The sequence below is a fragment of the Rugosimonospora africana genome (assembly GCF_016862975.1).
GTDB classification, from domain to species: Bacteria; Actinomycetota; Actinomycetes; order Mycobacteriales; family Micromonosporaceae; genus Rugosimonospora; species Rugosimonospora africana.
On the sequence record NZ_BONZ01000003.1, the window covers coordinates 57,672 to 159,915 of the forward strand.

The 102,244-nt window shown below is 70.6% G+C and carries 96 protein-coding genes, 1 tRNA gene and 3 pseudogenes (1 of these 100 running past the window's edge); 43 read left to right on the top strand and 57 right to left on the bottom strand.

The annotated features are described in order from the left end of the window. The 3 genes from Raf01_RS01090 to mca form a co-directional block, all read right to left on the bottom strand. On the bottom strand, window positions 1-2,175 hold the 5' portion of the coding sequence (locus tag Raf01_RS01090; RefSeq protein ID WP_203915771.1) for a putative bifunctional diguanylate cyclase/phosphodiesterase. 498 nt of this gene lie to the left of the window's left edge; only the first 2,175 of its 2,673 coding nucleotides appear in the window; its start codon is at window positions 2,173-2,175; the stop codon falls past the left edge of the window. Window positions 2,176-2,566: 391 nt separating this feature from the next. Next, window positions 2,567-2,971 (bottom strand): hypothetical protein, encoded by a 405-nt coding sequence (locus Raf01_RS01095; RefSeq protein ID WP_373319423.1) that lies wholly within the window; start codon window positions 2,969-2,971, stop codon window positions 2,567-2,569. A 48-nt stretch (window positions 2,972-3,019) separates the two neighbouring features. Further along, window positions 3,020-3,916, bottom strand: coding sequence for a mycothiol conjugate amidase Mca (gene mca, locus Raf01_RS01100; protein ID WP_203915772.1), 897 nt, complete (start codon window positions 3,914-3,916; stop codon window positions 3,020-3,022). 118 nt (window positions 3,917-4,034) lie between these two features. On the opposite strand from mca, the gene Raf01_RS01105 reads away from it, so the two are divergent. Further along, on the top strand, window positions 4,035-4,445 hold the full coding sequence (locus Raf01_RS01105; protein WP_203915773.1) for a DUF4307 domain-containing protein: 411 nt from the start codon (window positions 4,035-4,037) through the stop codon (window positions 4,443-4,445). A 90-nt stretch (window positions 4,446-4,535) separates the two neighbouring features. Further along, window positions 4,536-5,030, top strand: a complete 495-nt coding sequence (gene greA / locus Raf01_RS01110) for a transcription elongation factor GreA (protein ID WP_203915774.1) — start codon at window positions 4,536-4,538, stop codon at window positions 5,028-5,030. A gap of 37 nt (window positions 5,031-5,067) precedes the next feature. Here the strand turns inward: greA and ilvA are convergent, their stop codons facing one another. After that, window positions 5,068-6,285, bottom strand: coding sequence for a threonine ammonia-lyase (gene ilvA, locus Raf01_RS01115; protein WP_203915775.1), 1,218 nt, complete (start codon window positions 6,283-6,285; stop codon window positions 5,068-5,070). Window positions 6,286-6,488: 203 nt separating this feature from the next. On the opposite strand from ilvA, the gene Raf01_RS01120 reads away from it, so the two are divergent. After that, window positions 6,489-7,019, top strand: a complete 531-nt coding sequence (locus tag Raf01_RS01120) for a DUF2269 family protein (protein ID WP_203915776.1) — start codon at window positions 6,489-6,491, stop codon at window positions 7,017-7,019. Here Raf01_RS01120 and Raf01_RS01125 read toward each other — a convergent pair. Next, on the bottom strand, window positions 6,982-8,406 hold the full coding sequence (locus Raf01_RS01125) for an amidase (RefSeq protein ID WP_373319424.1): 1,425 nt from the start codon (window positions 8,404-8,406) through the stop codon (window positions 6,982-6,984). The genes Raf01_RS01120 and Raf01_RS01125 overlap by 38 nt on opposite strands. A gap of 60 nt (window positions 8,407-8,466) precedes the next feature. Next, the gene (locus Raf01_RS01130; RefSeq protein ID WP_203915777.1) at window positions 8,467-9,603 is read right to left on the bottom strand and encodes a cystathionine gamma-synthase; all 1,137 of its coding nucleotides are present in this window, start codon (window positions 9,601-9,603) and stop codon (window positions 8,467-8,469) included. 256 nt (window positions 9,604-9,859) lie between these two features. Here Raf01_RS01130 and Raf01_RS01135 point away from each other — a divergent pair, with 256 nt between their 5' ends. Together Raf01_RS01135 and msrA are read left to right on the top strand one after the other, a co-directional pair. Then, window positions 9,860-10,267, top strand: coding sequence for an HIT family protein (locus Raf01_RS01135; protein WP_203915868.1), 408 nt, complete (start codon window positions 9,860-9,862; stop codon window positions 10,265-10,267). A 79-nt stretch (window positions 10,268-10,346) separates the two neighbouring features. Next, the gene (msrA, locus tag Raf01_RS01140; protein WP_239133278.1) at window positions 10,347-11,015 is read left to right on the top strand and encodes a peptide-methionine (S)-S-oxide reductase MsrA; all 669 of its coding nucleotides are present in this window, start codon (window positions 10,347-10,349) and stop codon (window positions 11,013-11,015) included. Between the two features lie 73 nt (window positions 11,016-11,088). Here the strand turns inward: msrA and Raf01_RS01145 are convergent, their stop codons facing one another. Continuing rightward, window positions 11,089-11,322: a GntR family transcriptional regulator gene (locus Raf01_RS01145; protein WP_203915779.1), complete on the bottom strand. Its 234-nt coding sequence runs from the start codon at window positions 11,320-11,322 to the stop codon at window positions 11,089-11,091. A gap of 213 nt (window positions 11,323-11,535) precedes the next feature. Here Raf01_RS01145 and Raf01_RS01150 point away from each other — a divergent pair, with 213 nt between their 5' ends. Then, window positions 11,536-11,871, top strand: coding sequence for a hypothetical protein (locus tag Raf01_RS01150; RefSeq protein WP_203915780.1), 336 nt, complete (start codon window positions 11,536-11,538; stop codon window positions 11,869-11,871). A 33-nt stretch (window positions 11,872-11,904) separates the two neighbouring features. Here Raf01_RS01150 and Raf01_RS01155 read toward each other — a convergent pair whose 3' ends face one another. Then, entirely contained in the window at window positions 11,905-12,159 is a 255-nt protein-coding gene (locus tag Raf01_RS01155; RefSeq protein ID WP_203915781.1) for a Txe/YoeB family addiction module toxin, read from the bottom strand. Next, window positions 12,156-12,398 (bottom strand): type II toxin-antitoxin system Phd/YefM family antitoxin, encoded by a 243-nt coding sequence (locus tag Raf01_RS01160; protein ID WP_239133279.1) that lies wholly within the window; start codon window positions 12,396-12,398, stop codon window positions 12,156-12,158. Before Raf01_RS01160 ends, Raf01_RS01155 begins: the two co-directional genes overlap by 4 nt. A gap of 174 nt (window positions 12,399-12,572) precedes the next feature. On the opposite strand from Raf01_RS01160, the pseudogene Raf01_RS01165 reads away from it, so the two are divergent. The 4 genes and pseudogenes from Raf01_RS01165 to Raf01_RS01180 form a co-directional block, all read left to right on the top strand. Continuing rightward, window positions 12,573-12,725 (top strand): annotated as a pseudogene (locus tag Raf01_RS01165) (peptide-methionine (S)-S-oxide reductase MsrA); the annotation flags it as partial. A gap of 140 nt (window positions 12,726-12,865) precedes the next feature. Then, on the top strand, window positions 12,866-13,150 hold the full coding sequence (locus tag Raf01_RS01170) for a type II toxin-antitoxin system Phd/YefM family antitoxin (protein WP_203915783.1): 285 nt from the start codon (window positions 12,866-12,868) through the stop codon (window positions 13,148-13,150). After that, window positions 13,147-13,440: a type II toxin-antitoxin system RelE family toxin gene (locus Raf01_RS01175; RefSeq protein WP_239133280.1), complete on the top strand. Its 294-nt coding sequence runs from the start codon at window positions 13,147-13,149 to the stop codon at window positions 13,438-13,440. Before Raf01_RS01170 ends, Raf01_RS01175 begins: the two co-directional genes overlap by 4 nt. Window positions 13,441-13,642: 202 nt before the next feature. Next, a complete protein-coding gene (locus Raf01_RS01180; RefSeq protein WP_203915784.1) occupies window positions 13,643-13,906 on the top strand; it encodes a DUF4279 domain-containing protein in 264 nt (87 codons plus the stop codon). A 27-nt stretch (window positions 13,907-13,933) separates the two neighbouring features. Here the strand turns inward: Raf01_RS01180 and Raf01_RS01185 are convergent, their stop codons facing one another. From Raf01_RS01185 to Raf01_RS01195, 3 genes are read right to left on the bottom strand one after another with little or no spacing between them, the layout of a single operon-like run. Further along, window positions 13,934-14,401, bottom strand: a complete 468-nt coding sequence (locus Raf01_RS01185; protein ID WP_203915785.1) for an SAM-dependent methyltransferase — start codon at window positions 14,399-14,401, stop codon at window positions 13,934-13,936. 27 nt (window positions 14,402-14,428) lie between these two features. Continuing rightward, window positions 14,429-15,076, bottom strand: a complete 648-nt coding sequence (locus tag Raf01_RS01190) for a response regulator transcription factor (RefSeq protein ID WP_203915786.1) — start codon at window positions 15,074-15,076, stop codon at window positions 14,429-14,431. After that, window positions 15,073-16,179, bottom strand: coding sequence for a sensor histidine kinase (locus Raf01_RS01195; protein WP_203915787.1), 1,107 nt, complete (start codon window positions 16,177-16,179; stop codon window positions 15,073-15,075). Before Raf01_RS01195 ends, Raf01_RS01190 begins: the two co-directional genes overlap by 4 nt. 140 nt (window positions 16,180-16,319) lie before the next feature. Between Raf01_RS01195 and Raf01_RS01200 the strand changes: the two genes are divergently transcribed. From Raf01_RS01200 to Raf01_RS01230, 7 genes are all read left to right on the top strand, one after another. Further along, window positions 16,320-16,913, top strand: a complete 594-nt coding sequence (locus Raf01_RS01200; RefSeq protein ID WP_203915788.1) for a CDP-alcohol phosphatidyltransferase family protein — start codon at window positions 16,320-16,322, stop codon at window positions 16,911-16,913. Next, complete coding sequence (locus Raf01_RS01205) at window positions 16,910-17,380, top strand: VTT domain-containing protein (protein WP_203915789.1); 471 nt, start codon at window positions 16,910-16,912, stop codon at window positions 17,378-17,380. The genes Raf01_RS01200 and Raf01_RS01205 overlap by 4 nt, the downstream gene beginning before the upstream one ends. Before the next feature lie 79 nt (window positions 17,381-17,459). Further along, window positions 17,460-17,873: a hypothetical protein gene (locus Raf01_RS01210; protein WP_203915790.1), complete on the top strand. Its 414-nt coding sequence runs from the start codon at window positions 17,460-17,462 to the stop codon at window positions 17,871-17,873. A gap of 257 nt (window positions 17,874-18,130) precedes the next feature. Then, window positions 18,131-18,607, top strand: coding sequence for a MarR family winged helix-turn-helix transcriptional regulator (locus Raf01_RS01215; RefSeq protein ID WP_203915791.1), 477 nt, complete (start codon window positions 18,131-18,133; stop codon window positions 18,605-18,607). Continuing rightward, window positions 18,604-20,631 (top strand): MFS transporter, encoded by a 2,028-nt coding sequence (locus Raf01_RS01220; protein ID WP_203915792.1) that lies wholly within the window; start codon window positions 18,604-18,606, stop codon window positions 20,629-20,631. Before Raf01_RS01215 ends, Raf01_RS01220 begins: the two co-directional genes overlap by 4 nt. 85 nt (window positions 20,632-20,716) lie before the next feature. Further along, window positions 20,717-21,217 (top strand): hypothetical protein, encoded by a 501-nt coding sequence (locus tag Raf01_RS01225; protein WP_203915793.1) that lies wholly within the window; start codon window positions 20,717-20,719, stop codon window positions 21,215-21,217. Window positions 21,218-21,964: 747 nt separating this feature from the next. Continuing rightward, entirely contained in the window at window positions 21,965-23,368 is a 1,404-nt protein-coding gene (locus Raf01_RS01230) for a discoidin domain-containing protein (protein ID WP_203915794.1), read from the top strand. A 71-nt stretch (window positions 23,369-23,439) separates the two neighbouring features. On the opposite strand, the gene Raf01_RS01235 is transcribed toward Raf01_RS01230, so the two are convergent. Further along, complete coding sequence (locus Raf01_RS01235; protein ID WP_203915795.1) at window positions 23,440-25,521, bottom strand: MSCRAMM family protein; 2,082 nt, start codon at window positions 25,519-25,521, stop codon at window positions 23,440-23,442. A 207-nt stretch (window positions 25,522-25,728) separates the two neighbouring features. Between Raf01_RS01235 and Raf01_RS01240 the strand changes: the two genes are divergently transcribed. Both Raf01_RS01240 and Raf01_RS01245 read left to right on the top strand, forming a co-directional pair. Beyond that, entirely contained in the window at window positions 25,729-27,411 is a 1,683-nt protein-coding gene (locus Raf01_RS01240; RefSeq protein WP_203915796.1) for an aminotransferase class V-fold PLP-dependent enzyme, read from the top strand. Window positions 27,412-27,487: 76 nt separating this feature from the next. After that, window positions 27,488-28,411 (top strand): S1C family serine protease, encoded by a 924-nt coding sequence (locus tag Raf01_RS01245; RefSeq protein ID WP_203915797.1) that lies wholly within the window; start codon window positions 27,488-27,490, stop codon window positions 28,409-28,411. Between the two features lie 9 nt (window positions 28,412-28,420). On the opposite strand, the gene Raf01_RS01250 is transcribed toward Raf01_RS01245, so the two are convergent. Beyond that, entirely contained in the window at window positions 28,421-29,788 is a 1,368-nt protein-coding gene (locus Raf01_RS01250; RefSeq protein ID WP_203915798.1) for a cystathionine beta-synthase, read from the bottom strand. Between the two features lie 44 nt (window positions 29,789-29,832). Next, complete coding sequence (locus Raf01_RS01255; protein WP_203915799.1) at window positions 29,833-30,189, bottom strand: YkvA family protein; 357 nt, start codon at window positions 30,187-30,189, stop codon at window positions 29,833-29,835. A 255-nt stretch (window positions 30,190-30,444) separates the two neighbouring features. On the opposite strand from Raf01_RS01255, the gene Raf01_RS01260 reads away from it, so the two are divergent. Both Raf01_RS01260 and Raf01_RS01265 read left to right on the top strand, forming a co-directional pair. Then, window positions 30,445-31,509: an SGNH/GDSL hydrolase family protein gene (locus Raf01_RS01260; protein ID WP_203915800.1), complete on the top strand. Its 1,065-nt coding sequence runs from the start codon at window positions 30,445-30,447 to the stop codon at window positions 31,507-31,509. Between the two features lie 22 nt (window positions 31,510-31,531). Next, window positions 31,532-32,329: an SGNH/GDSL hydrolase family protein gene (locus tag Raf01_RS01265; protein WP_203915801.1), complete on the top strand. Its 798-nt coding sequence runs from the start codon at window positions 31,532-31,534 to the stop codon at window positions 32,327-32,329. A gap of 94 nt (window positions 32,330-32,423) precedes the next feature. On the opposite strand, the gene Raf01_RS01270 is transcribed toward Raf01_RS01265, so the two are convergent. Then, window positions 32,424-34,364 carry a S53 family peptidase gene (locus Raf01_RS01270; protein ID WP_203915802.1) on the bottom strand — a complete coding sequence of 647 codons (1,941 nt, stop codon included), beginning with the start codon at window positions 34,362-34,364 and terminating at the stop codon, window positions 32,424-32,426. A 189-nt stretch (window positions 34,365-34,553) separates the two neighbouring features. Between Raf01_RS01270 and Raf01_RS01275 the strand changes: the two genes are divergently transcribed. Further along, on the top strand, window positions 34,554-35,798 hold the full coding sequence (locus tag Raf01_RS01275) for an acetyl-CoA C-acetyltransferase (RefSeq protein WP_203915803.1): 1,245 nt from the start codon (window positions 34,554-34,556) through the stop codon (window positions 35,796-35,798). Between the two features lie 93 nt (window positions 35,799-35,891). Here the strand turns inward: Raf01_RS01275 and Raf01_RS01280 are convergent, their stop codons facing one another. From Raf01_RS01280 to Raf01_RS01295, 4 genes are all read right to left on the bottom strand, one after another. Further along, a complete protein-coding gene (locus tag Raf01_RS01280) occupies window positions 35,892-36,218 on the bottom strand; it encodes a hypothetical protein (RefSeq protein ID WP_203915804.1) in 327 nt (108 codons plus the stop codon). Beyond that, complete coding sequence (locus Raf01_RS01285) at window positions 36,215-37,048, bottom strand: Bax inhibitor-1/YccA family protein (RefSeq protein WP_203915805.1); 834 nt, start codon at window positions 37,046-37,048, stop codon at window positions 36,215-36,217. Before Raf01_RS01285 ends, Raf01_RS01280 begins: the two co-directional genes overlap by 4 nt. Before the next feature lie 118 nt (window positions 37,049-37,166). Beyond that, a tRNA-Leu gene (locus Raf01_RS01290) sits at window positions 37,167-37,247 on the bottom strand. Window positions 37,248-37,377: 130 nt separating this feature from the next. Then, window positions 37,378-38,361, bottom strand: a complete 984-nt coding sequence (locus Raf01_RS01295; protein ID WP_239133282.1) for an FAD-dependent oxidoreductase — start codon at window positions 38,359-38,361, stop codon at window positions 37,378-37,380. Window positions 38,362-38,649: 288 nt separating this feature from the next. Between Raf01_RS01295 and Raf01_RS01300 the strand changes: the two genes are divergently transcribed. Both Raf01_RS01300 and Raf01_RS01305 read left to right on the top strand, forming a co-directional pair. Further along, window positions 38,650-39,609, top strand: a complete 960-nt coding sequence (locus Raf01_RS01300; RefSeq protein WP_203915807.1) for an SCO2521 family protein — start codon at window positions 38,650-38,652, stop codon at window positions 39,607-39,609. Further along, window positions 39,606-40,619, top strand: a complete 1,014-nt coding sequence (locus tag Raf01_RS01305) for a DUF6879 family protein (protein ID WP_203915808.1) — start codon at window positions 39,606-39,608, stop codon at window positions 40,617-40,619. The genes Raf01_RS01300 and Raf01_RS01305 overlap by 4 nt, the downstream gene beginning before the upstream one ends. A 30-nt stretch (window positions 40,620-40,649) precedes the next feature. Here the strand turns inward: Raf01_RS01305 and Raf01_RS01310 are convergent, their stop codons facing one another. The 19 genes and pseudogenes from Raf01_RS01310 to eno all read right to left on the bottom strand — a co-directional run bounded on the left by Raf01_RS01310 (window position 40,650) and on the right by eno (window position 59,010). Further along, window positions 40,650-41,636: an SCO2522 family protein gene (locus Raf01_RS01310; RefSeq protein ID WP_203915809.1), complete on the bottom strand. Its 987-nt coding sequence runs from the start codon at window positions 41,634-41,636 to the stop codon at window positions 40,650-40,652. After that, window positions 41,636-42,553, bottom strand: coding sequence for an SCO2523 family variant P-loop protein (locus Raf01_RS01315; RefSeq protein WP_203915810.1), 918 nt, complete (start codon window positions 42,551-42,553; stop codon window positions 41,636-41,638). Before Raf01_RS01315 ends, Raf01_RS01310 begins: the two co-directional genes overlap by 1 nt. Before the next feature lies 1 nt (window position 42,554). Continuing rightward, window positions 42,555-44,402, bottom strand: coding sequence for an SCO2524 family protein (locus tag Raf01_RS01320; protein WP_203915811.1), 1,848 nt, complete (start codon window positions 44,400-44,402; stop codon window positions 42,555-42,557). A gap of 26 nt (window positions 44,403-44,428) precedes the next feature. Further along, a complete protein-coding gene (locus tag Raf01_RS01325; RefSeq protein ID WP_239133283.1) occupies window positions 44,429-45,172 on the bottom strand; it encodes an SCO2525 family SAM-dependent methyltransferase in 744 nt (247 codons plus the stop codon). Window positions 45,173-45,635: 463 nt separating this feature from the next. Next, window positions 45,636-46,961, bottom strand: a complete 1,326-nt coding sequence (locus tag Raf01_RS01330; protein ID WP_203915813.1) for an NAD(P)/FAD-dependent oxidoreductase — start codon at window positions 46,959-46,961, stop codon at window positions 45,636-45,638. A 68-nt stretch (window positions 46,962-47,029) separates the two neighbouring features. Further along, a complete protein-coding gene (locus tag Raf01_RS01335; RefSeq protein WP_203915814.1) occupies window positions 47,030-47,620 on the bottom strand; it encodes a hypothetical protein in 591 nt (196 codons plus the stop codon). After that, window positions 47,617-48,981 carry a DUF58 domain-containing protein gene (locus Raf01_RS01340; protein WP_203915870.1) on the bottom strand — a complete coding sequence of 455 codons (1,365 nt, stop codon included), beginning with the start codon at window positions 48,979-48,981 and terminating at the stop codon, window positions 47,617-47,619. The genes Raf01_RS01335 and Raf01_RS01340 overlap by 4 nt, the downstream gene beginning before the upstream one ends. A 140-nt stretch (window positions 48,982-49,121) precedes the next feature. After that, window positions 49,122-50,174, bottom strand: a pseudogene (locus Raf01_RS01345) (AAA family ATPase); the annotation flags it as partial. A gap of 31 nt (window positions 50,175-50,205) precedes the next feature. Further along, window positions 50,206-50,781, bottom strand: coding sequence for a hypothetical protein (locus tag Raf01_RS01350; protein ID WP_203915816.1), 576 nt, complete (start codon window positions 50,779-50,781; stop codon window positions 50,206-50,208). Beyond that, window positions 50,778-51,530: a DUF4129 domain-containing protein gene (locus Raf01_RS01355; RefSeq protein ID WP_203915817.1), complete on the bottom strand. Its 753-nt coding sequence runs from the start codon at window positions 51,528-51,530 to the stop codon at window positions 50,778-50,780. Before Raf01_RS01355 ends, Raf01_RS01350 begins: the two co-directional genes overlap by 4 nt. A 17-nt stretch (window positions 51,531-51,547) precedes the next feature. Continuing rightward, entirely contained in the window at window positions 51,548-52,342 is a 795-nt protein-coding gene (locus Raf01_RS01360) for a uracil-DNA glycosylase (RefSeq protein ID WP_203915818.1), read from the bottom strand. A gap of 151 nt (window positions 52,343-52,493) precedes the next feature. After that, window positions 52,494-53,177, bottom strand: a complete 684-nt coding sequence (locus Raf01_RS01365; protein WP_203915819.1) for a dienelactone hydrolase family protein — start codon at window positions 53,175-53,177, stop codon at window positions 52,494-52,496. Window positions 53,178-53,333: 156 nt separating this feature from the next. Continuing rightward, a complete protein-coding gene (locus Raf01_RS01370) occupies window positions 53,334-54,356 on the bottom strand; it encodes an HAAS signaling domain-containing protein (protein WP_203915820.1) in 1,023 nt (340 codons plus the stop codon). Beyond that, on the bottom strand, window positions 54,353-54,685 hold the full coding sequence (locus tag Raf01_RS01375) for a PadR family transcriptional regulator (protein ID WP_203915821.1): 333 nt from the start codon (window positions 54,683-54,685) through the stop codon (window positions 54,353-54,355). Before Raf01_RS01375 ends, Raf01_RS01370 begins: the two co-directional genes overlap by 4 nt. A 237-nt stretch (window positions 54,686-54,922) precedes the next feature. Further along, a complete protein-coding gene (locus Raf01_RS01380; RefSeq protein ID WP_203915822.1) occupies window positions 54,923-55,837 on the bottom strand; it encodes a Ppx/GppA phosphatase family protein in 915 nt (304 codons plus the stop codon). Window positions 55,838-55,899: 62 nt separating this feature from the next. Beyond that, a pseudogene (locus Raf01_RS01385) lies at window positions 55,900-56,421 on the bottom strand (amino-acid N-acetyltransferase); the annotation flags it as partial. Beyond that, the gene (locus Raf01_RS01390; protein WP_239133284.1) at window positions 56,418-56,912 is read right to left on the bottom strand and encodes a DUF501 domain-containing protein; all 495 of its coding nucleotides are present in this window, start codon (window positions 56,910-56,912) and stop codon (window positions 56,418-56,420) included. The gene Raf01_RS01390 and the pseudogene Raf01_RS01385, both read right to left, overlap by 4 nt. Beyond that, on the bottom strand, window positions 56,909-57,565 hold the full coding sequence (locus tag Raf01_RS01395; RefSeq protein WP_203915824.1) for an FtsB family cell division protein: 657 nt from the start codon (window positions 57,563-57,565) through the stop codon (window positions 56,909-56,911). Before Raf01_RS01395 ends, Raf01_RS01390 begins: the two co-directional genes overlap by 4 nt. A 161-nt stretch (window positions 57,566-57,726) precedes the next feature. Continuing rightward, complete coding sequence (gene eno / locus Raf01_RS01400) at window positions 57,727-59,010, bottom strand: phosphopyruvate hydratase (protein ID WP_203915825.1); 1,284 nt, start codon at window positions 59,008-59,010, stop codon at window positions 57,727-57,729. A gap of 215 nt (window positions 59,011-59,225) precedes the next feature. On the opposite strand from eno, the gene Raf01_RS01405 reads away from it, so the two are divergent. After that, window positions 59,226-59,948 carry a hypothetical protein gene (locus Raf01_RS01405; protein ID WP_203915826.1) on the top strand — a complete coding sequence of 241 codons (723 nt, stop codon included), beginning with the start codon at window positions 59,226-59,228 and terminating at the stop codon, window positions 59,946-59,948. Between the two features lie 69 nt (window positions 59,949-60,017). On the opposite strand, the gene Raf01_RS01410 is transcribed toward Raf01_RS01405, so the two are convergent. Further along, window positions 60,018-60,788: a hypothetical protein gene (locus Raf01_RS01410; protein WP_203915827.1), complete on the bottom strand. Its 771-nt coding sequence runs from the start codon at window positions 60,786-60,788 to the stop codon at window positions 60,018-60,020. Between the two features lie 117 nt (window positions 60,789-60,905). Here Raf01_RS01410 and Raf01_RS01415 point away from each other — a divergent pair, with 117 nt between their 5' ends. After that, window positions 60,906-61,358 (top strand): hypothetical protein, encoded by a 453-nt coding sequence (locus tag Raf01_RS01415; RefSeq protein ID WP_203915828.1) that lies wholly within the window; start codon window positions 60,906-60,908, stop codon window positions 61,356-61,358. A 15-nt stretch (window positions 61,359-61,373) separates the two neighbouring features. On the opposite strand, the gene Raf01_RS01420 is transcribed toward Raf01_RS01415, so the two are convergent. Both Raf01_RS01420 and pdxR read right to left on the bottom strand, forming a co-directional pair. Next, window positions 61,374-62,993, bottom strand: a complete 1,620-nt coding sequence (locus Raf01_RS01420) for a DUF885 domain-containing protein (protein WP_203915829.1) — start codon at window positions 62,991-62,993, stop codon at window positions 61,374-61,376. 9 nt (window positions 62,994-63,002) lie between these two features. Beyond that, the gene (pdxR, locus tag Raf01_RS01425; protein WP_203915830.1) at window positions 63,003-64,352 is read right to left on the bottom strand and encodes a MocR-like pyridoxine biosynthesis transcription factor PdxR; all 1,350 of its coding nucleotides are present in this window, start codon (window positions 64,350-64,352) and stop codon (window positions 63,003-63,005) included. 68 nt (window positions 64,353-64,420) lie between these two features. On the opposite strand from pdxR, the gene Raf01_RS01430 reads away from it, so the two are divergent. Further along, the gene (locus Raf01_RS01430) at window positions 64,421-65,455 is read left to right on the top strand and encodes a DMT family transporter (RefSeq protein WP_203915831.1); all 1,035 of its coding nucleotides are present in this window, start codon (window positions 64,421-64,423) and stop codon (window positions 65,453-65,455) included. On the opposite strand, the gene Raf01_RS01435 is transcribed toward Raf01_RS01430, so the two are convergent. Genes Raf01_RS01435 through mfd form a run of 3 tightly spaced genes read right to left on the bottom strand, consistent with a single transcriptional unit; the run spans window position 65,359 to window position 70,843 of the window. Continuing rightward, window positions 65,359-66,387 carry a nucleoside triphosphate pyrophosphohydrolase gene (locus tag Raf01_RS01435; protein ID WP_203915832.1) on the bottom strand — a complete coding sequence of 343 codons (1,029 nt, stop codon included), beginning with the start codon at window positions 66,385-66,387 and terminating at the stop codon, window positions 65,359-65,361. The genes Raf01_RS01430 and Raf01_RS01435 overlap by 97 nt on opposite strands. 6 nt (window positions 66,388-66,393) lie before the next feature. Beyond that, a complete protein-coding gene (locus tag Raf01_RS01440) occupies window positions 66,394-67,161 on the bottom strand; it encodes a hypothetical protein (RefSeq protein WP_203915833.1) in 768 nt (255 codons plus the stop codon). Between the two features lie 13 nt (window positions 67,162-67,174). Then, window positions 67,175-70,843 carry a transcription-repair coupling factor gene (mfd, locus tag Raf01_RS01445; RefSeq protein WP_203915834.1) on the bottom strand — a complete coding sequence of 1,223 codons (3,669 nt, stop codon included), beginning with the start codon at window positions 70,841-70,843 and terminating at the stop codon, window positions 67,175-67,177. Window positions 70,844-71,108: 265 nt separating this feature from the next. Here mfd and ppc point away from each other — a divergent pair, with 265 nt between their 5' ends. After that, the gene (gene ppc / locus Raf01_RS01450) at window positions 71,109-73,892 is read left to right on the top strand and encodes a phosphoenolpyruvate carboxylase (RefSeq protein ID WP_373319426.1); all 2,784 of its coding nucleotides are present in this window, start codon (window positions 71,109-71,111) and stop codon (window positions 73,890-73,892) included. An 85-nt stretch (window positions 73,893-73,977) separates the two neighbouring features. Here ppc and Raf01_RS01455 read toward each other — a convergent pair whose 3' ends face one another. Then, window positions 73,978-74,136, bottom strand: coding sequence for a hypothetical protein (locus Raf01_RS01455; protein ID WP_203915836.1), 159 nt, complete (start codon window positions 74,134-74,136; stop codon window positions 73,978-73,980). Between the two features lie 219 nt (window positions 74,137-74,355). On the opposite strand from Raf01_RS01455, the gene cysC reads away from it, so the two are divergent. Then, on the top strand, window positions 74,356-75,885 hold the full coding sequence (gene cysC, locus Raf01_RS01460) for an adenylyl-sulfate kinase (RefSeq protein WP_203915837.1): 1,530 nt from the start codon (window positions 74,356-74,358) through the stop codon (window positions 75,883-75,885). A 43-nt stretch (window positions 75,886-75,928) separates the two neighbouring features. Here cysC and Raf01_RS01465 read toward each other — a convergent pair whose 3' ends face one another. Together Raf01_RS01465 and Raf01_RS01470 are read right to left on the bottom strand one after the other, a co-directional pair. Further along, entirely contained in the window at window positions 75,929-76,219 is a 291-nt protein-coding gene (locus Raf01_RS01465) for a type II toxin-antitoxin system PemK/MazF family toxin (RefSeq protein WP_239133286.1), read from the bottom strand. A 7-nt stretch (window positions 76,220-76,226) separates the two neighbouring features. Next, window positions 76,227-76,505, bottom strand: a complete 279-nt coding sequence (locus tag Raf01_RS01470) for a DUF6364 family protein (protein ID WP_203915839.1) — start codon at window positions 76,503-76,505, stop codon at window positions 76,227-76,229. A gap of 108 nt (window positions 76,506-76,613) precedes the next feature. On the opposite strand from Raf01_RS01470, the gene Raf01_RS01475 reads away from it, so the two are divergent. The 4 genes from Raf01_RS01475 to Raf01_RS01490 are packed head-to-tail and all read left to right on the top strand — an operon-like array spanning window position 76,614 to window position 80,780. Next, the gene (locus tag Raf01_RS01475) at window positions 76,614-77,534 is read left to right on the top strand and encodes a sulfotransferase family protein (RefSeq protein WP_203915840.1); all 921 of its coding nucleotides are present in this window, start codon (window positions 76,614-76,616) and stop codon (window positions 77,532-77,534) included. Window positions 77,535-77,537: 3 nt separating this feature from the next. Further along, window positions 77,538-78,488 (top strand): glycosyltransferase family 2 protein, encoded by a 951-nt coding sequence (locus tag Raf01_RS01480; RefSeq protein ID WP_203915841.1) that lies wholly within the window; start codon window positions 77,538-77,540, stop codon window positions 78,486-78,488. A 46-nt stretch (window positions 78,489-78,534) separates the two neighbouring features. After that, the gene (locus tag Raf01_RS01485) at window positions 78,535-79,479 is read left to right on the top strand and encodes an alpha/beta fold hydrolase (RefSeq protein WP_203915842.1); all 945 of its coding nucleotides are present in this window, start codon (window positions 78,535-78,537) and stop codon (window positions 79,477-79,479) included. Further along, window positions 79,479-80,780, top strand: coding sequence for a CysS/YqeB C-terminal domain-containing protein (locus Raf01_RS01490; protein WP_203915843.1), 1,302 nt, complete (start codon window positions 79,479-79,481; stop codon window positions 80,778-80,780). The genes Raf01_RS01485 and Raf01_RS01490 overlap by 1 nt, the downstream gene beginning before the upstream one ends. Window positions 80,781-80,945: 165 nt before the next feature. Here the strand turns inward: Raf01_RS01490 and Raf01_RS01495 are convergent, their stop codons facing one another. Both Raf01_RS01495 and mdh read right to left on the bottom strand, forming a co-directional pair. Next, window positions 80,946-82,163 (bottom strand): NADP-dependent isocitrate dehydrogenase, encoded by a 1,218-nt coding sequence (locus Raf01_RS01495; RefSeq protein ID WP_203915844.1) that lies wholly within the window; start codon window positions 82,161-82,163, stop codon window positions 80,946-80,948. A gap of 124 nt (window positions 82,164-82,287) precedes the next feature. Next, window positions 82,288-83,238 carry a malate dehydrogenase gene (gene mdh, locus Raf01_RS01500; protein WP_203915845.1) on the bottom strand — a complete coding sequence of 317 codons (951 nt, stop codon included), beginning with the start codon at window positions 83,236-83,238 and terminating at the stop codon, window positions 82,288-82,290. Between the two features lie 523 nt (window positions 83,239-83,761). On the opposite strand from mdh, the gene Raf01_RS01505 reads away from it, so the two are divergent. The 5 genes from Raf01_RS01505 to Raf01_RS01525 all read left to right on the top strand — a co-directional run bounded on the left by Raf01_RS01505 (window position 83,762) and on the right by Raf01_RS01525 (window position 89,514). Next, the gene (locus Raf01_RS01505) at window positions 83,762-85,378 is read left to right on the top strand and encodes a peptide ABC transporter substrate-binding protein (RefSeq protein ID WP_203915846.1); all 1,617 of its coding nucleotides are present in this window, start codon (window positions 83,762-83,764) and stop codon (window positions 85,376-85,378) included. A 27-nt stretch (window positions 85,379-85,405) separates the two neighbouring features. Further along, window positions 85,406-86,332 (top strand): ABC transporter permease, encoded by a 927-nt coding sequence (locus Raf01_RS01510; protein WP_203915847.1) that lies wholly within the window; start codon window positions 85,406-85,408, stop codon window positions 86,330-86,332. Between the two features lie 116 nt (window positions 86,333-86,448). Further along, a complete protein-coding gene (locus Raf01_RS01515; protein WP_373319427.1) occupies window positions 86,449-87,372 on the top strand; it encodes an ABC transporter permease in 924 nt (307 codons plus the stop codon). Next, window positions 87,369-88,487 carry an ABC transporter ATP-binding protein gene (locus Raf01_RS01520; protein WP_373319428.1) on the top strand — a complete coding sequence of 373 codons (1,119 nt, stop codon included), beginning with the start codon at window positions 87,369-87,371 and terminating at the stop codon, window positions 88,485-88,487. Before Raf01_RS01515 ends, Raf01_RS01520 begins: the two co-directional genes overlap by 4 nt. Further along, on the top strand, window positions 88,471-89,514 hold the full coding sequence (locus Raf01_RS01525) for an ABC transporter ATP-binding protein (RefSeq protein WP_203915850.1): 1,044 nt from the start codon (window positions 88,471-88,473) through the stop codon (window positions 89,512-89,514). Before Raf01_RS01520 ends, Raf01_RS01525 begins: the two co-directional genes overlap by 17 nt. 67 nt (window positions 89,515-89,581) lie before the next feature. Here Raf01_RS01525 and purH read toward each other — a convergent pair whose 3' ends face one another. The 6 genes from purH to icmB all read right to left on the bottom strand — a co-directional run bounded on the left by purH (window position 89,582) and on the right by icmB (window position 96,080). Continuing rightward, a complete protein-coding gene (purH, locus tag Raf01_RS01530) occupies window positions 89,582-91,138 on the bottom strand; it encodes a bifunctional phosphoribosylaminoimidazolecarboxamide formyltransferase/IMP cyclohydrolase (RefSeq protein ID WP_203915851.1) in 1,557 nt (518 codons plus the stop codon). Beyond that, window positions 91,135-91,740, bottom strand: coding sequence for a phosphoribosylglycinamide formyltransferase (gene purN, locus Raf01_RS01535; protein ID WP_203915852.1), 606 nt, complete (start codon window positions 91,738-91,740; stop codon window positions 91,135-91,137). Before purN ends, purH begins: the two co-directional genes overlap by 4 nt. Before the next feature lie 48 nt (window positions 91,741-91,788). Further along, complete coding sequence (locus Raf01_RS01540; protein WP_239133288.1) at window positions 91,789-93,150, bottom strand: cell division protein PerM; 1,362 nt, start codon at window positions 93,148-93,150, stop codon at window positions 91,789-91,791. Between the two features lie 65 nt (window positions 93,151-93,215). Then, entirely contained in the window at window positions 93,216-94,103 is an 888-nt protein-coding gene (sucD, locus tag Raf01_RS01545; protein WP_203915853.1) for a succinate--CoA ligase subunit alpha, read from the bottom strand. A 1-nt stretch (window position 94,104) separates the two neighbouring features. Continuing rightward, entirely contained in the window at window positions 94,105-95,316 is a 1,212-nt protein-coding gene (gene sucC, locus Raf01_RS01550; RefSeq protein ID WP_203915854.1) for an ADP-forming succinate--CoA ligase subunit beta, read from the bottom strand. Between the two features lie 359 nt (window positions 95,317-95,675). Further along, a complete protein-coding gene (icmB, locus tag Raf01_RS01555) occupies window positions 95,676-96,080 on the bottom strand; it encodes a coenzyme B12-dependent isobutyryl CoA mutase small subunit (RefSeq protein ID WP_203915855.1) in 405 nt (134 codons plus the stop codon). A 435-nt stretch (window positions 96,081-96,515) separates the two neighbouring features. Between icmB and Raf01_RS01560 the strand changes: the two genes are divergently transcribed. After that, window positions 96,516-97,229 (top strand): M23 family metallopeptidase, encoded by a 714-nt coding sequence (locus Raf01_RS01560; RefSeq protein WP_373319429.1) that lies wholly within the window; start codon window positions 96,516-96,518, stop codon window positions 97,227-97,229. Window positions 97,230-97,284: 55 nt separating this feature from the next. Here the strand turns inward: Raf01_RS01560 and Raf01_RS01565 are convergent, their stop codons facing one another. Further along, complete coding sequence (locus Raf01_RS01565; RefSeq protein WP_203915857.1) at window positions 97,285-99,807, bottom strand: UvrD-helicase domain-containing protein; 2,523 nt, start codon at window positions 99,805-99,807, stop codon at window positions 97,285-97,287. A 156-nt stretch (window positions 99,808-99,963) separates the two neighbouring features. On the opposite strand from Raf01_RS01565, the gene Raf01_RS01570 reads away from it, so the two are divergent. The 4 genes from Raf01_RS01570 (at window position 99,964) to Raf01_RS01585 (ending at window position 102,106) form a co-directional block, all read left to right on the top strand. Continuing rightward, a complete protein-coding gene (locus Raf01_RS01570) occupies window positions 99,964-100,329 on the top strand; it encodes a hypothetical protein (protein ID WP_203915858.1) in 366 nt (121 codons plus the stop codon). A gap of 127 nt (window positions 100,330-100,456) precedes the next feature. Further along, complete coding sequence (locus Raf01_RS01575) at window positions 100,457-100,846, top strand: hypothetical protein (RefSeq protein ID WP_203915873.1); 390 nt, start codon at window positions 100,457-100,459, stop codon at window positions 100,844-100,846. Window positions 100,847-101,028: 182 nt separating this feature from the next. After that, on the top strand, window positions 101,029-101,346 hold the full coding sequence (locus Raf01_RS01580) for a chorismate mutase (protein ID WP_373319431.1): 318 nt from the start codon (window positions 101,029-101,031) through the stop codon (window positions 101,344-101,346). A 22-nt stretch (window positions 101,347-101,368) separates the two neighbouring features. Beyond that, a complete protein-coding gene (locus Raf01_RS01585) occupies window positions 101,369-102,106 on the top strand; it encodes a PIG-L deacetylase family protein (protein WP_239133289.1) in 738 nt (245 codons plus the stop codon). The last annotated feature ends 138 nt before the right edge of the window (window positions 102,107-102,244 follow it).

The following is a 102,244-nucleotide window of genomic DNA, read 5'->3' on the forward strand; positions in this document are numbered from 1 at the left end:
CAGCCGTACGTCGAGCAGGCTGCGCGCGGAGAGGTTGACCGAGATGGGTACCGACAGGCCCTGCGCCGCCCAGTCCGCGGCCATCGCGATCGCGCGTTCCAGCACGTACCTGGTGAACGGCACGACCAGCTCGCTGTTTTCCAGGACGTCGATGAACTCGCGCGGGAACAGCTCGCCCCGGCGCGGGTGCCGCCACCGGACCAGGGCCTCCACCCCGGTCGGCGCGCCGGTGCTCAGATCCACCACCGGCTGCAGGGCGAGGACCAGCTGGTGCGGCGAACCGAGCGCCTCGCGCAGCTCGGCCAGCAGGGCAAGACGATCTGTGCTGCTGGCGTCGCCGGTGCTGTCGTACCAGGCGACCGAGTCGCTGCCACTCTTCTTCGCCCGGTACATCGCCATCTCGGCGCGGCGGACCAGTTCGCCTATGTCGCAGCTACCGGCGGCGGCCACCGCCACGCCGATAGACGCCTCCACCGCCAGCGGTACCCCGGCCACCTGGGTGGGGCTGGCCAGCAGGTCGGCGAGTTCCCGGGCGCGGCGCAGCCCGTAGTCGAGCGCCGCGGCCTCGTCGCCGGCCGCGGTGGGCAGCTCGGTCAGCAGTACCCCGAACTCATCGCCGCCCAGTCGGGCGACCAGCTCGCCGGGCTGGCGCTGCGAATCGATCCGGCTGGCCGTGACCCGCAGCAGGTCGTCGCCCGCCGCGTGGCCGAGCGTGTCGTTGATCTCCTTGAACTGGTTGACGTCCAGCAGCAGGAACGCCACCAACACGTCCTGCTCCAGCTCGCGCAGCTCATCGCCGCCCTTGGCGAGCAGCCCCGCGCGGTTGCCGATGCCGGTCAGGGTGTCGTTCAGCGCCTCCTGGAAGCTGCGCGCGGACAGGTCGCGCAACTGCTGATGTGAGGTCGCGTCGTGCAGGGCGGCGGCGAGCGCGTCACCGAACGCGGAGAGCTGCATCTGCTCGCGTTTGGTGAGCTTCACCCGCCGGGCGAAGCGCAACCGGAGTTCGCCGACGCTCGCGCCGCCGACCAGCAGCGGTCGGGCTGCCACCCGGTCGCCGTCCTCCGCCGTGGGCTCGCCTCCGCCGGAGCCGGCGTCCACGTCGATGACCAGCTCGGAGCCCGGGCCGCCACGGTACGACCAAAGCAATCCGTCGGGGGCGCCCGGCTGATCCGGCTCCGGTTGGCCGCCGCCGGCCGAGCGGGTGCGCTGCCCACCCGGTTCGGGCACCGCGCCGGTGGGTGCCGCGGAGTGCTGCACCAGCACCTCGACGCCCTCCGCGGCGAACAGCCGCGCGGCGCCTTCGATGGCGGCCTCCACGACGCCGCGCTCGTCGAGCCGGTTCAACGCCCGGGTGGCGGCGGCGAACAGTCGCCAGCCGCGCCGCTCGTCGTCGACGCGCAGCCGGAACTTGTACGCCTGCCGCAGCAGCCACAGCAGCGGCGCGAGGACCAACAGCCAGTCGAGGTCGTCGCTGACCAGGACGACGATGAGCAGGCCGAGCGTCACGTTGCCGACGAGCATGTACAGCTTGCCGTGGAAAGCCCGGGTGACCAGTGCGGAGTAGCTGGTTCCCTCCCGGCTGTGCACGGACGCGCTGATCAGCAGGATGCTGACCAGCGTCTCGATCGGAGCGCCGACGATGAGCCCGATCGCGACCGGAAGCGAGAGGTGGGCCAGGTGCGGGGGCGCGATCACCTGCGCCACCGTGGCGGCGGCCGCCGCGGCCAGGGCCAGACTCGCCGCGTTGAACAGCATGCGCAGCGCGGTGCGGGGCTCCTGGGTGAACTGCAGCACCACCATCGCCAGGCCGACGCCGACGAAGATGGCCAGCGGTACCCAGCCGACCGGGATCAGGTACAGTGCGACGATCAACGCCGCCTCTCCCCAGCCGAGGGAGATGTAGCTGCCGTTGACTCTTACCCGTACGCCGGCGATCACGGCGGTCGCGGCGACCGCGGTAGTGATGGACAGGCGGACCAGATCGGCCGAGCTGCTCAGGGAGAGCGGAGTGTCAATCAGTCCGATCGCGACCGCGACCAGTGCGGCGCCGATGACGAGGCCGGCCAGCAAGCGGCCCCGGCCCGGTCTGGGGACGGGGTCGGATGAGCGGTCACCACGCACGAGGAATGCCCGCACCGTGGCCGCCAGGGTGCGGCGTTCAGCGGGGCTCGTCATGCATCGCCCCCTCCGGGCCGGCGGCAGCACGAATCGCGCCTTGCCTGGATGACCTTATGCCATCCGGCCCGGGTGTGGAATCGACGAAACGAAGCGGCAGACATCATCGGTCTTCTCTGACACCGCCCCTCCGGCCGATCTCGATCAGGGCTTGTGGCCCCTGCGGAAGGCTAAGGCACGGAGGGGTCTGGCGTCAGCTACGCTCTTGAACGCTTTGCCTGGTAAGTCCCCCGAAGTCGGAATATTCGGACCCGCCGAACGACCCTCTCAATCGACCGGTCGATGACCCTCGACCCATCGGGTCGGCGATATCGACAGGCGGGGTTCCACCGGGACAAAAGGCTGACCGCCCAGGGCTTTCGTCGGATGTCGGCTCGACCGACATCGATGCCTAGGCTTCCGGCACCTGGCCGGCCTCGGCACTTCCGGACCCGGCGCTTCCGGATTCGGCGCCGCCCGCCGGGTCACCGCCGCCGCCACCGGCCTCGGCTGTGGCTGGCCGCACCCCGGCCTGCGCGGTGCTACCGCGCTCGGCCGCGGAGGAGGTGCCACCGGCGGAGACGCCGACCGTCTGGGTGCCGCCGGCCGATGGGCCGCCCGCCTGGACCGGGAAGCGCTCGGGGAGCCGCTTCAGATGACCATTCATGTTGCGGATGAGCAGCACCGTCCCGATCGCCAGCAACACGATGATCAGCAGAGCCGTCGGACCGGCAACCCCGTCGGACAACGTGTCGCCGAAGTTGTTCTGTGCCGGTGGTGGGGTCGCCCCGCCGCCCTCGGCAAGGAACATGATCATGCCGGGCTCCTTTCGCCAGCCGGCGGGTCAGGCACCCGAATCGCCGGCTTACTGCGTGGACGAGCCTACGCCCGCCTCCACAGTCTCCCGCACGCCGGCGAACAGATCGTCCTCGGGCAGCTGGCTGTCCACCAGCGAGCGCACCAGCTGGTAGTCCTCGGTCGGCCACGTCTGCCGCTGGATGTCCATCGGGATGCGGAACCAGAACCCGTCCGGGTCGACCTGGGTGGCGTGCGCCCGCAGTGCGTCATCGCGGATCTCGAAGTACTCGCCACAGACCACTCGAGTGGTGATCAAGTGGTCGTTGTTCGGCCGCTTGGCGAACCGCTCCATCGACTCGGTGTATGGCGACTCCATGCCGGCCGCGAGGATCGCCTCGTGCTGGGCGACCATCCGGCCGTGAGCCCACCGCTGGTAGTAGAGCTTCAGCGGCTGCCAGGGAGTGCCCGCCTCGGGATAGCGCTCCGGGTCACCGGCCGCGTCGAACGCGACGACCGAGATCTTGTGGGTCATGATGTGGTCGGGGTGCGGGTATCCGCCGGTCTCGTCGTACGTGACGATCACGTGCGGGCGGAACTCCCGGATCAGAGCGACCAGCGGCTCCGCCGCCTCGTCGACGTCCTTCAGCCCGAAACACCCCTCCGGCAGCGGCGGCAGCGGGTCTCCCTCCGGCAGGCCGGAGTCGACGAAGCCCAGCCACGCCTGCCGCACGTCGAGGATCTCGCGGGCCCGGTCCATCTCCTTGCGGCGGATCTCCGCGATGTCCCGCCAGACCTCGGGCCGGTCCATCTTCGGGTTGAGCACGCTTCCGCGCTCGCCGCCAGTGCACGTGGCCACCAGCACCTCGACGCCCTCGGCGCGGTATCGCGCCATGGTCGCCGCGCCCTTGCTCGACTCATCGTCGGGGTGCGCGTGGACCGTCATCAGCCGCAACCGCTCGGCCACTAGAAGCTCCTCATACTCACCGCACCGGGCACCACACGTGCCGGGCACGGACGCCTGCCATGATGGACCCGACAATTGTTGCCTACACGTCCGACAACTCTTTGAGGCCCGCATCATCGTGACCACCGAAACGGCGCCAGTATTCCCGCCCGGCCGATACGGCCGCCGCCGCGATCCGCGGCGCGGTCGCCGCTGGCTGGCGTGGCTGCTGCTGGCACCGGTCCTGGTCGCGGGCTTGTGGCTGGCTTTCAGGCTGTATGACCAGTACGCCGACTCGTCTAATTACCAGTCGGTTGTGACCGGCTTCACGGTCATCAACGATCAACAGGTGGACGTGCGGTACGAGGTGGGGAAGGCGGACACGAACCCGGCCACCTGCCGGCTGCAGGCGACCGACCAGAGGTCCAGCGAGGTCGGGTACGCGGAGGTGTCGGTACCGGCCGGCTCGGACGTGCGGGGCAGCTACACGCTGACGACGACGGCCCGGGCGTACAACGTCACTGTTTTGGGCTGTAGCGCAGCGGGGTAATTGCGACGCGGAGCGCGTTCGGTAACCCCTGGGTTACCGAAGCGCTGGTACCGTAGAAGATTCCGATTGTCCATCCCGAGGAGAACGCGCGTGTCCACCACCGATCGCGAAGCCACCTGGCTTTCTCAGGAAGCCTACGACCGGCTGCAGGCCGAGCTCGACCAGCTGATCGCGAACCGGCCGGTGATTGCCGCCGAGATCAATGCCCGTCGGGAAGAGGGTGATCTCAAGGAGAATGGCGGCTACCACGCTGCCCGGGAGGAACAAGGCAAGCAGGAGGGCCGCATTCGGTACCTCCAGGAGTTCCTCCGCAACGCCCAGGTCGGCGAGGCCCCCAAGGCGGACACGGTCGCGGCCGGCATGGTCGTGACGATCTACTTCGACGAGGACAAGGACGACACCGACACGTTCCTGCTCGGGTCCCGGGAGATCGCCTCGACCACCGAACTGACCGTCTACAGCCCGGAATCGGCGCTGGGTCAAGCGATCCTCGGCACCCGCCCGGGCGAGTCGGTCACCTACACGGCCCCGAGCGGCGCCGACATCATGGTCACGGTGGTGAACTTCCAGCCGTTCGGCGGCTGACCGGAACCAACGTCTGACCGGGCCTGCGCGGGTCCGGTCAGATACCGAAGGTCACTGTGTACCCGGCCGACCGCAGCGCGGTGACCAGCCGATCGGAGTGCTCCGCTCCCCTCGTCTCCACGGACAGGTCCACCTCGACCTCGCCCAGGCGCAGCCGGGGGTCGCGGCGCTGGTGCTCCACATTGACCACGTTGGCGCCCTGCTCCGCGATCTGGGCGAGCAGGGTGGCCAGCTGCCCCGGCCGGTCGGTGCACCGGACGGTGAACCGCAGGTGCCGCCCGGCGGCGACCAGGCCATGCTCGATCACCCGCAGGATCAGCAGCGGGTCGATGTTGCCGCCGGACAGCACGGCCACCACCGGAGTCTCGACCTGCGCCGCCTCGGCCAGCAGCGCGGCGACCCCGACCCCGCCGGCCGGTTCGGCGACCGTCTTGCATCGCTCCATGAGCATCAGCAGCGCCCGGGAGATGTCCTCGTCGGAGACCGTGACGACGTCATCGACCAGCTTGCTGACGTGCGCGAACGTGACGTCGCCCGGGGTGCCGACCGCGATCCCGTCCGCGATCGTCGTGAACTGTGGCAGCCGCACCGGGTAGCCGGCAGCCAGCGAGGGCGGGTAGGCGGCCGCGCCCGAAGCCTGCACGCCGATCACCCGTACGTCCGGACGCAACGCCTTGGTGGCAACCGCGATGCCCGAGATCAGGCCGCCGCCACCAACCCCCGCGATGATCGTCTTGACGTCCGGGCACTGTTCGAGGATCTCCAGGGCCACGGTGCCCTGGCCGGCGATCACGTCGGGGTGGTCGAACGGGTGGATGAACACCGCGCCGGTACTGTGCGCGTACTCCTGCGCCGCCAGCAGGGACTCGTCCACGGTGGTACCGACCAGGCGCACCTCGGCGCCGTACCCCTTGGTGGCCGCGACCTTGGGCAGCGGGGCGCCGACCGGCATGAACACGGTGGCACTGGTACCGAGCAGCCCGGCCGCCAGCGCGACGCCCTGGGCGTGGTTGCCCGCACTGGCCGCGACCACGCCACTGGCCCGGTCGGAGGCGCTGAGCCGGGCGATCCGGGTGTACGCCCCACGCACCTTGTACGAGCCGGCCCGCTGGACGTTCTCACACTTGAGCCACGCCGGGCCGGACAGCTTCGCGGTCAGGGGACGGCACGGCTCCAGCGGAGTCCGGCGGATCACGCCGGCCAGCAGGGCGCGGGCCTCCTCCACGTTCTCGATCGTCACCAGGTCCGGTGTCATGCGCAGATCGTCGCACCCGCGACCGGCCCCGGCCCTGCCGGCGCGACGGGCATCACGTACGGGAGCCCCCCGAGCGGCCCCGGCCGCCGGCATGCCAGGGGGCGCGCGTCGGCGCCTCGGGCGGCGGAAACGGGCACGACCCCGGCACCGCGGGCCGCGCCGGACCGCGAGCGATCGACGGGACAGGGCCTAGGATCGACCGCGTGTACAAACTCATCGTGACCCTGCACGTGCTTGCGGCGGTCCTGCTCATCGGGCCGTTCGCGCTGGCCGCCTTCCTCGGTCACCGGGCGATCCGGCGGCACGATGCGGAAGACACCCGGGCCGCGGCCCGGCTCATGGCGCGTTTCGGACTGGGTTCGCTGCTGGTGGCGCTGTTGGGCGTCGGCGCACTGTCCAGTTCGGACCGGTACACGTTCCGGACCCCCTGGGTGATCATCTCGCTGACGCTCTACGTCGTCACCATGGGCGTGGCCACCGGCTACACGGTGCCGGCGATCCGCCGGGCGGCGGCGATGATCGAGCAGATCGTCCCGGAGAGACTTCCCGCCCCCGAGTCCGGCGAGCAAAACAAGACCGAAGAGGTCGCGGCGCCCCCGATGGCGACCGGCGACCTGGTCGCCAAGCAGCGGCTGGACGCCGTCGCCGGCCGGATCGCCGGCTCCGGCGGACTCGTCCTGCTGCTGATCGTGCTGATCACAATTCTGATGGTGACCCGGCCGTTTGGCCGGTAGCCGGGGCGGTGGAGCCACGGCGCGGCCACCCCGGGGCGTGCCGCAGCCACGGTGACGCCTGCTCGAGCTGACCCGCCAGGGCCAGCAGGGTCAGCTCGGAACCGGGCGGCCCGACCAGTTGTACGGCGACCGGCAGCTTGTCCGGTCGTACTCCCATCGGTACGACCACGGCCGGGAAGCCGGCGACGTTCCACGGTGCCGCGAACGGTGCGAACCGCAGCGCGGTGAGCAGGTTGCTCGACCACGACCGGGCGTGCCAGTCCACCGCGGGCGGCGGTGAGCTGGCCAGTGCCGGGGTGAGCAGGGCGTCGTACCCCTTGGCGAACCACGCCTCACACGACGCGCGCCACGCGTCCCGGTCCTGCTCCCGCACCCAGCCGCGTCGCGAGATCCACCCGCCCAGGGCGACGTGCCGGCGGGTGCGCGACTGGAACGACGCGGGATCCAGGCCGGATTCGCTCGCGTCCTGGTGCGCTCCGGCGAACCACGTCGCTATCGTGCGCAGGCCCAGCATCACCGGGTAGGTCGGGTCCGCCTCGACCGTGGTGTGCCCGGCACCGGACAGCAGCCGCTGCGCCGAGGCGAGCGCGGCACGTGCCGGCTGGTCCGCCCGGATGCCCCGGACCGGGCTGCGCGAACTCACCGCGACACGCAGGGTCTGCGGCTCGGTCAGCCGCGGCGGGCGCCACCCGGCCAGCACAGCCAGCCCGACCGTCGCGTCGGCGACCGTGGTGGCCAGGATGCCGTGCTCGACCAGGCCGTACCAGTCCCCGCCCGGCAGCTGCGCCGGTACCACGCCGCGCCCCGGCTTGATCCCGACGAGCCCGCAACACGCCGCCGGGATCCGGACTGAACCCAGGCCGTCGTTGCCGTGCGCGATCGGTACCAGGCCGGCAGCCACCGCCGCGGCGGCACCACCGGACGAACCGCCGGGCGTCCGGTCGGTCCGCCACGGGTTCCGGGTCACCGCCGTGTCGTCGTCGGTCATCGGCCAGATGCCCAGCTCCGGCATCCGGCTGGTGGCCACGACCACGGCGCCTGCGCCGCGAAGCCGCCGTACCACCTCGTGGTCGGTCTCGGCGACCTCGCGCCGCGCGGCGGCCGAGCCGCACCAGGTGGGCAGCCCGACCACGGCGGTGTTCTCCTTGACCGCGATCGGCACGCCGGCCAGCGGCAACTCGCCCAGGTCCTCCTGCTCGTCGACTGCCTCGGCCTCGGCCACCGCCTCGGGTCGTAACACCCGGAACGCGTTGACCACCGGCTCCTGAGCCCGGATGTAGTCCAGGTGATCGGCTAGAACCTGGGTCGCGGAGGTGTCACCACGGCGAACCGCCCGGGAGATCTCCTTGGCCGTGGCACCCACCCAGCTGCCCGACTCGTTCCACATGGCAACCTCCGGCGGCATCATCGCGGGCCGGCGACGGGGCCGGACCCGTTACGGCGTGTCTCAGGCGAGTGCTTGTTCCAGGTCCGCCAGGAGATCATCCACCGTTTCGATACCGACAGACAAGCGGACCAGTTCACCCGGTACCTCCAGAGCGGACCCAGCGGCACTGGCGTGAGTCATCCGACCAGGATGCTCGATGAGCGACTCAACTCCGCCCAACGACTCGCCGAGTGTGAACAACCGTGCCCGGTTGCACACCGCGATCGCCGTCTCCTCGTCGGCCAGCCGGAAGCTGACCATGCCGCCGAACCGGCGCATCTGCTTGGCCGCCGTCTCGTGACCGGGATGCTCGGGCAGGCCCGGGTACAGCACCGAGGACACCCTGGCGTGACGACTCAGGTACTCGGCGATCCGCTCGGCGTTGTCGCAGTGCCGTTCCATTCGTACGCCCAGGGTCCGCAGGCCGCGCAGGGTCAGCCAGGCGTCGAACGGGCCGCCGATCGCGCCCATCGCGTTCTGGTGGTACCGCAGGGTCTCGCCGAGTTCGTCGTCGTTCACGATCAGTGCGCCACCGACCACATCGGAGTGACCGCCGACGTACTTCGTCGTGGAGTGCATGACCACATCGGCACCGAGGGCGAGGGGCTGCTGAAGGTACGGGCTGGCAAACGTGTTGTCCACGACCAGCAACGCGTCGTTGTCGTGCGCGAGCTGGCTGAGTGCGGCGATGTCGACGATGCCGAGCAGCGGGTTGGTCGGAGTCTCGACCCAGATGATCCGGGTCCGTTCCTGGATCGCGTCGCGCGCCGCGTCCACGTCGGACAGGTGCGCCGCGGTGAAGGTGAGCCCCCAACGCTCGGCCACCTTGGCGAAGAGCCGGAAGGTACCGCCGTACGCGTCGTCCGGGATCAGCACATGATCGCCGGGGCGGCAGACGGCGCGCAGGAGAGTGTCCTCGGCCGCCAGGCCGCTGGCGAACGCGAGCCCGGTCCGGCCGCCCTCCAGGGCGGCGAGGCAGTCCTGGAGCGCGTCGCGGGTCGGGTTGCCGCTGCGGGAGTATTCGTATCCGAGCCGGGGAGCCCCGACTGCGTCCTGTGCGTAGGTAGAGGTCTGGAAGATCGGCGGTACGACCGCGCCGGTGCGCGGGTCGGGCTCCTGGCCGGCGTGAATGGCCAGGGTGTCGAAGCCGTAGGTCATTCTTGCGAGATTAGTGGTCGGAGCCCAGACCGATGGGCGGGACGCGGCGGTTGCTCCGTCCGCCTCTCTACGGTCGGCGGTTGGGCGGCCCGGCCGACCCCTGGGCAGCGGCTCGCGCCGTCCTGCCTGCCGGGCTGCGCTTGCGTGGCTGGGCTTCCCAGGCGGCGGTTGCGTGGCTGGCTTCCTGGGCGACGGTTGCGCTGCCTGGCGGAAGGACGGCGCCCGGACGCCGTAAGGTCGGGCCGTGGCTGACTGCGTGTTCTGTGGCATCGTTGCCGGATCGGTACCGGCGTTCATGATCGCATCCGAGGACGCGGGGCTGGCGTTCCTCGATCTCCGGCCGGTCTTCCCCGGTCACACGCTGGTCATCCCGCGCGATCACATCGAGACGCTGCCCGATCTTCCCAAAGAGCAGATTCCGGGATATTTCGGCCTGGTTCAGCGGGTCGCGGTTGCCGTCCAGGCCGGACTTGAGGCCGACGGCACCTTCGTCGCCATGAACAACACCGTCAGCCAGAGCGTCCCCCACCTGCACACCCACGTGGTGCCCCGCCGCCGCAAGGACGGGCTGCGAGGTTTCTTCTGGCCCCGTACGAAGTATGGAGCCGATCTCGAAGCGACCGAGATCGCGGAGAAGATCCGAGCGGCGCTACCGGCCTCCTGACCGCCCCCAGCCTTCGCCGGCCCTTGGAATACCCCGGGGCCAGGCGGCCTTGAATGTGGAGGCTGAAAGGAGCGCCACTGTGTTTGCGCGTTACAAGAAGCTGGACCTGCCGGCCGCCGAGCAGGCTCTGCCGGGCCGGGACTTCGAAACCCCGCTGCCGGCGCGTCACACCGTTTTCGACACGCCGCTGCGCGGGCCGTGGCCGGCCGGCGCCCAGGTGGCCGTCTTCGGGATGGGCTGTTTCTGGGGAGCGGAGAGGCTGTTCTGGCGGGTGCCGGGGGTCATCTCGACGTCGGTCGGTTACGCGGGTGGGATCACTCCGAATCCGACGTACGAAGAGGTGTGCTCGGGCCTGACGGGGCACGCCGAGGTGGTCGAGGTGGTGTACGACCCGACCAAGGTCGCGTACGCCGACCTGCTCAAGGTGTTCTGGGAGAACCACGACCCGACGCAGGGCATGCGCCAGGGCAACGACGTGGGTACGCAGTACCGGTCAACGGTCTACACGACGACCGAGGAGCAGCTGGCCGAGGCTCGGGCGTCGCGGGACGCGTTCGCCCCGGTGGTACGGGCGGCCGGGCACGGCGAGATCACGACGGAGATCCGGGAGCTGGGCTCGTACTACTACGCCGAGAACTACCACCAGCAGTACCTGTCGGACGTGAAGAACCCGTACGGGTACTGCAACCACGGGCCGAACGGCATGACCTGCCCGGTCGGCGTGGCACGGGTGGGCTCTGACCACTAAGCGGTTCTGCTTCTATTAGCTGACAAGGCCATCGGGTTACCCGGTGGCCTTGTTTCGTTGCGGGACAACGGGTCTACTTGTCCTTCGCCGGCTCGTCTGGGACGAAGACTCCTCGGCCGGGGACGCCGACGACGACGTGCCGCCCGCACAGCAGGGTCATCACCCGGGCGATGGTCGAGAAGGCGACGCCGTAGAGCTCGGCGAGGACGCGGTACGGCGGCAGCTGGGTACCTGGGGTTGACCCGCCCGCGCGGATGCGATCGGCCAGATCGGCCGCGACCTGACTCCATTGCTGTACAGCTTCCAAGGGAAGAGCCGCCCCGCCGGGTGCGATCCTCGCATGAGCCGCTTCTGAACCTCGCCCATCTGCCCTTCTCCCAGCAGAATAAAGACGAGGGGACAGGAGGAGTACACCGACGGGGCTGATCAGCAGGGTGAGAGCCTTCGGCCACGGCGCCGTCTCCAGAAAATGGCCCCAAGCCGCCGCCCATCGGGAGTCGACTTCTGCCACACTCGCCCGGTGAAGATCACCATACCCATGGTTGCCGGACTGGTTGTCCCCCTTGCAGGGCAAGGCATTGCTGTCTGGGCCAGCATGGCCGTGGCTATCGCTAACGGCGGTGGCCCGAATGCTGACCTCGATGCCGGTGAGAAATTCGGGGTGCTCGTACCCTCGGTGCTCGCGTACGGCTCCGCGGAGCTGATGTTGTTGGGCATCTGCGTCGCACTGCCCCTGACTTTGTCCCTGTTCCTCCGCAGTCGGGCATCGTCGGGTCTCGTGGTTGGTCTCGCGGCTGGCCGGGTATTCGGACTGGCCGCAGGCATGCTTTATCAGTGCGGCGGGTTCGGCCTCTAACGGCCTTGTTGCCAGTCGACCCCAAACCGGCCGCTAATAGTGGTATCTGCACTGAGCTATGCGGATCTCATCCTCGACGATCTTGTAGATCAAGCGATGCTCGTCGCTGATCCGGCGAGACCAGTAGCCCTGGAACCCATACTTGAGAGGCTCCGGCTTGCCGATGCCCTCGTTGCCATTACGGGAGATGTCCTGGAGCAGCACGTTGATGCGCTTGAGCAGTTTGCGGTCCTGGGCCTGCCACCAGACGTAGTCTTCCCAGGCGTTCTCGTCCCAGACGAGCTTCACTCCATCGGCTCGCGAACAACTCCACCGCCGTTTTCGAGACGGTCAATGGCGGCAAGCAGGCGACGAGCGTTCTCTGGGCTCCGCAGCAGGTACGCGGTCTCCTTCAGCGACTGGTAATCATCCAGCGATACGATCACGACGGGCTCGTGGCCAGCACGGGTGATGACGACCTCCTCGCGGTCGTCTGCGACGGCGGAGAGCGTCTCGGCGTACCGAGCACGCGACTCCGAGTAGGTCATGGTCCTCAACGTGTCCCCCCGGCGCGAATCAGTACAAGATTCTGTACGTACAAGAAATCGTACGTCAAGGGCTCGGCTGCGGCAAGGCGACTACGCCCAACGCCCGTAGCCGCGATCGGTCTACGTCAGACCTCAGACGCTAGGGACCGCAACAATCAGGAGTAGTTGGCACGTGGACCCCTTGGACGGCGGAATTATGACGCCGAGGACACCACTACCAGCCAGCAGTACCTGTCGGACGCGAAGAACCCGTACGGGTACTGCAACCACGGCCCGAACGGCATGACCTGCCCGGTCGGCGTGGCACGGGTGGGTTCTTCGCACTAGCCGGCTCGGATCTTCTCAGCGGGCGAGGCCATCGGGGTTTCTGATGGCCTCGCTTCTTGCGATGGACCAGATCCGCACGATCAACTGCCGGTCGCCAAGACTGCCCAAACTTCGCGCCACTTACTGGCTATACTTTGAGCATGACTGTTCTTCCCTTCACCGACGCCCGCAACCGGCTGTCCGAGCTGATCGACGAGGTGGCAAGGACGCACGAGCGAGTGGAAATCACCCGGCATGGCCATCCCGTCGCCGTACTCATGTCGGCCGACGACCTGGCCGCGCTTGAGGAGTCCCTGGAGGTGCTGACCAGCCCGGAGGCCATGCGGCAGCTCGCTGAGTCTCGTGCGGCCATCGAGGCCGGCGACGTTCTCGACGCTGATGACCTCGCCGCTCTCATCGCGAAGCGATCACGGCGCGCGAAGTGACGGGATCCGCGTCCCCGCCCCGTTATCAGCTTCGCATCGCCGGACCGGCGGCAAGGGCCTTGGCTGGCCGGCTACCCGAGAAGGTGGCGACCGCGGTCTATGAATTCGTCACCACCACCCTGCTCGATGACCCCCATCGCGTCGGGAAACCCCTGCTCCTGCCGCCGTTCGAGGGCACCTGGTCGGCCAGACGCGGCACGTACCGGGTTCTCTACGAGGTCGATGACGAGAACCTTGTTGTCACCGTCACCGCGGTCGAGCATCGAGCCGACGCCTACCGGTCCCGCTGATCTAACCGATCACTCCCGGTTGCCCGACGGCGAACGCTGCCACCAAGCAGTACCTGTCGGACGCGAAGAACCCGCACGGGGTCCGCAAATCAGTCAGACCGGCAGACGCCTCGACCGGGGCCGAAGATGAAGCCGGCTACCCGAGATTCCAATCCCTCGCACCCATGGACGGATGGTCGTCTGTCGAGACGCCGAGCTGTTCTTGGATCAGCAGATCAATCAGGTACTCGACCGGCTTGAACCGTACGCAGGTCGCATCGGTGAATTGGTCGCTCGATCCAACGCTGACGCTGAGGAGCCGAGCATGGCCGCGTGCCTGGAGATCGTCCGGTGGTACACGCCGGCGGTGGCTGGTGGTGATGTGCCTGACCGGAACTTTCTCGGCTGGGTGCTGGACCGGCGTGCTCTTGCGTTCCTGGCTCTGACGGGCGCCGTCGTGGACGTCGACGAGTACGACGGCTCCTGACCCGGCGCCGCGCCAGCCGAAGGACGCTTACGGCTGGAAGTACTCCGACATCATGGAGCTGACCCAGTCCGGCTGTTTGATGTCCACCGGTGAGAACTCCACCATCGCCGGCTTCAGGTCGATGACCGGGGTGCCCGAGACCGCGTCGAGGCCGACCACCGTCAATTCCCGACCGTGGACGGATTCGATGGCGCAGCACGTTACCCCGATGCGGTTCGGCCTGCGGGGGGCGCGGCCGGCGAACACGCCAACGGGCGGGAGGTCGGCGCGGCCGCGATACGGGCGGGGTTCGCGGTAATCGCCGAGCTCCGGGAACTGGTCGAAGACGAAGAGAACCTCCACGTGGGAGAAGCCCTCCAGACCTTGGAGGCACGCGTCGCCGAAGCGCTCGTCGACGGTGATGGTGCTGCGGACGGCACCCCAGTTATCCGTGTTCTGGACATCCGTCCGGTCGTTCCGGACCGTACCAATCGGAGTGATCTCAAAGCTCGGCATCGCTCGAGGCTATCTTCATCGCACCCATCAAGACGTCAGGCCCGCGCGGATCGCGAGGATGGCGGCCTGCACGCGGTCTCGGCTGCCGGTCTTGGCCAGCACGTTGGTGACGTGGGTCTTGACGGTACTCATGGACAGGTAGAGGCGTGCGGCGATCTCGGTGTTGTTCAGGCCGGCGCCGATCAGGGCGAGTACGTCTGTCTCGCGGTGGGTGAGCTGACAGGCGGTGAGGTCCACGCGCGGGCCGGGACCGGTGGCACGGAGGCGGTCGAGTACGGCGCCGGTGACCTCGGCGGAGAGGATCGCCTCCCCGGCGGCGACGGTGCGGACGGCGGCGATCAGGTCGTGGGCGCTGCACCGCTTGAGCAGGAAGCCACGGGCGCCGGCGGCGACGGCGTCGAGGACGTAGGCGTCGTCGTCGAAGGTGGTCACCACGATGACGGCCGGGGCGTGCGGGATCGTGGCGAGTTCGCGAGTGGCTCGCAGGCCGTCGAGGACCGGCATGCGGATGTCGACGAGGGCGACGTCGATGCCGGGGTCTGCGCGTACGGCGTCGAGGAACTGCCGGCCGTCGGCCGCTTCGGCGGCGACCTCGATGTCGGGCTGGGAGCGGAGGATGAGGCTGAAGCCGTCGCGCACCAGGTGCTGGTCGTCGGCGATCGCGACCCGGATCACTGCGCGCCCGCCGGCAGGTTGGCTTCGAGGATGGTGCCGCCGCCGGGGCGTTCGCTGAGGTTCCAACTGCCGCCGCAGGCGCGCACGCGTTCCTGGATGCCGAGCAGGCCGGAGCCACGGCCGGGTGCGCGGGGTGGGCCGATGCCGTCGTCGCTGACGCGCAGGAGTACGCGGTCGCCGACGCGGACCAGATCGACCCAGGCGGCGGTGGCCTTGGCGTGGCGGGCGATGTTGGTGAGCGCTTCCTGGGCGATGCGGTAGACCGTCAACGTGCCGATCTCGTCCAGCCCCGGGGCGGAGTCGAGGGTCACCCGCACGGTCAGGCCCTGCTGGCGTAACGGTTCGGCGAGCAGTTCGTCGATGTCGGACAGGCGCGGCGGCGCGCTCACCACGATCGCCGCGTTCGGGTCCCGCAGGTGCGTGACGAGGGTGTCCAACTCGCCCAGTGCGGTGCGGCCGCTGTCCGCGATGGCCCGCAGCGCCGCGGCGGGGTCGTCGCTGAACTGGCCTGCCTCGGCCTGGACCACCATCGCGGTGACGTGATGACCGACAACGTCGTGCAGCTCGCGGGCGAGGTTGGTGCGCTGTTCCAGCCAAGCCGCCTGGTCGCGCAGCTGGCTCGTCTCCCGGCTGAGGATGCGCCGGCGCGACCAGGACCTCAGCAGGGCCGCGAGCAGATAACCGGCGGCCACAAAGATCACCGGCTGTTCGTAGAGACCCCGCCCGTCAAGCAGCGCGTACGTCAGGGCGCCGATCGCGCCGATCAGACCACCCGACCAGCCGAGCCAGGGGTGTTCAGAGGGGTCCTCGCAGGTGGAAAGGAAGACGAGGGCGGCGACGGCGAGGCCCAGTTGGACCGATTCGCCGGTACTCACGATCGCCACGAACCCGGCGCAGAGGGCGAAGACGATGGCGCGGTACCGCGGCCGAAGCGCGACAGCTAGGAGGCCGACCGGTAGCACCGGCCATACCCAGCCGGGCGAAACGGACATGCCTCCGTCGACGGTGGTGAGCACGAGGGCGACGAGCATGCCCGCGGCGCCGTACGCGAGCCGGCGAACGTTCTCCGGTCTACGCAACCGCTCCTGCACCTCGATGACCACCCGCCCAGTCTCCGCGACCCGAACGCCGCCTGACCAGGTACCCAGGTACCGGGTCGACCGGCACCCCGGTGCCGCCGCCCCGGCCACGTCGGTACCCCGGCCCGTTCCGCGGGAGGTATCCGCGACGCGACGCTGCCGGGGTGACTGCTACCGAGTTCCGCACCACTATCCGGATCGGCCCGCTCCGGACGCTACCCAACGTCATCACTGCTGTCCGTACGGTAGCTGCCGTCGCGGTTGGTGTCGCTGCCCTCGTGACCGGCTCGATGGAACTGCTCGTGCTCGCCTACGGCTGCTACTGGGTCGGCGACATCCTCGACGGCTGGACTGCCCGGCGGTTGCGGCAGGAAACCCGCGCCGGCGCGGTGTTCGACATCGTCAGCGATCGCGCGTGCACCGCCGTGTTGTGTCTGACTCTCGTGACTCTCGTACCCGACGTCGCCGTGGTGGCCGTCGTCTTCCTGCTGTCGTTCATGGTGCTGGACACCATGCTGTCGCTGTCGTTCCTGTGCTGGCCCGTGCTCGGCCCCAACTACTTCCAGCTGGTCGACCGGCGGGTGTGGGCGCTGAACTGGTCGCCGCTGGCGAAGGGCGTCAACAGTGCGGGAGTCATCGTCACTGTCGCATGTGGACAGTACAAGGTCGCGCTGGGCGTCGCCGTCGCGATCCTCCTCGTGAAGCTATGGTCGGCCGGCGAGGTGGCCCAGCTGCTCAACCGGCAGGGTCGGGCGTGAGCGGTCTGCTGGAGGCCGTCATCGCGCTCGGCTACGGGTTCGCCTCGGCCGTCGTCCCGCTCGTCAACGCCGAAGCCTTCGCGGTGGTCGCTGGTACGCACGGGAGCCACGTCGCGGTCGCCGTGCTCGGGCTGGCGCTCGGGCAGACGGCCGGCAAGCTGCTGCTGTTCGAATCCGCCCGCCGGGCCACGGGACGGCTCGCCCGGCGGATCGCGCGTGGACCGCGATCGGCTCGCGCGGCGGCCCGGGCCTCCCGGTGGGCGGGCTCCATCCGGCGCTGGCTCTCCCGCCGCAGGACCGGCCTGCCCACCGTGTTCGTCTCGGCCGCCACCGGCATCCCACCGTTGGCCGCGGTCAGTCTCGCTGCGGGTACCGCCGACCTTCGACGCTGCGAGTTCGCCGCGGCGTGCCTACTCGGACGAGTCATCCGCTTCGCCATCCTCGCCCTGCCCTTGGCGCTGGCCTGAAACCCCCATAGCCAAGCTGGCCTGACGCGGCCGCGTCTCAGACTCCGAGAGGCCGTGTCGGGACGGATAAAATGCGACCATGCCTGCTTCTGAGCAGCCCGGCCAGCGCAACGCATTCATTCTTTCGTTCCGTCGTCATCGAGGTCTGTGGCTTCTCGGCATCATCGGCGTCAGAGTGGTGACGGTCGTGGTCCCGCTCGTACTCGGGTTCATGACGCATTCCAGTGGCCCCATCGCGAGCCTGTGCACGTCGGTCACCCACCAGCGAGTCTTGCCGGACGGCATCTCCTTCGACTGCACCACGAAGGACGGCGACTCGGCTGTCCTGGCCCTGGCCCACTCGCAGGCAACTCGCGACCTCGTCCTCAACGGAGCCAGCACCCGTGGCAGTGTGGCCGAGAGCCAGCTCACCGCTCACGGCCGGCCTGTCTACTGGGGCTCGTCCGGTTCACCGGCATTCGTGAACGCGGTCAAGCACAAGCTGGGCGCCTGACGCCGACTGGGCGTGCTCAGTCGCCGCCAGATCGCGTCGTGATCGGTGTCGAACGCCAGGCACACCCACCAGGCCGGGCGACTCGATTGCCCCAGGCGCATCCCGGCAGATGGCACGCGCACAGGGCTCAAGCTGCACGACTCGCCCATCGCGGTACCCGAGCCCGATTCGCCGCGCTGCGCCCAGCTGAGCACCGACTGCCAAGATTCGACAAGAGGATTACACAAGTGGCTTGTCTTTCTAGTACGTTGGGAGGCGTGGACGAGCCGAAGAAGGACCGGGGCACGGCCGAAGTCGCGGTACGGCTGTCGGTGGCGCTGAAGCGACTGCGCTCCCGGCTGCGGGAAGAGGCGGGGATGACCCGCACCGGCTTCACGCTCACCCAGCTGGCACTCCTCCAGCGCCTCGTCGACGGCGGCCCGACCACCGCAGCCTCGCTCGCCGCCGCCGAGCATGTGAGCCAGCAGGCCATCGCGCAGAGCGTGGCGCCCCTGAAGGAGGCGGGCCTGGTGCAGACCGCGCCGGGCGTCAGTGACCGCCGCAAGGTCATGATCAGCGTCACCCAGTCCGGCCGCGATCTGTACGTGTCGCTGCTGATGTCGCGTGAGGCGTGGCTGACCCGAGCGATCGACACGATCGTGAGCCCGCGGGAACGGGCTGCCCTCGAGACGGCGATCGAGCTGTTAGAGCGGCTGGCGGCGGCCGACCTGCGTCCGGACCTCGAGATCAAATGACGCTGTCGACCAGCACTCCGAGTGGTCTCGACCGGGCCGACGCGTTCCGGTGGAAGTTCGTCGCCCCGCTGTTCCTGGGCTCCGCACTCAACCCGATCAACAGCTCGGTCATCGCGACGGCGCTGGTACCGATCGCCGTGGCCATGCACGTCTCGGTCGGGCGCACCGCATTGCTGGTCTCGGCGCTGTACCTGGCCAGCGCGATCGCCCAACCGACGGCCGGGAAGCTGTCCGAGGTCCTCGGTCCGCGCCGGGTCTTCCTGACCGGGATCGTCATCGTGCTGGCCGGCGGCGTGCTCGGCGGGCTGAGTCAGGACCTGGCGATGCTGGTCGTGGCGCGGGTGCTCATCGGCATCGGCACGTCGGCCGGGTACCCGTCCGCGATGCTGCTGATCCGCCGCCGGGCGGCGTGGGCCGGCCTGGACGCCCCGCCGGGCGGCGTACTGGGCGGGTTGGCCATCGCCGGGCTGTCCACCATCGCGGTCGGTCCGCCCATCGGCGGCCTGCTCGTCGGCGCGTTCGGCTGGCGGGCGGCGTTCCTGATCAATATCCCGATCACGCTCGTCGCGCTGGCCATGGCCGCGTACTGGATCCCCCACGACCGTCCGGTCGACGGCCCGATGCGGGTACGCGACGTGGCGTCCCGCATCGACGTGGCCGGCATCGCGGGCTTCGGCGGCGCGATGACCGCTCTGCTGGTCTTCCTGATGTCGTTGCCGCACCCGGACTACATCGCGCTGGCCGTGGCGGTCGTCGTCGGCGCCGCACTGGTCGGCTGGGAGCTGCGCGCGGCGACTCCGTTCTTCGACGTGCGCCAGCTGATCGCGAACGCCGCTCTGACCCGGACCTACCTCCGCAGCGGGCTGACCCTGCTGGGCGTCTACACCGTGCTGTACGGCATCAGCCAGTGGCTGGAGGCCGGCCGGGGCTACTCCGCCGAGCAGGCCGGCCTGCTCATCCTGCCGATGGGTGCCCTGGCGGCCGTCATTTCACGGCCGGTGTCCCGGCGCAATCTGGTGCGCGCACCGCTGATCGCGGCCGCCGCCGCTATGCTGGCCGGCTCGGTCGGCGTGCTGTTCTTCACCAGCCACAGTCCGGCGATCCTGCTCGTGGGCGTGACGCTGGTCTTCGGGATCACCATCGGTACCACCTCAGTCGGCAACCAGACCGCGCTGTACGCGCAGGCCCCGCCCGAGCAGGTCGGTACCGCCTCCGGCCTGTTCCGCACGTTCAGCTATATCGGGTCGATCGCCTCGGCCACCCTCACCGGCATCGCGTTCCGCACCAGAGTCACCGACCACGGCCTGCACGTCACCGCCATCATCCTGGCGGCGGTCGCCGCCGTCGTGCTGCTCATGACCCTGGCCGACCGCCGGCTGCGGGATCCCGCACCGCCCCCGTCCACCGACCGCGACCACCCTCAAGGAGTACCCGTGAACGAGTCCACCGTCGATCCCCGGCAGACCGCGCTGCTCGTGATGGACCTCCAGCCCGCGATTCTCGGCTCCTTCCCGGACGCCGACGCGCTGCTGACCCGGCTGGCCAGCGCGATCGCCACCGCACGCGACCGGGGAGCGCACGTCGGCTACGTCCGGGTGGCCTTCGAGGACGCCGACTACGCGGCGATCCCGCCGGAGAACAAGACGTTCGCCAGGCTCTCGGGCGGGAACTACCTGCACAATGCGGCTCCGGAGTCGGCCGTCCACGATGACGTAGCGCCGCGCACGGGCGACATCGTGGTACGGAAGACCCGGGTGGGCGCGTTCTCCACCACCGACTTGGACCGGCAGTTGCGCGACCGGGGTGTGACGACCCTGATCCTGGGCGGCATCAGCACCAGTGGCGTCGTCCTCTCCACGGTGCGCGACGCGGCAGACCGCGACTACCGGGTCTTCGTGCTGTCCGACGGCAGCGCGGACTCCGACCGCGAGGTGCATGACGTGTTGACGCAGAAGGTCTTCCCCCGGCAGGCGGACGTCATCACGGTCGCCGAACTCCCCGACCTTCTCGGCACGGCGGCGTGAGCCCCGGCCGGGACCGGTGGTTCGCCGCGTAAGCGAACTGTAAGGCGTCCGTCGCCGCCCGGTGCGGGTCCTAAAGGGTATGCGCATGGATGAGGGCGGCGACGAGCACGTCGACGTGACGCGTGAGGTGGTCGTCGACGACAGGACGATCCGGGTACGGGCCAGCTACCGGTACGGTGGCGACGTCACCGTCGACCTCGCCATCGAGGACGGCGAGGGTGAACGGTGCGGCATCCTCACGGGTACCCTCGCGGCGACCGACCTGCTGTCCGCGTCGAAGGCGCTGACGTCGTTGTTCGGGGCCGTCGCCTCGGTGCTCGGCCAGACGAACGCCGGCAAGGCCGTCGAGTTCGAGGAAGTCCGGCGCCGGTATCCCAACGCGTACAAGCCATGGACCACGGCCGAAGAGGCGAGGCTGATCGAGCGGTACCGGACGCAGCCCAACGTCGCCGCCCTGGCCCGGGAGTTCGGCCGCCGCCCGGGCGGCATCGCGCACCGGCTGGAGCACCTGAACCTGCGCCCGATGCCGGACCGGCAACCGGAGCCGGACGCCGGATACGACGACGAGGAGCCCGACTGGGGGTGACCCGGCCCGCCTCGGATCGCGGCCTGCTTCGGACCCCGGGCTGCTTCGGACCCGGCCCGCCGACCGATCGCAAAGAGAGCGCTCTCAAAGTCATCGGAGCGGGCGACGTCGGCGACTCCGCCGGTACCGGCCGTAACCTCGCTAACACAATCGTTGAAACATCGACATACTTGACACTGTTCGGCGGCGGGCGTAGAACTACCGGTACCAACAGAGAGCGCTCTCCCATCATCGACAGGCAGGACAAGCCGTGAGACCGTCCCCTCCGGCGCTGCTGCGCCGTCCGCCGCCCGCGTAACCGACGTCCGTCACCCGACCGCTTCACCGGCGCCCGGTTCCCGTGTGCCGACTCGCGCGTCGGGCACCGCGACCAGCCGGGAACGACGGCACTGGCTCGGCAATGACCGGCCGGCCCGTACCCGACGCCGATCCGCACGGCGCTGACAAGTCATCGCCAGCTCGGGCGCCGGTTCCGCCTGGCACCCGACGCCATCGTCACCTCCGGCGCTGACGCGCATCCCGCCGCGCCATCGCCTCGACGCGCCATCGTCCCGACGCGCCATCGTCCCGACGCGCCATCGCCCCGACGCGCCATCGCCCCGGCCGGCTGAGCCGGACGCCCGAGCGGCTCAGCCGGACCGCACCGTGCGGCTCGTTCGCGACCGCTGCGCACGCGGACCGGGTAGTCAACCGCGCCCGCGGGCCACCCCGGACGCGGAGCGAATTTCATCGACATGAGGGAGAACCATGTCAGACAGCCGAACATTCAACGATCCGGGCAACGGCCGCGCCCGTCGCAGGATCGTCTCGCGGTTGGGGGCCGGCGCCTCCACTCTCGTACTGGTCGCCGGAACCCTGGTGCTCGCCGGCGCCGCCGCGGCGGTCACCACGGTCGCCACCGGGCAACCGGCCGCGGCCGCGGTACCGGCTCCCCCGTCCGGGTTCAGCCTCACCTGGAGCGACGACTTCACCGGCGGCTCCGGTACCGGCCTGAACACTGGCACCTGGAAGTACGACACCGGACCGGGCAGCAGCTTCGGCACCGGTGAGATCGAGACCATGACCAACAGCACGGCGAACGTGTACCAGGACGGCGCCGGGCACCTCGTTCTCAAGGCGCTGCACTCGGGTACCAACCCGACCTCGGGCTGGACGTCGGGGCGCGTCGAGACTCAGGCGGCCACGTTCGGCGCACCGCCCGGCGGCGTGGTGATGATGGAGTCGTCGATCCAGCAGCCCAACGTGAACACCTCCAACGGCGCCGGGTACTGGCCGGCGTTCTGGATGCTCGGCTCGCCGCTGCGCACCGGTACGCCGTGGCCGACCTCGGGTGAGGTCGACATCCTTGAGGACATCAACGGGCGCAGTTCGGTCTTCGGCACGCTGCACTGCGGCACGAACCCGGGCGGCGTGTGCAACGAGTCGACCGGCATCGGCAGCGGCGAGCGCGCCTGCGGCGGATGCCAGACCGCGTACCATACCTACGCCGTACAGATCGACCGGTCGGTGTCGCCGGAGCAGATCCGCTGGTACCTCGACGGCAACAACTACTTCACCATCTCCTCGAACCGGGTGGACGCGACCACCTGGGCGAACGCGGTGGACCACCCGTTCTTCATCATCTACGACCTGGCGATGGGCGGCGGGTTCCCGGCCGCGTTCGGGGGCGGCCCGAACGCTTCCACCGTTTCCGGCGGCCAGATGAACATCGACTGGGTGGCGGTCTACAACAAGGCGCCGGGCGGCGGCGGTACGCCTCCACCGGGTACCAACATCGCCCAGGGCAAGCCGACGACGGCGTCCTCCACCGAGAACGCGGGTACCCCGGCCGCCAGCGCGACCGACGGGAACACCGGTACCCGGTGGTCGAGCGCGTTCAGCGACCCGCAGTGGCTCCGGGTCGACCTCGGCCGGTCGTACGCCATCAACCATGTGACCCTGAACTGGGAGGCCGCGTACGCGAGGGCGTACCAGATCCAGACCTCGCAGGACGGTTCCACGTGGACGACCATCTACTCCACCACGACCGGGGACGGCGGCGTCGACGACCTCTCGGTCAACGGCACCGGCCGATATATCCGGATGTACGGCACCCAACGCGCCACCCAGTACGGGTACTCGCTGTGGGAGTTCCAGGTCGGCGGCAGTTGAGAATCCTTGCCGGGTAAGGAGCGGGGCCGCCGGTTCGGGTGAACCGGCGGCCCCGCCAAGAGTGGTGCGCCTCAGCCCATCGTGATGTTCAGGCTCAGGTCCTTGTGCACCGGCACGTCGACCGGTGTGGCGGACGCGAAATCCGTGCCGCCGTACCAGCCGCGGTCCCGGGTCGAGGTATAGCTCTCGATGTACAGCTTCACGTTCTGCGAACCGATCAGCGGCAGATGGTACGTGCCGTCGGAACCCAGTTGGGCCACGCCGATCGGGTCGCCGGTCCCGACGTTGTACGCGGTGATCCGCCCGCTGCTGTACGGGGTGCCGTCCGCGTGGCGCACGGTGCCGCTGACCGTGACCCCGTCGGAGAGGGTGTCGTTGTAGGTGACCGTCGCGCCGGCCGGCACGGTGACCGTGGCGGCCCGGGTGCGGTTGGCCACCCCGCCGGTCCACTGGTACGGCAACGACTCCGGGGTGACCAGCAGCGGCCAGGCGTACGGGCCGAGGCCGGTCAGCGTGTAGTGCCCGGTCGCGTTGGTCTCCGTGGAGCGGTAGGTGCTTCCGGACCCCGAACCGATGGCGCTGTTGGTCACGGTCGCACCAGCCACCGGCTGACCGGTGCCGCCGTCGGTGACAACACCGGTGACGGTGCCCGGCGGGTCGAGCCGGATCACCGGACCGTTCACCTCCTTGCCCGCCTTCACGTTGGTGACTGCGGCCTGAGCCATCACGCCGGTCCCGCCGTTCGCGCCGACCCACTGATCGCCGTAATCGCCGGAGACCTGGAACGCGTGCGTGTCGGCGTAGAGCCGGTAGCTGCCGGCGGCGATCGGTCCGATGCGTACCTTGCCCTGGCTGTCGCTGCAGTATCCGAAACCGTCGACGGCCACGAAGGACGTCCCGCCGTACTGCGCCACGCACACGCCGGAGACCGGCGCCCCGGTGCTGGCGTCTTCGACCACGGTGTCGATGAACGCACCCGGTGCCAGCGCCACCGTCACCGCAGTGGTCTGCCCAGCGACGACGGTCACCGGTTGGTTGTAGACCGGAAGGTACTTGTTGGCGGTGTCGTAGACGAAGAGGCTCTGTGTGCCTCCCCGCACCTCGGTCAGAGTCGCCTGCCCGCTGCCGTCGCTGCACGCGCTCGAGGAGCCGACACTGGCGCAGAAGTCAGCGATGGGCTGGCCGGTCACCGAGTCCTTCACGCTCACCGCGATCGATCCGGTGCCGAGAGCCTGGTCATTGACGACGGTGTTCCCGCCCTCGGTCACCTCGAACCTGGTGGCGTCCGCCTGTTCCGTCGCCCCGTACGCGTACTGCTCCCAGCCGGCCTGCGGTTGGAAGGACACGAGATATCCGGACCCGACGTACAGGTACGGAAAGGTGTAGTCACCGTTCTCGTCGGTGGTCGTGAACCCGCCCGAACCGTCGTTCCGGTAGGCGTTCACGGTCACGTTTGCCGCCGGCTGCCCGTGCTCATCGCTGAAGTGGCCGCTGATCGATCCGGTCGCCGGCAACTGTTCGTCGACAGTGGTGGTGTCGCCCGCGGTCACCGTGAACTTCGTCGGGATCTGGGTGCCCGAGTCGTACAGGTCGAGCGTGGGGTACTGCGACGGCCTGAACTCGATCTCGTAGTCGCCGGGCATCGCGTTCATGCTGAAGTGGCCGTCGGGGTCGGTGAAGCCGGTCGCGTTCAGTGCGCGGCCGGGGTCGTTCGCCCACACGGTCGCGTCGGGGACCGGGTTGCCCGCGTGGTCGGTGAGGGTGCCCACGAGGGTGCCGGTCGGCAGGGCGGTGTCGGTGATGGCGGTGTCCTGGCCAGCCACCACGGTTACCGGATCGGCCTGCAACCTGCTGGCCTTGCCGTGGTACCACTGCTGGACGCCGTCGAACTCGTACTCGACCGTGTACTGCCCCGGTGGCACGTTGGTGAACTGGTACGTGCCCGAGTCCTGGACGAAGACGTCCTGGTAGTAGCCCGAGTCGTTGGTCACGGTGACGTCGTAGTAGGTGCGGTTCTGGCCGTCGGTGGTGGTGAGCGTGCCGCTGATGCTGCCGGTGGTGGTATCGGCGTAGGCCGGCGATGCCGCCCCCGCGAGGGGCACCGCCAGGATGAGGGCGCCCACGGCGATCTGGGCGCGACGACGTAGGGACATTCAGCCTCCAGGGATAAGGAGAGATGCCACCCCAACTGATCGACGATCTTTGTTTCCGGGGTGAAGGAACGGTACCGCCGGGATCTGACAATCTCCGACCCGTTTTCCGTGACCCGGCTAACAAGGTCGTCGCCGTCCGGCACCGCTTCGCGTTCAAGGCCCACCCCACCTGGCCAAACACCGGGTGTGCCGGGTAGAAATTCCGGCATGGCACCAGAAGAGAGTCCGCTGCTGGCCCGGATCCGGGACTCCGTCATCGGCGACGACCAGGTCATGTGGGGCCCGTACGGCGCCCGGCGGGTGACCTACGCCGACTACACCGCATCCGGCCGGTCCCTGACGTTTATCGAAGACGTGATCCGCGACGAGGTGCTGCCCCGCTACGCCAACACACACACCGAGTCGTCCGGCACCGGACTGCAGACCACCCGGCTGCGCGAGGACGCCCGCCGGATCATCCGGGACGCGGTCGGCGGCGACGAGGACACCCTGATCATCTTCACCGGCTCGGGGTCGACCGGAGCCATCGACAAGCTGATCGGCATCCTCGGCATCCGGATCCCCGCCACCCTGGACGACCGGTACGGCCTGTCCGCCGCGGTACCGGAGGCGCAGCGGCCGGTGGTGTTCATCGGGCCGTTCGAGCACCACTCCAACGAACTGCCCTGGCGCGAGTCCCTGGCCGACGTGGTGGTCATCCCCGAGGATCCAGACGGGCACATCTCGGCCGACGCCCTGGAGGAGCAGCTGCGCCGGTACGCCGACCGGCCGCTGAAGATCGGCTCGTTCTCGGCGGCGTCGAACGTCACCGGCATCGTCAGCGACAGCGGCGCCATCGCCGAGTTGCTCCACCGGTACGGCGCCCTGTCCTTCTGGGACTTCGCGGCGGCCGGCCCGTACGTCGACATCGACGTCACCGGGAAGGACGCGATCTTCCTGAGTCCGCACAAGTTCGTCGGCGGCCCGGGTACGCCGGGCGTGCTGGTAGTCCGGCGGGACCTCCTACGCAACCGGGTGCCGACGGTACCGGGCGGGGGCACCGTGGACTACGTCAACGCGACGGAGCACCGGTACATCGCCGATCCGGTACGCCGGGAGGAGGGCGGCACCCCGGCCATCATCGAGTCGATCCGGGCCGGTCTGGTCTTCGCGCTCAAGCAGGCCGTCGGCGTGCCGACCATCAAGGCGGCCGAGGAGCGTTCCCTCCGGCTGGCGTTCGAGGCGTGGCAGGCCAACCCGAACATCGAGATCCTCGGCAACCCGCGCGCCGAGCGGCTGTCCATCGTGTCGTTCGTGATCCGCCGCCCGGGCGGCCGGTACCTGCACCACAACTTCGTGGTGTCGCTGCTGTCCGACCTGTTCGGCATCCAGGCCCGGGGCGGTTGCTCGTGCGCCGGCCCGTACGGGCACCGGCTGCTCGGCATCGACCTGGAGCGCTCGCACCGGTACGAGCAGGAGATCATCGCCGGCTGCGAGGGCATCAAGCCCGGCTGGGTACGGGTCAGCTTCACGTACTTCATCTCCGACGCGGTCGCGCGGTACATCGTCGACGCGGTGAACCTGATCGCCGAGTACGGCTGGCTGCTGCTGCCGGATTACCGGTTCGATCCGGCCAGCGGGCTGTGGCACCACCGCGCCGGCCTGATCGAGCCTCCGCTGCGGCTCGATCAGCTGCGGTACGACCCGGACGGGGTGCTCCGGTACCCGGCCCGACACGAGCAGGCTCCGGAGAGCGCCCTGGCCGGGTACCTGGACGTGGCGCGGGCGCTGTTCGCGAAGCTGGCCGACCGCGCCGCGGCCGTACCGGAGCAGCGGGTCGGCGACCGGATCTCCGCACGGTTCGAGGAGCTGCGCTGGTTCGAGTTGCCGGCCGAGTGCCTGGCCGACTGATTACATCATTACTCGATTACGCGCACAGCGAACCCCTGGCCGGCATGGGTCGGGGCGACCGGGCGTTGACTCCGGCATGGAGCCTCTCGACGCGTACAGCCAGGTCGTCACGACCGTGGCGGCGAAGGTGCTGCCCTCGGTGGCGGCGCTGTCGGTGCGCACCGCCCGGGGCGGTGGCGCCGGATCCGCGGTGGTCTTCACCGACGACGGTTTCCTGTTGACCAGTGCCCACGTGGTGGCCGGCGCGAGCGGCGGCACGGCCACCTTCGGCGACGGCACCGAAGCGCGCTTCGACGTGGTGGGCGCGGATCCGCTCGCCGACCTCGCGGTGCTGCGTGCTCGCTCGACCGGCGCGCCGCCGGCGACCCTCGGCGATGCCGACACCCTGCGCATCGGCCAGCTCGTGGTGGCCGTTGGCAACCCGCTGGGGTTGGCCGGCTCGGTCACCGCGGGCGTCGTCAGCGGGCTGGGCCGGTCGATTCCGGCCCGGGACGGCCGGCACGTGCGGCTGATCGACGACGTGATCCAGACCGACGCGGCGCTGAACCCGGGCAACTCCGGCGGGGCGCTGGCGGACTCGTCCGGCCTGGTGATCGGCGTGAACACCGCGGTCGCCGGGTACGGGCTGGGCCTCGCCGTACCGATCAACTCGACAACCCGGCAGATCATCTCGGAGCTGCTGTCGACCGGCCGGGTACGCCGCGCCTGGCTCGGCGTCGCGGGCGCACCCGCCCCGTTGCCGCCCCAGGTGGCCGCTCGCCTCGGCCGGCGGGTCGGGTTGCGGGTGGCGGAGGTGGTTCCGGGCAGCCCGGCCGGGTTGGCCGGGCTCTACCTGGGCGATCTGATCATCACGGCCGGCGGGAAGCCGGTGGAGAACGTGCAGGCGTTACAGCGGCTCATGTTGGGACCGGCGATCGGCACCCGGTTGCCGATCACCGTGCTGCGCAAGGGCGCGCTGGTCGACGTGGTGGCGGTCCCGACAGAGCTGGTGAGCGCTTAGCAGTCCCAGTCAGCGATCACCCAGATGGGCCAGCAGATCCTGCCGGGTGATGACGCCGCGCGGCTTGCCGTCGACCAGCACCAGGGCGGCGTCGGACTTCTCCAGCAGCGCGACCGCCTCGGAGACCGGCTGCCCGCCGCCGATCATCGGCAACGGCGGCGCCATGTGCGGCTCGATCATGTCGTGCAGGTGAGCCTGCCCGGTGAACACCGCGTCCAGCAGTTCCCGCTCCGAGATCGACCCGGCGACCTCGCCGGTCACGACCGGCGGCTCCGCTTTCAGTACGGGCAGCTGAGAGACGCCGTACTCGCGCAGCACGTCGATCGCCTCGCGCACAGTCTCGGTCGGGTGCACGTGGATCAGCTCCGGCATCTTGCCGCCCTTGGATTCGAGCAGCTCCGCCACGGTCGCCTCGGCGCCCTCGGCCGACAGGAATCCGTAGCGCGCCATCCACCCGTCGTCGAAGATCTTCGACAGGTACCCGCGCCCGCCGTCCGGCAGCAGCACGACCACCACCGCGTCCGGGCCGGCCGCCTCGGCCACCCGCGCCGCGGCCACCGCGGCCATCCCGCAGGAGCCACCGACCAGCAGCCCCTCCTCGCGGGCCAGCCGCCGGGTGAACAGGAACGAGTCCTTGTCCGACACCTCGATGATCTCGTCACAGATGCCGCGGTCGTAGGTGACCGGCCAGAAGTCCTCGCCGACGCCTTCCACCAGGTATGGCCGGCCGGAGCCGCCGGAGTACACGGAGCCCTCCGGGTCGGCACCGATGATCCTGACCTTCCCGCCGGAGACCTCCTTGAGGTACCGGCCGATCCCGGAGATCGTGCCGCCGGTGCCCACCCCGGCCACGAAGTGGGTGATCCGGCCCTCGGTCTGCTCCCAGATCTCCGGCCCGGTGGTCTCGTAGTGCGACCGCGGGTTGTTCGGATTGCTGTACTGGTCGGGTTTCCAGGCACCCGGGATCTCGTTGGCAAGCCGGTCTGACACGTTGTAGTAGGAACGCGAGTCCTCCGGCGCGACCGCGGTCGGGCAGACCACGACCTCGGCGCCGTACGCCTTCAGCACGTTCCGCTTGTCCTCGGAGACCTTGTCCGGACAGACGAACACGCAGCGGTACCCACGCAGCTGAGCCACCAGTGCCAGCCCGACGCCGGTGTTGCCGGAGGTCGGTTCGACGATGGTCCCGCCCGGGCGCAGGAGGCCGGCCTTCTCGGCCGCCTCCACCATCCGCAGCGCGATTCGGTCCTTCACGCTGCCGCCGGGGTTGAGGTATTCCACCTTCGCCAGCACCATTGCCGGCCCCGCGGTCACATTACGCAGCCGCACCAGCGGCGTGTTACCGATCAGATCGACGACGTTGTCGTAGTAGCGCACGCGGCGAGTGTAGTGCCGCCCCGCTCACCTGCCCCGGGCAACGGTCAACGGGCGCGTGCCCGACCCGGAATGGTCTGGACCCGGCGGCGCTCCCAGACCATGAACCGTTCGGTTTCCGACAGAACGGCACCGGCCAACCAGAGCACCACGAACGAGTCGTCTACCAGACCGAAGACCGAGAAGAGCGCCTCCGGCACCAGATCTATCGGGGACACGATGTAGAGCAGGGCGAGGACCATGCCGAACACCCGAGCCTTGCCGTCGTACCGGCCGGACAGCGTCGCGCCGACCATCCTGGGCAGGGCGGCCAGTCGCTGGCCGAGCGACGGCCCGCCCCGATGCGAGGCACGGATCGCCGACCAGAGCGCCGTCAGCGCTGCCCTGCGGCCCAGTCGCGCCATAGTGGCCTCCCTCGGTTCCTGGGGTCCGATCAACCCAAAAGGGGGTTGTCCGGCCCCTGCCGGCCTTGTCTGTCACCTAGTGCCCGATCCCATAGTGCCCAACGAGGCAAAATTTGACGCATGGGGCCGCTGGAGGTGACCGGCACAAGTCCGCTCGCAGGTCAATCCGGCATCGGGCGATAACCGCGCCAGGCAGACCGAAATGTGACCGACTTTCCGCGCAAGCGGAGCTAGCCTCGAAGATCTGATAGCTCGATGGACGATCTCGATGGGGGGCGAGAAATGGGGCGAATCGGGCGAGTACGACGGGTCGCTGTGGCGGCCGCGTACGGCGGTGGCGGCGTCGGCCTGCTGGGCGCACTGGCCGCGGGAACCCTGATCGGGCAGGCCAAGCTTGCCCGTCGCGCGATCGGTATGGCGCAGTCTCCACCCCCGCGCTGCGACGGTGTCTACGGCACCGAACTCGGCGCGATCGACGGCCAGCTTCCGCTCAAGCTCGCCGTGCTCGGCGACTCCTCGGCGGCCGGCTACGGTGTCGACCGGCCCCGCGAGACTCCCGGCGCGCTGCTCGCCGCCGGGCTCGCCGAGCGGCTGCACCGACCGGTGATCCTGCGCAGCATGGCGGTGGTCGGAGCGGAGTCCGCCGATCTGGTACCGCAGCGGGAGGTCGCCGTCGACTGGCAGCCCGACCTCGCGGTCGTCCTGATCGGCGCGAACGACGTGACCCACCGGGTACGGCTGCCGATCGCCGTCGCGCACCTGGCCGCGACCGTACGGCGACTCCGCCAAGCCGGCATTCAGGTGGTCGTCGGCACGTGCCCCGACCTGGGCACCATCCGCCCGATCGGGCAGCCACTGCGATGGGTGGTCCGGCGGTGGAGCCGGGAGATGGCCGCGGCGCAGACGATCGTCGCGGTCGAGGCCGGCGCGACCACGGTGTCCCTGGGCGACCTGCTCGGGCCGGAGTTCGCCGCGGCACCGGAGACCATGTTCAGCTCCGACCGGTTCCACCCGTCCGCGCTGGGCTACGCGGCCGCCGCGGCGGCGATGCTGCCCACGCTCGTCGAGGCCCTGCACCCGGCGCCGGAGGCGCAGCCGAGCCTTTCTCAGGACGAGGGGGTACGGTCGTTGGCGCAGGCAGCGGTGGAGGCGGTCGACCGTGCCGGCACCGAGGTGCGGGGTGCCAGAGTCGCCGGTCGGGACAACGGGCCGGCCGGGCGGTGGGCACAGCTGAGGCACCGGGTACGGCAGCTCACCGAGCGACCGCACGATCCGCAGACGACGCACTCCACGCCGGTACAGCCGTCCGTCGTGGAGTGACGGGACGGGACGGAGTACGCGGATGGGCATCGTCAGGCAGGTTGGCCGGCAACTGGGCAGGGCGACCGCCGTCACGGTGATCGCCGGTGCCGTCGGCGGAGCCGTACTGCTGGCCGCTGAGGCGGTGGTCGCGAGGACCCGCCGGTACGCCCGGCCCGACCTCGCCCTCGGCATGCGCACGTCGGTCGGCCCGCCGACCGCACCCGCCCTGCGCCTGGTGCTGCTCGGCGACTCCTCGGCGCTGGGCGTCGGCGTGGACCGGGTCAGCGACACGGTCGGCGGGCGGCTGGCCGAACTCCTCGCCGGAGGGGCGGAGAGCGACGGCCGGCGCGTCGAACTGTCCAGCGTGGCGGTGTCCGGCTCGCGCTCCGAGGACCTGGCCACCCAGGTGGCCCGTGCGCTGGTCGGAGATCGCCCGGACGTGGCGGTGATCCTGATCGGTTCGAACGACGCGCTGCGGCCGGGCCGGCCCAGGCAGTCGGCGGCACATCTCGCCGGGGCGGTACGCCGGCTGCGTGACGCCGAGGTGGCCGTGGTCGTCGGCACCTGCCCGGATCTGGGGGCGGTACGCGCGTTCGCGCCGCCGTTGCGCCAGCTCGTCGGGCTGGTCGGCCGGAGGGTGGCGGATGCCCAGACGGCCGCGGTACGGGGCGCCGGTGGGACTCCGGTTGATCTGGCGCGGCAGGCCGGTCCGGTCTTCCGCGCCGATGCCGGGACGCTGTGCCACGACGGATTCCACCCGTCCGCCGACGGGTACCGGGTCTGGGCGCACGCGCTGTACCCAGCGGTAGCGGAAGCGGCCGGCGTCACCTCACGGTGACACCGGCCGCCTCGTGCTTCCGGTTGCGCTACGACAAGCCCTAGCCGGACCGTTCAGAGCAGTCGTTCGCGGGCCGGCACTCGAGCCGGACCGGTCAGAGCAGCCGTTCAGCCAGCAGGAACGGCAGGCCGCGCGGTGAGCCGCGTCCCGTCACGTTGTCGTAGCCACGGGCCGTCGCGAGCGACGAGTCGTGGTCGAACGTGTTCAGCGAGCTCGCCGTCGGCGTGGTCACCGCGATCGGCGACTTCGGCGGGGTGACGTCGCGGTACAGCGCCGAGGGCAGCGAGTACAGCAACGGGTTGGCGAACCCGATGGAGTGGTGCCGGCCGGTGCTGGCCAGCGCCTGGATGCCGGCGAAGACCGGGCAGGCGAGGCTGGTACCGCCGATGGAACCGAGCCCGAACTCGCCGCCGACCGTCTGCCCGATCGCGAACCCGGTGTACGGGTCGGCGATCGCGCCCACGTCCGGTACGACCCGCATCGGGGTCTTGCCGTTCTTCTTGGACAGGCTCCCCGGCACCGTGCCGCGCTGGTACGCCGGCTGGGTGAAGACGTAGCTCGTGCCGCCGCCCGCGCCGTAGAGGAACGGCCCCGGCACCGGCGAGCTGTACGAGGCCGGGGTGGTGGCGTAGTTGATCACATCGTGGTCAATGCCCCAGCCGGTCTCGAACTGGTAGTTGTTGTGCTTGTCGATGCCCAGGCTGGTGCCGCCGACCGCGGTGACCATCGAGTCGGAGGCCGGGTAGTCCGCCTCCGCCTTGGTCGTGTCGCCGACCGTCACGTCATCGCCGTCGTCGCCGGACGAGAAGTACATGCCCATGCCCTCGATCGCCGCCTGTACGAAGATCGAGTGCTCCAGCTGGATCTCGGCGGCCGGCAACTCCTCGCCGGCGTTGCCGTACGAGTTGCTGACGATGTCGGCCGAGTGGTGCTGCACGACGTAGTTGAGCGCGTCGTCGATGCCGGTGTCGCAGTTCTGGGCACCGAAGTAGTGAATCTTGGCACCCGGAGCCAGGCTGTGGACAGCCTCGACGTCCAGCGTCTCCTCACCGTTCCAGGCCGCCTCGCCCTGGCACTCGTCCTGGAGGTTGAACGGCTGGAACAGCGTCTCGCTGTACTGGCCGCTCTTGAACGCCGGCTGGCCGAAGTTCGCCGCGTACTGGTTGGCGTCCGACTGCATGGTCGGCGAGCCGTACGCGTCGATGATGGCCACCGTCACGCCGCGCCCGTCCTGCCCGGCCCGGATCGCGTCGGTCACCCCGTACGCGCCCTGGAGCTGAGCCGGCGAGTACCCGCAGATGTACGTCGGGAACTCCGTCTTGCCGTACGCCTTGGGCACGGTCTGGGTGTGCTGCCCCCAGTAGGTGGAGCACTCCCCGACCGGCGGCGGGGTCGCGCTCGGCTTGCCGGCGTGGGCCGTCGGCATGCCGCCGTTGTCCGGCACCGACGCGCTCAGCGGCTTGCGCAGCAGCGCGCTGTCGTCCAGGCCGGTCACCTGCGCCACGTCGGGCGCGACCGATGAGGGTACGGACACCGCGGTCGATGGTGCCCGCAGCTTCCTGCCCTGCCACGAGTACGTCTTCAGAACCGTGCCGAACGCCTTGTTCACATTGGCGACGGTCCCGGACGCGGAGACCCAGCGGTTGCCGTCGGCAACCTTGGTGACGGTGATGCCCTGGCCGGACAGGAAGCTCTTGACCCGGGCGACCGACGCGTCGGTCGGCGCGAACCGGGTGTTGAACTGCGCCGGCGTCAGGTAGCTCTGGTAGCTGGCGCTCTTCGGGTCGGAGACCTGCGCCGCCAGTTGTTCGGCCCCGGCCGCGTTGCGCAGCGGCAGCGAGACGGTGAACGAGACCTGGTCCGACGACGCCGGTGCGCCTGCCACGGCGGCCGGGGTCGCCCAGGATGGAGTGGTGCCCGACAGCGCGACCCGGTCGCCGGGCGACGCGGACGCACCCGTGCTGGCGATGAAGGGGACGACAAGTGCTGTGGCGCCGATGGTGATCAGTGCCCTGCGGACCGGATGAGACCGCATGGAACTCCTTTCGCTTGACGAGGGTTCCAGGCCGGGTCAGGCCGCACGCTAGTGAACCGCGGCCTCCCCTGGCACGTGGACCATCACACGTGCCGTGATCAGGTCGTGTCAAGCATCGAGACATGGACAAGGGTGGCGTGGCGGGTACCGCGGGTGACTCTGGTACCTACTCGGCGGTAACCTGGCGGCATGCCTGAAGCTGTCATCGTCGCCACCGCCCGTTCCCCGATCGGCCGCGCGGTCAAGGGTTCACTGCGCGACCTGCGCCCCGACGACCTGGCCGCCACGATCGTGCGTACCGCGCTGGACAAGCTGCCCCAGCTCGACCCGCACGAGATCGACGACCTGTACCTCGGCTGCGGCCTGCCCGGCGGTGAACAGGGCTTCAACCTGGGCCGCATCGTGGCCACGCTGCTCGGCTACGACTTCCTGCCCGGCGCCACGGTGACCCGGTACTGCTCCTCGTCGCTGCAGACCACCCGGATGGCGTTCCACGCCATCAAGGCGGGTGAGGGCGACGTTTTCATCTCGGCCGGTGTGGAGACCGTGTCGCGGTTCTCCCGCGGCAACTCGGACGGCCTGCCATCGGAGGCTCAGGCGCTGGTGGGCGGCGGCTGGCAGAATCCGCTGTTCGACGGCGCCCGCGCGCGCTCGAACAAGCGCGCCGAGGGCGGAACGCAGTGGCACGACCCCCGCGAAGACGGCGAGGTGCCGGACGTCTACCTGGCCATGGGCCAGACCGCCGAGAACCTGGCGCAGCTGTGCGGCGTGACCCGCCAGGAGATGGACGAGTTCGGCGTCCGCAGCCAGAATCTGGCCGAGAAGGCGATCGCGGACGGCTTCTGGGCTCGCGAGATCACCCCGGTCACCACGCCGGACGGAACCGTCGTCAGCACCGACGACGGACCGCGCCCGGGCGTGACGATGGAGGGCGTGGCGGGACTCAAGCCGGTGTTCCGGCCGGACGGACGGATCACCGCCGGCAACTGCTGCCCGCTGAACGACGGCGCGGCGGCGGTGATCGTCATGAGCGACACCAAGGCCAGGGAACTCGGCATCACGCCGCTGGCCCGGATCGTGTCCACCGGCGTCACCGCGATGTCCCCCGAGATCATGGGCATCGGCCCGGTCGAGGCGTCCCGGCAGGCGCTGGCGCGCGCCGGCATGACCATCGACGACATCGACCTCGTCGAAATCAATGAGGCGTTCGCCGCCCAGGTCATCCCGTCGTACCAGCAACTCGGCATCCCGCTGGAGAAGCTGAACGTGATGGGCGGCGCGATCGCGGTCGGGCACCCGTTCGGGATGACCGGCGCGCGCATCACCGGAACTCTGCTCAACGCGCTGAACTGGCACGACAAGACGATCGGCCTGGAGACGATGTGCGTCGGCGGCGGCCAGGGCATGGCGATGGTGCTGGAGCGCCTGTCCTGAGCGGGTAGCGGCGCGACCGGGCGTGCGTCCGCGTGGCGGCCGGTCCGGCTCGGCGTGTTTGGCGCCGCGCGACTGACCCGGACCGGTCGCGGCTCAGGATCCGTTGAGCGCGGCCCGGGCGTCGGCGACCGCCTGACCGGCCTCGGCGAGCACGTCCGGCGCGGCCCCCGCGGCCAGCAGGTCGCGGGCGGTCACCTTCACCTGGTCCGGCAGCACGAGATCGTTGTCCAGCCGGGGCACCTCGTGTCGCGGGTGCCCGGTGGACCCGGCCTCCAGGTCGGCCAGCCGCTGAGCCAGGGCGTGCACGACCTTGGCGCGCGATCCGCCCGCCTTGGTGAGCGCCACCCAACGCGACGGCGGCCACTGGGCGACCTGGTCGATCAGCCGGTCCACGGCACGGGCCAGTTCGTCCTCGGTCATCGGCGCAGGTACCCGAGCATGCGCAGGATCTGCCAGTACAGGTAGATGAGGCCGACCAGGATGCCGAAGGCGCAGTACCAGGCGTAGCGCACCGGCAGCTCGTACCGGATGCCCTGCTCGACCGCGTTGAAGTCGAGGATGAAGGTCAGCGCGCCGACCACGATGCAGACCAGGCTGAACACGATCGCCAGCCCGGTCGGCCGGGCGGCGGGGCCGTACTCGACCAGGCCCGGATTGTGCCCGAACAGCGAGAACAGCAGGTTGACGAGGCTCAGCACGACCACGCCGATCAGCGCGCCGATCACGAACCGCGCGAACTTCGGCGTGGCCCGCAGCACCCGGAACTTGTAGAGCACCGCCATGCCGGCGAACACGCCGAGCGTCCCGACCGCGGCCTGCACCACGATGCCCTGGTAGACCCGCTCGAACTCCCGGCTCACGACGCCGAGGACCACGCCCTGGCAGACCGCGTACAGCGAGATGACCACCGGGTTGGTGATCCGGCGGAAGGAGATCACCAGGAGCAGCACCAGGCCGGCGATGACCGAGCCGGTGGTGGCCAGCCCGACGACCGCGCCGGTGCGCAGGGTGGCCCAGGCGACGGCGGCGGTGACGACGGTCAGCGCGATCAGGGCGATGGTGCGGGTCACCACGTCGTCGAGGGTCATCGGCCGGCTGACACCGGTCGGTGTGATCAACGACGGGTACCCGCCGGAGTTCCCGCCTCCGTAGCCGGGCGGGACGGCGTACCCCTCCACGGGAGCCTGGGCCGTCCGCTCGGCCCGGGCGACGTTGCCCAGGCGGCTGAGTATCGGATTGGAACTCTGCACGGTCGCCTCCACGTACCGGAGATCACCTGATCTGTCCAGAATACCCGCTGAAGACCAGCCGAGAGCCGTACAGAGCTGCCCCAATGGCCGCCGAAGAGGACGGAGCGACCCGAAAGGGTGCCCGGGGCGGGACTCGAACCCGCACGCCTTTCGGCTGCCGCTTTTAAGGCGGCTGTGTCTGCCGTTCCACCACCCGGGCAGGGGCGACGCAGGCCCCACGGTATCCGGTCGTGAGGAGGTCACGCGAGAACCGGACGGCCATCGTCGCACCTCATTCTGACTGACCAGATCGGTACCCTCACCACGGTTTGTCAGCCGGAACGGCGAGGTCAGGCCATGATCACATCAAGCACGATGTCTCTGATCTCCGAGGCGCAGCCCCAGGACAGACTGACCCCGGCACCCCCGTGGCCGTAGTTGTGGATGACGTGGCGCTCCCCGAACCGGACATGCTCCACGCGCACCACCGGCCGCGACGGCCGGATCCCGACCCGGCGGTCCAGCACCCGTACGCCCCGCAGCCGCGGTTCGATCTCCGCGCAGCGCCGCACGATGCCCGCGATCGTGTCCGGGTTGCAGTCCATCTCGCGCTCGCCGGGTTCGGCGCTGCCGCCCAGGACCACCCGGTCACCCTGCGGCAGGAAGTAGATGAGGTCGTCGGCCTCTTCGGAGTACTCGGCGAAGAACTCCTTCAGACCGGGATTTTCCGCCACCGCCAGCTGCCCGCGTACCGGGGTGAGCTCATCGTCCGGCACCAGCCGGTGAGCGCCGAATCCGGTGCAGTTCACGGTGACGGTGGCCTGGGCGGCGGCGTCGTCGAGCGAGGCGACGTGGCCGGTCTCGACCGTGCAGCCGAGGTCCTCCAGCGCGGTCACCAGATAGTCCAGGTACATCGGCATGTCCACGACGGGTGACGTGTAGCGCCAGCCGCTGACGAACCCGTCCGGCAACTCGGCGACCGAACACATCCGGAAACCGTCCAGCTGCGTGGCCCAGTCCGGTGGCAGGTCGGGTGCGCGCGACGCCTCTATCCCGGCGACCATCCGCACGCCGGTCGGCTCACCCCACCGGCTCTGCCGTTCCGCCAGCTCATAGAGGACGTTGTACGACTCTTCGCTCCACTGTTTGATGTGGTCGTGCGACACGAGGTAGGGGCCCCAGATCGCGCCCGCCGCGCACGAGGTGCTCTGCTTCGGCTGGCGGTCGGCCACCACCCGTACCGGCACCTTCGCTCTGGCCAGAGTCAAGGCCGTGGTCAGTCCCGAGACACCGGCACCGATGACGAGAACCTCGGACCGAATTTCAGGCTTCACCACTCCACCACAATAGTGGGCTTCCGGTGACTCGACGACTACCGTCCGCACGACTTCGACATGGGAACACTCCGACATCCGGCCGTTGCCCGAGGCGGGGACCAATGGTAATGCACATAAAGGAGCGCCAATGTCTGCGAGCCGGACGAAACCCCGACCGGACCGACATTGTCTCAGTGATGTGACACAGCGTCTCGTCAGCCGATACGAGGCGTTGCAAGTTGCCGCTCGGTGGGGTGCAATCAAACGGGACAGCTGCCGGGTACGGGGTACGGAAGGTCCAGACGCATGCTGATGCTGGGTGAAGTGTCGACCGGTCTGCTGCGCCACTCCACCTCCGTGTCGGCGCGGATCGCAGACGACATCATGATGCTGCGCCAGGACCAGCCGGTCCGCTCGTCGCGGCGTCCGATCGCGCATGCCGTCTCGCAGGATCTGCTCACCGGCGTCGACTGCCGGCTGCCGATCGGCACGGTGGGCGGACCGCGGTGCGTCGGCACGGTACGGTCGCACGCCGCCATGACCGGCGGGCGCGTGCTACAGGGCTCGGCGTACGTCAGCGTGACACCGAGCCAGCACAACCGCCGCCTGCCGTGGTCGTATTACCTGTCCTGTCCCGGGATCGTCGAGACGATCGGGGCCGGACGGCTGCCCGAAGTCGCGGCCGGTTTCGCCAGCCAGCAGCAGTCCGGCAGCCTGGACCTCGGCTCGATCGGCACCCGCGTGATGAACGCTGTCCAGGACTCCCCCCACCTGGACGGCCGCCTGCCGTTCAGGATGGCGCGGACCGTGCTGCGCTGGATGGTCGCGCCGACCGACCTGGCGATCCGAGACAGCGCGAGCGTGCAATTCACCGTCGACGGAGAGAGCCGACGGACCCTCGTGCTGCGCCTGGACATCGGACCCCCCGGTCCGACGCCGGAACGGGTCGTGGAGCTGTGCGAGGACCTGGCCCTGCACGACTGGCTCCTGACCGCGCTGGAAGAGCTGATCGACCGCAGCCAGATCGGCTCCGGGCCACCGGCGGCGGTGGTAGACCGGCTGAAACCGGCGATCGACCAGCTGCTGCACCTGTGGATGCCCGCGGCGAGGCTCGAACCGGCCCTGGCGGAGCTGTGGCAGAGCCTGGAACGGCGGCCCGGCTTCAGCCGCCAGTGGAAGGCCGGCGTGGACCGGGTGCGCGACCAGCTGACCGCGAGCACCATCGCGCTGCTCAGTGAGGCCAGCTTCGGGCCGGTACGCCCATGAGCCATCACCTTGGCCGCCTGGAATCCATAGCGGTGAAGTCCACCGTTCCCCGCAAAATCGTCATCACGCTGGTCACCGGCGGCATCGCCTACCTGGTCACCTCTCTGGCCCAGAGGTCGCAGATCTGGGCGGTCGTCCTGGCCACCTTCATCGGCGGCGTCGCGCTGGTCGTGCAGTTCCTGATGGACTTCGACTCCCGCCTGCAGATCGTCGAACTGACCCAGGAGAGCCGGCTGCACGCGCTGCACGATGTCCAGCGAGGCCACGCCGTCGAGATGGAGCGACTGGTCCGCGAGGGGTTCCTGAAGATAAACGAGGCGACGGAGCTGTTCGGACTGGTCGAGACGTCGGCCCTGCGCACCGACGTGGTGACCCAGTTCGTGCGCAACGCGACGCAGATCGAGCCGATCCCGCCGCTCGTGTTCGACTTCGCCCAGGCCGAGATCTTCCGGATGTCCAAATTCCTCAAGGAAGTCAGCGCGGGCGAACACGTCACCTACGACGGTGAGGACCGCGACTGGCTGCTCGGACTGACCCGCCACGCGCGCAACAGCATCGACGCGACCAGTCTGACCACAGTGGACGCTGCCGGGGCGGAATACGGTGCCGGCGGGCTCTACAACAGCGACCTCGGCCACCGGTACCTGGAGGTGCAGCGCGAGGCGGTTCAGCGGGGCGTGACCGTACGCCGGGTGTTCGTGCTCGACCGCTTCGATTCCAGCCGGTACCCGAACCTCAACGAGATCTGCCGGCTTCAGCGGGACATCGGCATCCAGGTACGCATCCTGGTCGCACAGGACGTCTCCGGGCTGCTGCGCAACAGTCTGTTCGACTTCATCGTCTTCGATGACGTGATCACCTACGAGGTGGTCCCGGGTTCCCGTCTTGAGGACCACAGCGGCGCGCCGGAGGTGCTGAACACTCACCTGATTCTGGGCGAGGACCGGGTGCAGCAGCGGATCCGCCGGTTCCGCGACATCTGGGACTCGGCGACCGACTTCAAGGACTGAAGCGCCGGGGCTGTGCCGCCTGCGGGGCGGTCAGCGCCAGCGCCGCCGGGAACCGGTGTGCACGAACGCGTACTCCACCCGGTCCACCAGCTCCGGTGGCAGTGCCAGGTCTTCCCGCTCGGCCCGCTCCGCTACCTGCGCCGACACCGCGCCGGCCACGTTCACCTGGCCGAGGATCGTCCGTACCGCGTGCTCCACCGACAGGAACCGGGGGGACAGTACGGAGAACGTGCGGTACGCGCTGAACGGCGCCGCCGACGGGTTCAGCCGCAGCAGGGCGGGCAGCTGGTCCCAGCGCTCCGGCACCTCAGCGGGCATCGGCTGCGGTACGGCGACCGACTGGCCGAGGTTGCGCAGCATGCCGAGGCGCAGCAACTGCCACACCGAGGCCAGGAACGGGCAGGACCAGGTGCGCGACTCGTCCTCCTGCTTCTCGTCCCACAGCTCGACGTCGAGGAAGATGGAGTGCCGGTTGACCGCGCTCTCCACCGGTGGCGTCCACTGGCTGATCACGCCCATGGCCTCGCCCGCACCCGGCACCGCCGACCGCTCACCGTTGCACAGCCAGCCGGACTCGCTGACCGGTGGCCGGGAACCGTCGGTCGATGGTGCCGGTTCCGCGACCAACTGTCCCTCGACGAGCCTCGCGATGGGTACGCCGTCGGCCGACGCGCAGCCGGATTCCCGCCCCAGGTAATCGATCGCTAGCCCGGCGTCGGCCGCCGCGCGCTGAAGGTCGGAGACGATCTGGCGGGGCGAACCGAACGGGCTGAAGTAGTCGTCGACCAGGAAGCAGGTGCTGATCCGCGCTCGCCGGTCGCCGACCGCGGCCTGGCAGGCCCGCCGGGCCGCCTCCGCCCACGGTGCCACCCGCTGGAAGTTCTCCCGCAGACCGTCGATCCCGGAGGCGTAGTCCTCCATGTACAGGTGGCCCAGCTCGATCGAGAGGTGCGCCCACGGCAGCTGTTCCACCCGAGGCTGATCGCTCGCCTCCCGGAACGTGGCCTCGACGGTCATCACAGACCTTCCCAGGCCCGGTCGTCGGTGAGCTTCTCGGCGAGCATCTCGAACGCCTCCACCGTCTGGAGGTTGGCGATCTGCCGCGTGTACACGTCGTTGTTGGAGATCAGCTGCTCGCGCCACTGCAGCACCGGATCGAGCGGTACCGCGCCGAGCATCAGCGTGCGGCCGACCTTGTTGCGCTGTGCGAGCACCTGAAGGTTGGCGTTGCACTCGCGCAGCCAGGCCACCTGCGGGGCGCCCAGCCCGGCGAGCGCCGGCGAATCCGGGTCCACCACGGCGGTGCGCACGAAGCGGATCGAGTCGGCGAGCCGCTGCGGATCGTGTCCCCGTTCGGCGCCGGTCTTCAGCAGCCCGTGATCGCCGTAGACGAGGCTGGCGGCGGCGATGATGTGCTGCCGGGTCCAGCGGTGGAACACCAGCCACCGGGTGACGACTCCGCGCTTCTGCAGGTAGGCGCTCGCGGCGAGGGCGATGTCCGTCGCGTACGAGCGGCCGGCGCTGAGGTCGACGATGGTGACGTCGAACTCCTCCTCGGTGGAGAGCATCAGGTCGATGGCACGGCGCACCATGTCCGGCGTGGCGTTGAACTCGCCACCGCTGCTGTCGCCGGGAAGCAGGACGAGGCGGCCGGCGCCGGCCGGGCGGCCCCGCAGGCTGGAACGATCCGACTCCGACCACACGTCCAGCCGGGTCGGGTTGGTCAGTTCGCCCCGCAGGTGGGAGTGCAGGCCACCCTGGATCGTGCCGTGCTCGACGGACGGGATGTCGAAGATGGCACCCGCGGTCGGCGAGCCGAAGTCGAAGTCCAGGTAAGCGATGTTGTCACCGCGCAGCGCCGCCCGGTACGCGACGTTGCCGCTGGTGACCGACCGGCCGGTCCCGCCCTTGTCGGAAGTCGCGAAGACAATCACGCTAGTTGGCCCCGCTGACGTCTTCGCGGGCCGCGGCGAGATTGTCGAGCGCGCTGAGTACCTCGCTGATCAGAACCCCGGCGCTGCCCGGCCGGTCCCCCTGGATCTTCCTGGCCCGGATCAGCTTCTGCCTGAGCGTGTCCATCTTCGCCCTCATTGCCGGGCCGGCTTCCGACGACCCGCTCAGCAGTTCCTGGTCGAAGAGGTGCTCGGCCTCGGCCAGCAGGTCGCTCGTGTAGTCGGCCAGCCGCGAACCGCTGACCGGCGGGTTGCCGATGACCTGCGCCGCCGTCACCAGACAGTCGACGACTCGCTTGGTGTAATACCAGGAGGGGCGCGAGTCCTGCCTGGGGATCTGCGGAAACTCGTTGGCCGGCTGGTCCCACAGGTCGCGGCCGCGATCGTCGCCGATCCGCCGGTGTTCCAGGTGCGTCCACACCTCGTCGGCCAGGCTGACCATCTGCTGGCGCAGCACCGGATTCTTGAGCAGGCCGGCGATGCGGATGGTCCGCTGCAGCAGCAGCGGCGAGAAGTCCGTCTTGATCCAGCGCAGCGACGGCCCGCCGTCTTCCTCGCTGCCGCCGAGGTCGACGCCGAATCCGGGATGGTGAATGGAGACCGCGGAGTCGCCGGGGAAGCTGCGCCGGTTGATCCGGTTGCGGCCGGCGAGCTCAGCCAGCACCCGGCCGACCCGGTTCAACGCCTCGTCGGGTGCTCGGCGACTCACCAGGTCCTGCACGGAAATCGACGTCACCAGCAGCGAGAGGTAGTCCGACTCGACGCCGTCGGTGGTGCGCCACGGCAGGTCTTCCAGCGGCCACCGCTCGTTGCCGAACTGGGCGATGGTCGACCAATATTTCTGCGTCAGGTCCCAGCGCAGTTGCAGCGACTGGGCCAGCCGGAGCTGTTCCTCGTCGAGCAGGCCGAGCAGGCGGGTGCGGTCGGAGAACAGCGCCTCGACGGCGTCCAGCGCCACCACGGTGAAGTAAAGGTATGGCGCATTCTCCGCCGCGCCCGCACGCTGCGGTCCGATGTTGTCGAACCCCTCGACCTTCGGTGCGCCCTTGACGATGCCCCACGACCAGCCACATTCGAACAGCAGGTTGGGGTTGTCCAGCCTGCCGCCCTGGCCGGCGCCGGAACCGATGATGACCTCGTCGCGCAGCCCGGCGTGGATTTCCCGCAGCTCGTTGCGCAGTTCCTCGACGATCACCCGGTTGGGCAGGGCGTTCTGGTTCACCATGTGGATCAACGTGCGACCGAGCGTGGAGTCGACCTCGAAGACGTTGACGCTGAAGCTGCGCAGCATGCCGATCATCGCCGCGGTCAGCCGCGCGCTCGCCAGCCGCTCCAGCTTGTCGATCTCCTGACGGAGGTCGGCCCGCTTCACCACGCCGCGGAACACCCGAGCAAAACCGATGGTGGCCAGCGACAGCGTCACGGAGATGCCGAACGAGTCGACCACGTCGAGGCCCTGCTGCTCCTTGCTGACCTCGATGGACGGGTCGCCGGAGCGGAAGTAGCCGCCGCCGGAGAACAGCGGGGTGCCGTCCTCGTCGCTGTACCGGACGAAGTACTCGGTGAGGATGCCCACCAGCCGGCGCGGGATCTCCACGCTGTCGCCAAGGACGCGCAGGGCGTCGACCACGTCCTCGGCCATCTGGTCCGGGTCGTCCAGCTTGAACGTGGGTACCTCGGCCGCCGGGTTCATCAGGCAGAGCAGGTGCTCGGCGTCACTGATCGAATTGGAGCCGTCCCGGCCTCCCCAGATCCAGGACTTGTCGACGTAGGACGACCGCGCGGTGGCACGCCAGATGTCGATGATCTGCTGTCGTGGCTGGACCTTCATGGGTTAACAGCCACCCCCAGAGATCGCTACTTCCCGTTGGCGTACCCCGTGGCCAGGATCATCCCGTCATACCCGTCGCGCAACGGATTGGCGCCGCTCGGGATCATCGTGACAGTCACATCGTAGGCGACCGGGTCAAGACATTCACCGACCTGACCCTCGTCTACCGCCACGGCGGGAAAGTGCAGCCGATTGACCTGGTAGCCGACGGAATGGCGCATGAACGCGGCGGCGAACGGCGCTCCGGGCTTCAACGAACGGACGAAGCACTGGGTGGCCCGCTCGAACTCGTCGGCCTCCGCGGTGATCGACTCCGCGACGAAGAACATCGTGCCGATCTCCCACTCGCACCGGGGCAGCTCGAAGATGCTGCCGCACAGCACCTCGGTCCGGGCGGCCAGCGCCTCGCGCGGCTCGACAGGCTTGTACCTGTCCGCGTCGGCGTTGACGAGCGCGCCCCAGAACGGGTCCCAACTCGGCGCGAACTGGCGGATCTCCCGCATCAGCCAGGCGACGTTGGACCGCGACCGTTCGACGAGCGTGATCTGGCGGCAGGACGGCAGCATGGCCAGGGCCGGGTACAGGTTGGTCCCGCTGCCCACGTCGATGCCGCAGCGCTGCTCGCCGGACGCGGCGAAGAAATTCGCCACACGCTCGATGATCTCGCGGTCATCCAGCCGGAGATTCTCGTAATTGTGCGCGAGATACCAGCGCGAGTCGAAATCGTCCCAAGGCTGAGAGTCATTGCGATTTGTCGCTAGATCAATCATGAGTCGCACACCCCGTTCTGCCGGGTGTTCATGATCATCAGATTACGCCTGTTTTGCCAAAATCGCAGGCCAAGGCGCAAATAATCATGGAGTGACACGGTGGCGAACATGCCGAACGACACCTCCGTGTCGGTATCGAGCGCTCGGTCGTCCCTGACCGGCGCCACCACAGAATGCCAGGCTAATGCGAACGTACTGAGGGAACTTACTAAGGGCGGTGCGATCGGCTGAATCAGCCCGTACCGGCATGTCGCGAAACCGTCCCGACCGCCGCCACGACCGCCTCTTCCAGGACGCCGGGACCACGGCGCTTATGGCGCCGGGAACCGCCGCCGGGGCACGGCGGAGAAGTTCTCGTGATCGAGAAGGCTATAGATTCCGCCGCGCGCACGCCGCTCCGTGTGCACCATCTGCGCGATCTGACGAAGGGCCCGGATCGGGCCTCCGCCCGGTCTGGCCTGGATCACCGGGTCACCGGCGGCGTCACCTCGGTGAAGCTCTGCCGCGGCGAGTGCAGCTCACCGAGTGCCACCACCTCGCGGCGCAGGAACAGGGCCAGCGTCCAGTCGATCACGACCCGGATCCGGCGGTTCCAGCTCGGGATGCGGCTCACGTGGTAGCTGCGGTGCATGAACCAGGCCGGCAGGCCGCGCAGCTTGATGCCGTACACCTGCGCCACGCCCTTGTGCAGGCCCAGGCTCGCCACCGAACCCGCGTACTTGTGCCGGTACGGGATCGGTGCCTGGCCACGGATCACCGCGGCCAGGTTGTCGGCGAGCCGCACCGCCTGCCGTACCGCGTGCTGGGCGCTCGGACCGCACAACGCGCCCGGCTCCTTGGTCAGATCCGGTACGGCCGCGCAGTCACCGGCCGACCAGGCCCCCTCGACCGTCCGCTCGCCCGGCCCGGTCACCTGCAGCGTCGCCATGCAGGTGAGCCGGCCCTTCCCGTCGCGCGGCAGGTCGGTCCGCTCCAGTACCGGATGCGCCTTGACACCGGCGGTCCACACGATCGTGTCGGCCGCGAACGAGTCGCCGTCGGACAGCCGGACCACACCGTCCACACAGGACTCCAGCCGGGTACCGAGCCGGATGTCCAGATTCCGCTTCAGCAACTGCTGCACCGTGTAGGCGCCCATGTCCGGATCGACCTCGGGCAGGATCCGCTGGGTCGCCTCGACGAGTACCCAGTGCATCTCGTCGGCGCGCAGCTCCGGGTAGTACCGCAGCGCGTCGCGGGCCATGTCCTCCATCTCGGCCAGCGCCTCGATGCCCGCGTACCCGCCGCCGATGAACACGAACGTCAGGGCGCGCGCACGGGTAGCCGGGTCGGTTGTGGTGGCCGCCACGTCGAGCTGTTCGAGCACCTTGTTGCGCAGGTAGATGGCTTCGCCCAGGGTCTTGAAGCCGACCGCGTTCTCCCGGAGGCCGGGGATCGGCAGGGTCCGCGACACGCTGCCCGGGACCAGGACGATGTGGTCGTACGGCACCTCGCGCGACGGGCCGACGATCGGCTGTACGGTCGCCACCCGCCGCTCGTGCTCCACCCGGGTCACCTCACCGGCCAGGATCGTGCAGCGGCGCAGTTCGCGGCGCAGCGGAACGACCGCGTGCCGGGGCGCGATGCTGCCGGCCGCCGCCTCCGGCAGGAACGGCTGGTAGGTCATGTGCGGCTGGGGATCGACGACGATCACCTCGGCCTCACGGGCCTTCAGTTTGCGGGAAAGCCGGAGGGCCGTGTAGAGGCCGACGTGGCCGGCACCGACGACAAGAATCCGCTGAGGGGTCACCATTCCATGCTAGGTCGGGTTGGCAGCCATTCCGACCCGCCGATGGCTGCCCGGGCAGGTCACCGGGGTCAGCGGCGCCGGACCAACGTGGCCAGATAGGCCGCCACCGCCACCATCAGGCCAAGTCCCACCAGGGATGCGACCAGATAGCGCTGCCCGGGCAGGTAGGTCGGCAGGAGCCGGGTGAACATCGCCACAGCCGCGGTGAGCAGCACCACTACGCCGTAGCGGCGCAGCCACCCGGTCAGTACGCCGGGCGAGACGACCGCGTCGTAGGGCAACACGGCGGCCAGGGCGGCCAGGTTGTGCAGCAGGTACAGCAGACCCGCCAGCAGGATCAGCCGCCAGTACGTCAGCGGCTCCTGGTACGCCGTCGTGCTGGCCAGCCAGCCGAGTACGGCGGCCAGGACGGCCAGGGTCACCAGCCAACTGCGGGGAGTCAGGGCGGGCAGGACCGCGATCACGACCAGCACCAGGACAGGCGTGCCCAGGACCACCGCGCCGGGCCAGGCGACAAGCTGAGCCGCCAGGGCGGCCAGGAACACGCCGCCGCGCACCAGCATGGGTCCGGGCGCCGCCCGACGAACCCGGTCCGTCAGGTTCTCGATCCAGGAGAACGCGTCGTCGCGCCGATTCTGGCGCTCGCTCCGCTCGCTCACCGGGCACCCGGCCGGACGCCGCCGGCCATCCTCGACACCCCGCGCAGGACCTCGTCCAGGCTGCCGGCGCCGGCCCAGGCGACCACCGGTACGCCGTGCTCGCGCAGCTGGCCGATGGTGTTGTCCCGGTCCAGCTTCCACAGCCGGCCGGCCAGGGTGCCCCAGCCCTCCTGGACCGGCAGCGGAATGTCCGGCGGCAGGGTGTCCACCGCGACCACGAACCGGCCAGCCCGGGCGAACCGGGCCACCATCGCCGCCGCCCGGGTGTCCAGCAGCGGAGTGAGCACCACCACGAGCGCGTTGGCCGACACCGTGTGCGGGCCGAACGCTGCCGGTGAGGGCTCGTAGGCGCCATGCTGCGCGCTGACGTCCAGAAGCCACTCCAGCACCGTCAGGTACTGCCGCCGGCCGCCGGCCGCGCGCAGCCGGCGGGCCCGGAAGCCGTACTCCAGTAGCGCGACCCGGTCGCCGGCGTGCAGGTAGTGCTCCGCGATGCCGGCCGCGGCGCGGACCGTCGTGTCCAGTACCGACCGGGCCCCTTGGATGCCTCCGGACCGCCCGGCCTCGTGCAGCACATCGAGCAGGAGGACCACCTCGGCGTCCCGGTCGGACAGCGTGGCGGCCACGTGCAGTTCCTGGGTACGCAGGGAGACCCGCCAGTCGATGCGGCGCAGCCGGTCGCCGGGCGCGAACATCCGTACCCCGGCAAGCTCACCGCCCTCACCCGGCCGCCGGGACCGGTGGCCGCCGACCAGGCCCGCGGCCTTCGGCATGGCCTCCACCGCGTCGAACGTCTCGGTGACCGGGAACACCTTCAGCCGCCGGGCATTGGCCACGCCTGCGTCGCTGACCAGCAGACCGTCGGCCGCGACCGCCCAGGCGTGGGTCGGGCCCAGTGCCGGGCGACCCCAGCGCAGCGCCTCGCCCTCCAGGTCGATGTCGGCGACCGTCTGGCTGGCCACCGAGGTCACGTACGGCCGGTCCGAGTGCCGCAGGCGCAGCCAGGGCGAGGTCGCGGTGCGCAGGACCACCAGGTCGTACCCGATCGGATCGGTGTTGCCCACGCTGATCTGGGCCTGCACCGGCCGGCCCTCGGACAGCAGCTCGGACGCGACGCTCACCCGTACCGCGGGCAACGCCTCCGGCCGGCGCCACACCCCGATCGCGGCGCCCAGCGCGAACGGCGCCGCGAGGACCACCAGGTCGGCCCGCCGCAGCAGTACCGCGACGAACAGCAGAACGCTCACCACCAGCACGGCACGGCCCAGTGCCCGGGTCGGCGACCAGTGGCCGAGCGACTCGGCCAGCCCGGTCTCGCCACCGTCGGGCGGGGCGGGCGGCGGGACGTCGGGCGCGGACATCCGCAGCCGAATGGGCTCGGCCACGGTCAGCTCCGGGGCGGGGCGGTGTACCGGTACGGGTCGACCGCCGGCCGCTCACTGGTGTGCTGGCCCTGCTGCCCGGGGACCTGCCGGTCGTCGTACCCCTGGTCCAACCGGTACGCGGGCGGCGCGTCGGCGTACGTCGGGAGGGCCGCGCTGGCCGGTGCCGGAGTGTTCGCCAGGACCTCGGTGACCACGGTCGACGGCTGGATCTGGCGCAGCCACATCTCCGGCTTGAGCGTGATCCGGTGAGCGAGCGCCGGGACCGCGACCGCCTTGACGTCCTCGGGCACCACGTAATCCCGCCCGTCCAGGGCCGCCCTGGCCCGGGACAGCAGCATCAGGGCGAGCGAACCCCGCGGGGACGCCCCGGCCATCACCTGGCTGTGCTCGCGGGTCGCCGCGGTCAGCTCGACCATGTACCGGCCGATCGAGTCCTCGACCACGACGTCCTCCAGCGCGGCCTGCATGGCCAGCAGTGTGGCCGGATCCACGACCGGTTCGAGATGCGCGTCCTCCTGCCGTCGCGCCATCCGGCGGCGCAGCACGTCCCACTCCTCGTCACGGCTCGGGTACCCGAACGAGACCCGCAGCAGGAACCGGTCGAGTTGTGCTTCGGGCAGCGGGTACGTGCCCTCGTACTCGATCGGGTTCGCGGTCGCGAGCACGTGGAACGGCGCCTCCAGCCGGTACGTGGTGCCCTCGACCGAGACCTGCTTCTCCTGCATGGCCTCCAGCAGGGCGGCCTGGGTCTTCGGCGGCGTCCGGTTGATCTCGTCGGCGAGCAGCAGGTTGGTGAAGATCGGACCCGGCCGGAAGGTGAAGTCGTGGCTGCGCTGGTCGTAGAGGAAGGAGCCGGTGACGTCGGCCGGCAGCAGGTCCGGGGTGAACTGGAGCCGGCGGAAGTCGATGCCCAGCGCCTGCGCGAAACACCGGGCGGTCAGCGTCTTGCCAAGCCCGGGCAGGTCTTCGAGCAGCACATGGCCGCCGGCCAGGATGCCCGCCAGTACCAGTTCGAGCGATTCCCGCTTGCCGACCACCACGCTGCCGACGGCCTCCAGCACACTCCTGCCGAGCGGGCCGACCTCCCGCGGAGCCACCTTGGTCACGCGACCGCCAGCGGCGTCGAGGGACGAGACGCCGCTGTCAAGCGGTCGCTCTCGAGAAGTCATTTGCCAGCCTCGCTTCGCTCGTCGGCCTGATTCACAACGCCTCCACCTGACTGATCAGCGCCGCCAGATCGCGGGGCGCAAGGTTTTCCCGTACCGGAGCGGTGACGAACCTCCACAACGGCTCGCCGAGCACCGCCCGTGCCCGTACCGGGTCGTTCGCCCGTACCACGCCGTGGCGCAGCCGCAGCCGCTCGTCGATCAGCTGCACCATCCGGGGCTGCATCGTCTTCGCGAACTGTGCCGGATCCCGTTGGAGCTTGACCCAGAACAGCCGGTTTTCCCACCGCCCGGCCGCCAGGCGCAGCCCGTCTTCGCCGCCGTTCGAGCCGCTCGACGCCTCCGAGCCGCGTAGCAGGCGCTTCGGGATCCGGCCCGGCCCTATCCAGGTCAGGGTGCGCCGCAGCAACTGGATGACGAGCACCACCATGAAGATCAACGGGTACGGCACCGCCACACCCGTCACCCGCATCACGAAGCCGCCGCCGGCCGCGATGATCAGCGAGATCACCACCGGGCGTACCAGCCAGCGGAAGCCGGACCGGCCGGACGGCCGGTGCGAGCTCGGCTCCTCTTCCTCGTACCGGAACACGTCGTCGAGGAAGCTCACCGGCTCGTCCCCATCGCCGGCTCGCTGGACAGTTCGGCGCGCAGGTGGCCCAGGGCGGAACGGGCCCGGTCGCGCATGCCGGAGTCGACGGTGTGCGTCGCGTACCGGGCCAGCCGGTACAGGTCGGCCAGCGGGTACAGCACCTGCGAGCTGACCTGGTGGGCGGCGAGCAGCCGGAGCACCAGGTCGGTCGGGCTGTCGCCGGGCTGCCGGGGCGTACCGGCCGAGGCGGCCGCCTCCTCCAGCCGTACCCAGCAGGCGATCACCGCCCGGCGCGGGTCGGCGTCGAGGTCGCTCAGGTCGGACAGGCCGGCGTCGACCGCCGCCAGTACCGTCTCCCGATCGGCCGCGGGCACGGCCCGCTCCTGCTCCACCGGCAGGCGACCCTTGCGCGTCACGACCCGCTCGCGCAGGACCATCCAGATGATCAGCCCGACGACGGCGGCCACCAACGCGACGCACACTCCCGAGACGAGCGCGCCCGCCCAGCTCGGCAACTGGGTGTCGTGCTGGACGCCGGCGCCATTCTGGAAGTGCTGTGGTGGCGTGGGTCCGAAGGACGGCAGCGCCTGCTTGTCCGCGCCCCGTTGCGGCGGTACGGGTACCCGGGTGATCTGCGGCGTGGACAGGGCGGCCGCGATCGCGACCGCGGCCAGCAGCCCGGCCACCGCGAGCAGCGGAACGAACCGCCGTAACCGGGCCGTGCCGGGCACGTGCGCCCGTGTGGGCCGCTCCGGCAAGGCGTTCATCGGCGGCAGTCCCCGTGTCAGTCGAGCCCGGCGATCTGCTTCGCCCGGGCGAGTACGTCGTCCAGCATTGTAGGGGTGAGGCGCCCGGTAAAGGTGTTCTGTTGGCTCACGTGGTAACTGCCCAGAAGTACCGGTACACCGTCCCCGACCTGCGCCTGTGCGCCGTGCCCGAACGCCGGCCGGGGTACCGGCGGCCGCTGCCCGTAAACCGAGGCGAGCACCGGCCACCACGCCGCCCAGGCGAACGCGCCCAGTGCGACGACCACCCGTACCGTCGGACGCAGCAACTCCATCTCCCGGCGCAGCCACGGCGCGCAGGTGTCGCGCTCCCACGGTGTGGGTTTGTTCTCCGGCGGCGCGCAGCGGACCGCGGAGAAGATCCGGGTGTGTCGCAGTTCCAACCCGTCGTCCGCCGCGACGCTTGTCGGCTGGTTCGCCAGCCCGGCACGGTGCAGGGCGGCATAGAGCACGTCGCCGGACCGGTCGCCGGTGAACATCCGGCCGGTCCGGTTCCCGCCGTGGGCCGCCGGAGCCAGGCCGAGTACCGCGATCCGGGCGTCCGCCGGCCCGAATCCGGGCACCGGACGCCCCCAGTACTCCTGGTGGCGGAACGCGGCGCGCCGGATCACCGCGACCTCCTCGCGCCACGCGACGAGCCGCGGGCAGGCCCGGCACTGGCCGATCCACCCGTCCAGGGTGCCGATGCTGCCGGCCTGCCGCGCCTGCGCCTCGACCTCGGCCGGGTCCTGCGCCGGAGCGCGCTGGTCGGCGGCATCGACGCGCCGGCCGCGCTGCTCCCGGCTGGTGGTCATCCGGCCAGCTTACGGGCCCGGTGACTGGCCTGGCCGCCGCGCGCCGCAAGATCGCGCCGGTGGCCGCCGCGCGCCGCAAGATCACGCCAGGCCGGACCGGTCAGAAGCCGATCGCCGATCCGTGACCGGCGTGCGGCTCGACCGCGGAGCCTCAGCCGAGCCGGGTGCGCAGCAGTTCCAGGCTGCGCGCCCAGGCACTCGCCGCCGCGTCCCGGTTGTATGCCTCCGGCCGGTCGTCGTTGAAGAACGCGTGGTGGGTGCCGGGGTAGTCGTACACCGTGACCTCGCCGCCGGCCTCCTCGATCGCCCGGACCGCGGTCTTGATGCCGGCCGACCCGGGGCTCGCGGCCTCATCGTCGCAGTGGATCACCGCGGCCTTGCCCGCGTAGTTGGCCCACTGCGGACTCATCCGCTCCCACGGCACCGCCGGGTAGAAGCCGACCGTCGCGGTGATCTTCTCGGACAGGGTCGCCGACCACAGCGCGAGGCTGCCGCCCATGCAGAAGCCCACCGCGCCGATCCCGCCGGCCACGGTCTCCAGCCCGGCCAGGTAGTCGGCCGCCCCGGCGATGTCCTTGGCCGCCTGGTCCATGGCCATCCCCATGAGCAGCTTGCCCGCCTCGTCAGGCTCGGTGGCCTGCACACTGTGGTACAGGTCGGGAGCCAGCGCGACGAACCCGGCCGCGGCGAACCGATCGGCCAGCGACGTGATGTGCGGCACCAGGCCCCACCATTCCTGGATGACGATCACGCCCGGGCCGGTGCCCGAGGCCGGCGATGCCAGATAACCTTCGCTCGATCCGCCGTTGCTCCGGTACGTCACGTGCTCACCCACGGGCCGGCCTCCTGTCAGACAGTCATCATCGGCTGGTGGCGCAGAGGTTGCTGCGGGTAGCCAACCATGGACCAATGGTCAAACGGAAGGCTGCGACCGCGTGGCAGATATCGCACGTTCTGCCGACACGGAGGCGTTTGCCGCCGGGATACCTCCTCAGCCGCTCACCGACGCCGTCGGCGTGGCACTCGACGGCCGCGGCGTGGCGGACACACCGGCAGACGGCGTCGGAGTGATGGAGGGCACCGCCGTCGAGGGAACGGTGGACGGCTGCACACCCGCGGAGGACGACGGGCCGAGCGAGGCCGCGCCGGGCCACCAACTGGGTACGCCGAAGGCCGCGTAGGGATCCGCGCACATCGGGTACAGGTACGGTGTGGCCGGAGCGCTCGGGCAGGAGTACGGGTCGCCGAGGTTCAGCGCGTTGCCGTTCTGGTCGAACAGCCGCACCCCGGACAGCGGCCTGCCGTCCGATCCCACCGGAATGACGTCGCTCGGCTCATTGTCCTGATAGGACACTGGCGACGCGTTCGCGGCCTGCCACCCGTCGCGGATGTCGTCGCTCAACTGGAACGCCACGACGATCAGCAGCACGCCCAGGACGAGATTGAGCGCCCTCAGCCCGTACCGCTGCCAGCTCTCGCGCCATCGCCCGGCCCGGCGGCCGAACCAGACCGAGCCGACCACGCAGCCCAGCAGCACCACCATGCCGGTCAACCACTTGCCGCCGCCGACCAGCGGGATCACGCTCGTCATCCGGTTCGAGAGGCCGAACACGACCACGTCGAGCACGTAACCGCGCAGGACCCACCAACCCGGGCGCAGCAACCGCAGGTACTCGGACAGCCGCGGGTACCCGATCAGCCGGCCGCCCCGCGCGTCGGCGCGCCGGTAAAGGTCCGTCGCGAGACTCAGCCAGTCGGTCAGCCGCGCCGCGCCGGTCCCGGGCGTCTTCGCGGACATCAGCCCGGCCGCGGCGCGCAGTTCGGCGGCGTAGCTGGCCGGGCTGCCCAGCCTGGCCTGCAGCGGGCCGGAATCCTCGCTGGCCACCTCGGCGAGATGGTCCGGCAGGTCCTCCAGCAGCTCGTCCCTGACGTCGGCGGGCAGGTCGAGCAGCGCGGCCTCGACCCCGGCGAGGTACCGCGCGATCTCGTCAGAGCGGGTCTCGGTGCCGTTCATGCCGCGACTCCCGGTTCGTCGAGAAGGTTGTCCATTGTGGACGCGAACGAACGCCAGACCTTGCCGGACTGGGCGAGCTGCGTCCGGCCGGCGGCGTTGAGCGCGTAGTACTTGCGGTGCGGCCCCTCCTCGGAGGGCACCACATACGTGGTCAGGAGGCCGTTCTGGAAGAGCCTGCGCAGGGTGCCGTAGACCGATGCGTCGCCGACCTCTTCGAGGCCCGCGGTGCGCAGGCGGCGCAGGATGTCGTACCCGTACCCGTCCTCCTCGCGCAGCACCGCGAGCACGGCGAGGTCCAGGACGCCCTTGAGTAGTTGGGTCGTATCCACGCACGGCATACTACTTCGCTATGCGGAGTACCGCTAGAAGCACAGTAGCTACGGCGCGTCGCGGAGGGCCGACGAGTCGCGGTGCGTCGCGGAGGACCGACGAGTCGCGGTGCGTCGCGGAAGCCTGGCCAGTCGCGCGTCACGGAAGCCCGACCAGTCGCGGTGAGGTAGGGCCGGGCGGTGCCGGTGACGCCAGCGCTCGGCCAAAGCGGCCGGTCGGCGCCGGCAACGCTGGCGCTACGCCAGTGACCAGGCGATGCCGTCGAGGATGTCGTGCTCGCTCGCGACCAGTTCGGTGACGCCCGCGCGGTTCAGGATCGTGCGCAGGATCAGGCCGCCGGCGCCGATCACGTCGGCCCTGCCCGGGTGCATCACCGGCAGAGCCGACCGCTGCTCGTACGTCATCGCGAGCAGATCGGCGACGACCCGTTCGATGTCCGCAGTGGACATCCGGGAGTGGTGGATGCGCTCCGGCTGGTACTCGGACAGGCCGAGCGTGATCGCGGCGATCGTGGTGACGGTACCGGCGACGCCGACCAGGGTCGCGTCACCCATCCCGCCGACCACCGACAGCGCCTTGTCCACCGCCGTCTCGATGTCCGCGGTCGCCGCCTCGATCTGCTCCGGCGTGGGCGGGTTGCCGGACAGGTGCCGCTCGGTCATCCGTACGCACCCGATGTCCACGCTGATCGCGCTCTCCACAGTGGTCGTACCGGCGACGAACTCGGTGGAGCCGCCGCCGATGTCCACCACGACGTAGCCTCCGACTGGCAGGCCGCGTACGGCACCGGTGAACGACAGCTCCGCCTCCTGCCGACCGGTGATCACCTCGGGCGGCACGCCCAGCGTGGCCCGCACCATGTCCCGGAACTCCCCGGCGTTCGACGCGTCCCGGGTCGCCGAGGTGGCCACCATCCGTACCCGTTCGGCGCCCAGCTCCCGGATCCGCCCGGCGTACCGGTCCAGCGCGACCCGGGTGCGCTCGATCGCTTCGGGCGCCAGCCGGCCGGTACGGTCGACCCCCTGGCCGAGCCGCACGATCTCCATCCGCCGGTCGATGTCGGTGAGGTCGCCGATGCCGTCCGCCGGCAGATCGGCGACCAGCAGCCGGATCGAGTTGGTACCACAGTCGATCGAGGCGACCCGACTCACGCTTTCCGACCTTTCTGGCTCGGCGCGCCTGACGCCGCGCGGAGACCCGGAACGTCGTCCTCCAGGCGCAGCAACATCCGGCTGTTACCCAAGGTGTTGGGCTTCACCCGTTCCAGGCCGAGGAACTCCGCGACCCCCTCGTCGTACGAGCGCAGCAGTTCCTCGTACACGCGGGGCGGCACCGGGGCGCCGTCGATCTCGACGAAACCGAACGAGGCGAAGAACTCGGTCTCGAACGTCAGGCAGAACACCCGCGCCACGCCCAGCTCCCGGGCCGTCGCGAGCAACTCGGCGACGATCCGGTGCCCGATCTTCCGGCCCCGCCACGCGGGATCCACGGCCACCGTGCGGACCTCGGCGAGGTCCTCCCACATCACGTGCAGCGCGCCGCAGCCGACGACCTTCCCGGCCGCCCGCGCCACCCAGAACTCCTGGACGTCCTCGTAGAGCGCCACCGTCGCCTTGGACAGCAGCCGGCGCTCATTGGAATACGTGTCGACGAGGCGCCGGATCGCCCGGACGTCGCCGGTACGCGCCCGGCCGACGGTGATCTCGTCCGACCCGCTCGGTTCCGCTGAACTCACACGCACCGGCCCGCGGTCCACCACGGCTCGACCAGCTCGCGTACCTCGTCGCCGAACGGGTTCACGCCCGGACCGGCTGCCAGCGCGTGCCCCAGGTGCACGTGCAGGCACTTGACCCGTCCCGGCATCCCGCCGGCCGACACCCCGGCGATCTCCGGTACCTCGCCGATCGCCTCGCGCTGCGCCAGGTAGTCCTCGTGCACGCCCCGGTACGCGGCGGCCAGCTCCGGATCCGTGGACAGCCTCTCGGTCATCTGCTTCATCAGCCCGGCCGACTCCAGCCGGCTGCACGCCTGCACGGCTCGGGGGCAGGTCAGGTAGTACAACGTCGGGAACGGCGTGCCGTCCGCGAGGCGCGGCGTCGTCTGCACGACGTCCGGCAGGCCGCACGGGCACCGGTGCGCCACCGCCCGGGTGCCGCGGGGCGTGCGCCCGAGCTGGTCCTGTACCGCCTCGATGTCCCCGGGCCCCAACGGCTCGGTCGGGCTCACGGCGCGGTCCGGGGCTTGTCCGCGGCCTGAACGCTCGACCACAGCTGCCCATACCACGGCCCGGTGTTCTTTGCCTTGCCGGCATTGGGATCGGTGGACGTGGACGCGGTCGAACCGGGCCGCGACACCATGAAGACCGTGTCGCCCGGCATCGCCATCTGAAGCCTTTCGCGTGCCTGGGTGCGGATGTAGGTCGGATCCTTCCACCGCTGCGACTCGTCGGTCAGCTCGCCGATGCGCCGGCGCTGGGCGGCCTGGTTGGCCTCCAGAGTGGAGATCTGCGCCTGTTGGTTCAGGTAGATGCGCACCGGGTAGGCGTAGGCCAGCAGCAGCGCGCCGAGTACCAACGCCAGGACGGTCGCCCGGCCGGTGAGCCGGTGCGGCTGCGGTGCCCGGGTGCGCCGGGCGGCGCCACCGGCTGCGGCGCGGCGGGCGCTGGCCGGACGGGACGCGGAGCGCGCCGGGTCGGTGGCGGCGGAGCGGGTGGGGACCGCCCGTACCCGGTCGGCGGAGCGGAGCGGCGTGGCCCGGTTCGAGCCGGCGCGGCCGAGGCTCGTGCGGGTGGCCGCGCCCCGGGTGGCCCGGGGGGAGCCGGTGCCCCGGCCGCGCCGGCTAGGACCGCCTCGGCCTGGGGTGCGACGTGGCTGCGTCATGCTTGCCCTCCCCCCGTTGTCAACGCCACCGCGGGGGCGCGGGCGGTCGACGGATCGGGTCGGGGCCAGACAACCTCGGTTGTCCGGCCCGGCCCCGCCGCTTCGCCGCGCCCCGCGCGATCGGACGCACTACCGGCCGGCTGTCGCCGGGCCGGTGACGATCACTGCGTACGGTACCTCGGGAAGGCGCCGGCACCGGCGTACCGCGCCGCGTCGCCCAGCTCCTCCTCGATGCGCAGCAGCTGGTTGTACTTCGCGACCCGCTCGGACCGGGCCGGCGCTCCGGTCTTGATCTGGCCGCTGCCGACCGCGACGGCCAGGTCCGCGATCGTGGTGTCCTCGGTCTCTCCGGACCGGTGGCTCATCATGGTCCGGAATCCGGCCCGGTGCGCCAGGTCGACGGCGTCCAGCGTCTCGGTCAGCGAACCGATCTGGTTCACCTTGACCAGCACCGCGTTGGCGGCCCGCTCGGCGATGCCGCGGGCGATCCTGGTCGGGTTCGTGACGAACAGGTCGTCGCCGACGATCTGGATCCGGTCGCCGAGCTGCGCGGTCATCGTGGTCCAGCCGGCCCAGTCCTCCTCGGCCAGCGGGTCCTCGATCGACACGATCGGGTAGGACTCGACCAGCTTGGCGTAGTAGCTGGTCATCTCCTCGGCCGACTTGGCCGAACCCTCGAAGGTGTAGGCGCCGTCGGCGAAGAACTCGGTGGCCGCCACGTCGAGCGCGAGCACGATGTCCTTGCCCAGCTCGTACCCGGCGATGCCAACCGCCTCACCGATCAGGTCCAGCGCGGCGGCGTTGTGCGGCAGGTTGGGCGCGAAGCCGCCCTCGTCGCCGAGGCCGGTCGACAGGCCCTGCTTCTTCAGGACGCCCTTGAGCGCGTGGTACACCTCGACGCCGCTGCGCAGCGCCTCGCGGAAGTCGGGCGCGCCGATCGGAGCGATCATGAACTCCTGGATGTCGACGTTGGAGTCCGCGTGCGCGCCGCCGTTGAGGATGTTCATCATCGGTACCGGCAGGAGATGCGCGTTCGGGCCGCCCAGGTACCGGAACAGGCTCAGGCTCGAGGAGTTGGCTCCGGCCTTCGCCACCGCCAGGGAAACGCCCAGGATCGCGTTGGCGCCCAGTTCGGACTTGTCCGGCGTGCCGTCCACGTCGAGCATCTTCTGGTCGACCGCGCGCTGGTCGGTCGCGTCGTAGCCGACGAGCTCGGGGAAGATCCGCTCCTCGATGTTGTCGACGGCCTTCGCGACGCCCTTGCCCAGGTACCGGTCCTTGTCGCCGTCGCGCAGCTCCAGCGCCTCGAACGCACCGGTAGACGCGCCGGAAGGTACCGCGGCGCGGGCGATCGTACCGTCGTCCAGCCCGATCTCGACCTCGACGGTCGGATTGCCCCGCGAGTCGAGAATCTCCCGCGCGACGATTGCCTCGATGGTGGCCACTCTGGCCCTCGCTCTCCTCTTGACGATCATTAGGGCCGCGACGGTGCGGCGTAGAGGGGGCGGGTACACACGCCCGCTGCCCCGAGACTATCGAGCAGGGATAAGGGCCGGAGCACCGCCTCCCGGACCCGAGACCCGGGGCGATTTTCGGTATAAAACGACCCAGATTGTGAATAGAGTTGCCGCGCGGCCAGATCAGCGGGAAGGCTGAGGACATGCGTCTTGCGCCGCGGTCGATCCGCGCCCGACGTACCCTCGCCGTTGCCATGTCCGCGCTGGTCACCGCCGCGGTCGGGGGATCGGCCGGCTGCGACACCGTCGCCGGTGGTCAGCAGCTGAGCGGCCGGGCCCAGCTGGTGGACGACCTCGCCAGCCGGATGTCCAGCGCCGGCTCGCTGACCTACACCGCGACCTACTCGCTGCCACACGGCACCAGCGCCACCATCGCCCAGGCCCAGGACCCGAGCCGGGTCGCCTACACCTATCCGGGCGGCGAGCTCGTGCTCACCCCGGACCAGACCGCGGACTGCCGCTCCTCGGGCGGCGCCACGACCTGCACGCTGACCCCGCCGCCATCGCCGCCCGGCAACCCGACCAGCGCGCTGCTGTCCCAGATCGGCGGCCGGGGCCTGCTCGCCCCGACGGTCGTGATCGACCTGCTCAGCGCGGTCGCCGTGGACGGCGGGACGGTGGTCTCCCAGCACGACACCACGCTGTCCGGCGAGCACGCCACCTGCCTCGACGTGACCGGCCTGAGCAACGCGCCGGCCACCAGCTTCTCCGCCTGCGTGACGACCGAGGGGATGCTGGGCAGCTTCACCGGTACGGTCGACGGCAACCCGATCGACCTGACTCTGGACGACTACCGGCCCACCGTCGCCCTGGACGCGTTCGCCCTGCCGGGCGGCGCGACGATCGCCGACAAGCGGTCGAAGTGAGCCGCCGGGCCGGTCGCTGTGAGCCCGGGCCGGTCGACGTGACCCGCCGGGACCGGTCGACGTGAGCCGTCAGGACCGGTCCAGGGACAGCTGCGACAGGCCGCCGACCGCGTCCAGCTCGTACCGGTCCCTCGCCTGATCCCAGCCGGCGGCCGGGTACACGGTGTTTCCGGAGACACCGGCGTGCACGGTGCCGTCGATGGTCGCCTGCCCGGCGCCGCCGGCGACCCGTACCTGGACCGGTACGGCCGCCGGGGCGTGCACGGTGAACTCGGACGCCCCGCCACCCTCCCGTACCGTGACCGTGCCTCTCGGCCTGGGCAGCCACAGCTCGACGCTGGACACGCCGCTGGCGATGTCGACTCCGGAAACCGGGCCGCCGCGCAGGTCGAGTCGGGCCTCATCGGCCCCGCCGGCGAGCCGGAACCGCCAGGTCGCCCGCGAGCTGAGCAGGATCTCGACGCTGGCCGGGCCGCCACCCGAGCCGTCGTCCGAGGCACCCAGCCCGACGAGTACCGAACCGTCCTGGTCGGTCACCCGGGGTACCGTGCCGGAACCGGCCGGCGTACCGATCCGGTACAGCCGGTCGCCGAGGTCCCGGACCCGTACCGTCACCAGCCCGACCCCCGACGTCAGGTCGAGCCGGGCGTCGTCGCGGCCGGCCAGCGGCGCCGAAACGGTGTGCTCCGGCCCGTTCCCGTGCCGCACGGTGAGGCTCACCGCGGCCACCAGCAGGGCGATGAGCAGGAGGGCGACCAGGATCACCAGGCCGATGTAGATGGGCCGGCAGTCCGGAGCGGCGACCGGCCCCTCGGGTGGGGCGGACGTGTCAACGGCCATGGCCGCACCGGTACCCCGGCGGGCCCGAACGGCAAACTCCTCCCGTTTGCCGCGACCGGAGTGCGGGCACTCCTTCGGACAACAGGCGAACGAGACGACTGCGGTCGGCAGGCTGACGTGCTGGAGGTGTCCCTGATGGGCAACGGGTGGAGTGGACGGACCCGGGAAGCGGAGCGGGTCGCGGGACAGGCGTTCCACGAGTTGGTCGCGGCAGTCGAGGCCGGCGGTAACGGGGCGCGGTCGCTGGCCCGGCGCGGTGCCGACCTGGCCGAGGAGGCGAGCGACCGGCTCAACTCGGCGGGCGACCGGATCAGCTCGGCGAGCGACCGCGTCGGCTCGGCGATGGGCGAGAGCCGGCGGCGCGCCAGTAGCGCGATGGACGCGCTGGCCGGCCGCCGGGCGCCGATCCAGTGGGAGTGGATCTTCGCTGGAGCGGCGACCGGCATGGTGATCGGCTGGCTGATCGCGCGGTTGACCCGGCGCGCGGCTGAGGAGGCGTTCGTACTGGAGGACTCCGACGCGGTGATCGCCGACCCAGTCGCCGCCGAGGAGAGCAAGGGCATGGCCTGACCGCGCCCGGGCGGGTCAGACGCCCAGCAGCGTCCGCAGGTGCCGGGGCGCGAGCGAGCCGTGCGCGAGCATGCGGTCGTGCCAGTCGCGCACCGGTACCTCGGACGGCCGGGCGCGGCCGATCCCGGCCACCTCGACGTACCCGACGAAGTACGTCGACAGCTGGGTCGAGGTGAGCAGCGCCCGCCGCCACTTGCCGGCCGCCTCGCCCTCCTCCTGGAACCCGCGCCCGGTCATCAGCGCCATGGCGTCCGCCTCGGTCAACCCCTCGCAGTGCACCAGCTGGTCGATGACCGCGTTGAGCGCGCAGCGCAACTGCATCTTGAGCTGCTGGAGCCGGACCGGTACGCCGCCGAAGCCGTAGTCCGCCATCAGCTCCTCGGTGTAGACCGCCCAGCCCTCGACGAACGGACCGGACCAGCCCAGCGACCGGACCCTGGTCGACCCCCGGTACCGGCGCGCGTGCGCCAGCTGGAGGAAGTGGCCCGGCATCGCCTCGTGCACGGTCAGGTTGCGGACCATGTGGTCGTTGTACTCGCGGTAGAACGACGTGATCCGCTCCGGCGACCAGTCGCTGGGCGTCGGCGAGATGCAGTAGAACGTGGGCACCTCGGAGGTCTCCAGCGCGCCGGGCGGGTCGCAGTATGCCACCGCGACGCCCCGGGCGAACTCCGGCATCTCCTGGATCACGCACGGGTCGTCGATCAGCGACACCAGCTCGTTGGCACGCACGAACTCGGTCGCCTCGTCGAGGCTGCGCTTCGCCAGGTCCACGATGGACGTGTTGTCCGGATGCTCCTCGGCCAGCCGGTCGAGAGCCGCGCGTACCGTCTCGTCGGTCTCCGGGCCCCCGACCATCCGGGCGGAGACCTCCCGTAGCTGCTCGCTGACCCGGTCGAGGGTGTCCTGCGCCCGGGACAGCACCTCGGCCGCGGTCAGGCCGGTGTCCAGGGTGTGCCACAGCCGGGCCTCCCAGAGCCGCCGCCCCAGCCTCGGGTCGCGGCCGGCGCCGCCGTCGGCGAGCTGGGTACCGAGCCAGCCGCCGAACTCGTCCAGCGCGGTACGGGCCCGCTGCGCTGCCGGTTCGACCCGGCCGGCCAGCGCCGGCTCCTCGGCCAGCAGCCGGGGCACCTCGCTGGCGATGAGCCCGGCGGTGCCGGCGAACTGGCCCTGCGCCGTCTCCAGGTGTACGCGCGGGCAGTCCACCAGGGTGGCCCGCGCGGTGGCCAGCGCGTCCGGAATGGCCTCCAGCCGCTGGGCGAGGCTCTCCAGCCGCTGCGCGACCGGCGCGTACGGCCGGGAGATCAGCGAGTGCAGGAGCACGCCGGGATTGTGTGCCAGCGGGTTCCACTCGTGCTCACGCACCTCGGTGAGATCGAACAGCAGCCGGTCCACCAACGACATCAGGACCTCGTGGTCCACCCGCCCCTCGGCGTCGAGGGTGTCCTCGTCCACCTGAGACAGCGCGGCGGACGCCTCGCGCAGCATCGCCACGTCCCGCGCGACGCCGTCGGCGGAGAAGTCCGGCAACCGGCCGTCGAACCGGTGATCCCCCGCGTCGGTCGCCAGTTCGGGGTTGGCTTCCAGGACCGCCTCTACCACGCGCTCCGCGATGGTCACAAAGTCGTCGGACATCCCAGCAACCTACCCGAGCAGCCTGCCGACCGAGGCGATGGCATCCCGCAGCCGGTCGGGCGGCAGCGCCGCGTACCCGATGGCGAGCCCCGGCGGTCCGGGCGCGCTGATCCGGGTGGTGGACAGTGCCAGCGCCCCGATACCCAGCGCCGCGGCCCGCCCGGCGAGCGCCACGTCGTCCACGCCGGGCGGCAGGGTGACCAGCAGGTGCATGCCGGCCGCCACGCCGGCGACCGTCGCCCCGGGAAGGTGCTCGGCGATCGCCGCGACCGCGACGTCACGGCGCAGCCGGTACAGCCGGCGCACGGTACGCAGGTGCCGCTCGTACCCGCCGGTCGCCAGGAGTTCGGCGAACGCGAGCTGTTCCAGCACCGGTCCGCCGTTGTCCGCCGCCGACTTGGCGACGGCCAGCTCCGCCATCAGCCGGGGCGGTCCGGCCAGCCACCCCAGCCGAAGGGCCGGGGCCAGCGCCTTGCTCACCGAGCCGATGTGCGCCACCGATCCGGTGGCCATCCCCTGGAGGCTGCCGACCGGATCGCGGTCGTAGCGGAACTCCGCGTCGTAGTCGTCCTCCACGATCAGGCCGCCGGTGCGGGCGGCCCAGGCGACGAGCGCAGTACGCCGCTCGGGCGAGAGGACCACGCCGGTCGGGAACTGGTGTGCCGGCGTGACCACCACGGCGGCCAGCCGGGTACGGGACAGCGCGGCGACATCCAGCCCCTGGCTGTCGACCGGCACCGGTACGGGCCGCAGCCCCGCCGCGATCAGGTGCTCCCGGATCGGCGGACTGCCCGGGTCCTCCACCCCGATCCGGTCCACACCCCGGGCGCGCAGTACCGCCGCCAGCAGGGCCAGGGCCTGCGCCGCACCAGACGTGACCAGCAGCCCGGCGGGCTCCACCCGGGCCGCCCGGACCCGCACCAGGTAACCGGTCAACTCGGCGCGCAGCCGGAGCGCGCCCGCCGGATCGCCGTAGTCGAAGTCGCTGTCGGCGGCGGTGCGCAGGGCGCTCTCGTACGCGCGGCGCCAGGCCCGGCGGGGGAACTGGGCCAGGTCCGGGATGCCGGGCCGCAGCGCGACCACCGGTGCCGGTCGCGCCGGTGCCCGAGGGACGGGCGGCTGCGCGGCACCGGTGGCGACGAACGTGCCCGAGCCGTGCCGGGCCACCAGCCGCCCCTCGGCCAGCAACTGCTCGTAGGCGCCGACCACCAGTCCCCGCGACACACCCAGCTCCGCCGCGAGGTCCCGAGTTGCCGGCAGGCGGGTGCCTGCGCCCAGGCTGCCGTCCGCGATCGCGGTGCGCAGCGCGGCCGCGAGCTGCTCGCCGAGCGCCGGTCGCCGGCGGTCGAGGACGAACAAGTGGTCCCCTTACAATGCGCGTCAGTGGACCTTCTCAGTAGACCACTCGGCTTCGTACCGTCGCCAGCATGAGATCGACCGGAGCGGTGCTGTGCGCGACCGCGATGACCATCCTCGGCACCTCGTTCCCGGTGAGCCGGGAGTTGACCGGGTACCCGACGCTGACCAGCCAGGCTGTCCGGTACCTGATCGCCGCGGCGCTGCTGGCCGCGCTGGTACGCCGATCCGCCGGCCGGGCCCCGTACCGCCGGGAACTGCTGCGGCTCGCCGGGCTGGCGGCCACCGGGCTGGCCGCGTTCAACGTGTGCGTCCTCGCCGCGCTCCGGCACGCCGACCCGGCCGTGCTCGGCACGGTGATCGGCGGCACTCCGCTGCTGCTGGCGATCCTCGGGCCGGTGCTGGCCGGCTCGCGGGCCAGCACTTGGGCTGGACCGGTCAGGCGGCGTTCACGCCGGGGGGCTCCGGGCCGGCGCCGCCCGTCGGCACGCGTGGTGGGCTGCGGTGCCGTCGTGGTGGCCGGCATCGCGCTGGTGCAGGGCGGTGGGCACGCGAGCGCCGCCGGGCTGTGCTGGGCGCTCGGCGCGCTAGCCGGGGAGGTGCTGTTCTCCCTGCTCGCCGCGCCGCTGCTGGACGAACTGGGGCCGGTACGGGTGTCCGCGTGGGCGTGCGCCCTCGCGGTACCGCAGTTGGCGGTGGCCGCCCTGGTGACCGGTGAGTGGCACCGGCTGCGGGTGCCGACCGCGGCGGAGGGCGTCGCCCTGCTCTACCTCGCCGTCGTGCTCACCGTCGTGGCGTTCCTCTGCTGGTACGGCGGCCTGCGCCGGCTGGGCGTCGAGCGGGCCGGGATGTTCGCCGGGCTGCTCCCGGTGGCCTCACTGGCCGGTACCGCCGTGATCGATCACACCGCTCCGGCACCCGGCGCCCTGCTCGGCACTCTGGTCGTCGCGGCCGGTCTGGGTGCCGGGCTGGCGGTCGACTGGGCTGGACCGTCCGCTACGGCGACGGATCAGGCTCCGGTGCCGGTCGGACCGGTCGGCTCGGAACCCGCCGGCGCCGCACCCGTGGAGGAGGCGCGCTCCGCGGCCCGTACCCGCTCGGCGTAGGCGCTCACCGCGCGGCGCAGCGCCGCCTCCGCGTCCTCGGGGCTGTCAGCCACCATGCGCAGCAGCCGGGCGCCGAGCCCGTCACCGTCCGGCCCACCGCCGTCCAGCCCACCGCCGTTCGGGCTCTCGATCGGGAGTTCGGTCGCGAGCCCGGCCCGCTCGACCCGGGACAGGATCTTCGCGGCCAGCGCGAGCGCCGGCTGGGACCAGGCGATCCCGTCCAGCACGGAGGTCCGGGCCTTCTCCGCCTTCTTGATCCGCTCCCACTGCTCGGTGATCTCGTCGATGTCCTCGACCGGCTCAGCGCCGAACACGTGAGGGTTGCGCCGGATCAGCTTGTCGACCAGGTCCCCGGCGACGTCGTCGACGCTCCAGCCCTGCCCGTCCGGCAGGTTCTCGGCGAGGCGGGCGTGGAGGACCACCTGGAGCAGTACGTCGCCCAACTCCTCGCGCAGCGCGGCCTGGTCGTCCGCCTGGATGGCGTCGTACGCCTCGTACGCCTCCTCCAGCATGTACTTCGCCAGGCTGCGGTGCGTCTGGGCGAGCTTCCACGGGTCGCCGCCCGGCGAGGCCAGCCGGTCCATCACGGTCACCACGTCCAGCAGCCGGGAGCCGGGCGGATCCCAGGAGCCGTACATCAGCTCCAGCTCGGCCAGGCCCGGCTCGCTGGCCAGCCGCAGCCCGAGCGCCCGGGCCAGGTCCTCGTCGCCGGTCGGGCCGGCCAGCCAGACGGCGGTACCGGCGGCGATCAGGTCGGCCACCCCGTCGGCGGTGACGGTCACCGGGATCCCGGCGGCACGCAGCGCGGCGGCCTGCGCGCCATCGACGGCGGTGAACACCGGCGCGGCCCGGACCGCGTCCCAGGCGGCGGCGGTGAGCAGCCCGGCCGGCAGCCGGGGTGAGGTCACCAGCAGGACGATCCGTCCGGGCATCGACCGCTACTGCGCCGGGTTCGAGGCGCTCTGGTCGTCGGTCGGCGCCACGGTGGGCGTGAGGTCAAGGACCGGAGCCCCGCCCTTGGAACCGCCGATGGTCAGCTGCGCCACCGGCAGGTTGTCGCCGCTCTGGGTCGGGACGGTGGCGAGAGTGATGCCCGCGGGCTGGTAGCGGGGGTTCAGCGAGACGTTGTACCGCTTCATCGCGTCGGTCAGCTCGTTGCGCACGGTCACGGCCTTCGCGAGATCCGAGGCGAACTGGCTCTGCAGGGCCTGCTTGACCTCCGCGAAGTCGGAGGGGCCGGCGGCCTGCTGAGAGACCAGCAGGTTGAACGCGTCCCGGTAGTCCGCGTCGGTGACGGTGCCCTCGCTGGCCTTCTCGGTCAGCAGCTCGCGGTATGCCTCAGCGGTCGCGACGAGCTGAACATACGCGTCGTTGATCGGCAGCCCGATGCCCTGCGCGGCGCTCTGCGCGAGCGTGTCGATGTTCTCGGTCGGGGCCGGGTAGCCCTTCTCCTTGGAGAACCGCTTCGCGACCTCGATGAAGACCTCGTTCGCGACGATCTGGCGCCGCACCTGGGCCTGATCGCTGTCCTGGATCTTGGCGCCATCCTTCTTCAGCTGCGCGACCAGGGTGTCGATCTGGTGGTTGGAGAAGCGCGTGTCGCCGACGTAGGCGGCGTCGGCGCCGGTCTCAAACCGGCACCCGGTCAGCGCGGCGAGAGCCAGCACACCCGTTGCGGCGGCGGCGATCAAGCGACGGCGAGGCATGGAGCACACTCTCTCACGCCGGCTGGCCAGCGGTGCTGCGGGGGGCTTGCGCCGGTTTCGGGGCATCGAGTACCGAGGTGATCAATTCGGCGCACCACTCCAGGAGGCCGGTGTCGCGCAGCGGTTCGCCGCCCACCCGGCGGGTCGACGGCCGGGGTACCGACACCTGGTCTGTGGCCGTCTTGTAGACCGCGTCCGGGTACAGGCGCCGCAGGCGCAGCTGCTTCGAGTCCGGCAACGGTACCGGCGAGAACCGGATGTGCCGCCCCTGCAGGGACACATCGGTCAGCCCGTACGAGCGGGCCAGCAACCGGAACCGGGCCACCGCGATCAGGTTGGCCACCTGCTCGGGCGGGGTACCGTACCGGTCCTGCATCTCGGTCACCGCCTCGTTGAGCGCCTCCTCGGACCGGGCGGAGGCGAGCTTCCGGTACATCTCCAGGCGCAGCCGTTCCACGCCGATGTACTCGTGCGGCAGGTGCGCGTCGACCGGCAGGTCGATCTTGACGTCGACCTCCTCCTCGTCCGGCTTCTCGCCCTTGAACTGCGACACGGCCTCGCCGACCATCCGCACGTACAGGTCGAACCCGACGCCCTCGATGTGCCCGGACTGCTCACCGCCCAGCAGGTTGCCGGCCCCCCGGATCTCCAGGTCCTTCATGGCCACGTACATGCCGGCACCCAGCTCGGTGTGCTGGGCGATGGTGGCCAGCCGCTCGTGCGCGTGCTCGGTCAGCGGCTTCTCGCCCGGGTACAGGAAGTACGCGTACGCCCGCTCCCGGCCCCGGCCGACCCGGCCCCGGATCTGGTGGAGCTGAGCCAGACCGAGCAGGTCGGCCCGCTCCACGATCAGCGTGTTGGCGTTCGGGATGTCGATACCGGACTCCACGATGGTCGTGCAGACCAGGACGTCGTACTCCTTCTCCCAGAAGCCGACCATCACCTTCTCCAGGGCGTCCTCGCCCATCTGGCCGTGCGCCACCGCGATCCGCGCCTCGGGTACCAGCTCCCGCAGCCGGCGGGCCGCCTTCTCGATGGACTCGACCCGGTTGTGCAGGTAGAACACCTGGCCGTCGCGCAGCAGCTCGCGGTGGATGGCCGCGGAGACCTGCTTGTCGTCGTACGCCCCGACGAACGTGAGCACCGGGTGGCGCTCCTCCGGCGGGGTGGCGATGGTGGACATCTCGCGGATGCCGGTGATGGCCATCTCCAGGGTCCGTGGGATCGGGGTCGCGCTCATGGTCAGCACGTCGACCGCGGTGCGCAGCTGCTTGAGGAACTCCTTGTGCTCCACGCCGAAGCGCTGTTCCTCGTCGACCACGACCATGCCGAGCTGCTTGAACCGGGTGCTGTTCTGCAGCAGCCGGTGGGTACCGATGACGATGTCGGCGGTGCCCTCGGCGGCCATCGTCAGGGTCTGCTCCGCCTCCTTCGGCGTCTGGAACCGGGACAGCTGGCGGATCGTCACCGGGAACTGGTTCATCCGCTCGGCGAACGTGTTGTAGTGCTGCTGCACCAGCAGGGTGGTCGGGACCAGTACGGCGACCTGCTTGCCGTCCTGTACCGCCTTGAACGCCGCCCGCACCGCGATCTCGGTCTTGCCGTAGCCGACGTCGCCACAGATCAGCCGGTCCATCGGAACCGCCTTCTCCATGTCGGTCTTGACCTCTTCGATCGCGGAGAGCTGGTCCGGCGTCTCGGTGTACGGGAACGCGTCCTCCAGCTCGCGCTGCCACGGGGTGTCCGGGCCGTACGCGTACCCCCGGGAACTCTGCCGTGCCGCGTACAGCTGGATCAGCTGGGCGGCGATCTCCCGTACCGCCTTGCGCGCCCGGGCCTTCGACTTCGCCCAGTCCGAGCCGCCCAGCTTGTGCACGGCGGGCGCCTCGCCACCCACGTACCGGGACAGCTGGTCGAGCTGGTCGGTCGGGACGAACAGCCGGTCGCCCGGCTGGCCCCGCTTCGAGGCCGCGTACTCGATGACCAGGTACTCGCGCTCCGCGCCGTTGACCGTGCGCTGCACCAGCTCCAGGTACCGGCCGATGCCGTGCTGCTCGTGCACCACGTAGTCGCCGGGGCGCAGCTCCAGCGGGTCGATGGTGTTGCGCCGCCGGCTGGGCATCTTGCGCATGTCCCGGGTGGATGCCCCGCGCCCGCCGGAGATGTCGGTACCGGTGACCACGGCCAGCCGGGACGCCTCGTCGACGAAGCCGAACTCCAGGCCGCCGGTGGAGATGATCACGGTGCCCGGCGCCGGTGGCCGCGCGATGTCGTCGGCCAGGGTGACCCCGAGGCCGGCGTCGCGCAGAACCTCGACCGAGCGCTGCGCCGGACCGTTGCCGGCGAACACCATCGCCACCCGCCAGCCGTCCCCGGACCAGCGCTTGAGGTCGTCCAGCACCCGGCCGGTGTCGCCGTGGTACAGCGGAACGGGCTGGGCCGCCAGAGCCAGCGCCCGGCCGACGTCCGGCGTCACGGTGACCTCGGGCAGCGGCTCCTCCCAGGGCTGCACCTCGGTCGAGGCGGCCGCCTCGACCACGCCGAACGGTGAGATCGACCACCAGGGCTGGCCCAGCTCGGCCGCGGTCGCCCGGACCTCGGCGAGAGTGCGGAACGCGGCCGCGCCGAGGTCGATGGGCGCCTGGCCGCCGACCGCCGCCGCGGCCCAGCTCGCCTCCAGGAACTCCGCGCTGGTACGGACCAGGTCGTGTGCCCGGGTCCGGATGCGCTCCGGGTCGCACAGCACCACGATCGTGTTCACCGGCATCTCGTGCAGCAGCAGCTGCAGGTCGCCGGGGACCAGCACCGGGGACAGCGACTCCATGCCCTCGACCGGGATGCCCTCGGCCAGCTTGTCCAGGATCTCGGCCAGCGCCGGATGCGCTTCGGCCAGCTCGGCGGCCCGCGCCCGGACCTCCGGAGTCAGCAGCAGCTCACGGCAGGGTGGCGCCCACAGCCGGTCGGTGGCCGCCAGGGTGCGCTGGTCGGCGACGGCGAAGGTGCGGATCTCCTCGATGTCGTCGCCCCAGAACTCCACCCGCAGCGGGTGCTCCTCGGTCGGCGGGAACACGTCGAGGATCCCGCCGCGTACGGCGAACTCCCCGCGCTTCTCCACCAGGTCGACCCGCGCGTACGCGATGTCGGTGAGCCGCCGTACCACCTCTTCGAGGTCGGCGCTGCCGCCGGTGTGCAGCTCGACGGGTTCCAGGTCGCCGAGGCCGCGCAGCTGCGGCTGGAGCACCGACCGGACCGGCGCGACCACCACGCGTACCGGCCCGCGCTCGTCCGGGTGGGCCAGCCGGCGCAGTACCGCCAGTCGCCGACCGACCGTGTCGGAGCGCGGCGAGAGCCGCTCATGCGGCAGGGTCTCCCAGGCCGGGTACACCACGACCTGGTCGGACGGGAGCAGGCAGCCCAGCGCGTTCGCGAGGTCGTCGGCCTCCCGGGAGGTCGCGGTCACGGCGAGCACCGGCCGCCCGGCCCCACCGGCGCGGTCCCCGTCCGCCGAGGCCGCCAGCGCGGCGACCACGAACGGGCGCAGCGCGGCGGGCGCGGTCAGGTCCAGCTGCTCGGCCGCGGCCGTGTTCACGGCGTTCGGCCCGGCCGAGTCGCGCGCAAGATCGCGCGCGGAGGCCAGGGCGGGGTCGGCGAGGGCGGATTCGAGGAGGCCGTAAAGCTTCATCAATGTCACTTTCCGTAGTGAACGGGCACGCGACAAGTCCCCCTCGTCCGGGCTGGACGGGGGGTATGCAGTCAAGACTACTCGCGGCGACGGTCCTCCGGACGGGTGACCGCGGGTAGCGGCGATCATGAACGCCGGGTCACCGGGAGACCCCGACCGCGTGGACGTGACGAGCGCCTCGGTTTCGTCCCGACCGCCACCGGATAGCATGCGATTGCCCGGACAACGCGGTCCTCCCGACGATGCTCTCTCCGAAGGAGCCAACGTGGCTGATCGCACTGATCCTGGCGCTGCACTGCGCGCCGACATCCGCCGACTCTCCACCCTGCTCGGCCACACCCTGGTCCGGCAGGAGGGGCAGGCGCTGCTCGACCTGGTCGAGGAGGTCCGGGCGCTGGTCCGGGCCGACGCCGCCGAGGCCGCCGCCCGGCTGTCCGCCGTCGACGTGGGCACCGGCACGAAGCTCGCCCGCGCCTTCTCCACGTACTTCCACCTGGCCAACGTCACCGAGCAGGTGCACCGGGCCCGCGAGCTGCGCAGGCTCCGCGCGGAGCGGGGCGGCTGGCTGGACCAGGCCGCGCGGCTGATCTCGGAGCGCGGGGTACCGGCGGACGAGATCGCGGCGGCCGCCCGGCAGCTGGCGATCCGCCCGGTGTTCACCGCGCACCCGACCGAGGCGGCCCGCCGCTCCATCCTGTCGAAGCTGCGCGGGGTCGCCGATCAGCTGGACGCCGAGGCCGCGGCCACTGCGCTCTTCGGCGCCCCGGCCGGCTTCCGGACGGCCGGAGAGGGCCGGGTACGCACCGCCGACCGGCGGCTGGCCGAACTGATCGACCTGCTCTGGCAGACCGATGAGCTGCGGGTGGACCGGCCCGACCCGACCGACGAGGCGCGCAACGCGGTCTACTACCTCACCGACCTGTACGGCGACGCCGCTCCCCAGGTGCTCACCGACCTCGCCGACACCCTGCGCGACCTGGGCGTCGAGACCGCGCCGACCGCCCGGCCGCTGTCCTTCGGCACCTGGATCGGCGGCGACCGTGACGGCAACCCGTTCGTGACCCCGACGGTCACTCGCGACGTCCTGCTCATCCAGCACGAACACGGCATCCGGGCGGCCGAGTCGGTGATCGACGATCTGATCAACGAGGTATCCGTGTCCCGCCGCCTGCGCGGGGTGTCCCTGGACCTGTCCGCCAGCCTCGCCGCCGACCTGGAGAAGCTGCCCGAGCTGGCCGAACGGTTCCGCCGGGTCAACGCCGAGGAGCCATACCGGCTCAAGGCCCGGTGCATCAAGGTCAAGCTGGCCAACACCCGTACCCGGCTGGCCGCGCAGGGACCGCACGTGCCCGGCCGGGACTACCAGGGCTCGGCCCAGCTGGTGGCCGACCTGGAGGTCATGCGCGCCTCGCTGGCCCGCAACGCCGGGCAGTTGACCGCGACCGGGCGGCTGGCCGAGGTGATCCGCACCATCTCCGCGTTCGGGCTGCACCTGGCGACGATGGACGTCCGGGAGCACGCCGAGGCGCACCACCGGGTACTGGCCCAGATGTTCGAGCGGGCCGGCGAGGTACGCAGCTACCAGGCGCTGAGCCGGCAGGAGCGCACCGAACTGCTGTCCCGCGAACTGGGCGGCAAGCGGCCGCTGTCCGGCATGGACACCCCGCTGACCGACGCCGCGCGCAAGACGTTCGACGTGTTCCGCACGATCCGGCAGGCGCAGGAGCGGTTCGGCCCGGAGGTCATCGAGTCCTACATCATCTCGATGACGCTCGGCGTCGACGACGTACTGGCCGCGGTGCTGCTGGCCCGCGAGGCCGGGCTCGTCGACGTGCACAGCCGGCAGGCGAGGGTCGGCTTCGTACCGCTGCTGGAGACCCCGGCCGAGCTGGACGCCGGCGGCGAGCTGCTGGACGAGCTGCTGTCCCTGCCGGCGTACCGGGAGCTGGTCCGCGCCCGGGGCGACCTGCAGGAGGTGATGCTCGGGTACTCGGACTCCAACAAGGAGGCCGGCATCACCACGTCGCAGTGGTCCATCCACCGGGCCCAGCGGGCGTTGCGTGACGTGGCGGCCAAGCACGGCGTACGGCTGCGGCTCTTCCACGGCCGCGGTGGCACCGTCGGCCGCGGTGGCGGCCCCACCCACGAGGCGATCCTGGCCCAGCCGTTCGGCACCCTGGACGGCGCGATCAAGGTGACCGAGCAGGGCGAGGTCATCTCCGACAAGTACACGCTGCCGGCGCTGGCCCGGGAAAACCTGGAGCTGACCGTCGCCGCGGTGCTCCAGGCGACCCTGCTGCACACCGCGCCCCGGCAACCGGCCGAGGACCTGGCCATCTGGGACTCGGCGATGGACGTGGTCTCCGCGGCGGCGTTCACCGCGTACCGGGGGCTGGTCGAGGACCCGAACCTGCCCGCGTACTTCTGGGCCGCCACCCCGACCGAGTTGCTCGGCGCGTTGAACATCGGCTCCCGGCCGGCCAAGCGGCCGGACTCCGGTGCCGGGCTCGCCGGGCTGCGCGCGATCCCGTGGGTGTTCGGCTGGACGCAGTCCCGGCAGATCGTGCCGGGGTGGTTCGGCGTGGGTACCGGGCTGGCCGCGGCCCGGGAGGCGGGGCTGGGGCCGGTGCTGGCCGACATGTTCGGCCGCTGGCAGTTCTTCCAGACGTTCCTGTCGAACGTCGAGATGATGCTGACGAAGACCGACCTGACCATCGCGGCGCGGTACGTGGAAACACTGGTACCCGAGGAGTTGCACCCGATCTTCGACAAGATCCGGGAGGAGTACCGGCGGACGGTGGACGAGGTCCTGCGCATCACCGGTCAGCCGGCGTTACTGCAGGAGCAGCCGGTGCTCGGCCGGACCCTTGCGGTCCGCGACACCTACCTCGAACCCCTGCACCACCTGCAGGTCGCGCTGCTCGCCCAGTACCGGGCCGGCCGGGGTGCCCCGGGTTCGGTACGCCCGGCGACCGCCGACCCGACCCTGGAGCGCGCGCTCCTGACCACCGTCAACGGCATCGCGGCCGGCCTGCGCAACACCGGCTGACCGGCCCCGTCCGCACACCGCCGCCAGACAGCAACGGCTGGCCCACCCCCGGGTGGGCCAGCCGTCGACGCTTCGCCGGGTTGTCCTAGAGGATGGCCGCGTCGAGCAGCACCATCTCGTCCAGGGTGGCGTCCGGCTCGCCGTTCTCGATGTCGGCGAATGTCCGCGCGTCGGTTTCGACCGGCTCCGATGGCGCCGGCTGTTGCTGCGCGTGTTCGATCGGGTGGACCCGCAGGTTCGGCATGAGTCTCCTTTTCGGCAGTGATGTCGAGTACCCGCTCGATTTCGGTTTCAATCCGTGATGGTCGTCTCACCCCGAACGACCGGTCTGGGTCGCCGCGCGGCGTCCAGACGCGCCGAGCCAGACCAGTCGGCCCCGACTTCGGACCTACAAGCCGTGGTGCCCTTGGCGCCCGCGCGGTGTTTTGCAAGACTGTCCCCTCGGGTTGGCGAGGGGATGGTCATGAGCGGGTGGGTACTGCCCGATGAGGTGCTTCGGGATGCTCCGACGTACGCTCCGCGGCGCTATGAGCTGGCCGACCTTGAGCTGCTGCTCTCCGGCGGGTACGCGCCGCTGACCGGGTTCCACGGCCGGACGGAGCTGTCCAGCCTGGCCCGTCGCGGCCGGTTGCCCGACGGCACGTCCTGGCCGGTGCCGGTGACTCTGGAGGCCCCGACCGCGGTGGTCCGAGCGCTGGACACCAACAATCCCCTGCAGCGGGTGCTTGTGCTCACCGACCCCGAGGGCGCGCCAGTCGCCGCGGTCGACGCGACCGACATCTGGGCGACGCGTGACGGTATGTCCGGTATCGGTGGCGCCGTGCGGCGGATCGGCGATGGCGGGCACGGGCCGTTCCGGCGGCTGCGCCGGTCCCCCGAGGAGGTCAGGGCGCTCCTGCCGCCCGGCCGGGTACTCGGAGTGATCACCGACCGGCCGCTGCACCGGCCGCAACTGGCCCAGATCGCGCACGCCGCGCGGACTCTGGCCGGTCACCTGCTCGTTCTGATCCCGGTCGCCACCGGCACGCCGGACGGCCTGCCGGCAGAGGCACTGGTACGCAGCGTGCTCGCGGCCCGCGACCGGATGCCCCCCGCCACCGTCGTGGCCGTGCCGCTCGCCTCGCACGGCGACGAGATCCGCGACGCGCTGCTCCGGGCCCGGGTCGCCGGCGCTTACGGGGTCACCCACCTGCTGTCCACCGGCGAGACCATGATGTCCGGCGGTGGCCCACGAGTGATCATTCCGCGCGAGCTGGCGTACGACAGCCGGGACGGCCAGTGGCGTGGCCGGGACGACATCCCGCCGCGGTTCCGGCGGCTCGCGCTCTCCGGCGAGGAGATCGACAACCTGCTCGACCGGGGCAGCCCGCTCCCCGAGTGGCACACGCCGCCCGCGGTCGCCCGGGAACTCACCCGGGACCGGCCGCCACGCCGGCACCGCGGGCTGGTCGTGTTCCTCACCGGCCTGTCCGGCTCGGGCAAGTCGACGATCGCCCGCGGAGTTGCCGACGCACTGCTGGAGACCGGCGAGCGCACGGTCACCACGCTCGACGGCGACGTGGTGCGCCGGGAGCTGTCCGCCGGGCTGACCTTCTCGAAGGCCGACCGCGACCTGAACGTCCGGCGCATCGGATGGGTGGCCGCCGAGGTCGCGCGGCACGGCGGCATGGCGCTGTGCGCCCCGATCGCGCCGTACGCGGCGGCCCGGGCTGCCGCCCGCCAGATGGCCGAGGACGCCGGGGCCGGGTTCGTGCTGGTACACGTCGCGACTCCGCTGGCGATCTGCGAGGCGCGCGACCGCAAGGGGCTGTACGCGAAGGCCCGGGCCGGCAAGCTCACCGGAATGACCGGGGTGGACGACCCGTACGAGGAGCCGACCGACGCCGACCTGGTACTGGACACGTCGGAGCTGACCGTCGAGAGTGCGGTGGACTCACTGCTGGACCACCTGGCCCGGGCGGGCTGGATCGATCCCCGCCGGCAGCCGCGTTAGTCGCCGCCCGGCGGGTTTCGCACAGCCCGCCGCCGCGGGGGCGTCAGAGGTCTTGCAGGATGCGCAGGGCGCGGGACACCTGGCGCATGGTCGCGGTGTCGGCGATCTCCACCCGGTCGACGAACCAGCGCTTCATCGGCGAGGACAGCCGGTCCGGCATGACCACGTAGTCCCCGCACTCCACCGCCAGCGGTGAGTCGCGCAGCCGGTCCTTCTCGACGACCTCGGCGACGAGGATCACCGGGACATCGGTGCCGTTGTACACATCGGAACTGATCACCAAGCCGAGTCGTTCGCGGGCCCCCTGGATGAGCCAGATCTCGCCGCGCTGCACGCCGCTCCTATCGGTCGGGATCGCTCGCCGGCCCCCGCCGACCCGGCACACCATAGATCTCCGCGTCGATCATCGCAATCTCCCGCTCGTCAGCCAGCGCGGCGGTCTCATCGTCCAGTCCGGCCCGGCGGATCGCGTCGGCATGCGCGTTGAAGATCTCCCGCAGGCTGCGCTCGCGGGCGGCCCGATCGATCCAGGCGGACAGCGACACACCGTCGCGCTGTGCCCACAATCGGGCCTCGGCGATCGTGTCGTCCGAAAAGGAGAGGGTCACCTTCGCAGTCATACCGGCGATCCTACCAACGGAACCACCGGGGGTCATCCAGACTGGCATACCCGGTCACCCCCACCGCCTCCGGTTCGTTAAAGGGGACAGAACCAGACAGGGGGCGCCGTGGTACGCGTCATTTTCATCGGCGGCCTCGGCCGCAGTGGCACCACTCTCCTGGAGCGCGTGCTGGGCGAGTTGCCCGGCGTCTGCACGCTCGGCGAGGTGGTCCACCTGTGGCGGCGAGACCTGTGCGACGACGAGCGGTGCGGATGCGGGCGCAGGTTCTCCATCTGCCACTTCTGGCGCAAGGTCGGCGAGCGCGCGTTCGGCGGATGGCACAACATCGACCCGGTACGGGTCCTGGCGCTGCGTGACGCCGTCGAGCGCAGCCGGCACATCCCGCGACTGGCCGGCCGGCGGCTGGCGGATCCGCACGGTGAGCTGGTGGCCGAGTACGCGAGCTACTACGCCCGGGTGTACCGGGCGGCGGCCCAGACCAGTGGAGCCCAGGTGGTCGTCGACTCGTCCAAGCACGCCTCGCTGGCCTACTGCCTGCGCTGGTCGGACCAGATCGACCTGCGGGTGGTCCACATGGTCCGGGACAGCCGCGGAGTCGCGTACTCGTGGGGCCGCGCCCAGGGCCGGCCGGCGGCGACCGCGACGCCTCCGGACCGGTACCAGCCGGGGCGGGCGGCCATGCTGTGGAACGCGCACAACGCCGCGTTCGAGCTGTTGCGCCGCCGGGGGGTCGCGGTGCACCGGGTCCGGTACGAGCAGTTGCTCGCCGACCCGGCCGCGACGGTGCGCCGGGTCGCCGAGTTCGCCGGGGTGGACGCCACCGGACCGATGGACTTCCTGGCCGACGACGCGGTACGGCTGCGCCCGTGCCACGGAGCCGGCGCGAACCCGATGCGATTCGCTACCGGCGAGCTGCCGCTGCGCCGGGACGAGGGGTGGCGGGCCTGCATCCCGCCCCGGCAGCGCCGGCTGGTGAGCGCGCTGACCGCTCCCCTGCTCACCGTGTACGGCTACGGGAGGGATTGAGACATGAAGTGGCCCTCGGTCGGCGTGGTCGTACCCACCCGGAACCATCCGGACATCCTGCGCCGCGCACTGGCCGCGATCGACGCGCAGACGTACCCGGGTCCGCTGCGCGTGATCGTCGTGTACGACCAGGCAGAGCCGGACGCCGGGCTCGCCCGGGACGGGGACCGGCCGGTACGCGTACAGGCGAACTCCCGGCGAGCCGGGCTGGCCGGCGCCCGCAACTCCGGCATCCTCGCCCTGGACACCGAGCTGGTCGCGTTCTGCGACGACGAGGACGAGTGGCGGCCCGGCAAACTCACCGCGCAGGTCGAGGCGCTGAGCGCGGCGCCGTCGGCCGACCTGGCCAGTTGCGCGATCGAGCTGGCGTACCGGCACCACCGCAGCCCGAGGCTGATCGGCCAGACCCACATCGGGCTGGATCGGCTGGCCCGCTCCCCGATCGGCGCGCTGTGCTCGTCGAGCTTCCTGGTCCGGCGTCCGTCTCTGGTCGGCCCGCAGGGTTGCGGGCTGTTCGCCGAGGACGCCCCGGGCCGCCAGAACGAGGATTGGGACCTGCTCATGCGGGCCGCCCGCCGGGCACCGATCGAGCACGTCGACGAGCCGCTGGTACGGGTCCGGTGGCGGGCACAGGGGCACTACGGGTACGAGTACGCCGCCCGCATCTCATCGCTGCGCTGGATGATGACCCGGCACCCGGAGATCCGCGGCTGCGCGCCCGGTGCCGCCCGGCGCCCGGTGTCACCGGTCGGCTGGTCGGCGACTGGTCTGGATCGTCGCGCGGTGCCAGACGCGTCGAGCCAGACCGGTCGACACGTGAATGGCAACCGGCCGGACACCGGGCGGTACCACTGGGCGGCGATGCGCAACGACTGGTCCGGGCCACGGACGCCACCGGTTTCCCGCGGCGGCGTTTCGCCGGGTCCGGAAGCCGGGGCACTGTCCCCGGGTTGATCGGCGGGACGGCGACTTCGTCACACCCTGCGGCTACCGTGGGGCCATGCCCTCGATTGATGAGCGTGTCGGCCCCTCAGACGGGGCCGGGCGGGCCGGGCCGCAGCCGGTCGACGAGCGGGTCTATGTCGCCCCCGGCATCGCGCTGCACGTCCGCCGGTGGCCGGGCGAGTTGCAGCCGTTCCTGCTGGTGCACGGGCTGTCCTCCAACGCCCGGCTCTGGGACGGGGTGGCCCGCGTCCTGTCCGCGGCCGGGCATCCGGTAACGGCCGTCGACCTACGTTCGCACGGCGAGAGCGACGCGCCCCCAGACGGTTATGACACCGCCACCGCGGCCGAAGATCTCGCCACGCTCGGCATCCGCGACGCCGTTGTGGCCGGCCAGTCCTGGGGCGGCAACGTGGTGGTCAGCTTCGCCGCCCGGCACCCCGAGTTGGTGGCCGCGCTCGCCCTGGTCGACGGTGGCTGGCTGGCGCCGTCGACGGAGTTTTCGTCCTGGGAGGCGTGCGAGGCCGCGTTGCGGCCACCGGAGATCGACGGACTGCCGGCCGCCCAGCTGCGCCGGTACCTGCGCGACACGCACCCGGACTGGTCCGCCGAGGCGCTGGCCGCGACCGAGGCCAACCTTCGGGTGTGGCCCGACGGGTCGCTGAGCCGCCGGCTGTCGATCGACCGGCATATGCGCATCGTGCGCAGCATGTGGGACGACCCGCCGCAGCCCTACTACCCGGCGATCCAGGTGCCGGTGTTGCTGATCCCGGCCCTGCCCGGCGACGCGCGACAGGCGGACGGCCGGCGCGCACGGGTCGAGGCAGCGACCCGGGCGCTGTCCGACGCGACCATCCGCGAATATCCCGGGGCCGACCACGACCTGCACGCGCAGCACCCCACCGAGCTGGCCCGGGACCTGCTCGGACTGGCCGACCGGGCGGCCGACCGATCCGGGTCGCCGCGCGGCGTCGGACGCGCCGAGCCGGACGGGTCGTCCTGATGGTCCGACTACTCGTCATCATGGGCAGCGGAGAGACCGCGCCCACCATGGTCAAGCCACACCGGGCCATCTTCGAGCGGCTCGGCGACGGGCCGGCCGTCCTGCTCGACACGCCATACGGGTTCCAGGAAAACGCGAGCGACATCTCCACCCGGGCGGTCGGCTACTTCGCGGCCAGCGTGGGCCGGCGGGTCGACGTGGTCTCCTGGCGCACGGCGCCACCGGCCGGGCTGGACCGGGAGCGGGCCCTGGCGGCGTTGGGCGATGCGGCCTGGCTCTTCGCCGGACCGGGCAGCCCGACCTATGCGCTGCGCCAGTGGCGGGACACCCCGATCCCGGAGCTGCTGGCCCGCCGGCTGGCCGAGGGTGGGGTGGTCGTGTTCGCCAGCGCCGCCGCACTGACGCTCGGATCCCACACCGTGCCGGTGTATGAGATCTACAAGGCCGGCGAGAATCCGTCCTGGGCAGCGGGCCTGGACCTGGTACGGCAGGCGACCGGGCTGCCCGCCGTGGTCATCCCGCACTATGACAACGCCGAGGGCGGGCACCACGACACCCGCTTCTGCTACCTCGGCGAACGCCGTCTCTCCGCGCTCGAACGCGAGCTGCCGGAGGAGTCGTTCATCCTCGGCGTCGACGAGCACACCGCCGTGCTGCTGGATCTCGACGCGCGCACCGCGTCGGTGGTCGGCAACGGCACGATGACCATCCGGAAAGCCGGACGCGGCGTGGTGTTCCCGAGCGGCTCGGTGCTCGGGTTCGATGACCTGACCGGCGTTGTCGATGCCCCGGTCGCCGCCGGCCAGGCCACTGGCGGGGCGGCCGGCAACGGCCCGACCAACGGTGGCGCGACGAGCGGTGGCGCGCCCGTCAGCGGGACCGCCACGGTCGTTCCGTCCACCGTGGGCTCGTCGACGACGTCGACCGGCTCGCTGCGCGCCGACGTCGACCGGCTCGACACGCGGTTCACGGCGGCGTTCTCGGCACGGGACGTCGACGGGTGCGTGGCGGTGATCCTCGACGTGGAGGAGGTGTTGACGGCCTGGGCGGCGGACACCCTGACCTCAGACGAGGGCGACCACGCGCGGGCCGTGCTGCGCCGGATGGTGGTACGCCTCGGCGAACTCGCCGCGACCGGCACCAGGAGCCTGAAGCCGCTGGTCGGGGCGCTGTTGGATGTGCGCCGGCAGGCCCGCGAGGAGCGCGACTTCGCGGCCTCGGATCGCATCCGTGATCAACTAGCGGCGGCCGGCGTCGAGGTGCGGGACACTCCCGACGGAGTGGAGTGGGACCTGCGCTGACCCATCCGCGAGGCCGGGAAGCCTACGGAAAAGGCCGGGAACCCTACGGAACGAGCACGGGGGGCCCGGAATTCCGGGCCCCCCGTAGGGAAGGGACGGACAGGCGATCTTTGCCACCCTGCCCAACGATCACGCCGGGCCCGAGGTTTCGGGGCCGGCAGCCGATCAGGCGGCGAGCTTGCGCGCCAGGTTGGTGTCCAGCGCGTTCATGAACTCGTCCGTCGACAGCCAGGGTGCGTCCGGCGCGATGAGCAGCGCCAGGTCCTTGGTCATCTGGCCGCCCTCGACCGTCTCGACGCAGACCTGCTCCAGCTTCTGCGCGAAGTCGGTCACCGCCGGGGTGCCGTCGAGCGCGCCCCGGTGGGCGAGCCCGCGGGTCCACGCGAAGATCGACGCGATCGGGTTGGTCGACGTCTTCTGGCCCTTCTGCCACTGCCGGTAGTGCCGGGTGACCGTGCCGTGCGCCGCCTCCGCCTCGACGGTCTTGCCGTCCGGGGTCATCAGCACCGAGGTCATCAGGCCCAGCGAGCCGAAGCCCTGCGCGACCGTGTCGGACTGCACGTCGCCGTCGTAGTTCTTGGCGGCCCAGACGAAGCCGCCCTCCCACTTCAGCGCGGCGGCCACCATGTCGTCGATGAGGCGGTGCTCGTAGGTGATGCCGGCCGCGGCGAACTCGGCCGCGAACTCCGCCTCGAACACCTCGGCGAACAGGTCCTTGAACCGGCCGTCGTACGCCTTGAGGATCGTGTTCTTGGTCGACAGATACACCGGGTACTTGCGGGCCAGGCCGTACCGGAACGAGGCCCGCGCGAAGTCACGGATCGACTCGTCGAAGTTGTACATGCCCATCGCGACCCCGCCGCCGGGGAACTTCGCGATCTCCAGCTCCATCGGAGCGCTGCCGTCCTCCGGCGTGTAGGTGATCGTCACCGTGCCGGGCCCGGGCACCACGAAGTCGGTGGCCTTGTACTGGTCGCCGTGCGCGTGACGGCCGATGACGATCGGCTTCGTCCAGCCGGGTACCAGCCGGGGCACGTTGGACATGATGATCGGCTCGCGGAAGACCACGCCGCCGAGGATGTTGCGGATCGTCCCGTTCGGCGAACGCCACATCTTCTTCAGGCCGAACTCGGCGACCCGGGCCTCGTCCGGAGTGATCGTGGCGCACTTGACGCCCACCCCATGCCGCTTGATGGCATTGGCGGCATCGATCGTGACCTGGTCGTCGGTCTGATCCCGGTACTCGATGCCCAAGTCGTAATACTCCAACTCGACATCCAGGTACGGCAGGATCAGCTGGTCACGAATCTGCTTCCAGATAATCCGGGTCATCTCGTCGCCGTCGAGTTCAACGACGGGGTTGGTCACCTTGATCTTTGCCACCGCAGCGCTCTCCCTCCGGAAACCGGGCGCTCAAACAGTACGCTCGTACTGCGAAACAGTACGAGCGTACTGCACGGCGCCCCGGCAGTTGCCCGCCGGGGCGCCGTTCATGAAATTCACGTGCTCAGAGGTTCGCGACGTCCGCCTGCTTCGCCCGTACCGCCTCGGCGGCCTCCTTGAGCGCGGCCACCTCGTCGTCGGTCAGCGGCGTCTCGACGATCCGCCGCACGCCGGTCGCGCCCAGCTCGGCCTGCACGCCGAGGTACACGCCGGAGATGCCGTACTCGCCGTCCACCCAGGCGCACACCGGCCACACCTCGCCGGAGTCCTCGGCGACCGCGCGGGCCATCTTGGCGGCGGCGGCCGACGGGGCGTAATACGCCGAGCCGGTCTTGAGCAGGTTGTTCACCTCGGCCCCACCGTTGCGGGTCCGGACCACCAGTTCCTCGATCTTGTCGGCCGGCAGCACGGACGACAGCGGCTTGCCGTCCACGGTGCACTGCGACGGCACCGGAACCATGGTGTCGCCGTGCGAGCCCAGGGTCAGAGTCTTGACCGACTTGACCGGTACGCCCAGCTCCTCGGCCACGAAGTGGGTGAACCGGGCGGTGTCCAGCACACCGGCCTGGCCGAGCACCCGGTTCTGCGGGAACCCGGTGGCGATCTGGGTCAGCGCGGTCATCTCGTCGAGCGGGTTGGAGACCACGATGACGACGGCGTTCGGGGCGTACTTGGCGACCTGCTCGGCGACCGTGCGAACGATCTTCGCGTTGACGTCGAGGAGGTCCATCCGGCTCATCCCCGGCTTACGCGGGAACCCGGCGGTGATGACGATGACGTCCGAGCCCTCGATCGCCTCGTACCCCTCGCCGTTCGGCCCGGTGGTGACGCCGACAACCTTGGTCTCGAAGCCTTCGATCGGGCGGGACTGGTTCAGATCCAGGGCGATGCCCGCCGGCTTGCCCTCGATGATGTCGGTCAGCACGACGGTCTCGAAGACGTCGTACTCGGCCAGGCGCTGCGCGGTAGTGGAGCCGTAGAAGCCGGCACCCACGACGGTGACCTTCTTGCCCATGGATCACGCTCTCCCACTGAGAAGATTGAGATGAGTCGCACCATAACGCGGTAGGGGCCGATCGGTCCGTCCGGGTCGGGGCTTGTGGCGATCCCCACGGCGGCGCTCCGCCGCTTACAGTCAATGCGCACACACACCCCACCGCGCCCCGGACCTCGACGAACCAGCGCGATCTCACGGAAGGTAACCACCCCCCATGAGTTGAGCAACGATCGTCGCCAATGAGGCGTGCCCAAGAACAGCCACAAAAGGGCCGCCGCGGCAATCGGCCGGGCGAAGCGGTTGTCCAGGACTCAAGCCGGCCAATAACCAGGTCGGCGATGAAACCGACATGTCCGCTACGTACCCAGTAAGAATCTTTATCAGGTTTAGTGCGACCCTCACAAGTAACTATTGATCTTCCGTTATTGATTCGTGATGGTCAGGTCGTCCCCCTCGACCGCGACCCGTCTCGCCGAGCATCACGCGCATCGTTCGGTATCGATCGCGAGCACGCAGCGCGAGTAGATGAGGAGACAGCTCCATGAGAGTTCACCGGTTGGCCGCCTGGATTACCCTCCCGGTCACGGTCGCCCTGACCATCGCGGCGTGCGACACCGGCGGCCTCACCCCGGTCGCCGGCACCGTCGTCGGCTCCGCGGTCACCATCGGCATCGCAGAGCCGGAGCACCTGATCCCCAGCGACACCGTGGAAAGCAACGGCTTCCAGGTGATCAGCTCGCTCTACACGCCGCTGGTGCGCTTCGACGACAGCGGGAAACCGGTGCTGGACCAGGCGGCCGCGGCATCGATCACGACCAAGGACAACAAGGTGTGGATGGTGAAGCTCAAGGACGGGTTCACCTTCCACAACGGCCAGAAGGTCACCGCCGACAGCTACATCAAGGCATGGAACTTCGGCGCGTACGGTCCGAACGCGCAGATCGGCACCGACTTCTACAGCCGGATCCAGGGCTACGACGCGATGCAGTCGAGCACCAGCAAGAAGCCGAAGGCCACCAAGCTGTCCGGCGTGAAGAAGATCGATGATCTGACCATCCAGATCACTCTCTCCGCCCCGTTCGCCGAGTTCGAGAAGGTGCTCGGGTACAACGTCTTCTACCCGCTGCCCGACGCCGCGTACGCCGCCGACGGCACGCTGACCACGGCGTACGAGGACAACCCGATCGGGGACGGCCCGTTCCAGATCAAGGGCTCCTGGAACCACAACCAGAGCATCGACGTCATCGCGTACCCGGACTACCCGCTGGACAAGCCGAAGGTCAACGAGGTCGACTTCAAGATCTACCAGGACCAGGACACCATGTACGCCGACCTCCAGGCCGGCGAGCTGGACATCGAGCCGCAGATCCCGTCGGACAAGCTGGCCAGCGCACAAGTCGACCTCGGCGATCGGCTGAAGCAGACGCCGTCCTCGTACTTCGCGTACATCTCGGTCCCCACCTGGGAGGCGGCGTACAAGAACGTCGACGTGCGCAGGGCGATCTCGATGGCGATCGACCGGCAGCAGATCATCGACAAGATCTTCCAGGGCTCGTACGCGCCGGCCACCTCGTGGGTCTCACCGGTGGTCGAGGGCGCCCGGGCGAACACCTGCGGCGACGCCTGCAAGTACAACCCCGTCGCGGCGAAGCAGCTGTACCAGGCGGCCAAGGGCCCGAACAAGATCCAGCTGTACTACAACGCGGACGGCGGCCACAAGGAGTGGGTCGACGCGGTCTGCAACCAGTTGGCCAAAAACCTCGCGGTGCAGTGCGTCGGCTCCCCGGTCGTGCAGCTCGCCGACCTGCGTAAGCAGGCCCGGGCGCACTCGCTGAAGGGGCTGCTACGCAGCGCGTGGGCCTTCGACTACCCGTCGATCGAGGACTACCTGACCCCGCTCTACAAGGCCGGCGCCGCCTCGAACGACTCGGACTACGACAGCCCCGAGTTCGAGCAGGCGATCAAGCAGGCGGACGGCGCTTCGGACGAGGCGACCGCGATCAAGGGCTACCAGAAGGCCGAGGACATCATCGCGCAGGACATGCCGACCATCCCGATGTGGTTCAAGCAGAACATCTACGGCTACTCGACCTCGATGAAGAACGTTGACATGGACCTGTTCGCCAACGTCAATGTGATGACGCTCGAACGCAACTGAGCGGAGCGCGTCAACCCGGAGACGTTCATGTTCAGATTCATCGTGCGGCGACTGATCCAGATGATCCTGGTCTTCGTCGGCACCACCTTCGTCGTGTACGCCCTGATGTTCGCCGCCGCCAGCGACCCGATCCAGGCGCTGGTCGGCGAGCGGCCGGTCAGCCCGCAGCTGCGTGCGGACCTCACGGTCCGGTACCACCTGGACGACCCGTTCATCGTCCAGTACCTGCGGTACATGGGGAACCTGCTGCGCGGGGACCTCGGTACCCAGATCAGCGGGCGGCCGATCTCGCAGCTCATGGGGCAGGCGTGGCCGTACACGCTGCGGTTGTCGGCCCTGGCGCTGCTTGTCGTCCTTCTGGTCGGGATCGGTGCCGGCCTGGTGTCGGCGGTGCGCCGGGGTGGCGTCTTCGACCACGCCACCCTGATCCTGACCCTGGTGGTCATCGGCATCCCGGTGTTCGTCCTGGGCTTCAACCTCCAGTACCTGCTGGGGGTGAAGTGGAAGGTGCTGCCGGTGACCGTCGGCGCGGATGCCGGCATCACGGCGTACCTCCTTCCGGCGGTCATCCTCGCGTCGATCACGCTGGCCACCGCGGTCCGGCTCACCCGCACCTCGATCCTGGAAAATCTCCGCGCCGACTACGTGCGTACCGCGAACGCCAAGGGCCTGTCCCGGCGGCGGGTGATCGGCGTGCACGTGCTGCGCAACTCGCTGATCCCGGTCATCACGTTCATCGGCGTCACGATCGGCGAGCTGATGGCGGGGGCGGTGGTGACCGAGCGCATCTTCAACATCCCTGGCATCGGCTACCAGCTGTACCAGGGCATCCACCTTCAGGACGGGCCGACCGTGGTCGGCATCGTCAGCGTGCTCGTGATCGTCTACCTGGTCAGCAGCCTGGTCGTCGACCTGTTGTACGCGGTGCTCGATCCGAGGATCCGGTATGAGTGAGCGAAGCGAGGGAATCGGAATTGCGGTGTGTTCGTGCCTCATGGGCGCGGTGAGCGCAGCGAGGCGCGGCCATGAGTGAGCGACAGCTAGGCGAGCGCGGCGGAGCCGCTCCCCCCGTGAGGATCAGGATCGCTTCGTCCGCGGGCCTGCCGGGCATCGCGCCGCGCGACGGCGAGCCGGACGCCGGCCCACCGCGCGGGCTCGCCGGGGACGCCTGGTACGACCTGCGTCGCAAACCGATCTTCTGGGTCGCCGTGACGCTCGTCCTGCTGTTCCTCGTCATGGCGACCGTCCCGCGGGTCTACACGTCGATCAGCCCGACCGTGTGTGACCTGTCCCGTTCGCAGAACCCGCCGAGTGGCCAGCACTGGTTCGGCACCGACCTGCAGGGTTGCGACGTGTACGCCCGGACGATCTACGGTGCCCGCGCCTCGATCCTGGTCGGCGTCCTGTCGACCCTCGTCTCCGGGGTGCTGGCCCTGGTCGTGGGCATGGTCGCCGGGTACTACGGCGGCTGGATCGACGCGCTGCTGACTCGGATCATCGACATCGTGCTGGGCATCCCGCTGCTGCTCGCGGCGATCGTGCTCAGCCGCTCGTTCGGTACCCGTGACCTCGGGATCTGGCCGGTTGTGCTGGTACTCGGCGTGCTCGGCTGGACGACCGGCGCCAGGGTCGTGCGGTCCTGCGTGATCAGCGCGAAACAGCAGGACTACGTCCAGGCGGCCCGGATGCTCGGTGCCGGCAACCGCCGGATCATGTTCCGGCACATCCTGCCGAACGCCGTCGCGCCATTCATCGTCGTGCTCACCATCGCGCTCGGCGTGTTCATCGCGACCGAGGCCACGCTGTCCTTCCTCGGCGTCGGCCTCAGGCCGCCCACGATCTCCTGGGGGGACGACATCTCTGTCGCGCAGGGCCGGTTCTACCAGGCCCCCTGGCCACTGCTGTTCCCCGCCGGCTTTCTGGCGCTGACCGTCGTGGCGTTCAGCATGCTCGGCGAGTCCGTGCGCGAGGCGTTCGATCCGAGGCTGCGATGACAGGCCTGTACTCGCCTCCGCCAAAAACCGGCTCCGGCTCCGCTCAGGCGGCGATGACGGGCCCGTACTCGCCTCCGCCACAAACCGGCTCCGGCTCCGCTCAGGCGGCGATGACGGCCATGGTGGCGGCGCCCCTGCTCGACGTGCGGGACCTCGCGCTCCAGTTCCACACCAGGGACGGAGTGGCCACGGTGCTGAACGGTGTCAGCTACCACCTCGACCCCGCCGAGGTGCTCGCGGTGCTGGGCGAGTCCGGCTCCGGCAAGTCGGTGACCGCCCACGCCATCATGGGCATCCTGGACACTCCGCCGGCCCGGATCACCGGCGGCGAGATCCTCTATCAGGGCCAGGACCTGCTGCGCATGCCAGAGTCGGCGCGGCGGCGATTCCGCGGGCGGGAGATCGGCATGATCTTCCAAGACGCCCTGTCCGCGCTCAACCCGGTGTTCTCCGTCGGCTTCCAGATCGCCGAGGCCGTGCGCCTGGGCGAAGGTACGTCCCGGGCGGACGCGCGCAAGCGGGCGGTGGAGCTGATGGATCTGGTACGGATTCCCGGGGCCCGCCAGCGCGTCGGCGAATACCCGCACCAGTTCTCCGGCGGCATGCGCCAACGCATCATGATCGCGATGGCGCTGGCACAGCGCCCGAAGGTGCTCATCGCCGACGAGCCGACCACGGCGCTCGACGTGACGGTACAGGCGCAGATCATGGATCTCCTCGCCGAGCTGCGCAGGGACCTCGGCATGGCGATGATCCTCATCACGCACGATCTCGGGGTGGTGGCCGACGTCGCGGACCGGATCGTGGTCATGTACGCCGGCCGGATCGTCGAGCAGGCCGACGTGTACCAGCTGTACCGGACGCCGGGGCACCCGTACACGCGGGGGCTGCTCGCGTCGGTCCCCCGGCTGAACGGGAAGGGTGCGCCGCTGGCCACCATCCCCGGGCTGCCGCCGAGCCTGACGAAGATCCCCACCGGCTGTCCGTTCCATCCGCGCTGCCCGTACGCGCGGGACGTGTGCCGCTCGACGGTGCCGCCGCGGGTACCGCTGGGGATCGGGCGCTACAGCGCCTGCCACTTCGCGAGAGAGGTTGCCGATGGTCGCCGCGGCTGAGCCGTTGATCCGGGTGGAGAACCTGGTCAAGCACTTCGGCACCACCGGCGGCGGCACCGGTCGCGGCCGGTCGCGCCACGGCCGGGCCGGGCGGCACCCGGGCGCGATCCGGGCGGTCGACGGGGTCTCCTTCGAGCTGTACCGGGGTGAGACGCTCGGCGTGGTCGGCGAATCCGGCTGCGGGAAGTCCACGCTGGCCAAGCTGCTGATGTTGGCGGAGCGTCCGACGGCGGGCCGGGCCTACCTGGAGGGCCGGGACATGCTCAAGATGTCCGGTGCCGAGCTGCGCCGGCTGCGCCGCCGGGTACAGATGGTCATGCAGGACCCGTACACGTCGCTGAACCCTCGGATGACGGTCGGCGACATCGTCGGCGAGCCGTACGAGATCCATCCCGACGCGGCGCCGCGCGGCGACCGGCGCCGCCTCGTCCAGCAGCTGCTGGAGTACGTGGGCCTGAACCCGGAGCACATCAACCGGTACCCGCACCAGTTCTCCGGCGGGCAGCGCCAGCGCGTCGGGATCGCCCGGGCGCTCGCCCTGCGCCCCGAGGTGATCATCTGCGACGAGCCGGTGTCCGCGCTGGACGTGTCCATCCAGGCACAGGTGATCAATCTGCTCGAACGGCTGCAGGCCGAGTTCGGGCTCTCCTACATCTTCATCGCGCACGACCTGTCGGTGGTCAGGCACATCTCCGACCGGGTCGCGGTGATGTACCTCGGCAAGTTCGTCGAGGTCGGCACCGAGGCGCAGATCTACGCCCGGCCGACCCACCCGTACACGCAGGCTCTGCTGTCCGCGGTGCCGGTGCCCGATCCGGACGCCCGGGCGTGGCGCGACATCATCCGGCTGGAGGGCGACGTACCGTCACCCGCCGACCCGCCGTCCGGCTGCCGCTTCCGCACCCGTTGCTGGCGGCCCCGCGAGCGGTGTGCGACCGAGGAGCCGCCGCTGGCGATGCGCGCGGCCGACCCGCACCCGAGTGCCTGCCACTTCGCCGAGCTGCGTCACGGCGCCAGCCGCTGGTGAGCCGGAGCGCCGCCCGGGTTCTGTCCGGTCGTCGCCGCCGGTCGGCAACAACCGGCAGGACCGGGTCTTAGTGGTAGAAGTGGCGGGTACCGGTCAGGTACAGCGTCACGCCGGCGGCCCGGGCCGCGGCGATCACGTCGTCGTCGCGCACCGAGCCGCCGGGCTGGACCACCGCCCGTACGCCGGCTTCGGTCAGCACCTGGAGGCCGTCTGGGAACGGGAAGAACGCGTCCGACGCGGCCACCGAACCCGCCGCCCGGTCGCCGGCCCTGGACACCGCGAGCCGGGCGGCGTCCACCCGGTTGACCTGGCCCATGCCCACGCCGACGGACGCGCCCTGAACGGCCAGCAGGATCGCGTTGGACTTCACCGACCGGATGGCGCGCCAGGCGAACTCCAGGTCGCGCAGCGTCTGCTCGTCGGCCGCGTCGCCGGCGGCCAGGCGCCAGGTCGACGGCGCGTCGCCGGGGGCGTCGATCCGGTCCGCGGTCTGGGTCAGCACGCCGCCGGAGACCAGGCGCCACTCCGCCGGTTCCGGAGTCCATTGTGGAGCGACGAGGATCCGAACGTTCTTCTTGGCGGCCAGGATCTCCACGGCACCGTCCTCATAGGACGGTGCGACGACGACCTCGGTGAAGATCTCGGTGACCTGCTTGGCCAGCTCGACGGTGACCGCCTGGTTCACCGCGATCACCCCGCCGAACGCGGACACCGGGTCGCAGGCGTGCGCCTTCCGGTGCGCCTCCGCCACGTCCGCCCCGACCGCGATGCCGCACGGGTTGGCGTGCTTGATGATGGACACACACGGCTGGCTGAAGTCGTTGGCCGAACGCCAGGCGGCGTCGGCGTCGACGTAGTTGTTGTAGGACATCTCCTTGCCGTGCAACTGCTCGGCCTGGGCCAGTCCGGCCGGGCGGGACGGGTCGGCGTACAGGGCGGCCTGCTGGTGCGGGTTCTCGCCGTACCGCAGCACGTTCTTCTTGCGCAGCGCCAGCCCGGCCGTGTCCGGCCATCCGGCGGCGTCCGGCCCCAGCTCCTGCACCGCGAACCAGTTGGCGATCGCGACGTCGTACTCGGCGATGTCGGCGAACGCGCGGGCCGCCATCGCCCTGCGCTGCGCCAGCGTGGTGCCGCCGCCCTGAATCGCCTTGATCAGCGTGGGGTACGCGTCGATCGAGGTCACGACCGCGACGCTCGCGTGGTTCTTCGCCGCGGACCGGACCATCGCCGGCCCGCCGATGTCGATCTGTTCCACGCACGCGTCGAAGTCCGCCCCCGAGGCGATCGTCTCGGTGAACGGGTACAGGTTGGACACCAGCAGGTCGAACGGCTCGATCCCGGCCTCGGTCAGCGCCGCCGCGTGCGAGTCCAGGCGCAGGTCGGCCAGCAGTCCGGCGTGCACCTTCGGGTGCAGGGTCTTGACCCGGCCGTCCAACATCTCCGGGAAACCGGTCAGCTCTTCCACCGGGGTCACCGCGATCCCCAGCCCGGCGATGCGGGCCGCCGTCGACCCGGTCGACACGATCTGCACACCGGCCGCGTCGAGCGCCCGGGCCAGCTCTTCCAGGCCGGTCTTGTCGTACACGCTGAGCACCGCGCGCCGGATCGGGCGTAGCTCGGTCATGGAATGGTGACCCTTCTTCCCGTGACGGTCCAGCCCTCCCGGACCAGTCGTCCTATCACGTCAACGAGCTGGCTTCGCTCGGCGACCTTGATCCGCTCGGTGAGGCTCTCCTCGGTGTCGTCGTCGTTCACCGGCACCGCCACCTGCGCGATGATCGGCCCGGTGTCCACGCCCGCGTCGACGAAAAACAGAGTGGCTCCGGCGAGCTTCACGCCGTAGGCGAGCGCGTCCCGCGGCCCGTGGATGCCCGGGAACCCGGGCAACAGGGCGTTGTGCGTGTTCACGTACCGACCGGCGAACTCCACGAGGAACGCGGGGCCGACCAGTTTGAGGAAACCGGCGGAGACCACCAGGTCGGGCTCGTACCGGGCGACCGAGGCGGCCAGCGCGCGATCCCAGTCCTCCCGGGTCGGGTAGTCCGCGACCCGGTGGACGAACGTCGGCACGTCGCGCTTCGCCGCGCGGACCAGGCCCTCGATGTTGTCCCGGTCCGCACCGACCGCGACGACATCGGCGCCGTAGCCGGGGTCGGCCGCCGCGTCGAGCAGCGCCTGAAGGTTGGTACCTGAGCCGGAAACCAGCACGACGAGGCGTGCGGTCACTGGGCCGCCCCCGCCGCAGCGAACACCTTGCGCGTCACCGGGCGAACTTTACCGGTACCGTCCGGACCGCCGCCCACCGGCCAATACCCTGGTCGCGGCGGCGGCGATGACCGCGCCCACGGCGACCACCAGCGCGCCGACCAGCCCGACCGTCCACCCCGTCGGCCCGGTCTGCGCGAGCCGGCCGGAGCCCAACGATCCGCCCGATGCCCAGGCGACCAGGCCGAGCAGGATGCCGGCGGCGGGCCCGGCCAGGGCGGCCGCGCCCAGCAGCGCACTCCAGGTCGGCTCCGGTGTGCCCTGCTCCGCCTGGCGGAGCCGGCGCCGGGCGAGCAGCCAACCGGCCGCCATCCCGCCCGCCATCGGTACCCCGAGCAGCGGCGCGGCCAGGCCGGAAACCGCGGTACTCGGCAGCCCGGCGAGCACCGGTATGGCCGGCAGGGCGCCCAGGCTCACCTTGGCGGCGCTGACCGTGGCCCCCGCTCCGACCACGAAGCCCGGGCCGACCAGGTAGGACATCGACCACACCGCGAGGTTCGGAGCGAAGACCAGGCAGAGCAGGGTCAGCCCGGCCTGTCCCGCGACGCCGGTGCGGTACGCCGCGAACATCGAACTCGCTTCGCCGCCGGCCACCGCCACCGCCACCCCGGCGACGGCTGCCCCGGCGCCGAGCACGAGCAGCGCCGCGACCACACCGGTACGCACGGCGTCCCGGGCCACCAGCGGCAGGCGGTCCCACCAGCCGGCCGCGATCCGGCTCTCCACGACGGCACCGGCCAGCGCCGTGAGCAGCGCGAACACGCCACAGGTGAACCCGGCCCGGATGGGACTGATGGCCAGCGCGTCGTTGTGCGCGGCCGCGGCCGCCACGACGCCGATCACCCCGTACACGAGTCCGACCATGGTCGCCGCCACGATCGCGAGGCGCAGCGGCCCGCGTTGCCGGGCGCCGATGGCGCGGGCGGTGTGTACCCCGGCCCGGGCGACCCGCCACGCGGCCAGCCCGGAGACCGCGAGCGGTACGAGGCCGAGAGGCCCGGCGCTGGTACCCAGCGGTACGCCGTGCGCGAGCAGCCACCCGGCGGTGCCGAACCGGAACACCACGGGTGCCGACGCCCCGCCGCCCACCAGGACGACGAGACCGAGTACGGCGACCACCGACAGGTACGACACCACAGCCGCCCAGCCCGTGGTGACCGCGGCCGCGACCAGCACCGGTGCCCTGCGGCGGCGCACCGGCCGCCGGGACGTCGGAGAGCCGGCCCCGGTGCGGCCGGCCGGTCCACGCCCGCCGCCGGAGGCCGGCCGTGCCCGGGTGCCGTCCGGCTGCCGGGGCACGCCGCCATCGAGCCGCGACGACGTCGTCGCGAGGGGCTTGTCGGGCCCGTCCTTCGAAGGGGTGCCTGCCATCGCCTCTGACTCTCTCAAACGTGAGACGGCCGGTCACGCGACCGGCCGTCTCACGTTCGTTTGGTTCAGAGCGACTGAATGACCTCACGCATGAGCGCGGCGGTCTCGCTGGGGGTCTTGCCGACCTTCACACCAGCCGCTTCCAGCGCCACCTTCTTGGCGTCCGCCGTACCGGACGAGCCCGAGATGATCGCGCCCGCGTGCCCCATCGTCTTGCCGGGAGGCGCGGTGAAACCGGCGATGTAGCCGACGACCGGCTTGGTGACGTTGGCCTTGATGAAGTCCGCGGCCCGCTCCTCGGCGTCGCCGCCGATCTCGCCGATCATCACGACCGCCGCGGTCTCCGGGTCGTCCTGGAACGCCGCCAGCGCGTCGATGTGGGTGGTGCCGATGACCGGGTCGCCACCGATGCCGACGCAGGTGGAGAAGCCGATGTCCCGCAGCTCGTACATCATCTGGTAGGTCAGCGTCCCGGACTTGCTGACCAGGCCGATGCGGCCCGGGCCGGTGATGTCAGCCGGGATGATGCCCGCGTTCGACGCGCCCGGCGAGGCGATGCCCGGGCAGTTCGGCCCGATGAGCCGGGTCTTGTTGCCGTTCGCGACGTTGTACGCCCAGGCCGCCGTCGAGTCGTGCACCGGGATGCCCTCCGTGATGACCACGGCGAGCGGGATCTGCGCGTCGACCGCCTCGATCATCGCGGCCTTGGCACCGGCCGGCGGAACGAAGATGACCGACACGTCCGCGCCGGTCTCCTTCATCGCCTCGGCCACCCCGGCGAACACCGGCACCTGGGTGCCGTCGAAGTCGACGGTGGTGCCGGCCTTGCGCGGGTTCGTACCGCCGACGATGTTCGTACCGGCGCGAAGCATCCGGCGGGTGTGCTTGGAGCCCTCGGAGCCCGTCACACCCTGGACGATGACCTTCGAGTCCTTGGTGAGCCAGATCGCCATGTCACACCCCGCTTTCGTCGCGGACCCGCGAGCTCTCCGCGGAAACCCCAGCCAGCTCGGCGGCCCGCCGCGCGGCGCCGTCCATCGTGTCTACCCGTTCCACCAGCGGATTGCCCGCGTTGTCCAGGATCCGCCGACCCTCCTCGGCGTTGTTGCCGTCCAGGCGCACGACCAGCGGCTTCGTGACCGCCTCGCCCCGCTCGCCGAGCAGCTTGAGGGCCTGGAGGATGCCGTTGGCGACCGCGTCACAGGCGGTGATGCCACCGAAGACGTTGACGAAGACGCTGCGTACCGCGGGGTCGGACAGGACGATCTCCAGCCCGTTCGCCATCACCTCGGCGCTCGCGCCGCCGCCGATGTCCAGAAAGTTGGCCGGGCGTACCTTGCCGAACTCCTCGCCCGCGTACGCCACCACGTCCAGCGTGGACATGACCAGACCGGCGCCGTTTCCGATGATGCCGACCTCACCGTCGAGCTTGACGTAGTTGAGGTCGCGCTCCTTCGCCCGCTGCTCCAGCGGGTCGACCGCGGAGGTGTCCTCCAGCGCCTCGTGATCCGGGTGGCGGAAGCCGGCGTTGCCGTCGAAGGTGATCTTCGCGTCGAGCAGCAGCACCCGACCGTCAGCGACCTTCGCCAGCGGGTTCACCTCGACGAGGGTCGCGTCCTCGGCGACGAACGTCTGCCACAGCTTCACAGCGATGGCCGCGACCTGGTCGGCGACGTCGGCCGGGAACCCGGCCCGGCTCACGATGTCCCGAGCCTTGGCCTCGTCGACACCGACGTTCGCGTCGATCGGCTCCTGGACGACCTTCTCCGGAGCCTCGTGCGCGACCTGCTCGATCTCCATACCGCCGGCCACGCTGGCGATGCACAGGAACGTGCGGTTCGCCCGGTCCAGCAGGTACGAGAAGTAGTACTCCTCGGCGATGTCGGCGGTCGTGGTGACCATGACCTTGTGGACCGTGTGGCCCTTGATGTCCATGCCGAGGATGTCCCGTGCTCGGGCCTCGGCCTCGTCCACGCCATCGGCGAGCTTTACCCCGCCCGCCTTGCCGCGGCCACCGACCTTGACCTGGGCCTTGACGACCACGCGTCCGCCCAGCCGATCGGCGATGGCGCGGGCCTCCTCCGGGGTGGTGGCGACGCCGCCGTCCAGCACCGGCAACCCGTGCCGGGCGAACAGCTCGCGCCCCTGGTATTCGTACAGGTCCACGTTGCGCGTCCCGTTCCGATCGCGCCCGCCTTCCGCTAAGCCGGGCCTTCGGCCCGAAGCCTAACCGCCGGTTTGGCCCGGTCTGCGGGACGGGTACGCCCTGTGCCCTACCGCACAAATTAATCGAACCGGCCGCGTAACCCCCTCACCGAGCCGTCGTTGAGAACAATGTCGACGCCGGGAACGGGGTCGACACCAAAGGCGGCCGATGCCCTGTCGGTCGAGGGGTGGCGGCGGGGCGTCGTGCATAGAGCGGCCGGACGTGTGAGGGGTGCGTCCGGCCGCTCCCTTTCTTTTTCCCGTTAGTTGCGCGGCTCATCGAATTACGCGACACAGCGTCACTCGACGGCCGCGTTCTGTCAGGAAACCGGAGTGGCGACGTGTTCCCGTACCCACTCCACGATCGACGCCGTGGTCGCGCCGGGAGTGAAGATCTTAGCTACACCGATGCGTTCCAACTCGGGGATGTCCGCGTCCGGAATGATGCCGCCGCCGAACACCACGATGTCCGCCGCGTCGCGCTCGGCAAGCAGCTCGACGACTCGCTTGAACAGAGTCATGTGCGCGCCGGACAGGACGGACAGCCCGACCGCGTCGGCGTCCTCCTGGATCGCGGTCTCCACGATCTGCTCCGGCGTCTGGTGCAGGCCGGTGTAGATGACCTCCATGCCAGCGTCGCGCAACGCCCTGGCCACCACTTTCGCGCCCCGGTCGTGGCCATCCAGCCCGGGCTTCGCGACCACCACGCGGATCCGAGAACTCATCGCGGCACCACCTCTCCCCTTGACCGACCGCTTCCGACCAGTCTGGCTCGGCGCGTCTGGCACCGGTCGGTCCGACCGGCCCGGGGCCGGCCATGGCGCCGTGGCCCGGCATCTGCGTCACAGTCTGCCGGACTCACGTGAACGAACGCTAATGAGGGACGGCGAGGCGGCTACCGGTACCCGAATTACTTTACGGTAAGTACTACATCGAATACTTAATGTGTGGCCGGATAACGAGTGTGGGGGCCCGAAGGTAACGAATTTCGCGCTTTGCCCCCGGCGGGACGGACAACGGTACGGAGAAGTTGCGCGGCTGGCTTGTGTGGCTGGTAACAAATTCGCTACGGTGGCTGCTGTTGTCCTCCGAGCGACATCCGGATGGCGACGCGGAGGCGGTCACTGATCGATGCCGACCAGGGTCCGGCCACCGCGGCAATGACACTGATTCGGAGGATGTGCGTGTCTTCTCGGGAAGATCGCGGTCGCTATCGTGGCCACCGCAGAGCACCGACTCCACCCCGAGCGCGATATGCGGCGGTGGCGACGACGGCCCTCGTGGGCGCGGGCATGGTCGCCCTGGCGGCGGCCTCGTCCATGCCGGACCACAAGGCCGACCCAGCCGCACTGAACGCGGCAAACTTCTCCAGCTCCACCACCGGCATCGACGCGGCGAGCCGCCAGGCCAACGCCGACCGGGCAGGTCGGTCGACCGACCGGTCCGACATGACCAGCGTCGACCAGATGATCCCGAACCTCTGGTTGCTGCCGGTGAAGAACTACACCGTCGCCCCGACGACCGGAGCGCAGACGGGCATCGACCTGATGGCGGCCGAGGGCACGCCGTTCTACGCGGCCCACGACGGCACGATCAAGCTGGCCCGCTGGTGCGGCGGCTACGGATACACCGTCGAGGTGGACACGGGCGCCGGGACCACGATCTTGTATGGTCACGCCTCCACGTTGACGGTCAAGGAGGGTCAGAAGGTGCACGCCGGGGATCAGCTCGGCCTGACCGGCAACACCGGATACTCCTTCAACCCGCACCTGCACTTCGAGATCCAGCAGAGCGGCAAGGCCGTCAACCCGGTCTCGTTCCTGATGGCGCAGGGTGTCAACATCCCGGACCACAACGAGGCGATCGACAGCTGAGTCTTCCGAAACCGCCCCGGCCACCCAGACAGGGTGCGGGGCGGTTTTCCGTATCTCAGATCTTCTCGATGGGGGCGTGCCGCAGCACGATCCACATCGTCTGGTCCCCGAAGTCGATCTGCGCCTGAGCCCGGGCACCGGCCCCCTCGACCGCGACCACCCGACCCAGGCCCCAGCGCTGATGGTTCACCCGGTCGCCGGGTTGCACGCTGGGCACGTCGGCCGCCTTGCCCAGCTCGCTCGCGGTGGACAGGCCGGCCGTCGCCGGGATGCCCAGCCGCTCGGCCAGCCGGGCTGCCTTGGGCGTGTTGTTGGCGAACCGGTTGCCGGTGAACCCGGCCCGGCCACCGACTCCGCCGCCGCTACCCGACCAGGACGTGTAGGCCCCCTCGGTCCGCTCCCAGCGCAGCAGGTCCTCGGGCAACTCCTCGAGGAACCGGGACGCCGGGTTGTACTGCGGCTGCCCCCATGCCGAACGGGTCACCGACCGGGACAGGTACAGCCGGTGCCTGGCCCTGGTGATCCCCACGTAGGCGAGCCGGCGCTCCTCCTCCAGCTCCCGGTTGTTGCCCAGCGACCGCAGGTGCGGGAAGACCCCGTCTTCCAGACCGGTCAGGAACACCACCGGGAACTCCAGGCCCTTCGCGGTGTGCAGGGTCATGAGGGTCACGACGCCCTGGTGCTCCGGGTCCTCCGGCGGGATCTCGTCGGCGTCGGCGACCAGGGAGACCTGCTCCAGGAAGCCAGCGAGGGTGGGGCCGCCGGTGGCGGGCGCCTCGGCGATCGGTGCGGGGGGCGGTGTGGCGCCGGGCGCCGCGCTCTCGTCTTCGGTCCCGTCGCCGTCATCCTCGGTCGCGGCGGCGAGCGCGGCGGCCGTGGCCTCGGCCCGTTCGGTGTACTCCCGGGCCACGCTCACCAGTTCCTGCAGGTTTTCCACCCGACCGGCGTCCTGCGGGTCAAGGCTGTCTTCCAGCTCGGCGAGGTATCCCGAGCGCTGCAGTGCCGCCTCCAGCACCTCCTCGGCCGGCGCCGTCGCGGCCAGTTCGCGCAGCCCGTCGAGCAGGGCGACGAAGTCATTGATCGCGTTTACCGCGCGGGTGGAGATGCCCGGCGCGTCGCCCGCCTTGCCCAGCGCGGCGCCGAAGGAGATCCGGTCGCGGCTGGCCAGCGCCTCCACGCATGCCTCGGCCCGGTCGCCGATGCCCCGGCGTGGGGTGTTGAGGATGCGTCGCAGGCTCACCGTGTCGTCCGGGTTGTCGACCGCCCGCAGGTAGGCCAGCGCGTCGCGGACCTCCTTGCGCTCGTAGAACCGCACCCCGCCGACCACCTTGTATGGCAGGCCGATCCGGATGAACACCTCTTCGAAGACTCGGGATTGGGCGTTGGTGCGGTAGAACACCGCGACGTCGCCGGGACGGGCCAGCCCCTCGTCGCCGAGCCGGTCGATCTCCCGGCCGACCCAGTCGGCCTCGGCGTGCTCGGTGTCGGCGACGTACCCGACGATCTGCTCGCCGGTGCCCTGCTCACTCCACAGCCGCTTCGGCTTGCGCTCGGTGTTGCGGTCGATGACCGCGTTCGCCGCCGACAGGATCGTCTGCGTGGAGCGGTAATTCTGCTCCAGCAGGATCGTGCGGGCGTCCGGGTAGTCCCGCTCGAACTCCAGGATGTTACGGATGGTGGCGCCGCGGAACGCGTAGATCGACTGGTCCGCGTCGCCGACCACGCACAGCTCCCCGCTGTCCCCGACCAGCTCCTTGACGAGCATGTACTGCGCCTGGTTGGTGTCCTGGTACTCGTCGACCAGGACGTGACGGAACCGGCGACGATATTTCTCCGCCACCGCCGGGAACGCCTGGAGCAGGTGGACGGTCGTCATGATCAGATCGTCGAAGTCGAGCGCGTGCGCCTCGCCCAGCCGGCGCTGGTAGAGCGTGTATGCCTCGGCCAGCGTGCGCTCGGCCGGACCGCTGGCCCGGGCCGTGAACGTCTCGGGATCGACCAGCTCGTTTTTCAGGTTGGACACCTGCGCGGCCAGCGACCGGGCCGGGTAGCGCTTGGGGTCGAGGTCGAGCTCCCGGGCGACCAGTTGCATGAGCCGCCGGGAGTCGTCGGCGTCGTAGATCGAGAAGGTCGACTTGAGGTTGGCGTGCTCGTGCTCGGCCCGCAGGATGCGCACACAGGCGCTGTGGAAGGTGGACACCCACATGATCCGGGCCCGCCCGCCGACCAGCGCGGCGACCCGTTCCTTCATCTCGCCCGCGGCCTTGTTGGTGAAGGTGATCGCGATGATCTCGCCCGGATGCACATCACGGGCCGCCAACAGGTAGGCGATGCGGTGGGTGAGCACCCGGGTCTTGCCGGAGCCGGCGCCGGCCACGATCAGCAGCGGCGAACCGGCGTGCACGACGGCCGCCCGCTGGGGTTCGTTGAGCCCCTCGAGGAGCTTCTCCGGATCGTTTCTCCGGGGGCCGTCACGGCGAGGACGATCGCCGGATGGGGAGTCACCGGATTGTCCGCGGTGCCCGGAGTGCTCGGCGGGCGACGGCGGGTTGGCGGGGGCGTCGAAGAGAGCATGCATCGCGTATCCGAGTCTATGCCGAGCCTCCGACAGAACACGGCTGGCCGGTCGGCGCGGTCCGGCGCGCCTTCCGCCGCCGGTCCGGCCGGTGCCCGCCGCCCCACCACCGGGGCCCGGTCCACCGGGCATCCGGTACAGCCCGCTAGGGTGGCCGCCATGACACCGCACGGTGTGGGTACGGCGATCATCGTCACCGCGTTGCTCGCCGCCGCCTGGTGCCTGGTGACCACGCTGCGCAAGCACGCTATCGGCATCGGCGAGCTGATCGCCATGGGCGTCGTGCAGGCCCTGGTCATGGCGCAGATCGTGATCTCGGTGGTCCACCTCGCCCAGGGCCAGCGGCCGCAGTCGCTGGTCACGTTCGTCGGGTACCTGGTCGCGATCTTCGTGATCCTGCCGGCGGCCGGTGTGCTGGCGCGGCTGGAGCCGACCCGCTGGGGCGCGCTCATCGCGACCATCGGCTGCGCGGTCGTCGCGGTGCTGATCGTCCGGCTCAACCAGGTGTGGACCGGCGTTGGCTAAGTCCGCGTCGCATCCCGAGCCGCTGGACCGGCCCGCCCAGAAACCGGACGGGCCTGGCGACACAGCGTCCACAAACCCCGGGCCGCTTGACCGGCCCGCCCACAAGCCGGACGGGCCGGGCGGCAGAATCCCCGGCCCCAGGCCGACGAACGCCGGCCCCGGACGGGTGCTGGTCGCGGTGTACGGGCTGTTCGCGCTCGCCGCGACCGCCCGGGCGGCGGTACAGATCGCGACCAAGTTCCACGAGGCGCCGCTGGCGTACCTGCTCTCCGCGCTGGCCGGCGTCGTCTACATCCTGGCGACCGTGGCGCTGGCCCGCTCCGACCGGCGGTTCGCCGTACTCTGCTGCTCCGTGGAGCTGGTCGGGGTACTGGCGGTGGGCACCGCCAGTGTGATCGATCGGGGCGCTTTCCCGGATGCGACCGTCTGGTCCGGTTACGGCCAGGGATACGGCTTCGTCCCGCTTGTCCTGCCGGTACTGGGCCTGCTGTGGCTGCGCCGTACGGGACGGGCTTGACTCGTCCCCTTTCCGCAGTGGCATACTCGTACCCGTGCATAACCAAGCGCGATTTTTTTACTACGGCACCGGAAGTCCGGCAGCCGTAGGTCGCGCCTGATCACATGACCTGCGAAACGCCCCGGGCTTCCGAGTCCGGGGCGTTTCGGCGCTCCCGGGCCAGGCAGGCCGGCACAGGAGACATCGAGGAGCAAACCATGAGCGCGACCACTCTCAATGGCGCGACGTCCGAGTCCACCGAGGGCGGGCCCGATCCCGCGAGCAGTCACATCGCCGATCTCCGCCAGCGCATCGACGAGATCGACGCGGCGATCATCGCCCTCTGGAAGGAGCGGGCGGCGATCTCCCAGGAGGTCGGCAAGACCCGGATCGCGTCCGGCGGCACGCGCCTCGTCCTGTCCCGGGAGCGCGAGATCCTCAACCGCTTCCGCACCGAGCTGGGAGCAGACGGTACGCAGCTCGGGCTGCTGATTCTGCGGGCCGGGAGGGGGCCGCTGTAGCCGCGACGGTAACGTTCCGACCGTGAGCTTCCCGCCCTCCGCCAAACCCATCGCAGACGCCCGCCGAGTCTTGGTGGTCTCCGCCCACCCCGACGACGTGGACTTCGGCGCCGCCGGCACCGTGGCCCGCTGGGTCGAACAGGGGCTGGAGGTCACCTACCTGCTGGTCACGCGCGGCGATGCCGGTGGCTTCGACGACACGCCGCGCGAGGCGATGCCGCTGCTGCGCGAGGCCGAGCAGCTGGCCGCCGCCAAGGCCGTCGGGGTCGAGCAGGTGGAGTTCCTCGACGGGTACCCGGACGGCACCCTCCAGCCGACGATCGAGCTGCGCCGGGACATCACCCGGGCGATCCGCCGATACCAGCCAGACCGGATCCTGACGAACTCACCACTGCGGCGCTGGGACCGCATCGCCGGCCCGAGCCACCCCGACCACCTCGCCGTGGGCGAGGCCACCACCTGCGCCATCTACCCCGACTCCCGCAACCCGTTCGCGTTTCCCGAGCTGCTTCGGGACGAAGGGCTGGAGCCGTGGGTCGTACGCGAGGTGTGGTACCAGGGCGGTCCGGACCCGGACCTCTACGTGGACGTGACCGCCACGTACCCGCAGAAGATCGCCGCACTTCTCGCGCACATCACGCAGACCTCGCACATCGATGTCGAAAGCCGCGTGCAGGCGATGCTCGCCGCGAACGCGGCGGCGGCCGGGCTGCCCGAGGGCCGGCTGGCCGAGGCGTTCACGGTCTTCTCGACCGGCTGACCCCGTCCGGCCCGCATCCGGCGAAGATCAGCGGGTCTGTGCTCGCCTCCGCCAAAACCCGGCTCCGGCTGCGCTCAGACGTTACAGCGCGGGTCTGTGCTCGCCTCCGCCAAAACCCGGCTCCGGCTGCCTCAGACG

Bases quoted from the DNA above. Each gene is read 5' to 3' on its own strand.
- Raf01_RS01320 (WP_203915811.1), bottom strand. From the start codon at position 44,402: ATGAAGGTCCAGCCACGACAGCAGATCATCGACATCTGGCGTGCCACC.
- Raf01_RS01395 (WP_203915824.1), bottom strand. From the start codon at position 57,565: ATGACGCAGCCACGTCGCACCCCAGGCCGAGGCGGTCCTAGCCGGCGC.
- Raf01_RS01220 (WP_203915792.1), top strand. From the start codon at position 18,604: ATGACGCTGTCGACCAGCACTCCGAGTGGTCTCGACCGGGCCGACGCG.
- Raf01_RS01525 (WP_203915850.1), top strand. From the start codon at position 88,471: ATGGTCGCCGCGGCTGAGCCGTTGATCCGGGTGGAGAACCTGGTCAAG.
- Raf01_RS01370 (WP_203915820.1), bottom strand. From the start codon at position 54,356: ATGAACGGCACCGAGACCCGCTCTGACGAGATCGCGCGGTACCTCGCC.
- Raf01_RS01565 (WP_203915857.1), bottom strand. From the start codon at position 99,807: ATGCATGCTCTCTTCGACGCCCCCGCCAACCCGCCGTCGCCCGCCGAG.
- Raf01_RS01260 (WP_203915800.1), top strand. From the start codon at position 30,445: ATGGACGATCTCGATGGGGGGCGAGAAATGGGGCGAATCGGGCGAGTA.
- Raf01_RS01130 (WP_203915777.1), bottom strand. From the start codon at position 9,603: ATGACCTACGGCTTCGACACCCTGGCCATTCACGCCGGCCAGGAGCCC.
- Raf01_RS01210 (WP_203915790.1), top strand. From the start codon at position 17,460: ATGCCTGCTTCTGAGCAGCCCGGCCAGCGCAACGCATTCATTCTTTCG.
- Raf01_RS01275 (WP_203915803.1), top strand. From the start codon at position 34,554: ATGCCTGAAGCTGTCATCGTCGCCACCGCCCGTTCCCCGATCGGCCGC.
- Raf01_RS01520 (WP_373319428.1), top strand. From the start codon at position 87,369: ATGACAGGCCTGTACTCGCCTCCGCCAAAAACCGGCTCCGGCTCCGCT.
- Raf01_RS01095 (WP_373319423.1), bottom strand. From the start codon at position 2,971: ATGATCATGTTCCTTGCCGAGGGCGGCGGGGCGACCCCACCACCGGCA.
- Raf01_RS01470 (WP_203915839.1), bottom strand. From the start codon at position 76,505: ATGACTGCGAAGGTGACCCTCTCCTTTTCGGACGACACGATCGCCGAG.
- mdh (WP_203915845.1), bottom strand. From the start codon at position 83,238: ATGGGCAAGAAGGTCACCGTCGTGGGTGCCGGCTTCTACGGCTCCACT.
- Raf01_RS01410 (WP_203915827.1), bottom strand. From the start codon at position 60,788: ATGGCCGTTGACACGTCCGCCCCACCCGAGGGGCCGGTCGCCGCTCCG.
- Raf01_RS01340 (WP_203915870.1), bottom strand. From the start codon at position 48,981: ATGTCCGCGCCCGACGTCCCGCCGCCCGCCCCGCCCGACGGTGGCGAG.
- Raf01_RS01300 (WP_203915807.1), top strand. From the start codon at position 38,650: ATGCTGATGCTGGGTGAAGTGTCGACCGGTCTGCTGCGCCACTCCACC.
- icmB (WP_203915855.1), bottom strand. From the start codon at position 96,080: ATGAGTTCTCGGATCCGCGTGGTGGTCGCGAAGCCCGGGCTGGATGGC.
- Raf01_RS01505 (WP_203915846.1), top strand. From the start codon at position 83,762: ATGAGAGTTCACCGGTTGGCCGCCTGGATTACCCTCCCGGTCACGGTC.
- Raf01_RS01225 (WP_203915793.1), top strand. From the start codon at position 20,717: ATGGATGAGGGCGGCGACGAGCACGTCGACGTGACGCGTGAGGTGGTC.
- Raf01_RS01125 (WP_373319424.1), bottom strand. From the start codon at position 8,406: ATGTGGAACGAGTCGGGCAGCTGGGTGGGTGCCACGGCCAAGGAGATC.
- Raf01_RS01160 (WP_239133279.1), bottom strand. From the start codon at position 12,398: ATGACCTACTCGGAGTCGCGTGCTCGGTACGCCGAGACGCTCTCCGCC.
- Raf01_RS01435 (WP_203915832.1), bottom strand. From the start codon at position 66,387: ATGCCCGGACGGATCGTCCTGCTGGTGACCTCACCCCGGCTGCCGGCC.
- Raf01_RS01405 (WP_203915826.1), top strand. From the start codon at position 59,226: ATGCGTCTTGCGCCGCGGTCGATCCGCGCCCGACGTACCCTCGCCGTT.
- Raf01_RS01255 (WP_203915799.1), bottom strand. From the start codon at position 30,189: ATGGCGCGACTGGGCCGCAGGGCAGCGCTGACGGCGCTCTGGTCGGCG.
- Raf01_RS01355 (WP_203915817.1), bottom strand. From the start codon at position 51,530: ATGAACGCCTTGCCGGAGCGGCCCACACGGGCGCACGTGCCCGGCACG.
- sucD (WP_203915853.1), bottom strand. From the start codon at position 94,103: ATGGCGATCTGGCTCACCAAGGACTCGAAGGTCATCGTCCAGGGTGTG.
- Raf01_RS01170 (WP_203915783.1), top strand. From the start codon at position 12,866: ATGACTGTTCTTCCCTTCACCGACGCCCGCAACCGGCTGTCCGAGCTG.
- Raf01_RS01265 (WP_203915801.1), top strand. From the start codon at position 31,532: ATGGGCATCGTCAGGCAGGTTGGCCGGCAACTGGGCAGGGCGACCGCC.
- purH (WP_203915851.1), bottom strand. From the start codon at position 91,138: ATGACCGAGCTACGCCCGATCCGGCGCGCGGTGCTCAGCGTGTACGAC.
- Raf01_RS01185 (WP_203915785.1), bottom strand. From the start codon at position 14,401: ATGCCGAGCTTTGAGATCACTCCGATTGGTACGGTCCGGAACGACCGG.
- Raf01_RS01310 (WP_203915809.1), bottom strand. From the start codon at position 41,636: ATGACCGTCGAGGCCACGTTCCGGGAGGCGAGCGATCAGCCTCGGGTG.
- Raf01_RS01510 (WP_203915847.1), top strand. From the start codon at position 85,406: ATGTTCAGATTCATCGTGCGGCGACTGATCCAGATGATCCTGGTCTTC.
- mfd (WP_203915834.1), bottom strand. From the start codon at position 70,843: ATGAAGCTTTACGGCCTCCTCGAATCCGCCCTCGCCGACCCCGCCCTG.
- Raf01_RS01540 (WP_239133288.1), bottom strand. From the start codon at position 93,150: ATGGCAGGCACCCCTTCGAAGGACGGGCCCGACAAGCCCCTCGCGACG.
- Raf01_RS01440 (WP_203915833.1), bottom strand. From the start codon at position 67,161: ATGCCTCGCCGTCGCTTGATCGCCGCCGCCGCAACGGGTGTGCTGGCT.
- Raf01_RS01230 (WP_203915794.1), top strand. From the start codon at position 21,965: ATGTCAGACAGCCGAACATTCAACGATCCGGGCAACGGCCGCGCCCGT.
- Raf01_RS01270 (WP_203915802.1), bottom strand. From the start codon at position 34,364: ATGCGGTCTCATCCGGTCCGCAGGGCACTGATCACCATCGGCGCCACA.
- cysC (WP_203915837.1), top strand. From the start codon at position 74,356: ATGAGCGGGTGGGTACTGCCCGATGAGGTGCTTCGGGATGCTCCGACG.
- Raf01_RS01570 (WP_203915858.1), top strand. From the start codon at position 99,964: ATGACACCGCACGGTGTGGGTACGGCGATCATCGTCACCGCGTTGCTC.
- Raf01_RS01455 (WP_203915836.1), bottom strand. From the start codon at position 74,136: ATGCCGAACCTGCGGGTCCACCCGATCGAACACGCGCAGCAACAGCCG.
- Raf01_RS01305 (WP_203915808.1), top strand. From the start codon at position 39,606: ATGAGCCATCACCTTGGCCGCCTGGAATCCATAGCGGTGAAGTCCACC.
- ilvA (WP_203915775.1), bottom strand. From the start codon at position 6,285: ATGACACCGGACCTGGTGACGATCGAGAACGTGGAGGAGGCCCGCGCC.
- Raf01_RS01280 (WP_203915804.1), bottom strand. From the start codon at position 36,218: ATGACCGAGGACGAACTGGCCCGTGCCGTGGACCGGCTGATCGACCAG.
- Raf01_RS01245 (WP_203915797.1), top strand. From the start codon at position 27,488: ATGGAGCCTCTCGACGCGTACAGCCAGGTCGTCACGACCGTGGCGGCG.
- Raf01_RS01235 (WP_203915795.1), bottom strand. From the start codon at position 25,521: ATGTCCCTACGTCGTCGCGCCCAGATCGCCGTGGGCGCCCTCATCCTG.
- Raf01_RS01485 (WP_203915842.1), top strand. From the start codon at position 78,535: ATGCCCTCGATTGATGAGCGTGTCGGCCCCTCAGACGGGGCCGGGCGG.
- Raf01_RS01360 (WP_203915818.1), bottom strand. From the start codon at position 52,342: ATGACCACCAGCCGGGAGCAGCGCGGCCGGCGCGTCGATGCCGCCGAC.
- Raf01_RS01325 (WP_239133283.1), bottom strand. From the start codon at position 45,172: ATGATTGATCTAGCGACAAATCGCAATGACTCTCAGCCTTGGGACGAT.
- Raf01_RS01480 (WP_203915841.1), top strand. From the start codon at position 77,538: ATGAAGTGGCCCTCGGTCGGCGTGGTCGTACCCACCCGGAACCATCCG.
- Raf01_RS01430 (WP_203915831.1), top strand. From the start codon at position 64,421: ATGAGATCGACCGGAGCGGTGCTGTGCGCGACCGCGATGACCATCCTC.
- Raf01_RS01420 (WP_203915829.1), bottom strand. From the start codon at position 62,993: ATGTCCGACGACTTTGTGACCATCGCGGAGCGCGTGGTAGAGGCGGTC.
- Raf01_RS01560 (WP_373319429.1), top strand. From the start codon at position 96,516: ATGACACTGATTCGGAGGATGTGCGTGTCTTCTCGGGAAGATCGCGGT.
- Raf01_RS01240 (WP_203915796.1), top strand. From the start codon at position 25,729: ATGGCACCAGAAGAGAGTCCGCTGCTGGCCCGGATCCGGGACTCCGTC.
- Raf01_RS01490 (WP_203915843.1), top strand. From the start codon at position 79,479: ATGGTCCGACTACTCGTCATCATGGGCAGCGGAGAGACCGCGCCCACC.